The organism is Agrobacterium sp. NPDC089420 (assembly GCF_044900305.1).
GTDB lineage: Bacteria > Pseudomonadota > Alphaproteobacteria > Rhizobiales > Rhizobiaceae > Agrobacterium.
The window spans coordinates 337,089-435,266 of sequence record NZ_JBJDMY010000004.1 but is presented as its reverse complement, the minus strand read 5'-3'; the positions used below and the strand labels follow the sequence as shown (position 1 = coordinate 435,266).

At 62.4% G+C, this 98,178-nt stretch carries 101 protein-coding genes and 1 pseudogene; 30 read left to right on the top strand and 72 right to left on the bottom strand.

Annotated elements, in window-relative coordinates:
• Positions 1-422: NAD(P)/FAD-dependent oxidoreductase (locus ACI2KA_RS08925; RefSeq protein WP_404501176.1), on the bottom strand; the 422-nt coding region annotated here is incomplete at its 3' end.
• A 462-nt stretch (positions 423-884) separates the two neighbouring features.
• Here ACI2KA_RS08925 and ACI2KA_RS08920 point away from each other — a divergent pair.
• Together ACI2KA_RS08920 and ACI2KA_RS08915 are read left to right on the top strand one after the other, a co-directional pair.
• Positions 885-1,250: a hypothetical protein gene (locus ACI2KA_RS08920; protein ID WP_404501174.1), complete on the top strand. Its 366-nt coding sequence runs from the start codon at positions 885-887 to the stop codon at positions 1,248-1,250.
• Entirely contained in the window at positions 1,228-2,403 is a 1,176-nt protein-coding gene (locus ACI2KA_RS08915) for a hypothetical protein (protein WP_404501172.1), read from the top strand. Before ACI2KA_RS08920 ends, ACI2KA_RS08915 begins: the two co-directional genes overlap by 23 nt.
• 60 nt (positions 2,404-2,463) lie before the next feature.
• Here the strand turns inward: ACI2KA_RS08915 and ACI2KA_RS08910 are convergent, their stop codons facing one another.
• Positions 2,464-3,384, bottom strand: a complete 921-nt coding sequence (locus ACI2KA_RS08910) for a cation diffusion facilitator family transporter (RefSeq protein ID WP_404501170.1) — start codon at positions 3,382-3,384, stop codon at positions 2,464-2,466.
• A gap of 81 nt (positions 3,385-3,465) precedes the next feature.
• Between ACI2KA_RS08910 and ACI2KA_RS08905 the strand changes: the two genes are divergently transcribed.
• Complete coding sequence (locus ACI2KA_RS08905) at positions 3,466-4,254, top strand: SDR family oxidoreductase (RefSeq protein WP_404501168.1); 789 nt, start codon at positions 3,466-3,468, stop codon at positions 4,252-4,254.
• Positions 4,255-4,267: 13 nt separating this feature from the next.
• On the opposite strand, the gene ACI2KA_RS08900 is transcribed toward ACI2KA_RS08905, so the two are convergent.
• The gene (locus ACI2KA_RS08900; RefSeq protein WP_404501167.1) at positions 4,268-5,245 is read right to left on the bottom strand and encodes a GGDEF domain-containing protein; all 978 of its coding nucleotides are present in this window, start codon (positions 5,243-5,245) and stop codon (positions 4,268-4,270) included.
• A 414-nt stretch (positions 5,246-5,659) separates the two neighbouring features.
• Between ACI2KA_RS08900 and ACI2KA_RS08895 the strand changes: the two genes are divergently transcribed.
• The 3 genes from ACI2KA_RS08895 to ACI2KA_RS08885 all read left to right on the top strand — a co-directional run bounded on the left by ACI2KA_RS08895 (position 5,660) and on the right by ACI2KA_RS08885 (position 8,253).
• On the top strand, positions 5,660-6,958 hold the full coding sequence (locus ACI2KA_RS08895) for an Hsp70 family protein (RefSeq protein ID WP_404501165.1): 1,299 nt from the start codon (positions 5,660-5,662) through the stop codon (positions 6,956-6,958).
• A 43-nt stretch (positions 6,959-7,001) separates the two neighbouring features.
• A complete protein-coding gene (locus ACI2KA_RS08890; protein WP_404501163.1) occupies positions 7,002-7,910 on the top strand; it encodes a uracil-DNA glycosylase family protein in 909 nt (302 codons plus the stop codon).
• A gap of 151 nt (positions 7,911-8,061) precedes the next feature.
• The gene (locus ACI2KA_RS08885; RefSeq protein ID WP_003509784.1) at positions 8,062-8,253 is read left to right on the top strand and encodes a hypothetical protein; all 192 of its coding nucleotides are present in this window, start codon (positions 8,062-8,064) and stop codon (positions 8,251-8,253) included.
• Between the two features lie 295 nt (positions 8,254-8,548).
• On the opposite strand, the gene ACI2KA_RS08880 is transcribed toward ACI2KA_RS08885, so the two are convergent.
• Positions 8,549-9,487: a DMT family transporter gene (locus ACI2KA_RS08880; protein WP_404501161.1), complete on the bottom strand. Its 939-nt coding sequence runs from the start codon at positions 9,485-9,487 to the stop codon at positions 8,549-8,551.
• 408 nt (positions 9,488-9,895) lie between these two features.
• Between ACI2KA_RS08880 and ACI2KA_RS08875 the strand changes: the two genes are divergently transcribed.
• The 3 genes from ACI2KA_RS08875 to ACI2KA_RS08865 all read left to right on the top strand — a co-directional run bounded on the left by ACI2KA_RS08875 (position 9,896) and on the right by ACI2KA_RS08865 (position 15,898).
• Entirely contained in the window at positions 9,896-10,243 is a 348-nt protein-coding gene (locus ACI2KA_RS08875; RefSeq protein WP_404501159.1) for an antibiotic biosynthesis monooxygenase family protein, read from the top strand.
• Between the two features lie 313 nt (positions 10,244-10,556).
• Positions 10,557-13,205 carry an aminopeptidase N gene (gene pepN / locus ACI2KA_RS08870; RefSeq protein WP_404501157.1) on the top strand — a complete coding sequence of 883 codons (2,649 nt, stop codon included), beginning with the start codon at positions 10,557-10,559 and terminating at the stop codon, positions 13,203-13,205.
• 356 nt (positions 13,206-13,561) lie between these two features.
• The gene (locus ACI2KA_RS08865; protein WP_404501155.1) at positions 13,562-15,898 is read left to right on the top strand and encodes a PAS domain-containing sensor histidine kinase; all 2,337 of its coding nucleotides are present in this window, start codon (positions 13,562-13,564) and stop codon (positions 15,896-15,898) included.
• Between the two features lie 225 nt (positions 15,899-16,123).
• On the opposite strand, the gene ACI2KA_RS08860 is transcribed toward ACI2KA_RS08865, so the two are convergent.
• Positions 16,124-19,093: a bifunctional [glutamine synthetase] adenylyltransferase/[glutamine synthetase]-adenylyl-L-tyrosine phosphorylase gene (locus ACI2KA_RS08860; protein ID WP_404501153.1), complete on the bottom strand. Its 2,970-nt coding sequence runs from the start codon at positions 19,091-19,093 to the stop codon at positions 16,124-16,126.
• A gap of 321 nt (positions 19,094-19,414) precedes the next feature.
• On the opposite strand from ACI2KA_RS08860, the gene ACI2KA_RS08855 reads away from it, so the two are divergent.
• A complete protein-coding gene (locus ACI2KA_RS08855) occupies positions 19,415-20,272 on the top strand; it encodes a MipA/OmpV family protein (protein WP_404501151.1) in 858 nt (285 codons plus the stop codon).
• Between the two features lie 162 nt (positions 20,273-20,434).
• Here ACI2KA_RS08855 and ACI2KA_RS08850 read toward each other — a convergent pair whose 3' ends face one another.
• From ACI2KA_RS08850 to ACI2KA_RS08765, 18 genes are all read right to left on the bottom strand, one after another.
• A complete protein-coding gene (locus ACI2KA_RS08850) occupies positions 20,435-20,860 on the bottom strand; it encodes a thiol-disulfide oxidoreductase DCC family protein (RefSeq protein WP_404501149.1) in 426 nt (141 codons plus the stop codon).
• Between the two features lie 223 nt (positions 20,861-21,083).
• Positions 21,084-22,493, bottom strand: coding sequence for a sensor histidine kinase (locus ACI2KA_RS08845; protein WP_404501223.1), 1,410 nt, complete (start codon positions 22,491-22,493; stop codon positions 21,084-21,086).
• Between the two features lie 9 nt (positions 22,494-22,502).
• Positions 22,503-23,261, bottom strand: coding sequence for a response regulator transcription factor (locus ACI2KA_RS08840; protein WP_404501147.1), 759 nt, complete (start codon positions 23,259-23,261; stop codon positions 22,503-22,505).
• A gap of 299 nt (positions 23,262-23,560) precedes the next feature.
• Positions 23,561-25,114: a Do family serine endopeptidase gene (locus ACI2KA_RS08835; RefSeq protein WP_404501145.1), complete on the bottom strand. Its 1,554-nt coding sequence runs from the start codon at positions 25,112-25,114 to the stop codon at positions 23,561-23,563.
• Positions 25,115-25,268: 154 nt separating this feature from the next.
• Positions 25,269-25,736, bottom strand: a complete 468-nt coding sequence (locus ACI2KA_RS08830) for a cytochrome c-type biogenesis protein CcmH (protein ID WP_404501143.1) — start codon at positions 25,734-25,736, stop codon at positions 25,269-25,271.
• A 41-nt stretch (positions 25,737-25,777) separates the two neighbouring features.
• Complete coding sequence (locus tag ACI2KA_RS08825; RefSeq protein WP_404501141.1) at positions 25,778-27,769, bottom strand: heme lyase CcmF/NrfE family subunit; 1,992 nt, start codon at positions 27,767-27,769, stop codon at positions 25,778-25,780.
• Positions 27,766-28,275, bottom strand: coding sequence for a cytochrome c maturation protein CcmE (gene ccmE / locus ACI2KA_RS08820; protein WP_404501139.1), 510 nt, complete (start codon positions 28,273-28,275; stop codon positions 27,766-27,768). Before ccmE ends, ACI2KA_RS08825 begins: the two co-directional genes overlap by 4 nt.
• Positions 28,272-29,426 carry a c-type cytochrome biogenesis protein CcmI gene (ccmI, locus tag ACI2KA_RS08815; RefSeq protein WP_404501137.1) on the bottom strand — a complete coding sequence of 385 codons (1,155 nt, stop codon included), beginning with the start codon at positions 29,424-29,426 and terminating at the stop codon, positions 28,272-28,274. The genes ccmE and ccmI overlap by 4 nt, the downstream gene beginning before the upstream one ends.
• A 158-nt stretch (positions 29,427-29,584) precedes the next feature.
• On the bottom strand, positions 29,585-30,013 hold the full coding sequence (locus tag ACI2KA_RS08810) for a hypothetical protein (RefSeq protein WP_404501221.1): 429 nt from the start codon (positions 30,011-30,013) through the stop codon (positions 29,585-29,587).
• 103 nt (positions 30,014-30,116) lie between these two features.
• On the bottom strand, positions 30,117-31,517 hold the full coding sequence (locus ACI2KA_RS08805) for an ATP-binding protein (protein WP_404501135.1): 1,401 nt from the start codon (positions 31,515-31,517) through the stop codon (positions 30,117-30,119).
• A complete protein-coding gene (locus tag ACI2KA_RS08800) occupies positions 31,507-32,178 on the bottom strand; it encodes a response regulator transcription factor (protein ID WP_003509815.1) in 672 nt (223 codons plus the stop codon). Before ACI2KA_RS08800 ends, ACI2KA_RS08805 begins: the two co-directional genes overlap by 11 nt.
• A 90-nt stretch (positions 32,179-32,268) precedes the next feature.
• Positions 32,269-32,523, bottom strand: a complete 255-nt coding sequence (locus ACI2KA_RS08795) for a hypothetical protein (protein WP_404501133.1) — start codon at positions 32,521-32,523, stop codon at positions 32,269-32,271.
• A gap of 139 nt (positions 32,524-32,662) precedes the next feature.
• Positions 32,663-32,869, bottom strand: a complete 207-nt coding sequence (locus ACI2KA_RS08790) for a hypothetical protein (RefSeq protein WP_404501131.1) — start codon at positions 32,867-32,869, stop codon at positions 32,663-32,665.
• Between the two features lie 34 nt (positions 32,870-32,903).
• A complete protein-coding gene (locus ACI2KA_RS08785) occupies positions 32,904-36,704 on the bottom strand; it encodes a glycoside hydrolase/phage tail family protein (protein ID WP_404501129.1) in 3,801 nt (1,266 codons plus the stop codon).
• 16 nt (positions 36,705-36,720) lie between these two features.
• Positions 36,721-37,155 carry an NlpC/P60 family protein gene (locus ACI2KA_RS08780; RefSeq protein ID WP_404501127.1) on the bottom strand — a complete coding sequence of 145 codons (435 nt, stop codon included), beginning with the start codon at positions 37,153-37,155 and terminating at the stop codon, positions 36,721-36,723.
• Complete coding sequence (locus ACI2KA_RS08775; protein WP_404501125.1) at positions 37,152-38,036, bottom strand: DUF2163 domain-containing protein; 885 nt, start codon at positions 38,034-38,036, stop codon at positions 37,152-37,154. Before ACI2KA_RS08775 ends, ACI2KA_RS08780 begins: the two co-directional genes overlap by 4 nt.
• Positions 38,033-38,671 carry a TIGR02217 family protein gene (locus tag ACI2KA_RS08770; RefSeq protein WP_404501123.1) on the bottom strand — a complete coding sequence of 213 codons (639 nt, stop codon included), beginning with the start codon at positions 38,669-38,671 and terminating at the stop codon, positions 38,033-38,035. The genes ACI2KA_RS08775 and ACI2KA_RS08770 overlap by 4 nt, the downstream gene beginning before the upstream one ends.
• Before the next feature lie 160 nt (positions 38,672-38,831).
• A complete protein-coding gene (locus ACI2KA_RS08765) occupies positions 38,832-39,410 on the bottom strand; it encodes a phage tail tape measure protein (protein WP_404501121.1) in 579 nt (192 codons plus the stop codon).
• A 272-nt stretch (positions 39,411-39,682) separates the two neighbouring features.
• Here ACI2KA_RS08765 and ACI2KA_RS08760 point away from each other — a divergent pair.
• A pseudogene (locus ACI2KA_RS08760) lies at positions 39,683-39,772 on the top strand (DUF2442 domain-containing protein); the annotation flags it as partial.
• A 5-nt stretch (positions 39,773-39,777) separates the two neighbouring features.
• On the opposite strand, the gene ACI2KA_RS08755 reads toward ACI2KA_RS08760, so the two are convergent.
• The 3 genes from ACI2KA_RS08755 to ACI2KA_RS08745 are packed head-to-tail and all read right to left on the bottom strand — an operon-like array spanning position 39,778 to position 40,753.
• A complete protein-coding gene (locus ACI2KA_RS08755) occupies positions 39,778-39,990 on the bottom strand; it encodes a rcc01693 family protein (RefSeq protein ID WP_404501219.1) in 213 nt (70 codons plus the stop codon).
• Positions 39,987-40,346 carry a gene transfer agent family protein gene (locus ACI2KA_RS08750; RefSeq protein ID WP_404501119.1) on the bottom strand — a complete coding sequence of 120 codons (360 nt, stop codon included), beginning with the start codon at positions 40,344-40,346 and terminating at the stop codon, positions 39,987-39,989. Before ACI2KA_RS08750 ends, ACI2KA_RS08755 begins: the two co-directional genes overlap by 4 nt.
• Positions 40,346-40,753 carry a phage major tail protein, TP901-1 family gene (locus tag ACI2KA_RS08745; RefSeq protein ID WP_404501117.1) on the bottom strand — a complete coding sequence of 136 codons (408 nt, stop codon included), beginning with the start codon at positions 40,751-40,753 and terminating at the stop codon, positions 40,346-40,348. The genes ACI2KA_RS08750 and ACI2KA_RS08745 overlap by 1 nt, the downstream gene beginning before the upstream one ends.
• A 93-nt stretch (positions 40,754-40,846) precedes the next feature.
• Here ACI2KA_RS08745 and ACI2KA_RS08740 point away from each other — a divergent pair, with 93 nt between their 5' ends.
• Positions 40,847-42,046, top strand: coding sequence for an MFS transporter (locus ACI2KA_RS08740; protein ID WP_404501115.1), 1,200 nt, complete (start codon positions 40,847-40,849; stop codon positions 42,044-42,046).
• A gap of 7 nt (positions 42,047-42,053) precedes the next feature.
• On the opposite strand, the gene ACI2KA_RS08735 is transcribed toward ACI2KA_RS08740, so the two are convergent.
• The 12 genes from ACI2KA_RS08735 to ACI2KA_RS08680 all read right to left on the bottom strand — a co-directional run bounded on the left by ACI2KA_RS08735 (position 42,054) and on the right by ACI2KA_RS08680 (position 51,355).
• Positions 42,054-42,449, bottom strand: a complete 396-nt coding sequence (locus ACI2KA_RS08735; protein WP_404501113.1) for a DUF3168 domain-containing protein — start codon at positions 42,447-42,449, stop codon at positions 42,054-42,056.
• The gene (locus tag ACI2KA_RS08730; protein ID WP_404501111.1) at positions 42,446-42,781 is read right to left on the bottom strand and encodes a phage head closure protein; all 336 of its coding nucleotides are present in this window, start codon (positions 42,779-42,781) and stop codon (positions 42,446-42,448) included. Before ACI2KA_RS08730 ends, ACI2KA_RS08735 begins: the two co-directional genes overlap by 4 nt.
• A 3-nt stretch (positions 42,782-42,784) precedes the next feature.
• Positions 42,785-43,354 carry a head-tail connector protein gene (locus ACI2KA_RS08725; protein WP_404501109.1) on the bottom strand — a complete coding sequence of 190 codons (570 nt, stop codon included), beginning with the start codon at positions 43,352-43,354 and terminating at the stop codon, positions 42,785-42,787.
• A 99-nt stretch (positions 43,355-43,453) separates the two neighbouring features.
• Positions 43,454-44,722: a phage major capsid protein gene (locus ACI2KA_RS08720; RefSeq protein WP_404501107.1), complete on the bottom strand. Its 1,269-nt coding sequence runs from the start codon at positions 44,720-44,722 to the stop codon at positions 43,454-43,456.
• 36 nt (positions 44,723-44,758) lie between these two features.
• Complete coding sequence (locus ACI2KA_RS08715) at positions 44,759-45,349, bottom strand: HK97 family phage prohead protease (RefSeq protein ID WP_404501105.1); 591 nt, start codon at positions 45,347-45,349, stop codon at positions 44,759-44,761.
• 45 nt (positions 45,350-45,394) lie between these two features.
• The gene (locus ACI2KA_RS08710; protein ID WP_404501103.1) at positions 45,395-45,715 is read right to left on the bottom strand and encodes a DUF6107 family protein; all 321 of its coding nucleotides are present in this window, start codon (positions 45,713-45,715) and stop codon (positions 45,395-45,397) included.
• 196 nt (positions 45,716-45,911) lie between these two features.
• Positions 45,912-47,078 (bottom strand): phage portal protein, encoded by a 1,167-nt coding sequence (locus tag ACI2KA_RS08705; protein WP_404501101.1) that lies wholly within the window; start codon positions 47,076-47,078, stop codon positions 45,912-45,914.
• 256 nt (positions 47,079-47,334) lie between these two features.
• The gene (locus ACI2KA_RS08700; RefSeq protein ID WP_046798947.1) at positions 47,335-47,643 is read right to left on the bottom strand and encodes a Dabb family protein; all 309 of its coding nucleotides are present in this window, start codon (positions 47,641-47,643) and stop codon (positions 47,335-47,337) included.
• A 57-nt stretch (positions 47,644-47,700) separates the two neighbouring features.
• On the bottom strand, positions 47,701-48,339 hold the full coding sequence (locus tag ACI2KA_RS08695; protein ID WP_404501099.1) for a hypothetical protein: 639 nt from the start codon (positions 48,337-48,339) through the stop codon (positions 47,701-47,703).
• 542 nt (positions 48,340-48,881) lie between these two features.
• The gene (locus ACI2KA_RS08690; RefSeq protein WP_404501097.1) at positions 48,882-50,141 is read right to left on the bottom strand and encodes a DNA-packaging protein; all 1,260 of its coding nucleotides are present in this window, start codon (positions 50,139-50,141) and stop codon (positions 48,882-48,884) included.
• 3 nt (positions 50,142-50,144) lie between these two features.
• Positions 50,145-50,669: a hypothetical protein gene (locus ACI2KA_RS08685; RefSeq protein ID WP_404501095.1), complete on the bottom strand. Its 525-nt coding sequence runs from the start codon at positions 50,667-50,669 to the stop codon at positions 50,145-50,147.
• Between the two features lie 407 nt (positions 50,670-51,076).
• Positions 51,077-51,355 (bottom strand): DUF3892 domain-containing protein, encoded by a 279-nt coding sequence (locus tag ACI2KA_RS08680; RefSeq protein ID WP_404501093.1) that lies wholly within the window; start codon positions 51,353-51,355, stop codon positions 51,077-51,079.
• A gap of 248 nt (positions 51,356-51,603) precedes the next feature.
• Between ACI2KA_RS08680 and ACI2KA_RS08675 the strand changes: the two genes are divergently transcribed.
• Positions 51,604-53,241, top strand: a complete 1,638-nt coding sequence (locus ACI2KA_RS08675) for an alpha/beta hydrolase (protein WP_404501091.1) — start codon at positions 51,604-51,606, stop codon at positions 53,239-53,241.
• A 27-nt stretch (positions 53,242-53,268) separates the two neighbouring features.
• Here the strand turns inward: ACI2KA_RS08675 and ACI2KA_RS08670 are convergent, their stop codons facing one another.
• Positions 53,269-54,108 (bottom strand): SDR family oxidoreductase, encoded by an 840-nt coding sequence (locus ACI2KA_RS08670; protein WP_404501089.1) that lies wholly within the window; start codon positions 54,106-54,108, stop codon positions 53,269-53,271.
• 143 nt (positions 54,109-54,251) lie between these two features.
• Between ACI2KA_RS08670 and ACI2KA_RS08665 the strand changes: the two genes are divergently transcribed.
• Entirely contained in the window at positions 54,252-54,620 is a 369-nt protein-coding gene (locus ACI2KA_RS08665; protein ID WP_404501087.1) for a winged helix-turn-helix transcriptional regulator, read from the top strand.
• Between the two features lie 231 nt (positions 54,621-54,851).
• Here ACI2KA_RS08665 and ACI2KA_RS08660 read toward each other — a convergent pair whose 3' ends face one another.
• On the bottom strand, positions 54,852-55,283 hold the full coding sequence (locus ACI2KA_RS08660; RefSeq protein WP_052817598.1) for an Lrp/AsnC family transcriptional regulator: 432 nt from the start codon (positions 55,281-55,283) through the stop codon (positions 54,852-54,854).
• A 147-nt stretch (positions 55,284-55,430) separates the two neighbouring features.
• Between ACI2KA_RS08660 and ACI2KA_RS08655 the strand changes: the two genes are divergently transcribed.
• On the top strand, positions 55,431-56,531 hold the full coding sequence (locus tag ACI2KA_RS08655; RefSeq protein WP_404501085.1) for a saccharopine dehydrogenase NADP-binding domain-containing protein: 1,101 nt from the start codon (positions 55,431-55,433) through the stop codon (positions 56,529-56,531).
• A gap of 173 nt (positions 56,532-56,704) precedes the next feature.
• On the opposite strand, the gene ACI2KA_RS08650 is transcribed toward ACI2KA_RS08655, so the two are convergent.
• Positions 56,705-58,165: a YdiU family protein gene (locus ACI2KA_RS08650; RefSeq protein WP_404501217.1), complete on the bottom strand. Its 1,461-nt coding sequence runs from the start codon at positions 58,163-58,165 to the stop codon at positions 56,705-56,707.
• 173 nt (positions 58,166-58,338) lie between these two features.
• Here ACI2KA_RS08650 and ACI2KA_RS08645 point away from each other — a divergent pair, with 173 nt between their 5' ends.
• The 3 genes from ACI2KA_RS08645 to ACI2KA_RS08635 all read left to right on the top strand — a co-directional run bounded on the left by ACI2KA_RS08645 (position 58,339) and on the right by ACI2KA_RS08635 (position 61,462).
• Positions 58,339-59,397, top strand: a complete 1,059-nt coding sequence (locus ACI2KA_RS08645; protein ID WP_404501083.1) for a sensor histidine kinase — start codon at positions 58,339-58,341, stop codon at positions 59,395-59,397.
• Positions 59,398-59,498: 101 nt separating this feature from the next.
• Positions 59,499-61,217 carry a GH32 C-terminal domain-containing protein gene (locus tag ACI2KA_RS08640; protein ID WP_404501081.1) on the top strand — a complete coding sequence of 573 codons (1,719 nt, stop codon included), beginning with the start codon at positions 59,499-59,501 and terminating at the stop codon, positions 61,215-61,217.
• Between the two features lie 71 nt (positions 61,218-61,288).
• On the top strand, positions 61,289-61,462 hold the full coding sequence (locus ACI2KA_RS08635) for a hypothetical protein (RefSeq protein ID WP_404501079.1): 174 nt from the start codon (positions 61,289-61,291) through the stop codon (positions 61,460-61,462).
• 18 nt (positions 61,463-61,480) lie between these two features.
• Here the strand turns inward: ACI2KA_RS08635 and ACI2KA_RS08630 are convergent, their stop codons facing one another.
• A complete protein-coding gene (locus ACI2KA_RS08630; protein WP_404501216.1) occupies positions 61,481-62,869 on the bottom strand; it encodes an MFS transporter in 1,389 nt (462 codons plus the stop codon).
• Between the two features lie 176 nt (positions 62,870-63,045).
• On the opposite strand from ACI2KA_RS08630, the gene ACI2KA_RS08625 reads away from it, so the two are divergent.
• Entirely contained in the window at positions 63,046-63,294 is a 249-nt protein-coding gene (locus tag ACI2KA_RS08625) for a hypothetical protein (protein WP_404501077.1), read from the top strand.
• Here ACI2KA_RS08625 and ACI2KA_RS08620 read toward each other — a convergent pair.
• The 10 genes from ACI2KA_RS08620 to ACI2KA_RS08575 form a co-directional block, all read right to left on the bottom strand.
• Complete coding sequence (locus tag ACI2KA_RS08620) at positions 63,291-63,656, bottom strand: type II toxin-antitoxin system RelE/ParE family toxin (protein ID WP_404501075.1); 366 nt, start codon at positions 63,654-63,656, stop codon at positions 63,291-63,293. The two genes, ACI2KA_RS08625 and ACI2KA_RS08620, sit on opposite strands and share 4 nt — an antisense overlap.
• Positions 63,646-63,915 (bottom strand): type II toxin-antitoxin system ParD family antitoxin, encoded by a 270-nt coding sequence (locus ACI2KA_RS08615; RefSeq protein WP_404501073.1) that lies wholly within the window; start codon positions 63,913-63,915, stop codon positions 63,646-63,648. The genes ACI2KA_RS08620 and ACI2KA_RS08615 overlap by 11 nt, the downstream gene beginning before the upstream one ends.
• 72 nt (positions 63,916-63,987) lie before the next feature.
• Entirely contained in the window at positions 63,988-64,347 is a 360-nt protein-coding gene (locus ACI2KA_RS08610) for a type II toxin-antitoxin system PemK/MazF family toxin (RefSeq protein ID WP_404501071.1), read from the bottom strand.
• Complete coding sequence (locus tag ACI2KA_RS08605) at positions 64,347-64,613, bottom strand: AbrB/MazE/SpoVT family DNA-binding domain-containing protein (RefSeq protein WP_404501069.1); 267 nt, start codon at positions 64,611-64,613, stop codon at positions 64,347-64,349. The genes ACI2KA_RS08610 and ACI2KA_RS08605 overlap by 1 nt, the downstream gene beginning before the upstream one ends.
• 69 nt (positions 64,614-64,682) lie before the next feature.
• Positions 64,683-64,883: a heavy-metal-associated domain-containing protein gene (locus ACI2KA_RS08600; RefSeq protein WP_404501067.1), complete on the bottom strand. Its 201-nt coding sequence runs from the start codon at positions 64,881-64,883 to the stop codon at positions 64,683-64,685.
• Between the two features lie 53 nt (positions 64,884-64,936).
• Positions 64,937-65,359 (bottom strand): Cu(I)-responsive transcriptional regulator, encoded by a 423-nt coding sequence (gene cueR / locus ACI2KA_RS08595; RefSeq protein ID WP_006311241.1) that lies wholly within the window; start codon positions 65,357-65,359, stop codon positions 64,937-64,939.
• On the bottom strand, positions 65,356-67,938 hold the full coding sequence (locus ACI2KA_RS08590; protein WP_404501065.1) for a heavy metal translocating P-type ATPase: 2,583 nt from the start codon (positions 67,936-67,938) through the stop codon (positions 65,356-65,358). The genes cueR and ACI2KA_RS08590 overlap by 4 nt, the downstream gene beginning before the upstream one ends.
• A gap of 175 nt (positions 67,939-68,113) precedes the next feature.
• A complete protein-coding gene (locus ACI2KA_RS08585; protein WP_404501063.1) occupies positions 68,114-68,722 on the bottom strand; it encodes a class I SAM-dependent DNA methyltransferase in 609 nt (202 codons plus the stop codon).
• A 41-nt stretch (positions 68,723-68,763) separates the two neighbouring features.
• A complete protein-coding gene (gene blaOXA / locus ACI2KA_RS08580) occupies positions 68,764-69,588 on the bottom strand; it encodes a class D beta-lactamase (RefSeq protein ID WP_404501061.1) in 825 nt (274 codons plus the stop codon).
• Between the two features lie 168 nt (positions 69,589-69,756).
• On the bottom strand, positions 69,757-70,236 hold the full coding sequence (locus ACI2KA_RS08575) for a YcgN family cysteine cluster protein (protein WP_404501214.1): 480 nt from the start codon (positions 70,234-70,236) through the stop codon (positions 69,757-69,759).
• Between the two features lie 256 nt (positions 70,237-70,492).
• Here ACI2KA_RS08575 and ACI2KA_RS08570 point away from each other — a divergent pair, with 256 nt between their 5' ends.
• Complete coding sequence (locus ACI2KA_RS08570; RefSeq protein ID WP_404501059.1) at positions 70,493-72,685, top strand: transglycosylase domain-containing protein; 2,193 nt, start codon at positions 70,493-70,495, stop codon at positions 72,683-72,685.
• A gap of 237 nt (positions 72,686-72,922) precedes the next feature.
• On the opposite strand, the gene ACI2KA_RS08565 is transcribed toward ACI2KA_RS08570, so the two are convergent.
• Positions 72,923-73,822: a LysR family transcriptional regulator ArgP gene (locus ACI2KA_RS08565; protein WP_404501057.1), complete on the bottom strand. Its 900-nt coding sequence runs from the start codon at positions 73,820-73,822 to the stop codon at positions 72,923-72,925.
• A gap of 370 nt (positions 73,823-74,192) precedes the next feature.
• On the opposite strand from ACI2KA_RS08565, the gene ACI2KA_RS08560 reads away from it, so the two are divergent.
• Positions 74,193-74,801 (top strand): LysE/ArgO family amino acid transporter, encoded by a 609-nt coding sequence (locus tag ACI2KA_RS08560; RefSeq protein ID WP_404501055.1) that lies wholly within the window; start codon positions 74,193-74,195, stop codon positions 74,799-74,801.
• On the opposite strand, the gene ACI2KA_RS08555 is transcribed toward ACI2KA_RS08560, so the two are convergent.
• A complete protein-coding gene (locus ACI2KA_RS08555) occupies positions 74,798-76,186 on the bottom strand; it encodes a M20 family metallopeptidase (protein ID WP_404501053.1) in 1,389 nt (462 codons plus the stop codon). The genes ACI2KA_RS08560 and ACI2KA_RS08555 overlap by 4 nt on opposite strands.
• A 109-nt stretch (positions 76,187-76,295) precedes the next feature.
• On the opposite strand from ACI2KA_RS08555, the gene ACI2KA_RS08550 reads away from it, so the two are divergent.
• Positions 76,296-76,883 carry a DUF1214 domain-containing protein gene (locus ACI2KA_RS08550; RefSeq protein WP_404501051.1) on the top strand — a complete coding sequence of 196 codons (588 nt, stop codon included), beginning with the start codon at positions 76,296-76,298 and terminating at the stop codon, positions 76,881-76,883.
• A complete protein-coding gene (locus ACI2KA_RS08545) occupies positions 76,876-77,424 on the top strand; it encodes a DUF1254 domain-containing protein (protein WP_404501049.1) in 549 nt (182 codons plus the stop codon). The genes ACI2KA_RS08550 and ACI2KA_RS08545 overlap by 8 nt, the downstream gene beginning before the upstream one ends.
• Before the next feature lie 20 nt (positions 77,425-77,444).
• Here ACI2KA_RS08545 and ACI2KA_RS08540 read toward each other — a convergent pair whose 3' ends face one another.
• Positions 77,445-77,633, bottom strand: a complete 189-nt coding sequence (locus tag ACI2KA_RS08540) for a hypothetical protein (RefSeq protein WP_404501047.1) — start codon at positions 77,631-77,633, stop codon at positions 77,445-77,447.
• A gap of 553 nt (positions 77,634-78,186) precedes the next feature.
• On the opposite strand from ACI2KA_RS08540, the gene ACI2KA_RS08535 reads away from it, so the two are divergent.
• Complete coding sequence (locus tag ACI2KA_RS08535; RefSeq protein WP_404501212.1) at positions 78,187-79,122, top strand: DUF2336 domain-containing protein; 936 nt, start codon at positions 78,187-78,189, stop codon at positions 79,120-79,122.
• 14 nt (positions 79,123-79,136) lie between these two features.
• Here the strand turns inward: ACI2KA_RS08535 and ACI2KA_RS08530 are convergent, their stop codons facing one another.
• From ACI2KA_RS08530 to ACI2KA_RS08520, 3 genes are read right to left on the bottom strand one after another with little or no spacing between them, the layout of a single operon-like run.
• Positions 79,137-79,490, bottom strand: a complete 354-nt coding sequence (locus ACI2KA_RS08530) for a DUF1491 family protein (protein WP_404501045.1) — start codon at positions 79,488-79,490, stop codon at positions 79,137-79,139.
• A 49-nt stretch (positions 79,491-79,539) separates the two neighbouring features.
• Positions 79,540-80,448: a peptidoglycan-binding protein gene (locus ACI2KA_RS08525; protein ID WP_404501043.1), complete on the bottom strand. Its 909-nt coding sequence runs from the start codon at positions 80,446-80,448 to the stop codon at positions 79,540-79,542.
• Entirely contained in the window at positions 80,420-81,949 is a 1,530-nt protein-coding gene (locus tag ACI2KA_RS08520) for a sensor histidine kinase (RefSeq protein ID WP_404501041.1), read from the bottom strand. Before ACI2KA_RS08520 ends, ACI2KA_RS08525 begins: the two co-directional genes overlap by 29 nt.
• 485 nt (positions 81,950-82,434) lie before the next feature.
• Here ACI2KA_RS08520 and ACI2KA_RS08515 point away from each other — a divergent pair, with 485 nt between their 5' ends.
• Positions 82,435-82,860 (top strand): DUF5330 domain-containing protein, encoded by a 426-nt coding sequence (locus tag ACI2KA_RS08515; RefSeq protein ID WP_404501039.1) that lies wholly within the window; start codon positions 82,435-82,437, stop codon positions 82,858-82,860.
• A gap of 191 nt (positions 82,861-83,051) precedes the next feature.
• Positions 83,052-83,468 (top strand): SufE family protein, encoded by a 417-nt coding sequence (locus ACI2KA_RS08510; RefSeq protein WP_404501037.1) that lies wholly within the window; start codon positions 83,052-83,054, stop codon positions 83,466-83,468.
• Here the strand turns inward: ACI2KA_RS08510 and ACI2KA_RS08505 are convergent.
• The 10 genes from ACI2KA_RS08505 to ACI2KA_RS08460 form a co-directional block, all read right to left on the bottom strand.
• Entirely contained in the window at positions 83,458-84,303 is an 846-nt protein-coding gene (locus ACI2KA_RS08505) for a DUF6456 domain-containing protein (protein WP_404501035.1), read from the bottom strand. The genes ACI2KA_RS08510 and ACI2KA_RS08505 overlap by 11 nt on opposite strands.
• A complete protein-coding gene (locus ACI2KA_RS08500; RefSeq protein ID WP_404501033.1) occupies positions 84,296-84,718 on the bottom strand; it encodes a helix-turn-helix domain-containing protein in 423 nt (140 codons plus the stop codon). The genes ACI2KA_RS08505 and ACI2KA_RS08500 overlap by 8 nt, the downstream gene beginning before the upstream one ends.
• 425 nt (positions 84,719-85,143) lie before the next feature.
• Positions 85,144-85,572, bottom strand: coding sequence for a MucR family transcriptional regulator Ros (gene ros, locus ACI2KA_RS08495; protein ID WP_003497181.1), 429 nt, complete (start codon positions 85,570-85,572; stop codon positions 85,144-85,146).
• A 432-nt stretch (positions 85,573-86,004) separates the two neighbouring features.
• The gene (gene mnhG / locus ACI2KA_RS08490; protein ID WP_404501031.1) at positions 86,005-86,337 is read right to left on the bottom strand and encodes a monovalent cation/H(+) antiporter subunit G; all 333 of its coding nucleotides are present in this window, start codon (positions 86,335-86,337) and stop codon (positions 86,005-86,007) included.
• Positions 86,334-86,720, bottom strand: a complete 387-nt coding sequence (locus ACI2KA_RS08485; protein WP_404501029.1) for a cation:proton antiporter — start codon at positions 86,718-86,720, stop codon at positions 86,334-86,336. The genes mnhG and ACI2KA_RS08485 overlap by 4 nt, the downstream gene beginning before the upstream one ends.
• Complete coding sequence (locus ACI2KA_RS08480; protein WP_404501026.1) at positions 86,717-87,196, bottom strand: Na+/H+ antiporter subunit E; 480 nt, start codon at positions 87,194-87,196, stop codon at positions 86,717-86,719. Before ACI2KA_RS08480 ends, ACI2KA_RS08485 begins: the two co-directional genes overlap by 4 nt.
• The gene (locus ACI2KA_RS08475; RefSeq protein ID WP_404501024.1) at positions 87,193-88,767 is read right to left on the bottom strand and encodes a Na+/H+ antiporter subunit D; all 1,575 of its coding nucleotides are present in this window, start codon (positions 88,765-88,767) and stop codon (positions 87,193-87,195) included. Before ACI2KA_RS08475 ends, ACI2KA_RS08480 begins: the two co-directional genes overlap by 4 nt.
• A gap of 21 nt (positions 88,768-88,788) precedes the next feature.
• The gene (locus tag ACI2KA_RS08470) at positions 88,789-89,166 is read right to left on the bottom strand and encodes a Na+/H+ antiporter subunit C (protein ID WP_404501022.1); all 378 of its coding nucleotides are present in this window, start codon (positions 89,164-89,166) and stop codon (positions 88,789-88,791) included.
• A complete protein-coding gene (locus ACI2KA_RS08465; protein WP_404501020.1) occupies positions 89,166-89,585 on the bottom strand; it encodes a Na+/H+ antiporter subunit B in 420 nt (139 codons plus the stop codon). The genes ACI2KA_RS08470 and ACI2KA_RS08465 overlap by 1 nt, the downstream gene beginning before the upstream one ends.
• Complete coding sequence (locus ACI2KA_RS08460; protein ID WP_404501018.1) at positions 89,582-91,951, bottom strand: putative monovalent cation/H+ antiporter subunit A; 2,370 nt, start codon at positions 91,949-91,951, stop codon at positions 89,582-89,584. The genes ACI2KA_RS08465 and ACI2KA_RS08460 overlap by 4 nt, the downstream gene beginning before the upstream one ends.
• A 230-nt stretch (positions 91,952-92,181) precedes the next feature.
• On the opposite strand from ACI2KA_RS08460, the gene msrB reads away from it, so the two are divergent.
• The gene (msrB, locus tag ACI2KA_RS08455; protein WP_404501016.1) at positions 92,182-92,589 is read left to right on the top strand and encodes a peptide-methionine (R)-S-oxide reductase MsrB; all 408 of its coding nucleotides are present in this window, start codon (positions 92,182-92,184) and stop codon (positions 92,587-92,589) included.
• Positions 92,590-92,706: 117 nt separating this feature from the next.
• The gene (locus ACI2KA_RS08450; protein ID WP_404501014.1) at positions 92,707-93,333 is read left to right on the top strand and encodes a LysE family translocator; all 627 of its coding nucleotides are present in this window, start codon (positions 92,707-92,709) and stop codon (positions 93,331-93,333) included.
• A gap of 19 nt (positions 93,334-93,352) precedes the next feature.
• Here ACI2KA_RS08450 and ACI2KA_RS08445 read toward each other — a convergent pair whose 3' ends face one another.
• The 4 genes from ACI2KA_RS08445 to ACI2KA_RS08430 all read right to left on the bottom strand — a co-directional run bounded on the left by ACI2KA_RS08445 (position 93,353) and on the right by ACI2KA_RS08430 (position 95,642).
• Positions 93,353-93,850, bottom strand: coding sequence for a GNAT family N-acetyltransferase (locus ACI2KA_RS08445; RefSeq protein ID WP_404501012.1), 498 nt, complete (start codon positions 93,848-93,850; stop codon positions 93,353-93,355).
• A 116-nt stretch (positions 93,851-93,966) separates the two neighbouring features.
• Positions 93,967-94,635 carry a hemolysin III family protein gene (locus ACI2KA_RS08440; RefSeq protein ID WP_404501010.1) on the bottom strand — a complete coding sequence of 223 codons (669 nt, stop codon included), beginning with the start codon at positions 94,633-94,635 and terminating at the stop codon, positions 93,967-93,969.
• A 215-nt stretch (positions 94,636-94,850) separates the two neighbouring features.
• Positions 94,851-95,171 (bottom strand): TraR/DksA family transcriptional regulator, encoded by a 321-nt coding sequence (locus ACI2KA_RS08435; protein WP_404501008.1) that lies wholly within the window; start codon positions 95,169-95,171, stop codon positions 94,851-94,853.
• 60 nt (positions 95,172-95,231) lie between these two features.
• Positions 95,232-95,642: a universal stress protein gene (locus ACI2KA_RS08430; RefSeq protein WP_404501006.1), complete on the bottom strand. Its 411-nt coding sequence runs from the start codon at positions 95,640-95,642 to the stop codon at positions 95,232-95,234.
• A 279-nt stretch (positions 95,643-95,921) separates the two neighbouring features.
• Here ACI2KA_RS08430 and ACI2KA_RS08425 point away from each other — a divergent pair, with 279 nt between their 5' ends.
• Both ACI2KA_RS08425 and ACI2KA_RS08420 read left to right on the top strand, forming a co-directional pair.
• Positions 95,922-96,782, top strand: a complete 861-nt coding sequence (locus ACI2KA_RS08425; RefSeq protein WP_404501004.1) for a VOC family protein — start codon at positions 95,922-95,924, stop codon at positions 96,780-96,782.
• 85 nt (positions 96,783-96,867) lie between these two features.
• Positions 96,868-98,052 carry an AI-2E family transporter gene (locus ACI2KA_RS08420; RefSeq protein ID WP_404501002.1) on the top strand — a complete coding sequence of 395 codons (1,185 nt, stop codon included), beginning with the start codon at positions 96,868-96,870 and terminating at the stop codon, positions 98,050-98,052.
• Positions 98,053-98,178: the final 126 nt, after the last annotated feature.

Below are 98,178 nucleotides of genomic sequence, written 5' to 3'. Positions count from 1 at the left end.
CCCGGATAGATCTCGACGCCGAGCGCTTCCGCCTTTTCCGAAAGCCACCGACAGACCAGCCCAAGCGAGACGATGTAATTGCCGTGATTGTTCATCAGCGGCGGCATCAGGGCGTTCGGCAGGCGGATCGAACCGGCCGGACCTAAGAACAGGAACTGGTCGTCCTTGACCTCTGTCTTGAAGGGATGCCCCTCCTCCTCGCGCCAGCCGGGCAGCAGCCGGTCGATGCCGATCGGATCGACCACGGCGCCCGACAGGATATGCGCACCGACCTCCGCACCCTTTTCGAGAACGACAACCGAAAGCTCCGGCTCCACCTGCTTCAGACGGATCGCCGCGGCAAGACCCGCAGGACCCGCACCGACAATCACAACGTCGAATTCCATCGATTCGCGCTCGGGCAGTTCCATCGCTTCCGTCATGTCGTCCTCTCAGAGCGCCGGTCCCGTCCGGCTGTTGTTATCGTCGTTTTCCGGCATCTTCGCCGCATTGCCTGCGAGCGGCAAAAAGCCCATCCGCAACAGGGCATTCGCCCTTACCTGTCTTCGCAAAGCACGACGCCTTTGTCGAGCTTCTATAGCGGCAAAACATGTCGCACGCCAGTCGATTGTCAGACAACCTGATGATTGTTTTATTACGTTTACGTCCACGTAAGAAAAAAAATAAAGGTAAGACGCATGGGCGTCAAGGGTAGTTCGCTTTTGCGACAGTTCCACCGCTTATACCCGCAACTGAAACAGCATTTCGGCTAACTTCATCGGCGGCTACATCTCCGCTTCTCCTCCAGAATCGGTCATTGAAATATCATCGAACTCAAGTATAGTTTTTCAACTTGTCCGCGATATTCAATCAATATACTGTCTATGCAAAGAGGAGGGATCTCGATGGAAAATGGTGTTGCGCAGGCATTAGAACTCTTTGAATCCGATGCGTCAGAAGACCAACTGTTAGCTGATCTCGGTAGCAATACATCGGACGATCTCGGCTTCGAAGAAATTCCATTTGAGAGCCGAAAGCGATCGGGGCTCGATTGGTGGACTGATCATGCTGGCGAAATCAAGAAGCTGGTATGTCGGGTTGCCGGCGAAAAAGATGCATCGAGTGCCGCCGTAAAAGACATCGTCCAAGCGGTATTTACCCTGCTCGGTGCCAAGTTCGGTGTTGGGATTGTCACTTACGCGGCAACGATTGCAGCCCGACGGGTTGTTGCGGGATGGTGCGAAATCGATGACCAAAAAGTTAAAGCATGATTTCGAGGCGCTGCATTTTCCCACCATGCAGCCCATAGATTGGCCATTTCAAACATGGATGTCTCCAGAAATTTGGGAGGCTGCTCATTCGCAACTTGCTTGGATCGGCTTTCGTTACGTCGACCTCAACTTCGCTGTGCATACCAGAAACCACGACTTACCGTTTACTTCAGCTATATGCGGGTTTGTTGAGGACGCGACATCTCCTGCTCGAATCATACTACGAGGCGCAACACTCTTCATCGCAATCGATGTCCAAACGCAGATGAAGTGTCTTGCGGCAGCCGCTAGCAATCCAAGTTCGTTTACAGAGAGTCTCGCAGCATTAAAAAACGGAATCGAACTCAGTTCGACCTATAATCGAGCGATAGTTGCAGCGCCATCTCAGCAGGAACTCGCGGACATCATCAGAACGGCCGGCCTTTTGATGAATTTCCTCATCGAACACGAGCTTTCGCATGCCAGAGGAGGGCATCACAAGCTCAAGCACAATTCTGTCCTCACTCCTCAAGTAATCCGTTCGCTCGAACTCGTCGCCGATTACAATGCGATCTTTTATACCCGCATGGCGCTCCTTGCTCCTTTGATCGGGGAAACATCAACCGTCGATGACGTAACTCGGCTCGCCAGACGGTTTGGATACGCGCTGACCGTATTCCTGTTGGCGCGATCATCTCCTCTTGCTGTCGAAGGCTCACGATATCCGAGTTTCTTTGAACGGCTCGCGCTGGTGGGTGGAACAAATCTCGTCGAGTGTTTTAAATCTGAAAATTGGGCGCAATCGGCAACAACTACAGTGCGTCTGCATTTACTGGGAGGGATAAAAGCTGCACTGGTGGATCTTTCGACCACAGGCGAGTTGGAGTTTCCCGAAACATACGCCGCCCTCAATATGCAGACAGCGCCGCAGCGTGCGAACTGCGTCACCTGCAGCGTCTTTGCGCGAGAGATGGCAAAACTTTCTCGCCCACTCGTTTCTGAGATAGCCAATATGGCTGATACGTTGGAAAAATTCGCACCAACGAAGATGGGGTTCAGTAGGGTCGATTACGCTAAAGGCTTGGCGATACCGAGCGCAATTCCCGTATGCGCCTTAGACAGCCCCATACAATTTCGTATCAAGAAGCTATTGCGCTGGCTCTCAAGGCACTAGGTTCCTGACGCATTTATGGCCGCTAAGGGCTAGAAACGGCCTTAACTAAAATCACCCCGCTCAAACCGCCCACTCCTCATCCGTCGTAAACACAATCGTCAGCCACCGATCCGTCCCCTCGCCGCCCAGTGCATCGCCGATTTCGTCGCGGATCGCATCCCATTCCTCAAGCCGTCGGGCCGGCCAGTTCTTCGGCACGATGAAGAAAAGTTCGATCTGCCGGCCGCGGCCGACACGGGCGACGTAGGAATAGTGTGAGGCGAAGCCGAATTTCTCCACCGTCTCGGCGGCCACCCTGTCCACATGCTGCTTGAATTCCAGCGGCGTCACCAGAAGTATGTCCGCGAGCGCCTGTTTCACATTGCCGAGCGGCATGGGGATGATGACGAGGCAGACGAGCGCCAGCACGGCGGGGTCGATATAGGGCGAAAGCCATGCATGCGCCGTTCCCGTCAGCCCGTAACCGATGACGAAGGCGATGAAGAGGGCCATGCTCAACAGCGCGCTCATCAGCCAGCTTTTGGCGTCCAGCGCCACGAAGGCGGATTTCAGCCGGCGGTTCTGTCTTTTGACGAACCATGCCATGGCGAACGAGACTGCGAAGCTGACGAAGGTGACGATGATGGCATAATCGAACTCGATCGCTCTGCCGCCATCCATCAGGCTGTCGACGGCATTGATGAGCGCATAGATCGCAGCACCCATCAAAAGCGTGCCGTTGAGGCCAAGCACCATCGGCTCCAGATGCCAGAAGCCCATGGTGAAACGTTCCACCAGCCGGCCGCCCGGCCTTGGCGTGGCGGAGGCGGCGATCAGCCGCGCCACGACGAGCGCCAGCACCGTCATGAAAGCATCGGTCAGGGCATAAACACCGTCGAAAACCACCGCGAAGGAACCGGAGAACAGGCCCGCGCCAATGCCGAACAGGGCGAGAAGGACCGTGACGGCGATGGAGAATTTCAGCAGAGATTGTTCTGTCATGACGTTTATTTGACCTTCAAAACCGGACGCCACCTTCCTATAAACAGCACATAGATTGCTCACAAGACAGGACAGACCCCAATGGATTTCGGCATTTCCGGCAAACGCGCCCTCGTTCTCGCTTCCTCTCGCGGCCTTGGGCTGGGCATTGCCACGGCACTGGCCAAAGAAGGCGTGCATGTTCTCCTCGTCGGCAGAAGCGGCGAAAAGCTGGAGGCGAATTGCAAGGCGATCAACGCGCTCCGCAAGGGCAAGGCAGACTGGGTATGGGGTGATCTTGCCGACGACAATTTCGTCGGGGCCATGGTTCAGGCCGTCAAGGACAAGCTCGGCGGCATCGACATTCTCGTCAACAACACCGGCGGACCGACGCCGGGTCTCGCCCAGGACATGACGGCCGAGAAGCTGGACACCTTCTTCCAGTCGATGGTGCTACGCGTCATCACGCTCACCAACGCGCTTCTGCCGCAGATGAAGGAACAGGGTTTCGGCCGCATTTTGACCGTCGCCTCCTCCGGCGTGTTCGAACCCATCGCCAATCTGGCGCTGTCCAACACGCTGCGCGGCGCGCTGGTGGGCTGGAGCAAGACGCTGTCGAGCGAAATGGCGGGTTTCGGCATCACCGCCAACCTGCTGCTGCCCGGCCGCATCCACACCGACCGCATCGACGAGCTGGACGGCGCCAACGCCAAGCGTCTGGGCAAAAGCGTCGAGGAAATCCGCGAGGCTTCCGTCAAGAATATTCCGGCCGGCCGCCTCGGCACGGTGGAGGAGTTCGCCGCCGCCGGCGCTTTCCTGTGCTCGGCGCCGGCAAGCTACATCACCGGCACCATGCTGAGGGTGGACGGCGGCGCGGCGAAGTCGAACTGAGGCCGCAAGACGGTTACCGGGCCGCTTCGTAGACCACGAAGCGGTTCCGGCCGGTATTCTTGGCCTCATAAAGGGCCGTGTCGGCGCGGCGCAGAACGTCGCCGGCGCTCTCGCCGGGCTTTGCGAAGGCGATGCCGGCCGAACAGCTGTAACGGAAATCCGGCATGTCCCCGAGGGGCGATGCCTGTTTCAGCGAGGACAGCAAGCCCTGCATGATCGCCTCGGCGCTGAGCATTCGCGAACCGCTGAGGACAAGCAGGAATTCCTCGCCGCCGATCCGGCCAACGAGATCGTCCCGGCCCGCGGCGGCGGAAAGCCGGGCGGCAAAATCCCTGAGGACCAGATCGCCGCAGGCATGGCCGAAACGGTCGTTCACCGCCTTGAAATGATCGATATCCATGATGATCGCGGCGAGCGCCTGCGCCTTGTTGGGGCCGAGCATATGGTTGAGGCTATCCATGGCGTAGCGGCGGTTGCCCAGCCCGGTCAGCTCGTCGCTCAGGGCCGATTTCAACGCCCTGTCGCGCTCCTGCCGAAGATCGCGCAATTCGATGCCGAGTTCGGAAACATCGGTGACGACGCACAGCATCCAGCCGCCCGGCAGGGTCGTTTCGGTCGTCAGCATCCAACGCCCGTCATTCAAACTGGTCTCGATCGTGCGGAAAGGCAGCTTGCCGCGCCGGGTTCTGGCGGAACGCAGCCACAATTCGAAGTCGGAGGTGTCGATGGCAGTGCCGGTTGCGCTGTGATAACCATGGCGCATCATCTCCACCCAGCTCGGAAAATCGTCCGGGCCGATGCCAAGCGCCGTGCGGAACGCCGGATTGGCGAAACGCAGCTCGTCGCCGCCGTCAAAAAGCGCATAACCCTGCTGCGACGTTGCCATGAGGTTCATCAGCTGGCGGGTGAAGACAGCCATATCGCCGTAAACGACACCGGAGCGGTCGAGCGGCACGTCTTCCAGGGAAGGTCGGACAATCTTGCGGGACATGGAATTTCTCAAGGCTACGAAACAACAGGCCATCAACTATAACCCGCCTAGAAATACATCTTATGATTACAAAAATATTTAATACCCGTTGTATCTCATGCCATTTCGACAATCATTACTGCGAGTTCTCATGCTGTTAACAGCAAAACTCTAAGAATATCGCAGAAAAATGCTGCGTTCTTTCACGCGGGCATCGTCAAATCGTTTACCATACAGTCTGCGGCGATGGCCGCGCCTTCCGTCAAGCCCGGCCGGCGCATGGCTGAAAAACGATGAACGACGCTTGCCATTCCACCCCGCCTGTGCAATCAACCGCCCTCCTCTGACATCAGGACGCCAAGAGCTTCCCTTATTTTCACGCCGGGCCGCCTCTTGGGCCGGGCGGGTATCTCTATCGGCGACAAGGATATGGCGATGACGCAAAAGCGGGCTCTCGGCCTCGATTTCGGCACGACCAACACGGTCATGGCTCTTTCCGACGCGGGTGGCGGAAGCCGTTCCATGCGCTTCACCAGCAGCGCGGGCACGGATGACAGCATGCGCACGGCGCTCTCCTTCATGAAGGATGCCGGCCTCGGCGCCGCTGCTCTGCATGTGGAGGCGGGCCATGCCGCCATCCGCCAATTCATCGACAATGCCGGCGACTGTCGTTTCCTGCAGTCGATCAAGACATTTGCGGCCTCGCCGCTGTTTCAGGGCACGCTGATCTTCGCCAAGCGCCAGAGCTTTGAGGATCTGATGGATGTTTTCCTGCGCAAGCTGAAGACCTATGCCGGGGCGGAATGGCCGGGCGACGTCTCGACCGTCATCGCCGGCCGGCCGGTGCGTTTCGCCGGCAGCAATCCGGACGAAGCGCTTGCGCTTGCCCGTTATAACGAGGCGCTGAGCCGGGCCGGTTTTCCCGAGATTCATTATGTCTACGAGCCGGTGGCGGCCGCCTATTATTTCGCCCAGAGCCTGAAACAGGACGCCAATGTGCTGGTGGCGGATTTCGGCGGCGGCACCACCGACTATTCGCTGATCCGCTTCGAAACCCATGCCGGCAAGCTTTCCGCCACCCCCATCGGCCATTCCGGCGTCGGCGTGGCGGGCGACCATTTCGACTTCCGCATGATCGACAATCTGGTCTCGCCGGAAATCGGCAAGGGCAGCAAGTTCAAAAGCTTCGACAAGGTGCTGGATGTGCCCTCCGGTTATTACGTGAATTTCGGCCGCTGGAACCAGCTGTCGATCTTCAAGACCTCCAAGGAGTTCAACGACCTGAAATCGCTGGTGCGCTCGGCGCTGGAGCCGGAAAAGCTCGAGCTCTTCATCGACCTCGTCGAGCATGACGAGGGTTATCCGCTCTACCAGGCGATTTCCGCCACCAAGATGGCGCTTTCGTCTGCGGAAGAGGCGGAATTCAATTTCGCGCCGCTCGGCAAGGCCGGACGCAAGACGGTGAAGCGCAGCGATTTCAACGGCTGGATCGCCGAAGACCTCGGCAAGATCGAGGACGCGCTGGACGAGGTCCTGGAAAAGACGAAGGTTTCGCCGGATGCCATCGACAAGGTGTTCCTGACCGGCGGCACCTCCTTCGTGCCGGCGGTGCGGGAACTCTTCACCCGCCGTTTCGACGCCGACCGGATCGAAAGCGGCGGCGAATTGCTCTCGATTGCCCATGGTCTCGCCATGATCGGCGAGAGCGGCGACATTGAGCGCTGGACAGCGTGATTTGCGGGTTTCCCGGGCGGCGAACATGGGGTAATTTCCCCCCATGATTGCCGCTCACGACCTCTCACCGGCCGAACTCGCCGCCCTTCTGCATTTCCATGCGGATGCGGGTGTGGACTGGCTGCTGGACGAGACGCCGGTCGACCGTTTCGCCGAATTCGCAGCGGCCCGGCCGATGCCGGGCCAGGCGACGGGCGCAACCGCGCGCCCGGCCGGCCAGCAGCCGGTGCAACGGGCGGGCGAGCCCCCCCATCAACCGTCATCCTCGCCGCAGCAGACGAAACGCCCGACGCCGGCGCGTGGCGCGCCGCCCGCCCCGGCGGTGCAGCAGAACGTCGCCATGCCGGACGAACAGGCCGTGGCGGCGGCGCGTTTTGCGGCCGAAAGCGCAAGGTCGCTCACCGAGCTGAAAACCGCCCTTGAAGGGTTCAGCGGCTGCAACCTGAAAAACAGCGCCCGCAATACCATCTTCGCGAATGGCGATCCCGCATCCGCCGTCATGGTCATCGGCCCGATGCCGGATGCCGATGACGACCGTGAAGGCCTGCCCTTCGCTGGCAGGACCGGCCTCTTGCTCGACCGCATGCTGGCGGCGATCGGCCTGGAACGCAGCGGCATCATGCTCGGCAATGTCGTGCCGTGGCGCCCGCCGGGCAACCGCCCGCTGACGCAGGCGGAAATGGATATCTGCCGCCCCTTCATCGAACGCCAGATCGCCCTTGCGGAGCCGAAACACCTGTTGCTTCTCGGCAACTTCACCGCACGTTTCTTCTTCGGCGGCACCGGCACGATCCATACGCTGCGCGGGCAGTGGCGTGATGTCGCAGCCGGACACCTGATTTTGCCGGCGCTGGCCAGCCTGCATCCGCAGGAGCTTTTGAATGCGCCAGCCAGCAAGTCATTGGCCTGGCAGGATTTATTGGCTTTTCAGGCAAGGATTGCCCAAGGCTGACTGCCTCATTGCTGTTCAATGTAAACGAATTATGAAAAAAGCCATGCACAATGCGCATAACAGCGGCGCATTTGGCCCGCTTGCCGAATCCATGCTGCGCTGCGATATACGGCCATGTCTTGGGAGGAATTCGGTTTAAGGAACCAAGGCAATGACCACTCGCTTCCGTCCGGTGCATTCCGGCTTTGAAACACTCCGTCTGGCGGGCCTCGGCCCACGCTCCAGTCAGGGTTACCATCGTTTCGGCGCTGCCGCAAACGAACAGATGACCGCACGCGCTGCCATGCAGCAGGTTCGTGTGACGCGTCCTTCGGCTGTCTTTGCGGATTTCCGCGAGCGCTGAGAGCACTCAGGTCAGTTATCGCTGGTTTACAGATATGATTGCGCGCTGGCGTCTTTCTTCGGGAAGGCGCCTTTTGCTTTTGTGGGTGTTTCCGAGAGCGGGCCGCAGAGCGATGGACCGCGCAAATACTCCGACGTCATTCTCGGGCTTGTCCCAAGGAGCTGCAACGGATCGATTTCGGTGGCGTGTTTGGATCCTTGGGACAAGCCCAGGGATGAGACCGAGAAAATATCCGCCCTTTGTCATGAACTTCAGGGAATAAAGCGCAAGCATACCGCGTGGGGCCTGACAGGTCTCACCCCTGCGGCGTCGAAGCCTTGCGCGCCGCCCGTCTCGCCAGACCCAGTCGGTGCTCGCGGAAGATGATGAAGATGCCGGCGAGGATCACGATTGCCGTGCCGATCAGCATGGTGATGGTGGGAATATCGCCGAACAGGATATAGGAGACCGCGATCCCGAAGACGATGGAGCTATATTCGAAGGGGGCGATGACGGAGACTTCGGCGTGACGGTAACTCTCCGTCAGGAAAATCTGCGCAACGCCGCCGCAGATGCCGCTGGTGATCAACAGCAGCGCCTGCGTCATGCTCAGCGCGCTCCAGCCGAAGGGCACGCTGACCAGCGACAGCAGGGTCGCGGTCAGCGAAAAATAAAGCACGATGGTCGGCGTCTTTTCCGTTTCCACCAGCTGCCGCACCTGGATCATCGCCAGCCCGCCGAGCGCCGCTCCGCACAGAACCGCAATCGCCCCCAGCCCCTCGCCGGCGGCGAAGCCGCCTTCCCGCAGCAGCGTCATCTTCGGCCACAAGATCACCAGCACGCCCATCATGCCGACGAACACCGCGCTCCAGCGATAGATACGCACCTTCTCATGCAGGATGAAGGCGGCGAAGACGACGGCAAGAAGCGGTGAGGCGTAACCGATGGCGATGAATTCCGGCAGCGGCAACATGGTCAACCCGTAAAAACCGCAGGCCATGGACAGAATGCCGAGAAAACCGCGCTTGAAATGGCCAAGAAGATTGTTGGTGTGCAGCGCGCTTGCCAGCGCATGCAGCCAGGCGAGATAGACGACAATCGGGATAATGGCGAAGGCGGAGCGGAAGAAGGTGATCTGGCCGGCCGGTACATCGGGACCAGCGGCCTTGATACAGGTCTGCATGACCAGAAAAAAGCCGACCGAAACCAGCTTCATGCTGATCCCGCGAAAGGGATTCGTCGGTTCGGCGTTCATTGGCAGTTACTCATATCGGCTGCGCAAACACGCCATCGGAAGATTTTCATGCGGGGGAGGACGACGCAGGGGAATTGGATTTGCGCAAGGCTAGAGCATTCCACCTGCCCTTTACATCAAAAAATCTTATTCACCCATGAATTCGGTTGATTTTACGGCTTTTACCGCTGGAAGGCGAGATTGCGGGCGCCGCTCCAGCGGCCAGACAGCGTCACGACGCGGCTGCGGTCACCAGACCTGCGAGCCCCTCCGGGACAATGCGCCCGACGGTTCGGGAATGACAGGATTTAATATGGGCAGTTCAAGAAGCCGGGGACAAACGTCGTTTCCATCACGAATTTTGCGGTTTATTAACCCCGTCGCTGTCGTTAGCCGATCTCCCATGTGAAATTTACCGGAACCTGCGCCATGTCATCCACCAAGTTCGCCACGCTTCCCGCACCGCCCTATTATGCCGTCATTTTTTCCTCCCAACGCACGCAGGCCGATGGCGGCTACGGCGAGACCGCGGAACGGATGGAGCAATTGATCGTGACAATGCCGGGCTATCTCGGTGCGGAAAGCCTGCGCGGGCCGGACGGGTTTGGGATCACGATCGCGTATTTCGATACTGAGGAAAATATCCGCCTGTGGAGGGATCATGCGGAGCATGCAGACGCCCGCATGCGGGGTCGTAAAGAGTGGTATTCACATTTCGAAGTCCGGATCGCCAAAGTCGAACGGGCCTATAATCTCGCCACGGTGCAAAAGGCCTGATCCGCGGAATGCATGCGGCGAAAAACGGTTCCGGCAACGCCTGCCGTGGCTGTGAACGCCGCAGCAAAGGCGACACGCGCTAAAATTTGAAGAAAATAAAATATAATTTCAGCAATCGTTCAACATTTGCTGCGATGGTCCATGGGTCCGGCGGCGGGGAGGATCGTCTGCATGGCCGGAAAAGCCTTCCATGGCGGGACAGAACGTCCTCCCGACGCGCACATGAACGTGACGAATACTTCACCCATTTTACATCCGGGCCTTATGGCGACATGATGCCGGGAAGACCACGCACAGTTATTCAGGGACAGTCATGCGAACAGACACGGGCCAGATCGTTCACCTGGCAGATTACCGCCCCACCGATTTCGTTCTGGAGCGGGTGGATCTCACCTTCGAACTCGACCCCCGGAATACCAAGGTCGAAGCCCGTCTGATCTTTCACCGGCGCGAAGGCGCCGACAGTCAGGCGCCGCTGGTTCTCGATGGCGACGAGCTGACGCTTTCCAGCCTGCTGCTCGACCAGGTGGAGCTTCCCGCAGGCCAATATGAGGCGACGCCCGACAGCCTGACGATCCGCGACCTTCCCGCGGAAACGCCCTTCGAAATCTGCATCACCAATTACATCAATCCGCAGGTCAATACGCAGCTGATGGGGCTTTACCGCACCAATGGCGTCTATTGCACGCAATGCGAGGCGGAAGGCTTCCGCCGCATCACCTATTTCCCGGACCGGCCGGACGTTCTGGCGCCCTATACGGTGACGATCATCGCGGCGAAGGACGGCAATCCGCTGCTGCTTTCCAACGGCAATTTCCTCGGTGGCGGCAATTACGATGAAGGCCGCCACTTCGCGGCCTGGTTCGATCCGCATCCGAAACCGAGCTATCTCTTCGCGCTGGTCGCAGGCGATCTGGGCGTGGTGGAAGACACGTTCACCACCGTCTCCGGCCGCGAAGTGGCCCTGAAGATTTATGTCGAGCATGGCAAGGAGCCGCGCGCGGCCTATGCCATGGATGCGCTGAAACGTTCGATGAAGTGGGACGAAGAGCGCTTCGGCCGCGAATACGACCTCGATATCTTCATGATCGTCGCCGTCTCGGATTTCAACATGGGGGCGATGGAGAACAAGGGGCTCAACGTCTTCAACGACAAATTCGTGCTGGCCGACCCGGAGACCGCCTCCGATGCGGATTACGCCAATATCGAGCGTATCATCGCGCATGAATATTTCCACAACTGGACCGGCAACCGCATCACCTGCCGCGACTGGTTCCAGCTGTGCCTCAAGGAAGGCCTGACGGTCTATCGCGATCAGGAGTTTTCCGCCGACATGCGCTCGCGCCCGGTCAAGCGCATCGCCGATGTGCGTCACCTGAAATCGGAGCAGTTCCCTGAGGATTCCGGTCCGCTGGCGCATCCGCCGCGCCCCGATACCTATCGCGAAATCAACAACTTCTACACGACGACCGTTTATGAAAAAGGCGCCGAAGTCACCCGCATGATCGCCACCATCCTTGGCGCGGACGACTTCAAGAAGGGCATGGACCTCTATTTCGAACGCCATGACGGCGAAGCGGCGACGGTCGAGGATTTCGTCAGGAGCTTCAGTGACGCCAGCGGCCGCGATCTTTCGCAGTTTTCGCTGTGGTACACCGAAGCCGGCACGCCGCTGGTCTGCGTCTCGTCGGCCTATGATGCCGGCACCGCCACCTTCAAGCTGACGCTGGAACAGACGACTTCACCCACGCCCGGCCAACCGGTCAAACAGCCGCGTCACATCCCCCTGTCGCTGGCGCTGATCCTCGACAACGGCCAGACCGCCGAGCCGCAGGCCGTCGAGGGCGGAGAGTACCGCAACGGCGTATTGCACCTCACCGAGCGCAATCAGACATTCTCCTTCTCCGGCATTTCGTCGCGACCGGTGCTATCGATCAACCGCAGCTTTTCCGCGCCGGTCAACCTGCATTTCGAACAGGGCGCGGCCGATCTGGTGCAGATCGCCCGGCATGAAACCGACATGTTCGCCCGTTTCCAGGCGCTGACCGATCTCTCCCTGCCGGTGCTGATTGCCGCCACCAAGGCGGTGCAGAACGGCGAAGAGATACGCACCGACGCGGATCTCATCGCCACGCTTATCGAAATCGTCGGCGATGACGCGCTCGAACCGGCTTTCCGGGCACAGGCGCTGGCGCTGCCGAGCGAGACGGATATTGCCCGTGAATTCGGCGGCGATAACGATCCGGACGCCATTCACAGGGCGCGTAATGCCACGATCAAGGCCATCGCCACCGCCGGCATCGAGACCTTCAGGCGGCTTGCGGAGGTGGCCGGCAACGGCGAGGCCTATAGCCCGGACGCCGACAGCGCCGGACGCCGTTCGCTGCGCAACGGCGCGCTGACCTTTCTCGCTTTTGCCGAGGAAACGCCGCAACGCGCGGCGAAAGCCTTTGCCGACGCCACCAACATGACCGATCTCGCCCATGCGCTCAGCGTCCTGACCCAGCGTTTCCCCGACAGTGCCGAGACGAAAGAGGCGCTCGCCGCCTTCGAAAAACGTTTTGCCGACAACGCACTGGTGCTCGACAAGTGGTTCTCGCTGCAGGCCGCCATTCCCGGCGAAGGCGCACTGGCGCGGATCAAGGCGCTGATGAAATCGAAACATTTCATCGCCACCAATCCGAACCGGGTGCGCTCGCTGGTGGGTACGCTCGCTTTTGCCAACCCCACCGGCTTCCACCGCGCAGACGGGGCCGCCTATCGCTTCCTGGCCGAGCAGATCATTGCCATCGACAAGCGCAATCCGCAGCTCGCCGCCCGCATTCTCACCTCCATGCGCTCGTGGCGTTCGCTGGAGAAGAGCCGCGCCGAACACGCGAAAGCCGCACTTTCGACAATCGCCGGGGCAAAGGACCTGTCGACGGATGTGAGCGACATCGTGGGACGCATCCTGAAGGGCTGATTTCACTCAGTTTTCCGGCAGTTCAAAACGGACTGCCGCAGTGCTCTGCTCCCCCCTCATTCCTGTGCTTGTCACGGGAATACAGCCTGCCCTGGTCCTTGGGCTGAAAACAATCCTCCCGTCGCGCAGACGCGCGTCGGCTGGCGTCCTGTGACAAGCACAGCAATGAAGAAATGTGGGTCGGACGATACCAGAAGACCCTGCATGCCGTACCGTCCCGAAAAAATACGGAGTCGGTTCAAGGGGTTAAATTTCTTTTAACTTTTGCCTCTGGACACAGCGAATCGCATTTGATTCACTGATCATATTCGAGCGGCGGCGCTTCGAATCATGAGGGACATCTAAAAGGCGGGACAATGACGAACGTGCGGCGGGCGACTGCGGGCGATGAGCGGCCGTATGCCAAATTTTCTGATCTTGCGGCCTGGGGCGAAAGGCTTTCCAGCGACCTGATGGGTCTGATGAATGGCGCCGACCGCCCGATGCCGCAGGTCGAGACCCTGCTGAAACGCCTGATCCCCATTCTCATCCTCGCCTTCCTCGTCGTCGTCGCGGCCTCGCGCATGCTCGGCATCGTCGCGGAATATAGCCGCATGGAAGAGGCCGCCCGCCACTCCACGGCGCTGACAGCGCTGACCGCCAAGGCGGCCCTGCTCAACAACGGCACCGTCTTCGCCGCGCAGGATCGCACCCGCGCCGAAGCAAGCCTCGTGGCGGCGCTGCCCGAAGGCAGCCTTGCCGACGGCACCATGGTGCTGCTGTCGGGCAGCAACGGCCGGATTTTCGCCGGCGCCGGCAAGGAAGCGACGCTGTACATCGGCACGTCCCTGCCCGCTCTGCTCCCCGAAATCGCCATCGTGCAGCGTTTTCCCGGCGCACCCGGCACCATCGAGACCAATATAGACGGCCAGCAGCATTATGCGACGATGATCCCCTTCGGCGACGATGGCGGCATGGTCATCGCGGCGCGCTCGCTGCAGCCGATCCGCTCCTTCTGGCGCAGCGAAATCGCCATGAACGTGACGCTGTTCGCCGGCATCTCCTCGATCCTGCTCGTCGTCCTTTATGCCTATTACATGCAGGTGAAGCGCGCCCGCGACGCCGACGACATCTTCGCCGAATCCAACCTGCGGGTGGAAACGGCGCTGTCGCGCGGCCGCTGCGGGCTGTGGGATTTCGATCTTTCCAGCCGGCGCATGTTCTGGTCCGGTTCGCTTTACGAGATTCTCGGCCTGCCGCCGAAGGCCGCGCCGCTTTCCTTTTCCGACGCGGCCCGGATGATGCATTCCGAAGACGGCAACCTTTATGAACTCGCCCGCGCCGTCGGCTGCGGCAACCTGCGCCAGATCGACCAGATCTTCCGCATGCGCCACGCCAAGGGTCATTACGTCTGGCTACGCGCCCGCGCCCAGGTCATCCGCACCAATAACGGGCCGCGCGTCATCGGCATCGCCATGGACGTCACCGAACAGCACCGCCTCGCCCAGCGTTACGCCGAGGCCGACCAGCGCCTTGCCGACGCCATCGAATCCACCTCGGAAGCCTTCGTGCTGTGGGACAAGAATGACCGTCTGGTGATGTGCAACACCCATTACCAGAAGGCCTACGGCCTGCCGGACAGCGTGCTGGTGGCCGGCACCGAGAAGAGCACGGTGCATGCGGCTGCGGCGCGGCCGGTGGTGGAGCGGCGGGTGGCGGATGCCGACCAGTCCGGGCTGTCGCGCACCACCGAAGTCCAGCTTGCCGACGATCGCTGGCTGCAGATCAACGACCGCCGCACCCGCGATGGCGGCCTCGTCTCCGTCGGCACCGACATCACGCTTTTGAAGCGCCATCAGGAGCGTCTGCGCGATTCCGAACGCCGGCTGATGGCCACCATCGGCGATCTCTCCGCCTCGCAGCACAAGCTGGAACGGCAGAAGACCGAGCTTTCCGACGCCAATGCCAATTACCTTGCCGAAAAAGAGCGCGCCCAGGCCGCCAACAAGGCGAAATCGGAATTCCTTGCCAATATGAGCCATGAGCTGCGCACGCCGCTCAACGCCATTCTCGGCTTTTCCGAAATCCTGCAGAACGAGATGTTCGGGCCGGTCGGCTCGCCGAAATATTCCGAATATGCCCGCGATATCCACGACAGCGGCAAACATCTGCTCAACGTCATCAACGACATTCTCGACATGTCGAAGATCGAGGCGGGCCATATGCGCATCAACCGCGAGACCATCGATCTCGCGCCGTTGATCGAAGAGACCCTGCGGCTGACCGCCATCCAGGCCGAACAGAAGAACATCACCGTACAGCAGAAGGTCTGCGCCGGGCTGACCATGCAGGGCGACCGCCGCGCCATGAAGCAGATCATGCTCAACCTTCTGTCCAACGCCGTGAAGTTCACCGGCGATGGCGGCCGCATCGCGCTGCGCACCCATGTACATCAGGCCGCCATGATCCTCACCATAGCGGATACGGGCATCGGCATCCCCGCCCAGGCGCTCAACAAGATCGGCCAGCCCTTCGAACAGGTGCAGAGCCAATATGCCAAGAGCCAGGGCGGCTCCGGCCTCGGGCTTGCCATTTCCCGCTCGCTGGTCAAGCTGCATGGCGGCACGATGAAGATCCGCTCGTGTGAGGGCCGGGGTACGGTGGTGACGATCATCATTCCGCATGCGGCGGGAGTGTGTGGGACGGTGCATTGAGGGGTGTGGAACTTGTGCGCTGCGTCGAAATAAGCAACGTTGCGCGCGGGATACCCCCCTCTGCCCTATCGGGCATCTCCCCCTCAAGGGGGGAGATCGAGATGCGGCACCCTTCAGCCCATCTCCAACGTTGCAAATGAGCGAGCGTTAGCCTCTAGCTGATCTCCCCCCTTGAGGGGGAGATGCCCGGCAGGGCAGAGGGGGGTGAAGCCGCACCCACCAACATCACCCGCCATTCTTCACCACTGCCACAAACGCCTTCCGCACCGCCTTCGCCAGCCGCTTCACCTCCCCTTCCAGTGTGGGAATATCCGGGCAATCGCCTGCCCGGCACACAAGATCGGTCAAACCGGCCGGCGCTTCCTTCGGATTAAATGCGCCATCGATGCACAGCCGCACGATCTGCGAAATCTCAGTGTAGAGCCCCATCGCCGCCATGCAGTCGTCGAAGGCTTGGCGCTCCATCACCGGCGCGGCCAGCGCCTGCAGCGCCTCGGCCGTGTTGCGCCCCGGCTCATGCACGGCAAGGCCCTTCACCGGCCCGACCAGCGCCAGATACTGGGCGATGAATTCGAGGTCGATCAGGCCGCCATTGATGAGCTTGAAATCCCAGTTGTTTTCCGGCGGTTTTTCCTGCTCGATCAGGCTGCGCATCTCCAGCACATCGGCGGAGACTTTCGCGGCATCGCGCTTCTGGGACAGAATGGAGGCGATGATGCGGCGGGCGTCTTCCATCAGCGAGGCGTCGCCGCAGACGAGGCGGGCGCGCGACAGCGCCATGTGCTCCCAGGTCCAGGCTTCCTCGCGCTGGTATTTCTCGAAGGCGGAGATGCGCGTCGCCACCGGTCCCTTGTTGCCGGAGGGGCGCAGCCGCATATCCACCTCGTAAAGCACGCCTTCCGCCGTCGGGGCCGATAGCGCCGCGATCAGCCGCTGGGTGACGCGGGTGAAATAACGCACGACATCCAGCGGTTTGGCGCCGGTCGATTCATGGGCGGCATCGTCATAATCGTAAAGCAGGATAAGATCGACATCCGAACCGGCGGTCAGCTCGAAGGAGCCGAGCTTGCCCATGCCCATGACGGCCACGCGCCCGCCGGGATAAGGCCCATGCGCCGCCTCCATTTCCGAAAGGACGGCATTCAGCGCCGCCTCGATCACCAGATCGGCAAGATGGGTGAAGGCGCGGGCGGCAATCTCGCCGCGGATCGCGCCGGTCAGCAGCCTGACGCCGATGAGGAACCGCTGTTCGGCGGCGAAGATGCGCAACCGATCGAGAATATCCTCGTAATGGCGGGCATTGGAGAGGAAATTGCCCATGCGGTGGGCGAGATAATCGCGGGTCGGCACATCGGTCATCAGCGCCGGATCCAGCATGCCGTCGAAGACATGCGGGCGGGCGGCGATGATTTCGGCCAGACGCGGGGCCGAAGACATGATCGTCACCAGCAGCGACAGAAGCGCAGGGTTGTTGCCGAGCAGCGAGAAGAGCTGGATGCCCGCCGGCAGGCCGGAGAGGAAATTGTCGAAGCGCAGCAGCGCCTCGTCCGCCCGCTTGCTTTCGCCGAAGGCCCGCAGCAGGTCCGGCGTCAGCTCCGTCAGCCGCTCGCGCGCTTCCACCGATTGCGTCGCCCGGTATCGGCCATTGTGCCAGGTGCGGATGACGCGGGAAATATCCTCCGGCCGTCCGAAACCGAGGCTGGAGAGCGTTTTCAACGTATCCGGATCGTCCTTCTGGCCGGTGAAGACCAGATTGCCGGCCTCGCCTGACAGTTTCACCTCCTGTTCGAACAGCGCCGAATAACGGCGCTCCACCAGCCGCAGCACGCCTTCCAGCTTTTCCGAAAAGGCCTTGGTGTCCTCAAAGCCGAGCATGAAGGCGATGCGCTTCAATTCGGCTTCGGTATCGGGCAACACATGGGTCTGCTCGTCGCGCACCATCTGGATGCGGTGTTCCACCTCGCGCAGAAACCAGTAGGCTTCGGTGAGACTGTCACGCGTGTCGGCGTCGATCCATTGCGCCTCCGTCAGTGCGGCCAGCGCCTCCTCGGTTGCGCGCACCCGAAGCGGCGGCATGCGGCCGCCGGCGATCAGCTGCTGCGTCTGGGCGAAAAACTCGATCTCGCGGATGCCGCCGCGCCCGAGCTTGACATTGTGGCCCTTCACCGCGATTGCGCCATGGCCCTTATGCGCGTGGATCTGCCGCTTGATGGAGTGGATATCGGCAATCGCCGCATAATCGAGATATTTGCGGAAGATGAAGGGGGTCAGCTCGCGCAGGAAGTTTTCGCCCGCCTTGATGTCGCCGGCGACCGGCCGCGCCTTGATATAGGCGGCGCGTTCCCAGTTCTGGCCCCTGCCCTCATAATAGAGCAAAGCGGCCTCCACGGGGATGGCGAGCGGCGTCGAGCCGGGGTCGGGCCGAAGCCGAAGATCGGTGCGGAAGACATAACCATCGGCCGTGCGCTCCTGCATGATGCGCACGAGGCGGCGCATCATGCGGCCGAAATTCTCCGTCGCATCATAAGGATCGTCCATGATGCCGGCGGAAGGTTCGAAGAACACCACGGCATCGATGTCGGAGGAATAGTTGAGTTCGCGCGCGCCAAGCTTGCCCATGCCGAGCACGATCAGGCCGGAGCCTTCGCTCGGCGCTGCGACATTCTTCAGCCTCAGCCTGCCGCTCTCATGGGCGGAAAGCAGCAGGTGATCGATGGCGGCGGAGAGCGACGCATCCGCCATGTCACTCAGCCAGCGCGTCGTATCGCGGGCGGTGAAGATGCGGGCGAGATCGGCGAGCGCCGCAACGAAGGAGAGCCGCCGCTTGGCGATCCTGAGCCGTGCCATCACCTCGTTCTCGGTGGGCACGCCGCCTTCCTCGCCCGGCTTCCAGCAATCGCGCGCCTCACGGACGAGATCGGCCAGCAATGGCTGCAGCGGCTTTGAAATCGACAGCGACAGCAGCCCCTCATCCGCCGCCGCCATGTCGCGCAGATAGGGCGACAGCGTGAAGGCGCTGGCGATAAAATCCTTCAACGGGCTTTCGCCGGCAAACAGCGCGGCCACCGCCGGTTCGTTTCTGCCGATATCCTTGAGCGTCGAAAGAACGGATTTCAGTTCCGTCTGCGTATAGGGGCGGATCACGCCCGGCGGAACCTCGCCCAGCCGACCTGCGGCGCTTTCAGGTTTCGTCACTGTCTCTCTCCCTCTTGCCACTGCCGCACCCGCATCCTTCGCCGGCGGCATTTTCAGGACGGCCGCTCCCCGCAACCGCCCTGTCGCCGCACCCTGTCAAACCCGCGGGCGCATGGACTTTGCGTTGTAACAAATGCCGGGCGCTTTGCGATCAGGAAAACCGCTCTTGCCGATGTTTTACAAAGCCGCCTCCGGATTTTCAAAGCCAGGCGTGTGGGCCGGCGTCACGTAATGTCTCCGCAATTGTGCCCGCGTAGCGTCCTCCTCAACAAAGCCCGGCTCCCGGGTTTTCCCACACTCGATGCTGCAACGGATATGATCATGAGAGAATTTATGACGGTGAAATCGCAAAAGAACCTGCGTGCCCTGGCGCTCTGCCTGATAACGCTGCCCATGGCGCAAGCCGTCTGCACGCCGGTCCTCGCCGCCGATATCGGCAAATCGGACCGGCTGGCCGATCCGCAGGGCAATTTCGACAATGCCCGCTACAGCAGCTCCAGCGACTGGAAGATCACGCTCGGCGTCGGTGCCGCCTATGCCCCGAAATATGAGGGGTCCGACAAGCTGGAGGTCGGCGCCGTTCCGCTGGTATCCGTGCAATATGGCGATACGCTGAGCATCGATTTCAGCGGCGCCACCGTCAATCTCGTGAACCAGAACGGTTTCAGGCTGGGCATCAAAGGCGGCTGGGAAGCCGGGCGCAAGGAAAAGGACGACAGGAAGAACCTGCGCGGGCTGGGCGACATCAAGGCAGGCGGCGTGGTCGGCGGTATCGTCGCCTATGGCATCGAGCCTTTCGAAATCTATGCCAAGGTGGACAAGACCATCGGCGGCAGCGAAGGCCTGACGGCGACCGTCGGCGCCAGCGTTTCGCACAAGGTCGACCAGTTCATTCTCGGTGCGGACCTTTCCGCCACCTGGGCCGACGACAACCACATGAAATCCTATTTCGGCGTCACCCCGGCGCAATCGGCCCGCTCCGGTCTGCGCCGCTATGACGCGAAGGCCGGTTTCAAGCGCATCGACGCCAGCGCCTCGATCTCCTATCTCATGACGGAAAACTGGGTCCTGACGGGTACCGGCGGCGTCGGCTTCCTGCTGGGCGACGCGAAAGACAGCCCGGTGGTGAAGAAGGACATACAGCCATTCGCGATGGTGGGCGTGGCCTATACGTTCTGAGCCGCAAAGCGTAAGCATCCACGGCCGCGGCATGTTCTCCCGAGCCAGGGGAAGGCCGGAACTGCGGATATCAGCGGGGCCAGCGCGCCGTTTGCACGCGATCAGTCAGCACCCGACCCGCCAGGATTGCCGTATGTCTTGTATGTGCGGCTCTCACTGCGGTCAAAGAATCCTGTCCCTGTATTGCGGCGGCGCCACCCAGCATTGCGCGCGCTTTCCGAACCAACGGTAGCGATTGCGTGCGAAACAGCGGTAAACGGGATCGCGCAGAAATGCGGGGATGACGCGCAAGAGAGAAAGCAGCCGCCAAGGCATGCCGAGCGCCTCGTAGATGCTCAAAACAGCGTCGCTATCCTGTCGCACCCTGTCGCCGTCCACCACCAGCAGGCTGACCGGATCTTTCGGATCCATGCCGTGCCGCCGGTAGATTTCCGCCCCGGCCGCACCCTGCATGGATGCCAGCCGGAAATATCCCCGCGTGTCATGCCGCAGCACGAACTGGGCATTGACGGAACACAGCACACATTCGGCGTCGAACAGAATGATGGGGCCATGCGGGTCGCCGGCCGGGGGCGTTGTGCCTGCCATCTGTCACAAGTCCTTTTGCCGATCGCCATGCGACCGACGGCTGGAGTGCAGCAATAATCGCGACAATATTCTTCCGATCTGCTTTTAATTCAATCTCAAAAGACCGTCATGTCTCGGGCGGAAAAGAATTTCCGCGCCAATATCCAAGGTCAGCTCGGTTTTTACCGGGCCGGTCTCATGCACAAGAGGCAGCGTGCGACACCCGGGTCGCCAGGCTGCCGCTTCATGGCTTTGCAAGCGGAAAGACCATCGAGACGGTCAAGCCCGGGCAAGCCGCATTCGAGGCATCGGTATCCGACAGCACCAGCGATCCGCCGTGCAATTCCATCACCGCCTCCACCAGCGACAGGCCGAGGCCGGTGCCCGGCTTGGAACGGCTTTCGTCCAGCCGCACGAAACGTTTCAGCACTTCGCCGCGTTTGTCGGCGGGGATGCCCGGGCCATTATCGGCAACGGAGAGCACGATTGCCTCCGGCTCCTTTACCAGGCGGACGGCGAGTTTTTTGTCACCTTCGCTTTCGCAGGCATATTTCATGGCATTGTCGATGAGGTTCGACAGGGCCTGGCCGATCAGTTCGCGGTTGCCCTGCACCGAAAGGCCGGGCTCTATCTGCGCTTCCAGCGCAAGGCCGGCATCCTCGGCCACCGGTTCGTAAAGCTCGGCGCTGTCGGCGGCAATCGCAGACATGTCCACATCGGTCATTTCAGCAGCGATCGAGCCCGCCTCGACGCGGGAAATCATCAACAGCGCGTTGAAGGTGCGGATAAGCTGGTCGGATTCGGCGATGATGCCCTCGAGCGCCGCGCGCCGTCTGGTCTCGTCATCATCGTCCAGGGCGGCAGCCGCCTTGTTGCGTAACCGCGTCAACGGCGTTTTGAGGTCGTGGGCGATATTGTCGGAGACCTGCCGCAAGCCTTCGTTCAATTTTTCGATGCGGCCGAGCATGGCGTTGAGCGAACCGGACAGCCGGTCGAACTCGTCGCCCGAGCGGCCCTGCGGCAAACGCTGCGAAAGATCGCCGGCCATGATCTTCTTGGTTGCAGCCGACATGCGGTCGATGCGTTTCAGGGCGTTGCGGCCAATACCGAACCAGATGAGCAGCGCGCCGCCGCTCATGATCGCCAGCGCCACCATCAGCGCATTGCGCACCAGCGCGCGGAACTTTGTCGGCTCGCCAAGGTCGCGGCCGATCAGGATGCGCAGGCCATTGTCCAGCAGGAAGACATTGGCGGTGGCGAGATGCTGGACGCTGTCGCCGCTTTCGGAATAACGCTCGTAACGGAAGGGGAATCCCGTCCAGCCTTCCTTGTCGAAGACACCGGGCTGCACGGAGGCGACGTTGCCGGCGAGGATTTCGCCATTCGGCCCGGCAATGACATAAAGGCTCGCCCCCGGCTGGCGGGCGCGGCGCTCCATCATCCTGAGCAACGGATTGATGCCGCCGCGATTATAGATGCGCTGCACATCCGAGACTTCCTGCAACACGGCGTCACGCGTCTGCTGGTTCAGCAGCTTTTCGGAAAGGGCGGTGACGTAAAACACGAGGAAAGCGGCGCAGAGCGCAAACAGCAGGATATAGAGCGCCGAAAGGCGCACCGCCGTCGATCTGAACAATATTCTGAGGCGGGCCATTTTCGCCAATCAGCCCTCGTCCTTCATCATGTAACCGGCGCCGCGAATGGTCTTCAGAAGCGGCTTTTCGAAGTCCTTCTCGATCTTGGAGCGCAGGCGGGAGACATGCACGTCGATGACATTGGTCTGCGGGTCGAAATGATAATCCCAGACATTTTCGAGAAGCATGGTGCGGGTGACGACCTGGCCGGCATTCTTCATCAGATATTCCAGCAGGCGGAATTCGCGCGGCTGCAAAAGGATTTCCTTGCCGCCGCGACGGACATCATGCGACAGGCGGTCGAGTTCGAGATCGCCGACGCGGTAGATCATGTCCTGTTCCGGCTTGCCCTTGCGGCGGCCGAGCACCTCGATGCGGGCGAGCAATTCGGAAAAGGCGTAGGGCTTCGGCAGATAATCGTCGCCGCCGGCGCGCAGGCCCGTCACGCGGTCATCCACCTGCCCCAGCGCGGAGAGGATCAGAACCGGCGTCTCGATGCCGCGGCGGCGCAACTCGCTGATGACGGAAAGCCCGTCGCGGCGCGGCAGCATGCGGTCGATCACCATCACGTCGTAAGCGTTTTCGCAGCCCATGAACAGGCCGCTCTCGCCGTCGCTCGCATGATCGGCGACGATCCCGGCTTCGCGGAACGCCTTGGTCATATAGGCCGCAGCCTCGAGGTCGTCTTCAATGACAAGAATCTTCATGTGCGGGACAATAGCGCCCTCGCCCTTTTCCGCACAACCGGAAAGAGAGGCGACAGACATTTCCTGAACCTTGTTTTCCATGAGGTTTCCTCCGAAGACTTAGGCCTTTGGCGTTTTCCCGCTTCAAGATGGGTGCAAACCCGTGGAGCGAGTGGTCGCCGCCTGTTTCTTCTCCCCGCCGGGGAGAAGGTCGCGGCAGCGGAATGAGGGGCGACGTCAGCGATAGATCGAGGGGGTTGCCCCTCATCCGACCCTTCGGGCCACCTTCTCCCCGTCAGGGAGAAGAAACGGGCCGCGACGCCCCGCCATGCTCAACCGCCCCTTTCGAAAGCGGCAAACGAGGCCGGCTCCCGAAAGAGCCGGCACCGCGTTCTAACTTATCAACCCTGGTCGATATCCAGTGCGATGAAGCGGCTGCCGTCATCCGTCTGGATCTGGAACAGCGCCTTGGAGCGTCCGTCCTTCTTGGCCTGTTCGAGGATCTTCTCGATATCGGCGGCGGAAGCGACCTGCTGGTTGTTGACGGAGGTGATCTTCTCACCGGTCTTCAGGCCACGGGCGGCAGCATCGCTGTCGGGATCGACATCGGTGATGGCAAGGCCATTGCCGTCATCGGCGGGGGTCACCGTCAGGCCGAGGCTGGACAGCACCTTCTCGCTGGAGGACTGGCCGCCCTTGTCGTCGTTCTGGCTCGGCGTTGCCTTGGACGCGTCGTCGCTGGCGAGATCCCCGAGGGTGACCGTGACCGACTGCGACTTGCCGCCGCGCCACAGCGAGATTTCGACCTTGGTGTTGGGCGCCATGCCGCCGATGCGGCGCGACAGGTCGCGGGCGTCCTTGACCGGCTCGCCATTGACGGCGGTGATGATGTCACCCTGCTTGATGCCGGCCTTGTCGCCCGGCGAGCCGGACTGCGGCGAGACGACGAGCGCGCCGCTTGCTTCGGAAAGGCCGAGCGATTCGGCAATATCCTTGCTGACCGGCTGGATCTGCACGCCGAGCCAGCCGCGCTCGACCTTGCCGTCCTTCTGCAGGTCGGCGATCACGTCCTTGGCGACCGATGCCGGAATGGCGAAGGCGATGCCGACATTGCCGCCGGAGGGCGAGAAGATGGCGGTGTTGATGCCGACCACTTCGCCGTTGAGGTTGAAGGCGGGACCACCGGAGTTACCACGGTTCACGGCGGCGTCGATCTGCAGGTAATCGTCATAGGGGCCGGAGCCGATATCACGGCCGCGAGCGGAAACGATGCCCGAGGTGACCGTGCCGCCGAGGCCGAAGGGGTTGCCGACGGCGACGACCCAGTCACCGACGCGGATCTTGCTGTCATCGGCGAATTTCACATAGGTGAACTTGCGGTTCACATCGACCTTCAGCAGCGCCAGATCGGTGCGCGGATCGCGGCCGACAAGCTTGGCGTCGAGTTCGGTGCCGTCATTCATCACGATCGTATAGGCGGACCCGTCATCGACCACGTGGTTGTTGGTGACGACATAACCGTCTTCGGAGATGAAGAAGCCGGAACCCTGGGCGACCGGGCGCAGCGGACCCTTGCCGTCGCGGTGGCGGTTGGGGCCACGCTCGGAACGATCCTGGTTGGGGCCGCCGAATTCCTTGAAGAAGCGCTTCAGCGGATGGTCGTCCGGCAGCTGGTCGAGACCACGGCCGCCAAAATTGAAGGAGAAGTTGCTGGAATCATCGGAAGCGGGCTGCACGTTGGACTGCACGCGGACGGAAACGACGGCGGGCGAAACCGCATCGACCACGTTGGCGAAGCTCGGAACCTGCGGCGCATTCACTTCCACGGGGGCGGCAAAGGAGTGGACGATCGGCGCGGCAATACCGGTGGAAAGCATCAAAGCGGCAAGACCGCCGACGGTCGTGGCCTTCAGAGCCGTCTTCAGCGAGGAACGTCCGTTTTGCGAGTGAGACATGGATACCTTCTTTCTTCATTCAACTGGAGCCCGTGTGACCGGGGGAGAAGCGGTGGATGATGAAGATATAGGAGGCAACACCTTACGGCGAAGTGTCTGACGAATGAAAAATCCGTAATGTTGAAAAAGAACCGGGGACTGAAATGGAAACCGGTTATTTTTCAATGAGATTGCGAATTCGCTGTTCTTCCTCCGCACTCAGTTTCCGCGGCGGCTCCTGGGTTGCGCGGCGGCGCGAAAAGACGAAGACGGCAAAAATTCCGGCAAGGGTGAGACCGATCGGCGCACCCCAGAGAAGCAGGGTGCGAAGGCTGAGGCGCGGTTTGAGCAATACGAACTCGCCGTAGCGCGACACGACATAATCGATGACCGCCTTGTCGCTATCGCCCTCGACCAGCCGCTCGCGCACGAGGACGCGGAGATCGCGCGCGAGCTCGGCATTGCTATCGTCAATGGACTGGTTCTGGCAGACCATGCAGCGGAGCTGGGAAGTGAGGTTGCGGGCGCGCTGTTCCAGCACGGGGTCCTTCAGCACTTCGTCGGGGTTGAAGGCGAGAGCGGGAAGTGCTGCAGCGAAGATGAGGGTGAGAAGAAGAGCGAGCCTTACCACTCTCTCCCTCATTCCTGTTCCCCGGAACAGGAATGAGCGTAACAAGGCCACACTCATTCCGCCGCCTCCGGCATTGCAGCCCGTACAGGTTTCGCCTTGCGGTTCGGCGCCCCCACCCGCAACCGCCTGTCCGAGAGCGAGATGAAACCACCGGCCATCATGAACAACGTGCCGCCCCAGATGCACAGGATGAAGGGTTTCCACCAGATGCGCACCACCATGCCGCCATCGGCCATGGGGTCGCCCAGCGAGACATAGAGCTGGCTAAGGCCGAAGGTCAGGATGCCGGCTTCGGTCGTCGGCATGCGCCGCGCGGTATAAAGCCGCTTGGACGACCAGACATCGGCCACCTCCACACCCGCCCTGCGGACGGTGAAATGACCGCGATCCTCAGTGAAATTCGGGCCGGCGGCATGACGGATACCGTCAAAGGTCAGGCTGTAACCGCCCGCTTCCGCCACCATGCCCTCTTTCATTTCCAGAACCGTCTCGGTCTCGAACGTGGTGACGATGACGATGCCGAGCACGGTGATGCCGAGCCCCATATGCGCCAGCGCGGTGCCGAAGGCCGAGCGCGGCAGGCCTTTCAGACGGCGGAATGCGATGCCGAAGGCCAGCTTGCCGAAATTGGCGCGATACCAGAGATCGGCCAGCGCGCCGAAGACCAGCCAGAAACCGGCGGCAAGGCCGAGTGCGGCCAGCACCGGACCGCCGTTTTCAACATACCAGAGCGTCAGCCCGGCAAGCGCCGCCAGCGCCGCCGCCACATAAAGCCGCTGGAATGCGCCCAGAAGATCGCCGCGCTTCCACGCCAGCATCGGCCCGAACGGCGTGACGATCAGGATCGGGATCATCAGAAGGCCGAAAGTGAGATTGAAGAACGGCGCGCCGACCGAGATTTTCTCTCCCGTCAGGGTTTCGAGGATCAGCGGATAGAGCGTGCCGATCAGCACCGTGGCGGTCGAGACCGTCAGGATCAGATTGTTGAGGACCAATGCGCCCTCACGCGAGATCGGCGCGAACAGGCCGCCGGCCTTCAGCGACGGGGCGCGCCATGCAAAGAGCGCGAAGGCGCCGCCGATGAACACGGTCAGAATGCCGAGAATGAAGATGCCGCGGCTCGGATCCGTGGCAAAGGCATGTACCGAGGTCAAGACGCCGGAGCGGACGAGGAAGGTGCCGAGCAGCGACAGCGAAAAGGTCATGATCGCCAGCAGCACGGTCCAGATTTTCAGCGCCTCGCGCTTTTCCATGACAAGCGCCGAATGCAGCAGTGCCGTGCCGGCAAGCCACGGCATGAAGGACGCATTTTCCACCGGGTCCCAGAACCACCAGCCGCCCCAGCCGAGTTCATAATAGGCCCAATAAGACCCCATGGAGATGCCGGCGGTCAAGAAGGTCCAGGCGGCGAGTGTCCACGGCCTTACCCAGCGCGCCCAGGCGGCATCGATGCGGCCTTCCAGAAGCGCCGCAACCGCGAAGGAAAAGCACACGGAAAAGCCGACATAACCGAGGTATAGCAGCGGCGGATGGATGGCGAGGCCCAAATCCTGAAGGATGGGGTTGAGATCCTGCCCCTCGGCCGGCACCCGCTCCAGACGCAGGAAGGGATTGGAGGTGAGCAGGATGAACAGCAGGAAGGCGACGGAAATCCAGGCCTGTACGGCCAGCACATTGGCTTTGAGCGTTTCCGGCAGGTTGCGGCCGAAGGCGGCGACGAGCGCGCTGAAAAATACGAGAATAAGCAGCCACAACAGCATGGAGCCTTCGTGGTTGCCCCATACGCCGGTCAGCTTGTAGATCATCGGCATCAGCGAATGGGAGTTTTCCCAGACGTTGCGAACGGAGAAATCCGAGACGGCATAGGCCCGCGTCAACGCCGCGAAGGAAAGACCCACCAGCAGGAACATCAGGACCGAACCGACAGAGGCTACATCCATCAGCGCCCGGTCGTTGCGGCGCACGCCGATCACCGGCAAAGTCGAGACGATCAGCCCGACGCCGAGCGCCAAAATCAGGACATAGTGGCCGATCTCGTTGATCATCTGGTCACTCCGGTCCTGTCGACGGCTGCGCCACCCGTGGGCGAGATTGCGCCGGAAGGGTCGTCACCCGCGGTCTGCTGCCAGAGGCCCTTGTCCTTCAGCCGATCGGCCACTTCCTTCGGCATGTAATTCTCGTCATGCTTGGCGAGTACGCTGTCGGCCAGGAAGCCGCGGGTGGCGGCATCGAACACGCCTTCGGTCACGACGCCCTGCCCTTCACGAAAGAGATCGGGCAGGATACCGGTGTAGCTGACGGGCACATTGGCCTCGCCATCCGTCACGGTAAAGCTCACCGTTCGGCCCTCGCCGCGCTTGACCGACCCTTCCGCCACCAGACCGCCGAGACGGATGCGGGTGCCGGGGTCGACCGGCGTCTTCTCCAGATCGGCAGGCATATAGAAATAGGCGATGGACTGGCCGAAGGCGAACATGACGAGCAGCACGGCTGCAAGGATAAAGCTCATGCCGCCGCCGATGATCGCCAGGCGTTTCTGTTTGCGGGTCATTGCGTCACTCCCTGCGGCGCGGCATCCTGTTGCCCGGTGGTGCGGATCGGTCCGGCGGAAATGCCGAGTTCCTTCGCCAGCGCCAGAAGCTGTTTGCCCTGCTCACCCTCCGGCGGAAAAGCCTGCAAGCCGGCCCTCAAGGCCTCACCGGCCCTGGCTTGGTTGTTCAGCACGGAATAAGCGCGCACAAGACGCATCCACCCTTCAAAATCGGCCGGGTTCTCCTTCAGCCTGGCGTCGAGGCTCGCCACCATGCCCTCGATCATCGCCTGCCGGTCGCCGGCCGTCATGTCGTTTGCCGCAGCCACATCCTGCGCGGTCGGGCCGGGTGCGGCCGCATCGCCGGTCCGGGCGATATGATCGCGCACCAGCGGCAGCCAGGGTGCGCCGGCCGGCGCGTCGGCCGCCAGCGCCGCAAAGGCCGCGCGCGCTTCTTCCGCCCTGCCCGCCTGTTCCAACGACAGCGCCAGATAGAAGCGGGCGCGCGGATTGCCGGGTTTCAGCCGTTCAGCATCGGCAAATGCGTCACGCGCCGCCTCGATGACAATGCCGTCATTGCCGGCCACCAGCGTTTCGCCAAGTCCCGTCAGCCGTTCGGCGCTTGGCCCCAGAATACGAAGCGCATTGCGATAGGCAAGCTCGGCATCGCCAAGCCGCAGCGTCTTGAAATAGATCGGCGCGAGAATGTCCCAGCCGGCGCCGTCCTGCGGGTTCTGCGCCAGATGCCGTTCGGCGCGGGCGACCAGCAGGTTCATGTCATTGCCGGGGTTTTCAAGACGCGCCTCGAGCGGCATGTCCGGCGCTTCCGGACTGCCGTTCCAGATGTAAAGACAGAGCCCGAGCGCCGGCAGCAGAAAGGTGATGAGGCCGGCGGCGATATTGTGCCGGGACGGCCGGGACAGCCCGCCCGGCTGCGCTTGCGTCTCGGCGGCGGCCAGCAGGCGGCGACCGATTTCGGCGCGGGCATAGTCCGCTTCGGTTGCGCCGATCAGGCCGGCGGCGCGCTCGCGGTCCAGTTCGGCAAGCTGGTCGCGATAAACGGCGACTTCACCGTCGCGGCGCGGCACAGACACCTCGGCCTTCCGCATCAGCGGATACATCAGGACGATGGCGACAGCCGCCGTCAATATCGCAACGACAATCCAGAACATAAGGCTCAATTACTCGAATGCGCGGCACATGGAAACATGAAGCGCGGGGATGACGCGAATTTGAGACATCACGCCGCACCGCAGACCCTGTTTAGCGTTCCGCCATGCCTCTTCCTGTCACTGCGAAAGGCCCGTGACCTTGATTTACGTCAAAGCGGTTACGTCAGGGGTGACCAGCTGCCATCGGCATTGCGGCAGGCCGCGCCGCGCACCTTGATGTCACGCCCGTCCACGGTGAGGCTGTGGGAATATTGCCGGCAATTCTGGTTGCCGACCTGATAGGGCGCATTGGCGACCACCTGGCCCTTGGCGTCATCGCCGGTCCAGGACACGGGCGTGCCAACCGGGGCCGTTTCCAGCGCCTTGTATTCCGCCTCCAGCGCCTTGGTCTGGTCGCCCCTGTCGAGCTGCACGCCGCTTCGCGCGACGATGCCGCCCTCTAGATTGGCGAGAAAAGGCGTCGAGGGCTGCGCCGAGCGGCCGAACAGGCCGCCGCCCGACGGGCGGGTGCCCGTGGTGGTGCAGGCGCTCAGCATCGAAACGCACAGGATCGAGAGAAGTGCCGGGCGTGACACCAGCGAACGCATCGTCACGGAGCGACAGCCATCATACACGTCAACCAAACCCTGTCCTCTTCCTACCGCATTGCACCAATATGCCGACGTTGAATTTCTTGCCTTTTTTCTCGGCTCACGCAAGCTCTTTCGAAAGGCCCGGCAAAATCAGATCAGCCTTCAGCCCGCCGATGGCGCTGCGCGACAGCGAAAAGCGGCCATGGTATTCTGACACCACCTCGGATACGATCGACAGGCCGAGGCCGGTGCCCGGGCGGCTCTCGTCAAGCCGCCGGCCGCGCTTCATCGCCTCGCTGATCTGTTCCGGCTCCAGCCCCGGACCGTCATCCTCCACCGTCAGTTCCACCCAGGATCGGCGCGCGATTTCGGCATCGGAGGACGGATGGGTGCCGGCGGCAAGCGTGACGACCACCCTTGTCTGGGCAAAACGCGCAGCATTTTCGAGAAGGTTGCCGACGACCTCCTCCAGATCCTGCTGTTCCATGCCAAGTACGGCGCCGGCCTCGTCGAAATTCAGCACGAACTGTTTTTCGGGGTTCAGGCGGCGCATCACACGCACCAGCCGTTCCAGCGCCGGTTCCGCCTCCACGCGCGCAAGGATCGAGCCGCGCTGGGCGGCGATGCGGGCACGGGAGAGATAGGATTGCACCTGCGCCTGCATGGCGTCGGCCTGCGCCCGCACCAGATCGCCATGCTGCGGGTCCAGCGTGCGGGCCTCGTTCAAAAGAACGGCGATCGGCGTTTTGAGCGAATGCGCAAGATTGCCGACCTGCATGCGGGCGCGCTCCACCAATCGCCTGTTGCTGTCGATCAGCGCATTGACCTCGTTGGCCAGCGGCTGGATCTCGCGTGGGAACTCGCCTTCGAGGCTTTCCGCCTCGCCGCCCCTGATCTTGCCGAGTGCGACGCGGGCCTGATCGAGCGGCCTCAGGCTGTAGAGAATGGCCAGGCCGTTGACGACGAGACTGCCGACACCGAAGACGGCCAGCGCCAGATAGAGGCTGTTGGAAAAATCGCGTACATCGTCTTCCACGACATTCAGATTGCCGGATACACGGAACCGCGCCGCGCGGCCCTCACCGTCCAGCACCACTTCCGTTTCCGCCACGCGCACCTGGTTGCCGGCCTCGTCGGTGACGGCATAAAAGCGCTCGTATCTGTTGTCGAAGGGCGCGTCGAGAATGCTCGGCACCGGCAGGGTGGAAACGCCGAGCGAGGAGGAAACCAGCGGCGCGGTCTGGAAATTGCCGAGCGGCTCGACCACCCAGTACCAGCCGGTATCGGGCTGCGAAAAGCGCAGATCGCCGAGCTGCGGGCTGCCGGCCAGCGTATTCTCGTTGGAAATCGTCACGGAATTGATGACGTTATAAAGCTGCGCCCTGAGAAGATCGGTGAAGCTGCGCTCCACGCCCTGCCGGTAAAGCGTCGAGATGACGACGGCGATCACCACCAGCGCCAGCACCGACCAGAGCGAGGCGAGCAGCAGAACGCGGGCGGTGAGGGAATTACTTCGCATCTGCCGGCGCTTGCATCCGGTAACCGAGACCACGGATCGTCTCGATCAGGTCCACACCCAGCTTCTTGCGCAAACGTCCGACAAACACCTCGATCGTGTTGGAATCGCGGTCGAAATCCTGATCGTACATATGTTCGACCAGCTCCGTGCGCGAGACGACCTCGCCCATGTGGTGCATGAGATAGGACAAGAGCCGGAACTCGTGCGAGGTGAGTTTCAGCGTCGTGCCGTTGACGGTCGCCTTGGAAGATTTGGTGTCGAGCCGGACCGGGCCGCAGACCAGTTCGGAGGACGCGTGGCCGGCGGCGCGGCGGATGAGCGCGCGCACGCGGGCAAGCACTTCTTCGACATGGAAAGGCTTGGTCACGTAATCGTCGGCGCCGGCGTCGATGCCCGCCACCTTGTCGCTCCAGCGGTCGCGGGCGGTGAGGATCAGCACCGGCATGGCCTTGCCGGCCGCACGCCATTTTTCGACGACGGTGATGCCGTCAAGCTGCGGCAGGCCGATATCGAGGACGATCGCATCATAGGGTTCGGTATCGCCGAGATAATGCCCTTCCTCGCCGTCAAACGCCTGATCGACAACATAACCGGCCTCTTTCAGCGCATCGGTCAGCTGACGATTGAGATTGGCATCGTCCTCAACAACGAGAATACGCATTGTCCGCCCTTTCCTGTGTCCCGGCCAGCGCGCGGCCGGTCATGCTAAGTGTCTCGGATTGTTTTCCGATATTTCGTCGATGCGGGCAAGCTACATCGGCACGCGCATCGTTACCTTGCGCGGGCGCTCGCCATTGCCCTGGACGAGAACGGTGACGACACAGGACTGACCGTCGCCGGAAGGATAGACCGAAAGAAGCTGGCCACCGGTTTCGCGCACGACGCGGGCGACCGCTGCGCCGCAATCGCTGGCAGCGAGGATGTAGCGGCCCTGCAAATCAGCCTCGGGCGCCGTGAAACCGGAAAGTCCGGCTGCAAGCGTCGCGATGATGAGAGGTGATGCCATTCTACAAACTTCCACAAAAAACCGGGTGCGTCTCGAACCGTATTGTGACCGAATATGTAGCGCAAAGCGTCTGAATGGCAAATGAATGCCGCCCCCGCCGCGACAGGGCAAGGCGGGAGCGGCGGTGTCGCGGGCGTCCTCAGCGGATCGTGCTGGTTGCCGAAAGCCGGCCGTAAAGCGCGATCAGGCCGCCTATTCCGCCGGCAACCGCGACCAGCCCCTCGGCCAGCTCGCCGTGCAGGCCGGCCGGCAGATCAAGGCCGGCAATGCTGAAAAGCGGTGCAAAAACCGCAATCAGCGCGCCCCAGATCGTGCGTGATTGATACCATGGCTTGCTGCTGTCCATCATGTCATCCTTCATGTTGTTTTTCAGGCGGTTGTCAGAGCGGGAGATCGGCCTGCGCCACCACTCCCAGAGGCACCGCGCGGCCGAGCTGGCGGACACGCACGGAAATGTGATCCCGCAGGGCCGGGAAATCTGTGAGTTCGGCTGCTGCGGGATAAAGCCAGAAGGGTTCAAGCACCTCCGCCGTCCGTTTGACGGCCCCGCCGTCCAGCACCTCGATACGGTATCGCTCGAAAGGTTCGTCCAGCGGGATGTCGCTCGCTTCCCAGCCATCGGCTTCCATCCGGCTGCGGCGTTTCCAGCGGATCAGAACGCCATCCTTTTGGCGCACGCCGGAAAGATGCACGGGGGCAAGCGGCGTCTGCGCCCGTAATCCGCCTGCGAATGCGAAAGGCCCGGCCGAAGCGCCAGCCTTTCCCGAGGCTTCGACGATCCAGTTCAGCAGCCGCCCACGCTCGCCGGCGGCGAGGCCGAGCGGCTGTACCGCCGCATCCAGCATCACGGCCGGTGCGCCTGCGGGCGCGCCCGCCGCCAGCGCATCTTCCGTGCCGCCCAGCCCGCGCAGGAGGATGGAAAGCCGCCAGCGCGAGCGCGCGATTTCCTCGGCTGTCGTGAAGGCGACGATCTCCCAGACGCCATTTGCGGCCTTGATGGCGATACGGTTCTCGCCGTTCAGCACCGGAAGCGCGTTTGCCGAAGCGAGCCCACCGAAGGGCAGGTCGATCAGGAGCTTGTTGTTGCGGTCGAAACGGCCGCAGGGGCCGGGTAGAAGCGCCGCCGCCAGCGCGCCGATCATCGCCGGTTGATCAAGCACGGCGCGCTGGCGGTAACCATCCGTATCCGAGGATGCGGAAACGAGGAGAGGCCGCCAGGGCCTGGCGAAGGCGGCGATCCGCGCCGAATGCTCGGGAAGAATGCCGTCATGATGCGGCAGGTCGAGAAACAGCACTTCCGGCGCGAAACCTTCGCCGCCACCCGTGCCGGCGGCGCGCCGCTCATCCGCGGCGCCTGCAAGAACCGGAACGGCGGCGGAAAAGGCCCGCGCCTCCACCTGACGCACCGCACCGTCCTCGATCCGGTCAACCAGAAACCGGCCTGCCGGAGCCTGCGGAAAGGCGCTTTCCGGCAGACGGATGCAGTCCCCTGCCTCAAGCGCGATATCGGCGGCCGGCAGGGAGAAGCGCAGGCTGCGCCGCAGCTGGCGATTGTCGCGCAGCATCGCCTCGACCACCGCTTCCGCCGTTTCCGCGGGCAAGGCGGCATTGAGGTCGAGCCGCATCACCCGGCTGCCGGCATTGTCGATGCGGCGGGACCGCATGCTCGCCTGTTCGTAATCGAGCGCCGGATTGAAGGAGGTCAGCACGGCCTCGGCGGCAAAATCGCTGTCATGACCGCGATTTTCCGACCAGAGCGGCCCGTCAGCGGGATCGGCAAGCACGCCGATGTCGCGGACGGGCAAAACCGCCGTGTTGCGCGAGCGGAAGCGCAGGAGGCCGCCATCCTCCGCCACATCCAGCTGGAACGCCGCCATCAGCGGCTCCAGCAGGTTGCGGGCCGACGTCACGTCGCCCTGCACATAACCGGTCATGTCACCGCTGACGGCGGAGACGTCGAAAGCGGAAAACCCATGATCCGTGAGGATGGCCGCAACCGTATCGGCGAGCGTGGCCGTACCCAGCCGGCCGTTCAGCCAGTGACCCGTGCGCCAGTTGCCGCCATCGCTCCAGACCGCGCCGTTCTGCGGAAAGGCGGGAAAGGGCCGCGCGTCCCAGGTCCACAGATAGATCCGGTTTTTATCCACCATCGCCGCATCACCCTCGTCCCAATGGTCGAGATGCGCTTGCAGAAACCGCCGCTGCTGGCTGTCCGCCCGGCTCCTGCGGGAAAAATGCGGAAAGGCGTTTTCCGCCGATTTCGGATCGGGAAAGACGTTCGGGCGCGTCGCGCTCTTGTCCACCGCCGGGCAGCCGAGTTCGGTGAGCCAGACAGGTTTTGCGCCCGGCGTCCATGCGGTCGGCGTGGCTTTTTCCGTGCCGCGCACCCGGTCGTGATGGAAGTTGCCCCACCAGTTTTGCAGGTCCTTGTAGCGGAACATCCACGGCTTGCCCTTCAGCCCGTCGGTGACGGGCGTGCGCCGCCGGGCGGCACGGTCCGCATCGCTGGCATAATACCAGTCAAACCCCTCGCCCGCCGTGATGGCGCGCCGAAAAGCGGCGGCGTCATCCGGGCCGGTCATGCCATCCGGATTGCCGTTTGCGGCATCCTCGTCGCGCCAGTCGGAGAGCGGCATGTAATTGTCGATGCCGATGGCGTCGATATCGGGGCTTGCCCAGAGCGGATCGAGATGGAAGAACACGTCACCCGAACCGTCCGCCGGATGATGACCGAAATATTCGCTCCAGTCCGCCGCATAGGTGAGCTTCGTTGCCGGCCCCACGATGGCGCGCACATCGCCCGCCAGCCGCACCAGCTCCTCGACGAAGGGAAAGGCATCGTTCTGGTCCCGAAGCGCCGTCAGCCCGCGCAGTTCCGAGCCGATCAGAAAGGCATCCACCCCGCCCGCCCGCGCCGCAAGCGCCGCATAATGCAGAACCAGGCGGCGATAGCCTTCTTGACGGTTGCAGAAGGCGGCGACCGCCGCCCGCGCGCCCGTGCTGCGATCCGCAGAGCCGGCCCTGCCGGGTGCGGGAAAGCAGGTGATACGGCCGCGCCAGCCATAGGCGGCCTGCTCGCGCTCGCCATAGGGGTCGGGAAGGCCGTTGCCGGCGGGCACATCCATCATCACGAAGGGATAAAGGCATACCCCCAGTCCGCGCGTCCTGAGGTCGGCTATCGCCTGCACCACGCTCTCATCGTTGGGCGTACCGCCATAGGCCGGGCCGCCGCCGTGACGGCTGACCAGATGTGCCGCATCCCGCGAAAGGCCGGCGACGGACCACGGCGTTGTCTCACCATCGCGGACAGCCGCTTCCACCCCGGGCACGATGCGGCATTCACCCGCCCGCATATCCGTGCCGAACCAGCTCACCACCAGCGCCACGCTTTTCAGATTGGGGCACAGCGCCTGCAACTCGTCGATGGCCGCCTGCCAGTCGGTTGCGTCCGTCAAGGCGTTGCGGTTCATTACCCGGCTTTCGCCCAAGCCCGTGCGTTCCGAAACCGGCGCCGTGGCGTAACCATGCTCCGTCGCGCCGGGAATGACGGTGATCGCACGGATCGATTTTTCCAGCCGTCCCACCGGCCGCACCACCTCGAACTGCATCAGCGGAATGCGGTTGCCGTAATCGTCGAGCGGCAGGCGTTCGAAGACCACATAAGTCAGCCCGCGAAAGGCAGGTGCGTTGCCCGCGCCCTGTTTCGCCTGGATCAACGGATCGGGCATTTGCGTCTCGCTGCCGGAATAAAAGCGCATCTCGACGCCGGCGAGGTCGATTTCCCGCCCATCGGCCCAGACGCGCCGCACCATGGCCGCCTCGCCTTCGCACAGGCCGATGGCGAGATTGGCGAAATAACGATAGCTCTCCACCTTCGGACCGCGATTGCCCTTACCGCCGCGCCGCTCCGCCACAATGCTTTCCTCAAAACGCGTCGCCCAGATCAGCGTGCCGCCGATCCTCGCCGTGCCGTAGAGCCGGTTGATCGCCGCTCCCTCGTCCGCGCCCGGAATACGCGCCGTCGACAGCCGCGCGCCCGACTGGCTGCGCCCGCCGGAGAGCACGGCGCGGTCGAGGGCATTGCCCGCCAGCGCCCCGGCCGCCCGGCCGATGACCGCCCCGAGCGGGCCGAAAACACCGCCGAGCGCCGCGCCCGCCGCCTGAAAAACAATGGTCGCCATGCTTGCCTCGAAAAAATCAGGGATCGGGGAACCGGAAAACGCCGGCAATGCGCCGCCTCCAGCCCGGCACCAGCGCGGAACACACCACCGCCGCCTGTTCATAGGCATGGATGAAATGCTGGGGTCCTGCGAGGATGCCGAGATGTTTCGCCGCCGCATCGGCCCGCCAGCGAAACAGCAGCAGATCGCCGGGCCTCGCCGCCTCCATGCCCGGCACCGCCAGAAAATGGCAATGCGCCGCCGCCATCAGCCGGTCCTTGCCGCCGCGTTCGGCCCAGTCCGGCGCATAGGGCGGCGGCGTTTCCGGCTCCGCCCCATACATTTCGCGCCAGACGCCCCGGACCAGACCAAGGCAATCACAGCCGACATTCTTCAACGAGGCCTGGTGCCGGTAGGGCGTGCCGATCCAGCTTTTGGCCGCGGCCAGCACCTTTTCTCCGCCATCACTCATGGAAACAGCACCCCGCCGTCATGGGTCTGGCCGCCGCTGGCATAAGAATAGGCGAAATCCGCCCCCGGCAGATGCGGAAAGCCCCGAAAATTCAGGTGATTGTCGAATTTTATCCGGCAGGTGGCGAAATGCCTGTCACAGCCGGCGGTAACGGAAAAGCCGTCTCCCGCCGATGGCCTGTGTTCCGGCGCCAGCCAGAAGGACAGAAGCGCGCCGCCGTTGCGCTTCTCATGCCCGTCGAGGTCGAAACCCCTGCCGATGAGTTTGCCGCTCACAAACCGCAATCTCCCCCGGCTGAAGAAACCGTCGGGAAAAGCATCAAGTCCCGATGCCAGCAGATTGCCGGATGCATCCACCGCCGTCACGCTGCCGTGGCCGGTAAACCGCGCCAGATCGACGCCGCAGCGCCGGTCTCCCAGCGCCGCATCGCAGCGCCGCCCGTAAATTCTGCCCTGCGGCTGGCCGAGACGATGGGCGAGGCTGCGCAGCTCGGCGCGGAACGCCCCGCCCGCCCGCGCCACCTCGCCGATCTCGCGCACGGAAAGCAATACGTGCTGTTCCGGGGCCTGCCAGTTGACCAGGAAAAGCTCCACTCTCGCGCCATCGAAACGACCGGAGGCCAGATCGTCCTCCGAAATCGCCTCGCTGGAAAAACCGCCCGCCACCTCGCCGGCGCTGGCGCCCAGCCCCGCTTCACTGTCGCTGTCGCTCGCCGCAAAGCCGCTGGCGGCCAGATAGGCTGTGCCGGCAAAGAACAACGTTTCGTCATGATCGGTAAAACCGATGACCACGCCATGCCTCAGCGTTACTTTCCAGCAATGGCAGGTGGTGGTGGCGTCTTCCTTCAGATGCGCGGCCAGGGCGGCAGGAATGGTCTTCATGGCAGGATTTCCATCAACGGAATGGAGGGAATGCGGCCCGCCTCGAAAGCGGTGAGGTTGACGTCGATGCGATCGATCGCAAAGCGCACCGGCACGTCGAACTCGAAACCCGCCCGGATCACCGCGCCGGCAGGCGGCAACCGTCCGGCGGCGAACGTCACCATGCCGGTCGCATGATCGACGGAAACATCCGGCAGCGGCACCCTCACCCCCTCGACCGACACGACGACCGAGCCCTCGACCGGTTTTTCGATGCGGCGGGTGAAGGAGCCGCCCGCATCGGCATAGATCTTCAGCAGCTGGAACCCCGCCGTCACCCCGTCACCGGTGCCTATTCTCTGATCGGTGGCGGCGGGTGTTCCATCCGGCGGGCAGGATCTGCAATCCACCGGATCGCGAAAGCGGAAACCGTAAAGCTCGCCGCGCCGGGCTTCGAAAAAGGCCAGCACCTCGTAAAGATCGGCGAGGGAGCGGATGCCCGAGCCGGCATCATAGGCGCGTCTCGCATTCTTCCAGCGCTGGTTGCGGTTCTCCCGCCCGTTGGAAAGATTGACGATATCGGTGCGCCTTACCGGCCCGCCGCTCACACCGAGCGCCAGCCGCAGCGGAAACCGCACTTCATGAAATGCCGTCATGTCGTTGTTCCTGGATTCTTTTCTGATGGTTTTTAAAGCTGGGCTGGTGCTTCAGCCGTGTCCCCTTCCCCGTGCTTGTCACAGCGATGCGGGCGGAGGGCGTTGCGCCATTCCTCACCCCCTGTCAGGGGGGCAATCCATCACAATCGGTCACAATCTGTCACAGGCCGCGCTGACCGCGCCCGACGCTGCGCGCCAGCATGGCGGCGATCTGGCCTTCGCTTTTCCGGAAGCTCGCCGCATCCGTCGCCGTCACGTTAAAGACGATCTGCGCGCCGCCGCCCGCCGGCGCCGCCACACCCAGAGCACCGTCCGAACCGCGCTTCAGCGGCAGGATCGCTTCCGCCCCCGCCTCGCCCATCAGTCCGAGCCCGCCGCCCATCGGAAAAAAGGCGGGGCTGGAAACCACCCCGCCCTCCGCAAACGGCGTGACGCGGTGCCCCGGCACACCGCCATCGGCAAAAGCGAAGAGCGAACCGCCGCCGTTCAGCAGCCCGCCGACGGCATTGCCGATCATGCTCTCCAGCGGCTTCAGTCCGGCGGAAAGCGCAATGCCGGACAGGCGTTCGCCCAATCCGCGCAACACATCGTCCAGCCCCCTGCCGCCCGCCGTCGCGGCCTGCAGCGCGGAGGTCAGCGCTCCCCCGAAGCGCTCGGAGCGCCGCTCGAGATCGCCCATGACCTCCGCAAGCGCTTCCGCCTCCTCGCGGTTCTCCGCCATCGATTTGTCATCCGCCATCGCGCTTGCCTTTCTGATTCAACTGGGGAATGCATGCTGCTGAAACAGCTTCAAATACCGGCTCCGCAGCCACCGTTCCTTAAAACCCCGCCTGTCGGGTTATGGTCCTCATGGTCGCGGTCCTGCGACAGCATCGCATGCGTCTTGTCATCTGGACGGCAGATCACGAGCCGCCGCATGCGCATGTCTACGCAAAGGGTCGTGCCCGCATCATCGGCCCGGCGCTGGAAGGTTTCCGGAAGGCCAGCGCGCAGCAGCCGGCTGAAGTCGAGCGTAACGGCGGGCAATCCCGCTCGCCGGCGAAGGCAGCGGCCAGTCCCGCCACCGGCGCAAAGGGCGGCCGTCCGCGAAAAACGCCCTGACCGCGTCACCCATCCGGAAACCGCCGCATCATCGCCTCCATCGCCCGTCGGTCGGGGCTGCGGGAGACGGCGCGCGCGCCGCCCGTCATTGCGAAGAACTCCCTTGGCGTCAGCCGCCAGAAGGTTTCGGAGGAAAGCCGCAGCAGGCAGAAACCGGCATGGATGACCGCTTCCCAGGGAAAAGGGCGCGGTCTCGTTTCGCCTGCCGCGGCACTCAGGGGTCCGGCTGTGCTTCTCCTTTCAGGCCGCCGAAGGTGGCGGTCAGCAGATCGGCGACAATGGCGGCATGGCCGGCGATGCCGCCTTCCACCGTGGCCGCCGCCACATCCTCGTCGGAAAAGACGTTGCCTGCGCCGCGCAGGCCGGCGCCGATCACCCGGATCATGTCGGCGGCCTTCATGCGGCCGCTCGCGAAGCGTTGAGCAAGCGCGGTGAGGTCGTCGGCCTGAAAGGCGGTCTCCAGTTCGGCGAGAGCGCCGAGCGTCAGGCACAGAATGCGCCTTTCGCCGTCGATCAGCGCCTCGATCTCACCGCGATGACGGTTCGCCCGCCCGTAACGCAATCCCTGCGGCATCACGGCGCTCCGAATGAAAGAAGACCGGCCGATTCCAGCGCGATCTCGAATTGCACCTCGCCATCATGTCGGCCGGAATATTCAAGCGCGACGATCTGGAACGGCCCGGCAACCGTGCCGAAATCGGGAATGACGATCTGCCAGCGGGGAATGGCGCCGGCGAAAAACGCACCGCGCACCAGCGCATCGCTCGCCTGGTCCTTGAAGATGCCGGAGGCCGTCAGCGACGCCCGCTGCACGCCGGCGCCGGCCAGAAGCTCGCGCCAGCGCCCGGCGCTTTCGCCGTCGGTTATGTCCACGGCCTGTGCGTTGAAGGCCAGCCGCTTCGTTCTCAGTCCCGCCACGGTCACGTAGGAACCGGCATCGTTGATCTTCAGCAGCAGGTCCTTGCCCTTCTGCGCCACCATGGATGTTCTCCTTGCCGTTTTAATTGATGTTGCCGGGCCGAAAGGGGCCTGCTACCAAATGCTTTCCCGCATCCCGCACCCACGATTTTCATCATGTCCGAAGCCGCCTCCTTCCCGTCCCGCGCGCGCCTTGTCGGCGTGCTTGCGGTCGGGCAGATCATCAGCTGGGGCAGCGGCTTCGACATGCTGGCCGTGCTCGGGCCGAGGATCGGACGGGAACTGGCCATCGCCAACGAGGTGGTCTTTGCCGGCCTCACCGTCATGATGACGATCAGCGCGCTCTGCGGCCCGCTACTGGGACGAACGCTGGTGCGCCACGGCGCGGCACCCGTGCTTGTCGCCGGTTCGTTGCTGTTTGCCGTGGGTTTCACCGTGCTTGCCCTCGCCGGCGGGGTAATGGGCTATCTTCTCGGCTGGGCCGTGATCGGTTTTGCCGCGACCTGCGGGCTGACGACGGCGGCCCATGCCGCGGTGGTGGAGCGTGTCGGGGCGGAAAGCGGCCGGCTGCTGACGCTGCTGATGCTGTTTACCGGGCTTTCGGCGGCGGTTTTCCTGCCCGTCACCGCGCTTGCCGACCAGTATCTCGGCTGGCGCGGCACGCTTGTCGCCTATGCCTGTCTGCAGCTCTTCGTGCTGCTGCCTCTTTACGTCCTCGTTCTTCCACCCCGCCCGGCCCGCAAGACCGTCCGGCCGCAGGAAGCGGCGGGGACGCCGCTCTCGCCGGTCGACACGCGGCGCGCCTTCATGCTGCTGGCGGCAATGACCACGATCAGCGCCTTCACGACCTTCGGCCTGTCGCCGCTGCTGCCGCTGCTGCTGACGCAGGCGGGCGCCACACAATCTCTCGCCGTGCAGCTGGCATCCGCCCGCAGCGTGCTTGCAATCACCGCGCGCGGGCTGGACTTCCTGCTTGGCAGACACGGCAATCCCTTCCTCACCGCCATGATCGGCTTCTGTCTGCTGCTGTTATCGCTGTTGCTGTTGCTCGCCTTTGCGCCGGCTATGCCGGCTTTCATCGGTTTCATCGTGTTTTTCGGTTTTGGCGCGGGCGTGCTCACCGTCAGCCGCGCCGTGTTGCCGCTGGCGGTGTTTTCGCCGGAGGAATACGGCCTTCAGGCCGCCCGTATCTCCCTGCCGCAGAACCTCGCCATCGCCTTTGCGCCGGTCATCTTCACGCTGGCGCTGGACCGCGGCGGCGTATCGGCCATGCTGACCATCGCTTCCGTGCTGATCGGCCTGTCTTTTCTGCTGCTGATCGTGTTGTGGAAAACCGTGCGCAGGACGGCCAGCTGAAACGGCCTCATTCCGTCACCGCCCGGAAACGCATCTCGGTTGCGAAGTTGCGCGTCCTCGCTTCGCGTCGCGAGCGGCTGGAGCGCAGCTGCAGATTGACCAGCGCCAGGCCGGCAAGCGGCAGGGCGGCATCGTCGAGCAGGATTTTCACTCTTGCGGCGATTTCGCCCGCCCGCTTGCGGCCGCCGGCGTCACTCCAGATTTCCAGCGACAGGAAATGCTCCTCGGCCTTTTCCGTCGCGGTCGAATAATCGCGGCTTTCCAGCTCGCCGATGACGATGCACGGCAGCAGCGCGCGCGGCAGAAGCCGGTCGACGATACCGCCGGGTGTCAGCGCCGTCAGCGCCGCATCGCCGCCAAGCCTTGCGACAATCGACTGCAAAAGCGCGTTGCCGGCGCTCATGGGCCTTCCTCCTCGCAACGGCAGACGATGAAGCGGCGGGTCTCGTCGGGATCCGTCACCGCCCGGATATTCAGGATGCGTCCGGCCCTGCGAAAGCGCATGCCGCCGGCAATGTCGCTGCGCCAGGCGAGCCAGACGCGGTGGGTGATCGTCACGCCCTCGGCGGAGGCCCGCTCATGGGAGGTCTCCGAAACCGGTTCTATCGCCGCCCAGAGCGAGCGCAGGAAAGCCCAGCTTTCCGCAGCACCGCCCTGCCCGTCCGGCGTCCCGGTCCGCACTTCCAGCTCCAGCCGCGCCGTCAGCTTGCCGGGGTCGAGAAAAACGAGGTTCATCGTTTAAAGCCCCAGGCGGCAGAAGGGTGCGACGAGCCGCTCGTAACCGGCCGGAACCGCCGCCGGCTGGTTTTCCGGGGCCACAGCGCCGCGAAAGGCGAACATCTGCGCCACATGGACCAGCATGGCGCGTTTCAGCGTGTCGGGCACATCCGTACCGGCCTCGCCGTAACCGGCGATGAAGTCGATCTCGATGCCGTTCATCACCCGTCCGGGGGCCGGCGGATCGCGCAGCCACAGCCTTGCCGGACGCGCTACGCCGTCAAGCAGTCTGTCGGCGGCGGTGATATTGGTCGCGCGGCCGTCACCGTCGAAAACCAGAATCGTTTCGATGGTTTGCACCGGTCCCTTGCCAATCGGAATCACCCCCGCCGCCGGCCATCGGTCGAGATAAAGACGCCAGGTCTGGCGCAACAGGCACAGCCCGGTCACGCGCTCCAGATGCTCGCGGGCGGTACGGATGAGCGCGGCAAGCAGCGTGTCCTCGTCGCCGCCGTCGAGACGCAGATGCGCCCTGACCTCGGCAAGCGTCAGCGGCTCCGCCTGCGGCGGACGAATGAGGGCATAGGTCATGGGATCTCCGGAATGGGCAGTTACAGGCTGGATGAGCGAGCGGATGCAACGAATTTCTTCTCCCCAACGGGGAGAAGAAACGTGCGGCACCGTCGTGGTTCAATTCACCCCGAATTTCACCAGCTTGATCGCCTCGAAATTCTGCACGCCGCCGCCCACGCGCTTGGTGGTGTAGAACAGCACATAGGGTTTGGCCGAATAGGGATCGCGCAGGATGCGGACACCGGTGCGGTCGACGACGAGATAACCGGAGCGGAAATCGCCAAAGGCGATGGCGAAGCTGTTGGCCGCGACATTGGGCATGTCTTCCGCCTCCGTCACCGGAAAACCCATCAGCGAGGCGGGCTGGCCGGCGGCGGCGGGCGGATGCCAGAGATAGGCGCCGGTGGTATCCTTGAAGCGGCGCAGCGCCGCCTGCGTCTTGCGGTTCATCAGGAACGCGCCGTTCTGGCGGTGGCCGGCCTTCAGGCCATAGATGACATCGAGCAGCACATCCATCGGCCCGGCGGAGGCAAAACCGGCCGAAACGCCGGTCGCGACATAACCGATATTGCCCCAGCTCCAGCCGTCATTGGCGACGGCCGTGTAGGACAGGAACCCCTTCGGTTTGTTGACGCCGTCGCCGCTGACGAAAGCGGCGGCCTCCTGTTCGGCAAAGGCGATGTCCACCTCCGCGGCGACCCACGCCTCGACATCGACCGCAGCGTCATCCAGAAGACCCTGGGTCGCGGCGGGCATGGCATAGAGTTCCATGGTCGGGAACGACAGTTCGGAAAGCTTCGGCGTCGCCGTTTCAGGACGGGCGGCGGTTTCGGCGACCCAGCCAGTGGCAAGGCCGCCCGCAGAGAAGGGTTTCTTCAGCACGGCGGCGGACACCTGCCGCACGGTGGCGAGCGCGCGGATCGGCGAAATCGCCGTCATGCGCCGGCCGATCTCGCCATCCGTCTCGGTTGGCACCAGAAAGCCGCCATCGGCGCCGCTCGACCCGGCAAAGGCCTTGGCCTCGAGATCGCGCAGCGCGCCCTCCTCACCCCGGCGGATATAGGCCTCGAAGGCCGCCTTGTGCTCTTCGGCATCCTGCGAGAGCGCGTCCTTGCGCCCGAGAGCGGGCCGCGCCTTCTTCAGCGCCAGATCGTCCATGATCCTCCTGTTGTCGTCGAGCGCCCTGTCGATGCGGTCAAGCTTGTCGCGGGTCACGACATCCGCGCCCATCTTGCGCTCGATATCGGCAAGCCGCTGGTCGTTGGTTTCGCGGAAAGCCTCGAAGGCCTCCATGAACTCGTCGAAGGCCGCCGTCACCGTATCCGGCGCGGCCTTTAGCTGGGGTGCGACGGTCATCGCGGCCGGTTTCGTCATCTGGTCTGTCATGTCGCCATCCTTGTTGCGGAAATGCGTGTCGGGAAGTCAGCGTTTGAAGGTGGTGTCGAACAGCGAGCGGGCGGCGCGGCGCATGTTGCGCGCCAGTTCGGTCTCGCGGTCGCGGAAGAAGCGGGCATTCTTGACGTCGGACACCCGCGCCGAGGGCAGCATCGGAAAGGTCACGACCGAGATTTCCCAGAGATCCGCCTCCAGAATGCGCCTGACGCCGGAGCGCGCGGCCTTGCCGGACCGTACCTCCTTGCTCGAACGTACCGTGCGAAAACCGATCGACAGCCCGTCCAGCGCGCCGGTCTTCAGCAGCGAATGCACCTCGCGGGAGCGGGCGACGCCCGGTGCCAGAACGCCCTCGACATAAAGCCCGCGTTCATCCTCGCGGATGGTGCGCCAGGCGCCGATCGGTTCGGCCGGATCGTGCTGGTAGAGCATGCGGATGCCGGCCGCTCCCCGTTCCTCGATCGAGCGGCGGAAAGCGCCGCGCTCGATCACGTCGCGGCCGAGATCGACCTCGCCGAAGACGCTGGCATAACCGGAAAACGTGCCGTCGCCGGCGATGCCGCGCAGTTCCAGACTGGCGAATTTGCGCGTGGCGGGACGCGGCCCGCGATAGGCGTGCATGGGAAACTCCTGCGATGTGGAAATGATAACGCGGCCCTGTGCGGCTCAGCTTCGCGGGCGTGTGCCGTAGTGGCTGGCCACGCGCACCATCACGCCCAGCCCCCACCAGGCCATCATGCTGGCGGCGGCGGAGCCCGCCACCATGATTTCCCGGCCGGACAGCGCACCGGCAATATCGAGCTGCTGCACGATCCACAGGCCGGTCGGTCCGCCGAAGATCATGCCGCAGGACACTCCGGTGATGAAACGGCTCGCCGCTTCGCGTTTGCTCTTCGGCAGCAGATAGACGAGCGACACGCCGGCACCCGCGACGGCGCCGGTGATGCGGGCGGCCCAGATGCCGGCCTCATTGGCGAATTCAGACATGGGTAATCATTCCGGTTTAAGGTGTTGCAATCGGGCGAACGCACCGCGTCGCCCGCAGGCGTCTTTTGCACGCCTGCGACGGGCGATTTCACGAATCTTCGGAATCGCTTGGGCGGAAAGCCTCACAAGGAGAATCCGCTTCTTCAGACATTGCTTGAGCAGAAACGGCCGGCTGCGCGAGTGCTGCCGCCTGTGCTCAATAACCGACGGCTTGGCGCTTTTCCTGATCGCTCAGAAACGCGGCCGCGCCGATGCGGGTCCAGAGCGCGTCGCGCTCGCCGGCAAGCCCGGCGATCTTGTCCAGGTCGGGTTCCAGGCGCAACTCCGCGCCGAAGACCGGTGCGAGCCAGCCGCACAGCCTTGCCGCCGTGCGGTGAACGAGCGGCAGCACGGTGAGGCGATAAAAGGCGCGGTTCGCCTCCTGATAATTGGCGTAGGTATTGTCGCCGGGAATGCCGATCAGCATCGGCGGCACGCCGAGCGCCAGCGCGATATCGCGGGCCGCGCCGTTGCGCGCTTCCAGGAAATCCATGTCGCGTGGCGAAAGGCCCATGGCCTTCCAGTCCAGCCCGCCTTCCAGAAGCAGCGGGCGGCCGGCGTTCATCGCACCCTGATACCCTTCCTCCAGTTCACGCTTCAGCCGTTCATATTGCTCGGCGGACAGATTGCCGCCCTCCTTCGGCTGATAGACCAGCGCGCCCGAAGGCCGGGCGGAATTGTCGAGCAGGCGCTTGTTCCACTGGCTGGCGGCATTGTGCAGATCGAGCGCGGCGCCGGCGGAGGCCAGCGGCGCAAAACCCGCCCGGTCATCCAGCGGATGGAAGAGCTTCAGATGCAGCAGCCCCAGCCCGTCGCGCTCGGCGGCGATGCGCCGTGACGCGCGACCTTCGGCGCGGTAGTCATAAGCCACCGGCCAGCCATCGGCACCCTCGACGATGCTCACCCGGTCAGGCCTCAAGAGATGCAGCTCGCGCAGCCGCCCGGCGACCGTCAGCGGTTCGACATAGGCGTTTCCGGCCAGCATCAGATGCCCATAAAGCGCCTCGAAAAAATCCGGCCCGCCCATATGGGCGCTCGGTTTTGAAAGAAGCGTCAGCAGCGGGTGATCGGCCAGTTCCTCCTCGCCATCATAAAGCAGCCAGCTGACGGAAGCGGACGCCTCCGCCACCATGCGGGCGGCGCGGTGCGCGACCGGGTTCTTCATGAAGCCCTCGCGGGCAAGCGCGGCATAGGAGCGGCCGGACCAGAAGGCCTGTCCGCCCTGCACCGCAACCGCCATGAAGCCGCCTGGCGACATCTTGCTTTCGGGAACGGCTTTGCCATCCGCCGGGCGCAGCCACGGCAGGGAAAACGGAAATCGCATGGAGTTGTCCTTGTTTTGATGGCCGCTCAGGCCCGGATGCCCTCCTCCCTGTGCCTGTCGCAGGGATCCAGCCAGCCCAAGTCCTTGGGCTGAAAAGACTCCTTCCGCCGCGCAGACGCGCGTCGACTGGATTCCTGTGACGAGCACAGGAATGAGGGTACAGGGGCCTCAGCCCCTACGACGGAGGAAAGGTTTTCTCCCGCTCTCGGCAGACTACTTGCGGATGCACGTCACTTTCGCAGCCGAAACCGGACGTCTACCGGATCGGCGCCTTCACCGCGGTATCGCTGTTGAAATCGGCGGCAACACGGGTCTCGCGCAGCGGCTTTACCGTGCGGGTCGAAAGATCATAGGCGGGGTCGGCCTTGTAAGCCGCCAGCGCCGCCTCGTTTTCAAACTCGCCATACACGATGAAATCGACCGAGTTTCCCCACTGGTCCTTCTTCACGTTCTCGCCGATTTCCAGCGTTAGCGCATGCGGGATCGCGGTGAGGCCGGAAAGCCCCTTGCGCACGGCGTCGCGGTTTTCCTCGGGAACGGTGAAAAAAACGATATGGCGGATCACGGTGTCACCTGTCATGCAAAATTCGAAGACGGCCTTCTGGGCGCGCATAACCGGTTATCATCTGGCCCGCGCCGGTTCAATCCGCGCCGCGACAAGGGCGCGATGAAATGCGCGCGCGTGGCTGGCCACAAGCCGCGCCCGGTCGCTGCCATTGATGACGGCGCGCGCGCCCTCCCAGTCCTGCCGCTCCGCCCTGAAGAAATCGGCGAGCCGGCGGCCGGTGAAGCTGCCGGCCACCATGCCGTGGATGAGGATCACCGCCGCCACGTCCGTTTCCATGGCCCGCTCGGGCCGTTCCACCAGATCGATGCCGGTCAGGGCCGACATGGCCTCATAGTTGCGGCGATGCGTCAGTTGCACGAAGCCCCGCCCCAGCCAGCTTTTCCCGTCCGCGTCACGCCGCCAGTAGGGTCTGCGCACCATCGGCAGCCGGCCGGCCGCAAAGGCGCGGTCCAGCCGCGCAATCGCCTCCGCATCGCTTGCCGCCAATGTTTCCCGCACCGGCTGCATGGTGGCCGCCGTTTCGTGAAAGGTGGTCGCCAGCATATAGGCCAGCCAGCGTGGATCGCCGCCCGGGTGGGCCTTTGCCCATCCGGCAAGCACCGTCTTCGTCCCCGCAAGTTGCGCGGCCCGCAGACGGCCGCCAAAGATCGAAATCCGCACCGACGCGACGAATCGCGCCTCGTCATGGGCCATAGCCGGCTCCTGAAAACAATGGGCGATAGGACGCCCGGTTTTTCCACATGATGGCCGTCAGGACTAAATCGATTTGAAAAAACCTTAATCGATTTTAATCCGCAGCCCCCGGTTTTGGGGTAAAAAATTCCTTGAATTCCGGAACCTTAGCGCGCTAACTCCATTCACCGCGCAATTGTGCAGCGTTAACCATTCAAGGAGGAATGCCACCATGACAGCGACAATCCCCCAGAACGTTTATGACCGTCTCGAAAACGAGTGGCGCCAGATGCGCGAAACCGGCTCCCAGCCGAAACCGGCGCAATCTCCCAAGAAGTAAGACCCGCCAGACGTCCGAAATCGGGCGATGACGGCACGGCGAATTTCTTCTCCCCGCCGGGGAGAAGATGGCCCCAAGGGTCAGATGAGGGGTTAATCTCCCCGGATATCTCTACTGCCTGCGCATATCTTGACCGTGGGCGCCTCATCCGGCGCTACGCGCCAGCTTCTCCCCGCCGGGGAGAAGAGACAGGCAGCATTGGCTGCAGCCAATAATCGCCCTCTCACATCCTCCGCACCCTCGGCTCATTGACCACCATCGTCGTCAGCGCCGTTATCGCCCAGACCAGCGCATCCAGCCGGTCCGGCGAGCGCCCGGTTGACAGGCCGTCCGGCCCGAAATCCGTCATCTGGTCTTCGAGCTTTTCAAACCGTGCGGCGTGACGCACCCTGCCCTGCTCGTACAGTGCCGCCACCGGTTCGGCGCGGGTGAACTTGCCGCGACTGGCGCGCACCAGGGTCAAAGGCAGGTTGGCATCCATGCTGTGCAGCATCGCCCGCACCATTTCGCCGCCCTGATTGACCTCCGCCACCACCCGGTCAGCCGCATGGCGGCGGAAGGCGGCGACCACGCCGCGCGCCCAGCCGGCCGGCGTTTCGCCTTCCACCGAACAATCCGAAAGCACCACGAGCTTGCCCGACATGCCGAGCCCCGCCACGACAATGCCGCAGCAGGAGGTCTCCCCCGCCCCCGCGGGCGGATCGACCGCAACGACGATCCGAGCGAGAGGCTCACCGGCCGCCTCGACGATCGCTTCGAGATCGGTGCGTTTCCACAGCGCGCCCTCGCGCTCGTCGATCAGTTCGCCGCCGATTTCCTGGCGGCCGAGCCGCGTGCCGCCGTAACGCTCATACATGGCGTTCAGGAAACCGGGCGACAGGTTCTGCGCATTCATGGCCGTCGGCATCCGCGCCACCCGGGCCGAAGGGTCGGCCAGCAACGCCTTCAACAGCGGAATGGGCCGCGGCGTCGTGGTCACCAGCTGGCGCGGCGTCTCCCCCAGGCGCAGGCCGAATTGCAGCATGTCCCAGGTTTCCTGCGGATATTTCCATTTTCCGAGTTCATCCGCCCAGGCCAGGTGAAATTGCGGGCCGCGCAGGCTTTCGGGGTCTTCCGAGGAAAACACCTGCGCCATCGCACCATTCGGCCAGAGAAGCCGGCGGCGCGATACCTCGAAGGCAGGCCGGTGGCGGCGGGCGATGCGGCAGATGCCGGAAATGCCGTCGATCATCACCTCGCGCGCATCCCCGAGCGTTTCCGCCACGAGCGCGATGCGCAGATCCGAGGTTTTCGCGGCGGAAGCGATGCCGTGCACCCATTCGGCCCCGGCCCGCGTCTTGCCGGAACCGCGCCCGCCGATCAAAAGCCATGTGCGCCAATCACCCTGCGGCGGCTGCTGCGGCAGATTGCCGAGGAAACGCCAGTCGCGCGCAAGGGCGAAGACCCGCTCCCGCAGGCCGGCTTCAGCCAGAAGCTCCGTCATGCCTCAATCAGACCCCGCCGGCGCGCCGGATGCGGCTGCCGCCTCCAGCCTTGCACGGCATTTCTGTTCGGCCAGTTCGTCGATGCGTTTGAGGAAATGCGCCACCGCTATCTCGTAATCTTCGGCATCGGCTTCATCCACGCCCATAAGGTCTTGCCGCTCCTGCGCCAACACCCGCTGCAGGGCGTCGATCCGTTCCAGGGTACGCACGATCAGCGAAAGCTGATCCGTCGCAGCCTTCACATCGGCACGGGCCTGCTTTGCGTCCGTATCGTCGGCATCAGGCAGAAGCCCCGCCTCGCCCGACTGCCGAAGATTGCGATACATGCAGACTTGATCGCGCATCTCCTCCGTCAGCTCGTTCAGCAATTGTCGCAGGCTGCCGTTGCGCGCCGCATCTTCGGCGGCCTGCCTGTCGGCCCGCGATTTGGTCTCGGGCGCGGCTTCCGGCATGTCGTCACCCGCATAGGCGGGCGTTTCCGGCCAAGCGCCGTAGAGCGCCGGATCGCAATTGTTGGACATTGTCATGGGATTGGCCTGCGAGAGAAATGGCAGATAAAGAGGAGCGTGGGCACAAGGCACATTTGCATGCACCTCACTCACCCTCATTCCTGTGCTTGTCACAGGAATCCAGTCGGCGCGCGTCTGCGCGACGGAGGGACTTTCTTTCAGCCCAAAGACTTGGGCTGGCTGGATTCCTGTGACAAGCACAGGAATGAGGTGGTGAAGAAAGCGCCACAGGCAATCCAAGGACAACCATCACCGTTCAGCCGCAAATCTCCGACCGTAACCAAACACTATCAAATCACCGTCACGGTGTAAAGGATTATTTTCCTATTTTTTCCAATTCCGGCTATGACACGTGCTCCAATCGTATAAGCGCTTCAAGCAAAATGCCTCCCAAGGTAGAACCTGAGAGGCATTTTCAGATTGTATCAGCCCTTTTGGCAGACCGGGAGCGCTAAAAGATTGTTGGGCTCAATCCCATCAGACTCGGTTCTAAGATATTCGCGCCCATTTCGATTAGCTACGATGATCCAGACCGAATTACCTTTCTGATCGACAGACCAGAATTTTTCTCCCTGCTTAATCAAGCTTATAAGGGTATCAATCGACCTGTACCATCCATTGCCGTCAGGCCCCCCAAGGCCCTGCAATCGCCGGTCGGGATCGCTATTATCAGGAGTATGACATGTGACTTGAAAAGTGCCCATTAAAGGGATCCTTCTTTTTTTGCCACAGAACGCCTTGACGAGACTCGTCTCAAGATTCAAAGTCTCTTTGCATAATATCGAGCCGTCCTGAGGCTTGGTTACGGGGTGACAGCGAATCGCAAGTTTGCTGCCACCCCAATTGGCTAGTTATTTCGTCCGAAAAGCAAGTGGTTTGTTCACGATTTGGACTCTGCGCTTAAGACACGAAGAAAAATCGATTGGACAGTATACCGAGACTGAAGCGCTCCATGAGATACTTTTCGGCAACCGGCATCGTCTTCGGCACTATTCTGTTCTGCGCTTCGCTCACCCCCTCGCTTCTGCCGCGCACATGGCTGATGCAGGGTGTGCTATGCGGGTTTTCCTTCGCCATCGGTTATCTGATCGGCGTCGCCCTGCATGCCGTCTGGGCCTATCTGGAGCTGCCGGAACCCTCGCGCCACAATGTCCGCGGCGTCCGTTTTCTCATCGCGCTCGCCGCCGCCGTCACGGCGATTGCGTTTTTGTGGCAGGCGAAGGACTGGCAGAATTCCATCCGCGTGCTGATGGAACTCGATCCGCTGCCCAGCGCCCACCCCACCAAGACCGGCGGCCTTGCGGTGCTGGTCGCCGCCATCCTTATCGGCGCCGGCCGGCTGTTCCAGTTGATCCGCCGGTTTTTCGCAGCGCGCAGCCGGCATTTCCTGCCGCGCCGGCTGGCCAATGTTCTCGGCGTGGCGGCGGCCATCGTGCTGTCATGGATGCTGCTCAACGGCCTGATCTTCGATATCGGCCTCAGATTTGCCGATTCCTCGCTGAAACAGGTGGATTCGCTGATCGAGCCAGACGTGCCGCGCCCCTCCGATCCGCTCAAGACCGGCAGCAGCGCTTCGCTGATGGCATGGGAATCGCTCGGCCGCCGCGGGCGTGAATTCGTCGCCGAAGGACCGGCCGGCGCGGAGATATCCGCCTTCACCCATCGCCCGGCAAAGGAGCCGCTCAGGGTCTATGCCGGCCTCAACTCGGCGTCGACACCGGAAGAAAGAGCGGCTCTGGCGCTGGAGGAGCTGAAACGGGTCGGCGGTTTCGAGCGCAAGGTGCTGCTGGTGGTCATTCCCACCGGCACCGGCTGGATCGATCCGGAAGCGCTGGATACGGTTGAATATCTGCATGATGGCGATATCGCCAGCGTCGCCGTGCAATATTCCTATCTCTCAAGCTGGATCGCCCTTTTGACGGAGCCGGATTACGGTGTCGAGACGGCGCGCGCTTTGTTCGAGGCCGTATACGGCTACTGGACCACGCTGCCGAAGGAAACACGGCCAAAACTTTACCTGCACGGCCTCAGCCTCGGTTCGCTCAATTCGCAGAAATCCTCCGATCTTTACGATGTGCTCTCCGATCCCTTCCAGGGCGCATTGTGGAGCGGCCCGCCCTTTTCCAGCCCGACATGGCGCATGGCCACCAACGGCCGGGTAAAGGGCACGCCCGAATGGCTGCCGCGTTTCCGCGATTCCTCCGTCATCCGCTTCGCCAACCAATACACCACCGCCCATATGCCCGATGCGGCGTGGGGGCCGATGCGGATCGTCTATCTGCAATATGCCAGCGACCCGATCACGTTTTTCGAGGCCGCCTCGCTGTACCGGCGGCCGCAATGGATGGCGCATCACGGGCCTGACGTGTCCACCTCCTTCCGCTGGTTTCCGGTCGTGACCCTTTTGCAGCTCGGCCTCGATGTCGCCGCCGCCACCACCGCGCCGATCGGTTACGGCCATGTCTATGCGCCGGAACATTACATCGATGCATGGACGGAGGTGACCGCGCCGGCCGGCTGGAACTCGCAGGAGATCCAGCGGCTGAAGATGTTCTTCAAGGCCCGCCGCGGCTCCACCGATCCGGCGTGAGCGCGGCGGGCTCGTCGCTTGCCGGCGTCAGCCCTTCAGCGCGTCCAGATGGTCGGCGACATAGGTTTCCAGCGAGCGCGGCGCGTGCCCGGTCAGTGTTTCGACATCGCCGGTCACCACCGCCGTCCAGCCTTCGCGCACCGGATAAAAGATCGAGGCGAGGAAAGAGGCGTAATCCTTCGGCACACCCGCACCGGTGAGGATGCCGATGAAGACCTCGTCCGAAACGGCAGCATAAGAGACCGGCTTGCCGATCGCCCGCGCAATCACCGCGGCGGCCTCGCCGTAACCGAAGGCCTTCGGCCCGGTCAGGTTGAAGGCCTTGCCATTAAAGGCGTCGGAGGTCAGGGCCGCGGCGGCGCTGTCGGCGATATCGCGCACGTCGATGAAGCTCGACTTGCCCTCGCCGGCCGGAACGGCGATCTCACCGTGGTCGATGCCGGCCTTCCAGTAGCTGTGGAAATTGTCGGCGAACCAGTTGGGCCGCAGGATGACGTAAGGAACGCCGGAAGCGATGATCTTCAGTTCGATCTGGCGGTAGGGAATGGAATCGTCGGCATCGATGCCGAGGACGCTGAGGAAGACGATCTTCACCTTGCGGCGCGCGGCCTCCTCGACCACAGGCGTCAGCGCGTCGATGGCGTCCAGACGCCCGCCCGCCAGGATCAGGAACAGCCGATCGACGCCATCGAACGCATCGGCGTAAGTCGAGGCGTCGGTATAATCGAAGCGCACGCCTTGCGCGCCATCCGCTGCCTTGCCGCTGCGCGAGGCAGCCTTGACGCTTTCGCCCTTTGCCACGAGTGCCTTGACCAGCGGCGTGCCGATGGTGCCCGTCGAACCGATTACGAGTATCTTGCCTGTCATCTCAAATCTCCTTAGTATCTAATGGAAACCATGTTTCGGAAATACAGGTACTGCGTTTGCGAAATCATGAAAAGAGAGCACTTTTCGGTTATCTGGTTTCCTTGCGGAAACCGGCATAGCCTTGAAACAACAGGGTGAAATCGATGGCGAATGTCTATGACGTTTATGAGGACCGCTGCCCGACACGTATGGTGCTGGACAGGATCGCCGACAAATGGGCGCTGTTGATCCTCGACAAGCTGCGGCGCGATCCCGTGCGCTTCAACCTGCTGCGGCGCGAGATCAAGGGCATTTCGCAGAAGGTCCTGTCGCAGACGCTGAAGAAGCTTGAGCGCGACGGGCTGATTTCGCGGCAGGCCTTTCCAACGGTTCCTGTCACGGTGGAATATTCGCTGACGCCGCTTGGGCGAACGCTGACCGACACGGTGGCGGCGATTGCCCATTGGGCCGAAGGCAATATGGACGCGGTGCTGGCGGCGCAGAGGGCCTATGATGAGCGGGCGGCGGCTTAGATGGTCGTCGCCTTCGCGTAGCGACAAAAGCATGGGAAAGACAAGCGCCTCTGCCGCTTCGTTTTGTAGAACATTGCTTCCGTCATACCGGCCTTGAGCCGGTATCCAGCCAGCCCAAGTCCTTGGGCTGAAAAGACCCTATTCGCGGCGCAGACGCGCTGCTGCTGGATGCCGGATCAAGTCCGGCATGACGGAGGTAGGTTTTGCGTACCTTACACTTCCCAAAATCCCCTACCGCGAAATCCGCGTCGACAGAATGATCGACGACAGCGTGCGCTCCACGCCGTCAAGCGCACCTATGCGGTCGATCAACCGGTCGAGATCGAGGATCGAGGGGGCTGCCAAGATCGCGATCAGATCAAATGTACCGCTCACCGAATGCAGCGTCGTCACCTCCTTGATGGCGGCAAGTGCGGCGGTCACGCCGGGCAGCGCCTTGGGTGCGATGGTAATCAGCACATGGGCGCGCACCAGCCCGGAAAGATAGCTTTCCGAAAGCCGCAGGCCATAACCGGCGATTACCCCGTCGGCCTCCAGCCGCTCGATGCGGGCCTGCACCGTGGTGCGGGAAAGCCCAAGTTTGCGCGCCAGTTCCGCCACCGGCATGCGGGCATTTTCGGAAAGCAGGGCGAGCAGCGCCCGGTCTTTGTCGGCGATCGTCATAGTGACCAATCCTGTCGTCTAACTGTCCAATAATAGACCACCATCTGCACATAGTGAAGCTGCGAATCGTCAATAAAAGCTGGCATTCTGTCTTTGAAGCGCATTCGTTGCGCAGACACATGCGAATTTACTGCGGGGAACAAGAACATGAAAAACATTGTCGTCATCGGCGCGGGCAATATCGGTTCGGCCATCGCCTGGATGCTGGCCGCCACCGGCGATTATCGCATCACCGTCGCCGACCGTTCGGCCGATCAGCTGGCGAATGTGCCGGCGCATGAACGCGTCGATACCGAAATCGTCGACATCACCGACCGTCCGGCTCTGGAAGCGCTGCTGAAGGGTAAATTCGCCGTGCTTTCCGCCGCGCCCTTCCACCTGACGGCGGGCATTGCCGAGGCGGCCGTCGCCGTCGGCACCCATTATCTCGATCTGACCGAAGACGTGGAATCCACCCGCAAGGTCAAGACGCTCTCGGAAACGGCGCAGACGGCGCTCATTCCGCAATGCGGTCTCGCGCCCGGCTTCATTTCCATCGTCGCCGCCGATCTCGCCGCCCGTTTCGACAAGCTCGACAGCGTGCGCATGCGTGTCGGCGCGCTGCCGCAATATCCGTCCAACGCGCTCAACTACAACCTCACCTGGAGCACGGACGGGCTGATCAACGAATATATCGAGCCTTGCGAAGCCATCGTCGAAGGCCGCCTCACCGCCGTTCCGGCGCTGGAGGAGCGCGAGGAATTTTCGCTCGACGGCGTCACCTACGAGGCCTTCAACACCTCGGGCGGCCTCGGCACCTTGTGCGCCACGCTGGAAGGCAAGGTGCGGACGATGAATTACCGCACCATCCGTTATCCCGGCCATGTGGCGATCATGAAGGCGCTTCTGAACGACCTCAACCTGCGCAACCGCCGCGACGTGCTGAAGGACCTGTTCGAAAACGCCCTGCCCGGCACCATGCAGGATGTGGTCATTGTCTTCGTCACCGTCTGCGGCACCCGCAACGGCCGCTTCCTGCAGGAAACCTATGCCAACAAGGTCTATGCCGGCCCGGTTTCCGGCCGGATGATGAGCGCCATCCAGATCACCACCGCCGCCGGCATCTGCACGGTTCTCGACCTTCTGGCCGATGGCGCCCTGCCGCAGAAGGGCTTCGTGCGGCAGGAGGAAGTGGCCCTGCCGAAATTCCTCGAAAACCGGTTCGGCCGGTATTACGGTTCGCATGAGCCGCTGGCCAAGGTTGGGTGAGAAATATCGAACCGAAGGAGAAAACATCTCCTCCTATTCCTCCGTCATACCGGCCTTGAGCCGGTATCCAGCCAGCCCAAGTCCTTGGGCTGAAAAGACTCCTTTCGCCGCGCAGACGCGCGGCGGCTGGATGCCGGATCAAGTCCGGCATGACGGTGAGGTTGACGAACCCATTAAGTCCCGCAAAATGTCCTGAACACCCGCTCATGGCTCATCGGCGGCTGCATGTAGACGAAATTGTCCGGCCGCTCCTCGAACGGCGTGGCAATCGCCTTGAGCATGGCGTGGAAGGGTTCGAAATCATCCTCCTCGACCGCTGCCTCGATCAGTTCCTCGATGCGGTGGTTGCGCGGGATGATGGCCGGATTGACGGCAAGCATCGCCGCCGACCGGTCGGCATCGGAAACCTCCTCGCGCCCGGCTCTTTCTCGCCAGCGCCGCAGGAATTCATCCGCCCCGGCTATATCGATGAACATGCCGCGAAACGGCTCCGCGTCGCCATTGGCGGCGTGGGAGAGGCGCCGGAAGGTCAGCGTGTAGTCCGCCTCCGATGCCTGCATCAGCGCCAGCAGCGCCTGCACGAGATCCAGGTCGCCGTCCTCCTCCAGCGTCAGGCCGAGTTTTTCGCGCATGCCGGTGAGCCAACGCTTGGGAAAGGCGGCGGCGAAATCGGCCAGAACGGCATTGGCGCGTTCGGCGGCTTTTTCCACCTGCGGATCGAGCAGCGGCAACAGGCATTCCGCCAGCCTGGCGATGTTCCATTGCGCGATGCCCGGCTGGTTGTTGAAGGCGTAACGGCCCTGCGCGTCGATGGAAGAGAAGACCTTGTTGGGATGATATTCATCGAGGAAGGCGCAGGGGCCGAAATCGATGGTCTCGCCGGAAACCGCCATATTGTCGGTATTCATCACGCCATGGATGAAGCCCACCATCATCCAGCGGGCAATGAGGTCGCATTGCCTGTCAGCGATGCCGCGCAGCAAGGCGAGGTAGGGATTATCGGCGCCTTTCGCCTCGGGATAGTGGCGGTCGATCACATAATCCGCGAGGTTCCTGATCGCCTCGTCATCCTCGCGCGCGGCGAAGAACTGGAAGGTGCCGACACGGATATGGCTTGCCGCAACACGGGTGAAGACGCCGCCCGGCAGTCCCACCTCCCGCTGCACCCTTTCGCCGCTCAGAACCGCTGCCAAGGCCCGCGTGGCGGGAATGCCGAGCGCGTACATCGCCTCCGAGACGATATATTCGCGCAGCACCGGACCGAGCGCCGCACGCCCGTCGCCCCTGCGCGAAAACGGCGTCGGGCCGGAACCCTTGAGCTGGATATCACGCCTCCTGCCGTTCGCGTCGATCACCTCGCCGAGCAGAATGGCGCGGCCATCGCCGAGCTGCGGCACGAAACCGCCGAACTGATGGCCGGCATAGGCCATGGCCAGCGGCTCTGCCCCCTGCGGCACGACATTGCCGGAAAAGATCGCCGCCAGCCTTGCATCGTCAAGGCCTGCCACATCGAGAAGGAGTTCGTCGGCCAACGGGCGATTGAAGGCGATCAGCCGCGGCGCCTTCACCGGCGTCGGCAGGACGGCGGCGCTGAACCGCTCCGGCAGGCGGGCATAGGAATTGTCGAATTTCATCACGGATAAACTCCCTGCTTTTGCTTCATATGGCGTTTTTTACGCCCGGTTGCGAGGGTGCCGGCGGCAAATTCGACAGGCCGCGCCAAGCTTTAGAGAAATTCAGTTTGAACTCGGGGGGTACTTGCCCCTACATAGATACGGTAATCAGCCCCGCGCTACAGGATGAGTTCGTGCCGCATTTCCCCGATGACGATAGTGAAATGGGCAAAGCCATCCGGCTTTTCGACTGGGCATCGACAGCGGCGGGACCCACGGACACATGGCCGGTTGCGCTGAAAACCACGGTGCAGACCATGCTCAAGCAGGGCCACGCGATCTGCCTGTTCTGGGGGCCGGACCTCAACATCATCTATAACGATGCCTACCGGCCGTTTTTGGGCCTCAAGGAACGGGAGGCGCTCGGCAAGCCTTTCCGTGTCATCTGGTCCGATGTCTGGGACGATGTGAAGCACTTTGTGGAGACCGCCTTGTCCGGCAAGGGCACATTTGCCGAAGACCTGCATCTCGTCATGGATCGCAACGGTTATCCGGAAGACACTTACTGGACCTTCTCCTACAGCCCGCTTTATGACGATAACGGCAAGATCGCCGGGTTGATCAACATCACGATCGAAACGACGGCGACGGTGGAAAGCCGCAAGCGGGAAGAGCTGTTGCGGCGAGAACTCGTCCACCGGGTCAAGAATACGATGGCGATCACCACGGCCGTCGTCAGCGCCACCATGCGCCATTCGCAGACGCTGGAAGAGGCGCGCGACACCATCAAGAAACGTATCGCCGCGCTGGGCAACGCCCAGAACCTCATGCATGCGTCGGGCAAAGGCGCCGGCATCATCGCCCTCGTCTGCGATTCCGTCTATCCGCATCTCGATGACAGGGCACGGGTGACGATTTCCGGCCCGGACGTGGAGATTGCCCCGCAACAGGCGCTCGGCCTGTCGCTGGCGGTTTACGAACTGGCCACCAATGCCCTGAAATACGGTGCGCTTTCAAATGAAAGCGGCAGGGTGGACATTCGCTGGACATTGGACGGCGACGACCGTTTCGAACTGCGCTGGCGCGAAACGGGCGGGCCGCCGGTGAGCGCGCCGAAACGCACGGGCTTCGGCTCGCGCCTGACCAACCAGATCGTCGCGGCCTATTTTTCCGGCGAGGGCCGCACCTTCTACCATCCGGACGGGCTGGTGTTCGAACTGGACGGCAAATACGAAACCGCGGCACAGGAATAGGCCGGACGGCGGGCTTGAGTGAAAGCCGCGGCGGTTGAACTTTCTTTCGTCCCATTCGTTGCGTTTCCTGAACGAAAATAGCCGCAACGAAAGGAACGGGAATGACCGTCGTTGAAGCCGTAACCGCCGAGCCGGAAAGCGCCATCCGTACCCTCCACACCGACCTGCCGGTCAATGCCACCTTCCATGTCTGGCTGAAGGCGAAAAAAGCAGCCGAACCCGGCGCCGTGTCCTTCTCCAATCAGAATGGAAAATTCGCCGAGGTTTCAAGCGTCAACACGGAAGAGTTCGGTTTTCGAATCTATCAGGTCTTCGGCGGCGGCCATGTGGAACTGAGTTACGATACGGTCACGACCGCCGTTTCCGTCATCTACTGGTTCACCGCGTCGGATGTGCTGGAAACCGGCATCACCGTCGTCCACACCAAGCCGGACAATGCCGCACCCGAACTGCCGGACAGCTATCACTTCCGCCCGCCCTTCGGCTGGATGAACGATCCGAACGGGTTTGGCCGTTTCGAAGGCCGGCCGCATCTGTTTTACCAGCATTATTCGCACGGGCTGCGCTGGAACACCATGCATTGGGGCCATGCCGTCTCCTCGGATTATCTGCGCTGGCGGCATCTGCCGATCTTCCTTTTCCCTTCCGAGGATCTGACGACAAGGCCGGACAAGCGCGGCGGCGCCTATTCCGGCTCCACCATTCCGCTGGTGGAAGGCAGCGGCATCCGCGTCTTCTTCACCGAGCAGGTGCAGGACCGCATTCCCGAACAGCAGATCCAGCTCACCGCCACCTCTTCCGACCTCATCATGGCCGGACAGGCCGAGGTCATTCTGGGCCACCGCCCGGACGGCCAGGGGCTGACGCCGGATTTCCGCGATCCTTACGTGTTTCGCGGTCCCGACGGCCTGTGGAAAATGGTGCTCGGCAGCCAGAGTGACGGCGGCGGCGTCATCCTGCTTTACGAGACGCTGGATCCCACCGCCGCATCCGGCTGGACCTATGTGGGCAAGCTGTGGGTGGAAACGCGCTATAAAACCACGGCCATCGAATGCCCCTGCCTGCTGCCGCTCGATGGCCCGGCCAATGCCCGCTCCACCCGCTGGGTGCTGGTCTACGGGCTGATGCATTCGGAAGACCCGGAAACCGGCCGCAAGAACCTGACGATGGCCGACGTCGGCTGGTTCGACGGCAAGGTCTTCACCAGGGAATTCGGCCAGGAACTGGATTTCGGCACAGACAATTACGCCTTTCAGGCCTTTCTCGACGGCGACAGCATCATCGGCATCGGCTGGCTGGCCAATTGGGCGGACGCCAATCCGGAAATCGATTTCCCCACCTCGATGACCCTGCCGCGCCGGCTGCATTATGTGAACGGCGAGCTGCTGACCCCGCCCATCGGTGCGGCGGAAAGCCTGCGCAGCCATATTCTCGACCGCACCCGCCTTGCCGCCGGCGAACGCGTCACCTTCATCAACGGCGCGGTGGAACTGTTGATCGAATTCGCCGCGCCCGGCGCGCCCTTCGACCTTGCGCTCGATCATCCGACGGTGAGGCTCGGCGTCGTTTCCGATGAAACCGGCCTGTGGATTCGCCACGAGGACGGGCGGGACGGTCCTTCACCGCATTACATCGCCAGGGGAGCGAAGGCATCCCGCATCCGCATCTTTCTCGATTACGGCTCGATCGAAGTCTTCGCCAATCGCGGGCGATATGTGGGCACCAAGCGTATTGAAGGTTTCGAGCCCGTGCGCTCGGCGCTTCTGAAGGCCGCCCCCGGCGCGGTGGTGCATGCCACCAGCTGGGCATTGAAACCGTGAGGAACCTTTTGGCGGATTGGGCGGTTGATAGACCGAAACCGCCCGACACATCCGTCGAAAGGAGAACCGGCATGACCAAAATCCGCGACACCAGCGATCCGATCCTGTTTCCGACCGAAGCCAATGAAAACAAGGCCGAGAAAAAACGCGCCGGCAAGGGCATCGTCATCATCATCGGCGCGATCGCGATCATGTCCTTCGTCGTTTACCTGACGGCGATCACCATCGCCACCACCCAGTCCTGACCGCGACGCGCGCGCACCTTAGCGCCGTTCGCCGCGTAAGCCGCTGGCGGCCATGATCGCCAGCAGCGATACGACCACACCCAGCCCATAGAGATAAGCCATCGGCATCGTCACATCCGCCCGCCCGATCTGCGCCACGAGATCGGTGGCAGTAGCGACGGTGCCGCTGGCGCCGGCACCGGCGGCGGCGCCCAGCGTCGCGACCGTTGGAAGCAGCGCGCCGGTCATCTTGCGTTCCTCTTCCGGCGCCGCCTCCATGGCGGCCTGGCTGATGCCGGCCCAGGACATGCCGAAGGCCGATCCGATCAGGATTTGCCCGACGAGCATCTCTCCCCAGTTGCCAGTCGCCAGCCCGAGCCCGAGCAGCGCGCAGCCCGGCACCATCTGGTAAGGGCCGTAATGCAGGCAAATTTCCCGGAGACGGACGGAACGCAGGCTGCCGATCAGCATCGCCACGAAGCTCCAGGCAAGCGGCATCGTCACCACGATGAAACCGGCGAAGGTCGGCTCATGCCGCCACAGATTGATGGCGACATAAGCGAGATAGACGCTGCCCAGCGCATGGGCATAGGACATCAGGAACAGAACCCAGAAACCGCTGCCGAGCACCGTCTTCAGCCGGAAGGAATCCTTTGGGAACAAGCCGATGGAAGGCCGGGTGCCCGCGCGTAGCGAAGCCCACAGCAGCGCCGCCCCTGCGAGCAGGGAAAGGGCGCGCAGGCTCGCATCCTCGAAAGCCGAGGGCGCGGAAAAGGCCAGTGCACCGACGAGGCAGAGAACCAGGGGCACCAGCGGCTTGCGCGTCGCCGCCACCGGCCGTTCGGCGGAAACGGCAACCACAGTATAGGCCAGCAGCAGCAGGATCAGCGGCGCCGACAGCAGGAAGGTGGCGCGCCAGGAGATATGTTCGGTGGCGAAACCGCCGGTCAGCGGGCCGATGAAGGAGGCGACCGCCCAGATCGCCGCTTCGATGGCGAAGACCTTCGGCAACAGGCCGGAGCGGAAACCTGCGGGGATGAGGCTGTAGCATACGGCGACGATCAGCCCGTCCGCCAGCCCCTGCAACGCCCGGCCGACGACGACCCACAGAAAGTCGCCGGCGATTGCCGAAAGGACCGAACCGAAGGAAAAGATCAGGCAGCACAGAAGCAGCACCGCGCGGGCGCCAAAACGCTCGCGAAACAGCACGGCGGTGACGCCGCCGGCCACGGAACCGACGAAATAAAGACTATAGGCCCAGCTGTAAAAGGCCGCGCCGCCGATGTCGTTGACGGCGACGGGCAAGGCCGTCACCACCGCGAACTGGTTGAAGGCGTGCAGGCCGATACCGGCGGAGATGACGGTCAGAAGCGAGAGGTTCGCCCCGCTCAGCAATTCGCCCCAGCCGTTTTTTTCCGTCATTTCCATACTCGTCAAAGCCGTATCCTTTCGATTTCTGCGATACGGCGGGCAAACTAGAACCTCAAGCGCCATTGAGGTCAAGACGGCTTTTCATCCGATCCGAACCGAGGGAATTAAGCGGCGGCAGGAACCCACCGCCCCGCCGGCCGTTTGCCGAATGAACCGACAGAAAGGACACCGTCATGGACCGCAAGAAGATCATGCCCCGCAACAAAGACGCCATGGACGAGGACCTGATCGATCTCGACATCGACGTCCTTCCCGCCAAGGGAGAAATTCCGCAATCCATCGAACAGGAAATCGAGGAAGAAGAGGCCGAGAGCGAGGACGATCCCTATCAGGAAAGCGACGAGGCCCTGCCCGACGATGCCGAGGAACGGGTGATCGACCGCAACCCTTCGCGGGAAGGCGGGGCTTTCGACGAGGTTTAGGGAAAGTCCGGGGCGCGACGGGAGACAAGGCGCGTGAGCATATGGCGTAGATGATCCTGCCCGCCGAAAAACACCGCGAGAATACGCACGGTCTTTTCACCCTCGTCGACATCGAAATAAAAGACAGCCTGATTTTTCGTTACCCGGCGAAGGCCGGGCAATATTTCGGGCAATAATGTGCCCTGAAAAGGCGCTTTGTGAAGTGCATCCATATCCGCTTCAATTGACACCACGCGTCGCTCGGCGCGTGCGAAAGCCCCCGGCAAGGCGTCACCAAGGTCGAGATAGGACTGGATGAGATGATCGAGAATGAGGCCGAGGTCCTGATCCGTCTGTGTCGAGCGCACGACCCTAAAGGCCATAGTTGGCCTTCTTGGCTGCGATCATCGCCGCCGTTCTGTCTTTGCCGTCTTCCAAGGAGACGAAGTCGCCCTGCCCGCGCTCGACCAGCAAATCGCGAAGTGCGGCAAGTTCAGCGTCCTTCAGTTCCGTTTCCTGCCGGAGCAATTCCAGCCCACGCTGGACGACGGCACTGAGGCTGGCATAACGCCCTTCTTCCACCAGCCTGCGGGCGAAACTGTCCTGCTGGTCGGAGATGGAAACTGACGCCTTGACGGACATTGTGGCACTCCCTCGACAGGAAAGATCATGCTACTCAGTAGCATATATCGATCATTATTCCAATTGGCGTTCTCAGGCAGGATCAATCATGCTGATGACACGACCGGCGATTTCGTCGATCGTCGCATCGTCAAGGGTTTCGATATATTTCGCTTTCTTCTGGGCGGCACGGGCGACAATGTCCATGCTTCTCACCTGATTGCATAATGCAACGCCGGTTGTCTTATGGCCCGATATGTTCACGGCAAGCCCTGCCCTGCGTGTGAATACTCCGCCCGTGGTCACGGGAACGACAAGGCACAGTCCAACCGCATTGATTTCTTTCGGCGTGATGACGATACAACGATGCTCGTCCCTGATTTCGCTGCCGATGACGGGGTTCAGGTCGACCAGATAAACGTCGCCACGTTTCGGAATCTGGCTACGGACCATCAAAGGGCTTCTTTGCCGACTGGCGGCGCTTCGTCCCACTCCCGCGTACTGGCATTGAGGGCGGCGACTTCATCCGCACCCTCCAGCAGTTCGGCAAGCGTGAAGCGCTTCTTTTCCTGCCGAACCGGGCTGGCGACCAGCGCGCCGTTATCGACCTCGAGCGTCAGTTGCTCACCGATTTCCAGCCCCAGCATCTTCAAAAGAGCGGGCGGGATGGTCATCACCGCCGCACCGCCCTGACGTCTTATTCTCGTCGTTACGGTCATCCGTCTACGCTCCATTTTTGTGCAACATATGTAGCACATTTTTGGACCTACGCAAATGGAAGCCGTCTCTCAACCCGCCCGTTCCGGCGAATAACCGGCTTCGCGGATCGCCGCTTCCGCATTTGCGGCGTCGCCCGTCACGGTCAGCTTATGGGCATCGAGGTCGATGCTGACGGACGCGCCGGGCAGCACATCCGCAAGGGCGCCGCGCAGCGTCTTTTCGCAATGGCCGCAGGTCATATCAGGAATGAGGAAGGTGGTTGCGCTCATGGTTTTCTCCTTCTGGCCGGAAGCGATATTGTCGTGCCGGCTGTCACTAAAGATCAGTGGGTTCTCGCGGGCTTACCGTCGGTCTTGTCCGCGCCCGCGAGATCGTCGAGGATGGGGCAGTCGGGCCGGTGGTCGCCGCCGCAGCAATGGGCGAGATGCGACAGCGTCTTCACCATGCTCTTCATCTCGGCGATCTTCTGCTCGAGATCGGCGATGTGGACCAGCGCGATTTCCTTCACCGCCGAACTCTCGCGGCTCTTGTCCTGCCAGAGTTTCAGCAGCGTCTCGGTTTCTTCCAGCGAAAAACCGAGCGTGCGCGCCCGCTTGATGAAGCGCAGATTGTGCACGTCCTGCTCGCCATAAACCCGGTAATTATTGCCGGTGCGGGCGGCGGGGGTGATGAGACCGATCTGCTCGTAATAACGGATCATCTTGGCGGAAACGCCCGATGCTTCCGATGCCTGGCCGATATTCACGACGTCACCTCCCTGTGCGCCACCTTTGCCCGTTTCAACCGCAGCGCATTGGCGAGAACGAAGACGCTGGAGAGCGCCATCGCACCCGCGCCGATCATCGGCGACAGCGTGATGCCGAATGCCGGATAAAGCACGCCCGCCGCAACCGGTATCAGCGCCACATTGTAACCGAAAGCCCAGAACAGATTTTCCTTGATGTTGCGCATGGTCGCACGGCTCATCTCGATCGCATTGACCGCCCCCAGAAGATCGCCGCCGACCAGCACCACATCGGCGCTTTCGATGGCGACATCCGTGCCGGTGCCGACGGCGATGCCGATATCGGCCTCGGCCAGCGCCGGCGCGTCGTTTATGCCATCACCCACGAAGGCCAGCACCTTGCCGCCTTCGCGCATCTCGTGGATCGCCTTCACCTTGCCTTCGGGCAGCACTTCCGCCACCACGCGGGAAATGCCGACCTGCCGGGCGATGGCGTTTGCCGTGCGGACATTGTCGCCCGTCACCATGGCCACTTCGATGCCCATGGCCTGCAACGCCCGGATGGCGGTGACACTCGAAGGTTTCAACGGATCGGCGACGGCGATCGCGGCCGCCAGCCTGCCGTCGATGGCGGCATAAAGCGGCGTCTTGCCCTCGTCACCCAGCCTTGCGGCGGCGTCGGCAAAGATATCGACGGAATGGCCGAGTTTGGCCATGTACCGATCCGCGCCGACTTCGACCCTGCGGCCATCGACCGTGGCGGCGATACCGTAGCCGGTCACGCTTTCGAAGTTCTCGACGGTTGGGGGTTTGAGTCCCTCCGGGACCACCATATTCTTTTCTTCCGCAGCCCGGACGATGGCTTCGGCAATCGGATGTTCCGAACGGCCCTCGACGGCGGCGACCAGCCTCAGCACCTCATTGTCGGCAAATCCTTCCGCAACCACCAGATCGGTCAGTTCCGGACGGCCCTTGGTGACAGTGCCGGTCTTGTCCACCACGACGATCTCAGCCGAGCGCAGTTCCTGCAGCGCCTGTCCCTTGCGGAACAACACGCCCAGTTCCGCCGCCCTTCCGGTGCCGACCATGATGGATGTCGGCGTGGCGAGACCCATGGCGCAGGGGCAGGCGATGATGAGCACCGCCACCGCATTGACCAGCGCGAAAGTATAGGCAGGCTCAGGACCGAAGATCGCCCAGACAATGAAGGTCAGCACCGCAATGGCGATGACGACGGGCACGAAGAGCGCGGTGACACGGTCCACCAGCAGCTGGATCGGCAGCTTGGAGCCTTGCGCCTCCTCCACCATGCGGATGATCTGCGACAGCATGGTATCCGCGCCGACCTTGGTTGCCTTGAACTTGAAAGCGCCGGTCCTGTTGATGGTGCCGCCGACAACAGTTGCGCCGACCGCCTTTTCCACCGGCACGGGTTCACCCGATATCATGGATTCATCGACATAGGACGCGCCTTCGACAACTTCGCCATCCACCGCCAGCCTCTCGCCGGGGCGGATGACGACGATATCGCCCGTCACCAGGTCTTCAGGGGAAATATCGATGGTGACACCGTCGCGCTCCACGCGGGCGGTCTTCGCCTGCAGGCTCATCAGCTTGCGGATCGCGTCTCCCGTGCGGCCGCTGGCGCGGGCTTCGAGAAGCCGTCCGGTCAGGATCAGCGTGACGATGACGGTTGCCGCTTCATAATAGACGAACTGCGCCTCCGCCGGCAGCAGATCGGGCGCGAAGGTCGCCACGACGGAATAAAGATAGGCCGCCGTGACGCCCAGCGCCACCAGCGAATTCATTTCCGGCGCGCCGCGCAGCAAGGCCGGAAAACCGGTCTTGAGGAAGCGCAGGCCCGGTCCGAAAATCACCGCCGTCGCCAGCACGAAATAGATGTAATAGAGGTTCTGCGTATCGATGATACCCATCAGCCAGTGATGCATCGGCTCATAAAGATGGCCGCCCATTTCCAGCACGAAAAGCGGGGCGGTCAGGATGGCGGCGATCGTCAGGTCGCGTTTCAGCGCGCCTTCCTCGCCCGCATGCTGCATATGGTCGTGGCCGCCGGCCTCGCCTGCCGGCATCTGGCCGTGGCCCTGATGATGTCCATGGTGCTGGCCGTGACCTTGATGGGCGGACTGGCCGTGCGGTCCCGGCGTCTTCAGTACAAAACCGGCGAGCTTTGCCGTTTCCACCAGCGCGTCCCGTTCACGCCGGCCACCGATGGTTTCCACCGTAACCTTGCCGGCCGCAGCGTCGACCTTCACGTCGACGGTGGTGGCGACGGCGTCCAGAACGGCCTTCAACCGCCCGGCATCCGCATCGCTGCGCAGACCTTCGACGGCAAATTCCTGCCGGTCCGGTGCGATATCGTAACCGACCTTCTTGATGGCGGCGCCGAGCGTCCTGGCCGAAAAACCTTCGGCCGGCTCGACCGTGAGCTTCTTCGTGGCGAAGTTCACGGAACTCGAGACGACACCGGGCACCTTGGCCGCGGCCGTTTCCACACGCCGCACGCAGGAGGCGCAGGTCATGCCCTCGACGGGAATGGAAACCGGTTGATGTGGGTGGGCGTGCCTGACTGTCTCGTTCATGGGAAATCCCCTTTCGACACCCTATGTAGGGCTTCCCATGATGGGAAGGTCAAGGTGCGGCCAAAGTTTTTGTTGAACACACAATCGTGAGTGCGGTCTCCCGCCGCAAAACATCGCGTTGGCAGCGATCAAGCAACCCGTGGACCCGCTACCGGGTGAGGCCTCCCAAGCGCGTTCAGAGGGCGACGCGTCTCGCCAGATAAACCGTGGCGCCGCCGCATTCGGGATCGTTGACGGCATGATCGAGAAGCCGGAAACCATGCGCGGCGAGCAGGCTTTCATATTCGTCGCGTGCGAGGCTCGCATGATAAAGCGGCCGGCCCTGAAAGGTGCCGATCGCTTCCCCGTGATCCGGTCCGGCCGTGAACATCAACGCCGCGCCGTCATTGGCATGCTGGTGGAAAATGCCGAACATGCGGCGCTGATCGTCCATCGTCAGATGGAAAAAACTGTGCCACGCGATCAACCCGTCGAAGCGGCGGCCGAGGGCCAGCTTTCGCATATCCGCAACCGCCCAGAGGTTCCCGGGAAATCGCTTCCGGCAAAGCTCGACCAGCGGCAGGGACGCATCGATGCCCGTGACGTCATAACCGCTGGCGATGAAATAGCCGGCGATCGGCTCACCGGAACCGCAGCCAATATCGAGAATGGACGCACCCTTCGGCAAAAGCGAGATGAACCTGTCGAGCCAGGGTTTTTCGGCAAGGGAGCGACCACGCTGCCTGTCGAAATCGGCGCCGTGTTCATTGTAGATCGTGATGACGTCACGAGAGGCATCCGGCATATGCTTTTCCTTTTCGGGCAAAGGTCATACCGGCTGCGCAACTACCGATGCACGGCCAGCCGGGGAATATCGCGCAGGAAGGCGTCGCGCACGGCGGGGCCGAGCGGTTCGTTGGATGGTTTGTCGGAAACGCGCAGTCTCGCAAAGACGATGTGCTGGCCTTCACGCTCCGCCCAGCCGACGAACCAGCCGAAGGGGCGGTTGCGGTCGGGATTGCCTTTTTCGTCACGCATGTAGCCGGTGCCGGTCTTGCCATGCACGGCCCAGCTTTCCGGCGCATCGAAGAGCGGTACGATCGCGCGTGTCTTCGCCTGCGCATCGCGGGAAAAAGGCAGGTTGCCGGCCAGCAGGCGGCGGATGAAGCCCACCTGTTCCACCGGCGAGATCGTCAGCGAGGCGCCGAGCCAGGAATGGGTGAGCCCGTTATTCTTGCCCGGCTCGCCGGACACATCGGCATTGCCGTAACCGAGGCGCTTCACATAGGCGGCGAATTTTTCCGGGCCAAGGCGGCGGGTGATTTCGCGCGAATACCACAGCACCGAATCCTGCTCCCATATGGAGGGATCGACGGTCTTGCGGTCGGAAGCGCGGGCTTCCGTACCCGGTTTCCAGTCCCAGGCGGGCGTCTTTTCATCCTGAAGGATGCCGGCATCGTAGCCGATCAGCGCCAGCGGCACCTTGAAGGTGGAGGCCGGCGCCACGCGCTGGTCGCAGGCGCCCTGCTGGTTGATGATGGCGCCGGTCTCGATGGACGTGACCAATGTGCATTCAAAGGCCTGGGGCTGTTGCTGGGCGGAAACGGAAAGCGGCAGGAGCCCCGGAAGGGCAATGCATGAAAGAACGATGGCGGGCAGCCGGTAGCGCATGCGTTTTGATGTCCCTCGTCCGCTTTTGCGGATCATTTGCCGGAATGGCCGGAAGCTGTCTTTGACTTCAGACAAATCGATCCCGAAACCGTGACACGTTTTCGGATGACATGCCTTAGGAGACGGATGGGGCAGGAATAGGACCAAAACAAGAATTGACGCCGTCCGTCAGGTCCGTTCCTCTTCGCCCGCCGTCTCACCTACCGTCAGGGGCCAGTCGACCACATAATCCTCGAAGTCGTCAACATCCACATCGGCCTCGCTGACGGTGCGCCCGCGCGCCGAAATGCCGGCCTGGTGCACGGTTTCCGTGTCGCCGGAAACGAGATAATGCCACCAGTAGAGATCCTTGCCATCGCGCACCAGCGCATAAGCGCAGGTGGGCGGCAGCCAGCCGATCTCATGCACCTTCTTCAGGTCGAGCTGGATACAGTCCGGCACCGTGGCGCGGCGGTTTTCGTAATCGGAGCACCGACAGCTCTCGCCGTCGAGCAGCACGCAGCGAACCGAGGTGAACACCACTTCGCCGGTGTCCCAGTCCTCCAGCTTGTTAAGACAGCACAGGCCGCAACCGTCGCACAGGCTTTCCCATTCCTCGCCGGTCATCTCGGTGAGCGATTTGGTTTTCCAGAACGGCGCGTCATTCATCGTTAACATTTCCGTCTCATTTTGATCTCTTGGAGGGCGCAGGTTTAACCGGTCCCTAATCCTTTATATCGTATCGCCAAGGGCTGGTTTGTACGATATTTTAGCATATTGGCAGGCGGCAGAGGGTCATTGGCCCGCAAGAAGCCGCCGCGTCAAGCAATTCCGACACAGACATGCCATGGTTTTGCGTCGGGAATGGGTTGAAGCGCAGAAATACCGACGATCCGCGTTGCGTTGAACAGGAAAACATCGCCAGGTGCAGGAAGAAAAAGACGATAAGAAGCCGCGCAGGAAGCGGCATATCCTGCTGAGGATCGATAGCTTCATCGATTCCGGCCTGTGGACGGCTGCGGCAAGGCTGGTGGATGTCTGGGAAGACATCACCATCGCATCACGCAAGCTGCATGTGCGCGGCTGGAAGAAGCTTGCCGTCAACCTGACCTGCGACGCACTGACCTTCGGAACGGCCGGCTCGATCGTGCTTCTGGCGCTCGCCATGCCCGCTTTCGAGGAGACCAAGAAGGACTGGCGTTATCGCGGCGATTTCGCCGTCACCTTCCTCGACCGTTACGGCAACACCATCGGCCATCGCGGCATCATCCATGAGGATTCCGTCCCGATCGACCAGATGCCGGATCATTTCATCAAGGCGGTGCTGGCGACCGAGGACCGGCGTTTCTTCGACCATTTCGGCATCGACTTCATCGGCCTTGCCCGCGCCATGAGCGAAAACGCCCGCGCCGGCGGCGTGGTGCAGGGCGGCTCGACGCTGACGCAGCAGCTTGCCAAGAACCTGTTCCTCACCAATGAGCGCTCGCTGGAGCGCAAGATCAAGGAAGCCTTCCTTGCATTGTGGCTCGAGGCCAACATGTCGAAGAAGGAAATCCTCAGCCTTTATCTCGACCGCGCCTATATGGGCGGCGGCACCTTCGGCGCGGCGGCGGCGGCGCAGTTTTATTTCGGCAAGAACCTGACCGACGTGACGCTTTCGGAATCCGCCATTCTGGCCGGGCTGTTCAAGGCGCCGGCCAAATATGCGCCGCATGTCAACCTGCCCGCCGCGCGTGCGCGCGCCAATACCGTGCTTTCCAACCTGGTGCAGAGCGGGCTGATGACCGAGGGCCAGGTGATCGGCGCCAGGCGCAACCCGGCCACCGTCATCGACCGCGCCGACGTGAAGGCGCCGGATTATTTCCTCGACTGGGCCTTTGACGAGGTGCAGCGGCTGGCGGCGCAAGGCAAGTTCAAAGACCACACTGTCGTCGTGCGCACCACCATCGATACCGGCCTGCAACAGGCCGCGGAGCAGGCGATGGAAATGGAGCTGCGCGAATATGGCGAGGGTTACCGCGTCAAGCAGGGCGCGATGGTGATGATCGAGAACGGCGGCGGCGTGCGCGCCATGGTCGGCGGGCGTGACTACGGCGAAAGCCAGTTCAACCGCGCCACCGCGGCGCTGCGCCAGCCCGGCTCTTCCTTCAAGGTCTATACCTACTCGGCCGCCATGGAAAAGGGCATGAAGCCCGAGACGCTGATTTCCGATGCGCCGGTGACCTGGCGCGGCTGGTCGCCGCAGAATTACGGCCGTTCCTATGCCGGCAAGGTGACGCTGCAGATGGCGCTTGCCAAATCCTACAATACCGTGCCGGTCCGTCTCGCCAAGGACGTGCTCGGCACCCAGGTGATCGTCGACACCGCCAAGGCCATGGGCGTGGCCACGCCGCTGCGCAGTGACAAGACCATTCCGCTCGGCACCTCCGAAGTGACGGTTCTCGATCAGGCCACCGCCTATGCCGTCTTCCCGGCCGACGGCATGCAGTCACGCCGCCACGGCATCGAGCAGGTGCTGGATTACGAGGGCAATGTTCTCTACGATTTCAGCCATGACGAGCCGCCCGCCAAGCGGGTGCTTTCCGAAGACGCCAATTCCAAGATGAACCAGATGCTGGTGACGATCCCGGTCATGGGCACGGCCCGGCGCGGCGCGCTGGAAAACGGCATCGTCTCCGGCGGCAAGACCGGCACGTCGCAGGCCTATCGCGACGCCTGGTATGTGGGCTTCACCGGCAACTATACGACCGCCGTCTGGTTCGGCAATGACGACTTCACGCCGATGAACAACATGACCGGCGGCGCGCTGCCGGCCATGACGTTCAAGCGGCTGATGGATTACGCCCATCAGGGCATGGAACTGCGGCCGATCCCCGGCATCCAGAACCCGCTGCCGACCGGCGCGCGCCCGCAACCCTCCGCCGAAGTGGCGGCAGCCTCCGCCAACACACCCTCAATGCCGGCGCTCACCCGCCCGCGCTCGCTTTCCGCCGAGGCCACCCGCGTCATCCGCTCCATCGCCAGGAAGATGAAGGAAGCCTCGACCTTGACCGTGACGACGCAGAAGGTGGCGGATGCTTCGCCGCGCGAAGGTGCGGAGGATACGGCGCGGCGGTGAGGTTGGGTTGCGTGGATGGTGCTTGCGGAGTTCGGGGCTCACCCCCCTCTGCCCTGCCGGGCATCTCCCCCTCAAGGGGGGAGATCAGCAGGAGGCGCTACCGCCACTTCATTCGTAAACGTTGAGATGGGCGAGACCTATCCGCGCGTCGATCTCCCCCCTTGAGGGGGAGATGCCCGGCAGGGCAGAGGGGGGTAAGCCAAGCACTCCGTCGCAACCGTTTCCCCAAACCACAACCTAGCGCAACAACACCGCCCTCGCCGTCTCCACCACATCCGCCGTGAGCGCGCCGAGGCGGTCGGCGGCCAAACGATTGACCTGCCAATAAAGCGGAATATCGAGCGGCGTGCCCGCAATAAGCTCCACCAGCCGCCCTTCCCGCAAATGCTCCCCCACAAGCTGCACCGGATTGAGCCCCCAGCCCATGCCGGAAAGGCTGGCCTTCACGAAACCGTCGGTCGATGGCAGCCAGTGGGTGGGGAAGGAAACATCCTCGCAAAGCGCCTGCCTGATCCAGCTCGCCTGCAACCTGTCCTTCTGGTTGAAGGTCAGCCCCGGTGCGCGGGCAAGGGCTGCGGGTGTCACACCATCGGCGAAGTGGCGGGCCATGAAATCCGGGCTGGCGGTGGCGTGATAACGCAGCACGCCGAGGGCCAGGACCCGGCAGCCCTGCACGGGCCTCGCATGGGCGGTGACGGCGGCAAGCACCCTGCCGCCGCGCAGCCATTCCACCGTGTGGTCCTGATCGTCCACCGCGATATTGACGAGATAATCGCTACCGCCGGTGAATTTCGACACCGCATCCAGAAACCAGGTGCCGAGGCTGTCGGCATTGGTGGCGATGTTGAGCGTCACCCGTTCCTGCGCCGACCCCGCTTGCGCCAATGCCGGAAGCTGGCGGAACAATTCGCTTTCCAGCATGCCGACATGGTCCATATGCCGGCAGAGCCATTCGCCCTTCTCCGTCGCCACGCAGGGGTTGCCGCGCACGATCAGCACCACGCCCAGCCGCTCCTCCAGCTGCTTGATGCGCTGGGAGACGGCCGAAGGCGTGACGCACAGCACCTGCGCCGCCTTTTCGAAACTGCCGGTCTGGGCCACGAGCGCCACGGCCCGCATGGAGGGGTAGTCGAGCATCAGGACACCTCGTGCAGGGTTTGGAGGTGGCGTGAGGGCCTTGGAAGCCATAGGCGATGGCCTATCCCTCCCTCATTCCTGTGCTTGTCACAGGAATCCAGTCGACCCGCGTCTGCGCGGCAGAAGAGTCTTTTCAACCCAATGACTTGGGCTGGCTGGATTCCTGTGACAAGCACAGGAATGAGGGTTGAGGGGAGGCAGCGCCTCAGAAAAGCAGTCTGCGAAATGACATGACAGGGCATTAGCAATACTTATCTGGATTGAGTTTATTTAACTGGATTAAACCATTCTGCCCAAATATCCAAGCACTCGGTCCGGAAGCAACGCCTTCGGCCACAGCACATGGACAGAGGCAGGGGCCGAAACGCGCATGGACATCCAGATCTTCTTCACCGGCCTGACCATGGGCCTCAGCCTCATCGTCGCCATCGGCGCGCAGAATGCCTTTGTCCTGAAGCAGGGTCTGGCGCGCTCGCATGTCTTTGCCGTCTGCGCCACCTGCGCGATTGCCGATGCGCTGCTGATCACCGTCGGCGTGTTCGGCTTCCAGCGGATCAGCGCCGTCATGCCGGCGCTCGATCCCGTCATGCGTTATGCGGGGGCCGCCTTCCTCATCTGGTACGGCGCCAAAAGCCTGCATTCGGCGCTGCGCTCCTCCGAGGCGCTGTCGGTGGCGGAGCGGCGGGAGGCGAGCCTGTGGCAGACGCTTGCCATTTGCCTGGCACTGACCTTCCTCAATCCGCATGTCTATCTCGATACCGTCGTACTGCTCGGCACCATTTCCACGCAGTTTCCCGGCTTCGAAAAGACCTTCGCGGCGGGCGCGGCCACCGGCTCGCTGCTGTTCTTCTTTTCGCTGGGTTACGGCGCGCGCTGGCTGCGGCCGATCTTCGAGAAACCGTCCGCCTGGCGCATTCTGGAGGGTGTCATCGCCGTCACCATGTGGGCCATCGCCTTCAAACTCGTCATGGGCGCCTAAAGCGACGGCGTCTCCCCCTCTCCGATATCCCAATAAAGCCCGGCCATGAGGGCGAGCGCCTCGCGGGCGATCGCCTTCGGCAGATGTTCGTTCGGCGCATGCTGCGAGCAGCCGGGATAGGAATGCGGCACCCAGATGGTGCGCAGCTTGAGGATATCGGCAAAGATATCGTTGGGCAGCGAACCGCCGAGATTGGGCAGCAGCGCCGGCTTCCTGCCCGTGGTGCGGGCAATGGAGCGCAGCGTGAAATCCACCCAGGGATCCTGCGGATCGAGCCGGGTGGCGCGGAAGATTTCGTCACCCGCAGCCACGATCTTCACCATGCCGAAGCCCTGCCGGTCGAGATGCCGGCGCAGGGCGGGCAGCACCGCATCCGGATCGATGCCGACGACAAAGCGCAATTGCAGCCGCGCCCATGCCCGTGGCGGAATGGCGTTGACGGGCGCGCGCGGATTGCCGGTCTCGAAAGCCAGCACCTCCAGCGCACACCAGCCGAAAACCCGCTCGGCGGTGGAAAGGCCGGGTTCACCCCAGCCGGGGTCTATCGTCGGGCCGTCCGGCCCGCCATCGATCTCGCAATCGGCAAGCGCCTTGCGCACCGCCTGCGGCAGCGCGTCCGGCACCAGTTCCGGCACGCGGATCTGGCCGGTCGGACCAACGAGGCTTGCGACGGCATGGGCCAGCTGCACGCCGGGATTGGAGAGCGCCCCGCCCCAGTTGCCGGAATGATGGCCGCCCTTACGCGCCTCTATCACCAGATCGAAGGTGATGCCGCCGCGCGCACCCAAAAAGACCGTCGGCCGTTCCGCGTTCAGTCGCGGGCCGTCAGACGCGATCAGGAGATCGGCCTTCAGCCGCCCGCCATGGTCGCGGCAAATTTCTCTAAGACCGGGAGAGCCCCTCTCCTCCCCCATCTCGATCAGATATTTGGCGTTGAAACCAAGCCTGCCCCGCGTCTCCAGCACGGCCTCCAGGGCCGCCATATTGACCGAATGCTGGCCCTTGTTGTCGGCGGTGCCGCGCCCGTACCACCTGCCATTGCGCTCCGACATCACAAAGGGCGAAAGGCCCTCGGCCCAGCCGTCGTCCTGACCGCGCACCACATCGCCGTGACCGTAACCGAGCACGGTCGGCAGGGTGTCGCCTTCAAGACGCTCGGCGATCAGAAACGGCAAATCCGCTGCCGGATCATGCAGGATGGTGCAGGCAAAACCCATGGCCGCGAAAGCCGGCAGCATTTCCTGTTCGAGATAAAGCGCAAGCTCGCCGCGCTGTTCTTCGTCCTGGCTTTCGGTCCGGCGCGAAACGCGTCGCGACAGATCCCGCCCAAAGCTGCCATCGTCGAAGCGGGCGGTGGCGCGGTCGATTGCGGATTGGCGTGACATGATGGAATCCCCGGTTATGATCATTTTCAAGAAGACTAAACAAGCCGCGCCATTTTCCAAACAGGGAATCAGTGATAGTCCTCGACCTGTTCAAAAACGGGAAAACAGCGTGTTTCGAGTTCCATTCCTTGTCGGCATCGCCCTTCTGATCGCCTTTGGCGGCGGTATTGCCGCGACGCTGGCGGCGCTCGAGGCGACATCCGGTTTCGGGTCGATCCGCATCGGCTCCTGGGATGCGTTTCCCGAGGCGCAGACGATCGAGGCCGATCCTTACGCCAAATCGCACCGCGCCGACGCCGGCAAGCTGCTTTACGGAACCGCGGAAGGTCTGGCTTTCACCGCCTCCGTCGACAGCGACGGGCAAAGGCTGAGCGGTGAATGCCGTTACCGGCTGGCCGGCGCCGTGCCGCCGGCACGGTTCTGGACGCTTTATACCGCCGATCAGCAGGGCAATGTGCTGGCGGACGATGCCGGACGGCCTTTCGCGCTGAATTCCCGCACGCTTCTGCGCAGCGCCGATGGCGGCATCGACATCACCATCGCCCCCGACGCCCAGACCTACAACTGGCTGGCTGTGCCGCAGGGCCAGACGTTCAAGCTGGTCATGACGCTGCTCGACACGCCGGTGGCCGGCAGTTCCGGCCTGATCGACATCGCCATGCCGCAGGTGCGCAAGCTGGGGTGCGGCCATGCTTAGGGTCCTGCTCGCCATCCTCACCGGCCTTGTCGCCGCCGCCGTGCTGCATGTCATCATTCTTCTGGCGATACCGCATTTCAGCAATCGCGATGCCTATACGCGCGCGGTGGCCGAAGGAAAACCGCATCAGTTTCATCTGCTGGAGGAGACGACGGAGAAAAAGACGCTGGGCAGCGGCGATCCCTTCATGCGCGTTGCCGTCTGCACCTTCGATATCGAGGAAAAGCCGATCCGGCTGACCGCCATCGGCGCCGTGCCCTTCTGGTCGGTCGCTGTCTACGACAAGGCCTCGAACGAGGTGTTCAGCATGAACGACCGCACCTCGGCCGGCGGGGTCATGGATATTCTGGTCGCCGATGCGGTGCAGATCGCCGCCATTCGCAAGGCGCAGCCGCCCGCGCTGTCGCAGGCCATTCTGGCGGAATCGGATCAGACGGAAGGATATGTGGTGTTGCGGACCCTGGTGCCGCAGCCGAGTTTCGGCGAAGAAGCGGAACGGTTCCTGAACGAGGCGAAATGCCAGCCGACGCCGTGGAAATAACGCCGGTCTATTCCCATTAATCAGGATTTCAGCGCCGTCTCCGGCGTGGATTTGCCCTTGCCCGCCACCTTGCCGGACGGCTCCTTGTCGCGTTTTTCATAACGCACGCCGGTAAACAGCACCACCTTTGCCGGGCCTATCACCGTGCCGGCCATGCCGGCCGGGCGCAGGCTTCGTCGGGCGTCGCCGATTGGAATAATGTCTGCCATGCTCGTCTCCTCTTCGGGAGTCAATGTTGCCCATGGGAACCGCGCAAGCCTCGTCTTGCGTCGGGAATTTCATCACCATCACATTGCGCATAACCCAGCCCACAGGCTGGTTCTCGCATGTCCTCAAAACCGCAACGGGTTTAACGCAGGACTATGCGGACATTCAGGCATCTCGCCGCCAATTTGGCTTTTATTCCGAACGTGAGAATAACATGGAATCCTAATACTGCCCATGAAATTACAAACAGACAGAGGTTAATGATCCGTTAACCTTAATCAACGGACGCCGATTTATCACCGGCAGCGCTGCACCCGTTGAAAACAAAGGCGATGCGGCAGGGTTCCACGGCATTTTTCCCGTCACGAAGGTTTTAAAATTTCCTTGTTGATAGACGCGGATTCTCTCTTGCCACCCCCCATAGTTAACAGGACGTCAACGGATTTGCTCTAATTTGACCCGATATTGTGTTTGCGTTTGTTGGGTAGTGCGTTGACCGACCGGTTTCGAGAACTTGAGAGGCCAAGAGCCGTGAGGAAGAAAGATGTGGTGCTGATGGCCACCGTGACGAATTTCGAGAATGTTTCCCATCCGTCAAAAACGGACCTCAGGCAATTTGCCGAACTTTTCATGCCGCTTTTTATTGCCTCCACCGATGAAGCCAAGCGAGAGGCGATTGCCGCGCTCTCGCAGCACCCGAGCGTGCCTTCGGCCGTCGCCTTCTTCATCGCCTGCCAGCCGATTTCGCTTGCGGCTCCCTTCCTCATCGCATCGAAGTGCCTGGACGACGACACGCTGATCACCATCGCCCGCACGCAGGGCGCGGCGCATGCCCGCGCCATCGTCCGGCGCGAGGCGCTTTCGCCGACCGTTATCGACGCGCTCGTCGGCCTGCGCCATGCCGAAGACCGGAAGCGGCCGGACACAGAGCCGGTGGATGCCGATCCGCAGGCCGCGGTAAGCTCCGAAGAGCCGAAAGCCGAACAAAAGACCGACAGCATCGCCGCCGCTTCCGCGCTGGAAGAAGAAATGCGCCAGCAAATCAAGCGGATGGCGCATCACCTCAACCGCCCGGAAAGCGACGTCCTTGGCCTGCGCCGCCTGAACGAGGTGCAGGAAGCGCTGCTGGTGCGTTTTGCCCGCGAGCGCAATGCCCGGCAATTCGCCATTGCGCTGGCGGATTCGCTCTCGTCCAGCTACTGGCTGTCGGAGCGTATCATGCTCGATATATCAGGCGCGCAGCTTGCGACCACGCTGATCGGTCTCGGCATGGAATTTTCCGAAGCCGCCTTTATCCTGCAATGTTTCTATCCGCATCTTGCCGCCGCAGAGGGTGACATGAGCCGCGCCGAGGCCCTGCTCGACCGGCTCGACATCGTGGAATCCGAAGAGCGGGTGGAAAGCTGGCGGCGGGCGGACAGCTATACGCATGGCCGCGAAAGGCGGGGCCAGGTGACCCCGGCTGCCCACAGGACGGGAACGCAGGGGTAAAACCTCTGCGCCGTTCAGGCCTGCGGCTGGTCCACCAGCGACAGCAGGGTGCCGATCTCGTCCGTCTCGATCTCGACGATCCACAGATCGCTGTCGAAGCGTCGTTCTCTCTCCAGAAGCGCGGCGCTGTCCGCGCCTTCCGCACCGGCAAGACGCGTTTCGAAACGGCGCTCGGCACGGATTTCCCCGTCATCCGCGAAACTTTGCGGCGCGGGTCCGTAAAGGTTTTCGCGACCGTCACGCAGGCGCTGGCGAATGAAGATCGCACCCGCCTCTTCAGCGCCCTTCTTTTCGACGGCGGCAAACCCGCCGGCGGCGAAGACGCGGCGGATGAGGGCGGAGACGAACATTTCGGATTTGAGGCGCATGGATGTGCTTTCGATTTTACGCTGCCACAGGTGCGCTGTCCATCAAACCTCAAATCGCCCCGATCGACTTCAGCTTCTTCAGCACCACTTCGCTCGGCTCGCCGGTTTCCGGCAGACGATAATGCTTTTCGAAAGCGCGGATGGCGTTGCGGGTCTGCTGGCCGGCCACACCGTCCACCTTCACATCGGCATAGGCGATATTGATCAGCCCCTGCTGGATCTTGGCGATCAGTTCGCGGCTGGCCGGCCTGGCGGTGGCGGCCGCGCTGTTGAGCGAAACCGGTTCGGCCTTGGGCCTCGGCGCCTCCGCCTTGCGGATGGCGGCCGCGACCGGGTCGATCTCGACGCCGCCGCCGGTGTCGGAGGGCCGGTCTTTCGGAATGGCGGCAACGGTGGCGCCATCGATCCTGAGGGCGGCCAGCACCCGGGTCGTCGGCTCGCCGGTCTGTTCCATGCCGAGCGTTTCCTCGAAGAACATGATGGCGGCGGCCGTCTTCGGCCCCATGCGGCCATCCGCCTCGCCTTCATAAAGCCCGCGCTTCTTCAATTCTGCCTGAATATCGGCAACGATCTGCTGCGGTTTCTGGCTTTCGGCGGCCGGCAGCGCGGCGGTCTCGGTTGCCGGCGGCTGCGCCGTTTCCGTCTCGGCAGGGCGCTCTATGCGGAAGGTGGTGACATTGCCATGGGTGCCGAGCGGTTCAGCCGGACGATAACCGGCGATGCCGTTCGGGTTTTCCGCATCCCGCGTGCGCAGGAACGGGGACGGGTGAACGCCCGGCTGATACCAGAGCGCATTGGCGGCGACAAAACCGAAGACGACCGCAAAGGCGCCAGAACCGCCGACCAGTTTCGGACGGCGCAGGATTTCCCGCCCGATGGCCGCAACCACCAAGGAAACAAGCCCGACGCCAATCTGGGCCGTTGTTTTCTTAGGCGATTTTCGCTTTCGCGGGGCCATCGTCACCATCCTTCTTCATCATTGCGGCAATATCGCCGAGCTGCCGGATGCGCGGCGGAAACTCCACCATGCATTCGGTTTCGGCACTTTCGCCAGCCGCCATGCCGGAACCGTCGGCAGGCAGCACGATCGTTACGACTGTCCCCTCGCCGGGCTGGCTGGTGATGGCGAAGGTGCCGCCATGCAACGCCACCAGGCCCTTGACCAGCGACAGTCCGAGACCCGTGCCCTCATAGCGACGGGTATATTCATTCTGAACCTGCATGAAGGGCTGGCCCAGCAGGTCGATCTTGTCGGACGCGATACCGATGCCGGTATCGCTGACCGTCAGCTTCAGCATCCTGCCGTCACGCGCGGCGTCGATCGACACGACACCACCCGTATCGGTGAATTTTATGGCATTGCCGGCCAGATTGATGAGAACCTGCCGGATGGCGCGCTGGTCGGCCGAGATTTCACCGATGCCGCGCTGGATGCGGCTGGTCAATGTCAGGCCTTTTTCCTTCGCCTGCAGGCCGAGCATGGCCTCGCAGGATGCGATGGTTTCGGCGATCGGGAAGCTTTCCATGATCAGCTCGTAACGGCCGGCTTCCAGCTTGCTCATATCCAGCATGGTGTTGACGACGGACAGGAGATGCGCGCCGGACTGCCGGATCAGCCCGACATATTCCCGCTGGCGGTCATTCTCCAGCCGGCCGAAATATTCGCCCGCCAGAATATCGGAAAAACCGAGGACGGCGTTGAGCGGCGTGCGCAGCTCGTGGCTGACGGCGGCAAGGAAACGCGACTTGGCGTCATTGGCCGATTCCGCTTCCGCCGCCTTGCGGGCGACGTCACGGCGCAGGCGCTCCATTTCGGTGATATCGGACAGCTGGGCGACGATGCGGCGCAGGCGACCGGTCGCGCCACGGATGGCAGTCATCTCGATACGGGCGTGCATGAACTGCGCCTGGCGCGATTTCGCACCGGTTTCGAAGCGAAGCTCGGCGCTGGCCGTGTCCTCGCCCTGCCGCAGCAGGTCAAAGGCCTGCATCAGCTCGATACGGTCGGAGACATAGACATATTCGGCAAGGACATGGCCCTTGCTCGCCTGAAGTTCGGCCGGGAACGCCGCGCGGTCACGACCGGAAACCCGTTCGACGACGCCGTTTTCATTGATGGTGAGCACGAGGCCGGGCACCTGCGACGCCGCCACGAGATCATCGTCTCCGGCGCGCTCGGACAAAGACGCCGCACCGCGCACGGGGCGGGAAAAGGCGATCGACAGGGCGGCGGCGGCCAGAAACAGCGCCAGCACCAGGGCGGCGCCGATGGGCAGCGCGATGGCGGGGCTGAAGACGAGGCTGAAGAGGGCGGGCACAACAACAAGGCCGACCGCGCTGAAGGCAATCAGGCGGCGCAGGCGCGCAACGGTTCCGGCGCGCCTTTCGGCGTCCTCCTCCATGCGCGCAAGCCATCTGCCCGCGGCATGGTCGACCAGTGCGACCGCTTTTTCTCTCATATTACGCAATACCAATACCGAATCCCTGAGGCGGATTTAACGGTTCCGACAATAGAAGGCGGCGGCTTAAGGAATGGATAAAAAGAATGGCGTCAAACGGCCTTCAAACGCCCCGCAGTCCCAATACGGGGCATTTACCCGAAGCTTTGCCAATCATGGTTAATGACGGGTAAGCGACGGATTTCGCTTCATTTTTGCCATCGCGTTAACTTTTGTGGCAACACCTGCCGCCGCTTTGCCCCGGAACGCGCGGCCTCTGTCGCAATTATGCTTAACATGGACTGTTAAAATGCGAACGAATTGGCGGCGAGCGTCCCGATACGAGGAGAATAGATACAATTTGAATTAAATTGCGCCGCTTTTTGCAATCGGCTGTTCGCCGGTCGCCTGTAGCTTCTTCACAAGCCCGAAAAACGGGACAAAGGCCGATGACCCGAAACCGGGCGGGGCTTCAAAACAAAGATCATCTGGCAGGGTGTCTGACAATGTGGTTTCTGATCAAAGGAACATTCTGGTTTTCGCTGGTGCTGGTGGCGCTGTCCTATTTCGGCAGCAGCAGCGATCCGGCCAAGGAACCTTCCGCCTTCGATATTCCCAGCGCCTTTTCGGCTGCGGGCGAGGCCTATCGTTATGTCAGCGCCATCTGCACCGAAAAACCCGACGTCTGCGTCAAGGGCGCGGAAACCTTCCATGCGCTCGGTGAGCGGGCGAAGGAAGGCGCCAAGGTCGCCTATGAACTGCTCGACAAGCAGCTTGCCGCCGGCGACAAGACCGCGCCTGCCGCCGAAGTGGCCGCAGAGACCGGAAAAATGGCCGAAGCTCCGGTCGTCAGCGTCGAATTCCCGAAGGATACCGACATGCTGAAGACCGGCACCGTCATTCCCCTGCCGCAGAAGCGCCCTGCCCCCTGATCCCGTCCCGCCGCGCATCTGCGCGCCGCATTCCTTCCTGCCGCCGGTGATATCCGGCTGCCGACTGCCTGCCTGACTTGCCCACGGAAACCTGTTTTCCGTGGGCTTTTTCCTGCGCGTGGTTCAAAACCTCGTGCACTTCCCCTATATCGTAGCAAAGACCATCGAATAACGGACGATACGGCGCGCACATGGCCTCTCTCGAAACAATCCTCGACGATTTCGCTTTCCTCGATGACTGGGAGGACCGCTATCGTTATGTCATCGAACTCGGCAAGGCGCTTCCCGATCTGCCGGAGGACAAGCGCACCGCCGAAAACAAGGTGCAGGGCTGCGCAAGCCAGGTCTGGCTGGTCAGCCACAGCGACGGCGCCGAAGATCCTCTCCTGACCTTCGAAGGCGATTCGGATGCGCATATCGTGCGCGGCCTCGTCGCCATCGTTCTTGCCGTCTATTCCGGCAGGAGGGCATCCGAGATCGCAAATCTGGACGCCATCGAGGTGTTCGACAGGATCGGGCTGGTGGAGCATCTGTCGTCGCAGCGTGCAAACGGCCTGCGCTCCATGATCAAGCGCATCCGCGAGGAAGCCCGGCTGCTCACCGCCTGAGCGCTGATCGCGCCGCCATCGAGGGGCGATAATCCGCATCGCCCCAATGGTGCCCCTTGCCCCCTGCGGGGGTGGCGGGCGGAGCGTAATGGCGGGCAAGCGACAGCAGCGCGGCCCTGAGCAGCAATTTCGCCGAACGCGCCGGCCACAGCCGTTCCCGCTCCACCGTCTCCAGGCCCTTTTCGAAACAGCAGATATCGATGGCGACGCCCGAGAGCTCAGGCCCCATCGCCTCGGCCGCGCGGGAAAACCGCGCCCGGGCCGCCATCGCCGCCTCGGTGAGATCGGGCATGCCTCCCGCCTCACCCTTGGTCCGCTTCGCCATTCGCGGCTCCCACGTCGCCGTGACCCTGGGATTGAGGTGACCGCGATGAAAATCGGCAGCGAGGCGCTCGCCTGCCTCCAGCGCCTCGGCCGGAAAAAACGCCTTGCCATTCCGCTCCTTCAGCCGTGAGAGGCTGATGAGCGGCGCGGTGTTGAGGTTTTGCCGGGCGGATTGCCTGGTTTCATCGACATCCACCACCACCGTCCGCATATCCCGGTGCTGTTCCTGAAAAATCTCCTCGCGATCCTTTGCCATTGCGCGCTTCAGATAGGAGGCAAGCGGCGGCGCCGCGGACAGAATGTTGTCCTGCCGCCGGAGAAGCCCGGCGGAAACGGCAAACCGCACCGTTTCGGCCGGAAACCGCAGCGCATCCTGCCCCGGACGCGTCCGCCGCAGGATGGTCTCGTCACCCTCCTGCGTCACTTCGGCCGCGCCGGTGGCGATGCGACGCAACAGCCGCAGCAGAGCCGCATTTGCGCAGGCGACCGGGGCCTTGTTCAATTCACTCATCCCGAACACCTCTCATGGCGCAAAAGATGCCGCCGGCAAGGCGCTCCAGCGTGGCAACGAACTCATCGAAAGCCGGTTCGTCCCGCCGGTCCTCAACGACCTGGCAGGCATGGCCCACCGTCGTCCTGTCCCTGCCGAAGCAGGGCGCTATATCCGACATGGGCATGCCCAGCTGTACATGGCAGACATACATGGCGATCTGGCGGATATGGCATTCGGTGCGCCGGCTGTCACGGCGCGCCGTCAGGCGATCACCCGTCAACCGCACCATTTCCCCGGTGAGCTGGCAGACCAGACGGCAAAGACGCGGCACCTCCTCCCGTCCGGCCACCGGCCGCCGCTGGCGAAAGGGGCGATCGGCAACCGGCATGCGAGGCCGCGCGGCGGCAGACAGAAGCAATGTATCCGACGGCATATGCAACTCCTCTACGAATAGGAATTAATTCATACACCTGCAAACGGTCGCGGGGAAGCGTAAATTTGGCCTCGCAAATCATGCAATTGATTTGCCTTTATTTTTGGAGAAACCGCGACATCGATAAAGGATTTTTTTCCTCATTCGAAATTATGCGCGGCAATAAAAAAGCCGGTCGACGGACCGGCTGGACTTTTTTCATATAAAACGATGCTACCGCAACAAGGCCTCAATGGGCGAGCGCGTGACGCTTGCCGCCTCTCCTCCCCGCCGGGGAGAACGGCTCGGCAGAAGGCTGAGGGGGAGATCAGCGATCGTCGGAGAGCTGGCCCCTTGATCTGATCTGATCTGATCTGATCTGATCTGGCCTGACCGGCCGCCCTTCCCCGAAGAGAAAGGCGGCCGGGCGGACCGTCTGTAAAAGATCAGCGGCTGGCCTTGCGGCGCTGGCCGAGACCCATTTCCTTGGCGAGCCGCGAACGGGCTTCGGCATAGGCGGGCGCAACCATCGGGTAATCGACCGGCAGGTCCCATTTTTCGCGATATTCTTCCGGTGTCATGCTGTGATGTGTCGTCAGGTGGCGTTTGAGCGACTTGAACGAGCCGCCGCATTCCAAACAGACGATATGGTCGTCCTGAACCGACTTGCGAACCGAGACGGCAGGCTTCTGCTTTTCGACATTGACCGCCACCGATGCCGGTGCCGAGGTGCCGCTGAGTGCCGTGTGAACATCCGAAATAAGGCCGGGAAGGTCTGTTACCGGAACGACGTGGTTGCTAACATAGGCAGCCACAATATCTGCCGTCAGTTCGACCAGCAGATCCTGGGCGTTACCGTATGCAGTTTCCGTCATTTAAGTATCTCCTGTTTATTGATCCCCTGAAGCGGGCGAACGCCGCATCGAGCGATGTGAAGTTACCCGGTGCCCCACCTTCGCCTTGTTGAAACCAACGTGAAATCTACCCCTAGATTTCAAGCGAAAACCGGAAACGTATTAATCCGAGATTCAACTTATGGCCCACGACATGGGCAGCAATGGCCTGACCGACCATAGATTAGACATTAATAAAATGCCTATGCTGACTATGAAGAGGCTAGATGCAAATCGCGTATAGCAACTTTACACTTAATTTGGATAACATCAAAACAGCAAAAGTCAAATTCCTATTGAGAATTTTTTAGTTCAAAACAGTCTAATTCGAATACAAAAAATCACGGGTAATAAAATACTATGCCAAGTAGTAATTGAAAATGAATACCCCCCATTATCAGGGGGAATTCAACTTCAAATTTTCTTCAGGTCATCAACTACCGATTTATCGTGAAGCGGATAACCTGCCTTATGCGCCGCCATAGCCAGAAGATGTGCCGATACCGGCGCCGTCAGAATGAAGAAAAAGAAACCGGCAAGCGCCCGCGCCAGTGTCGACATGTCCAGGGAATGAATGCCCACCGCCAGAAGCAGGAGCCCCGAGCCCACCGTTCCCGCCTTGGAGGCCGCATGCATGCGGGTATAGAGATCGGGCAGGCGATTGAGCCCGATTGCCGCGATCAGTGAAAAGGCGGCTCCCGAGACCGTCAGCGCCGCAACGAGAATGGCAACGAACCAGCCGGTCATCGTCCGCCCTTTCCTTTTCCGCCACGCGGCGAATCTGACGATTTTTTCTCCATCGTTTCCGATGCGCGCCCGCCGTCCAGCACCGCCTTCGACATGCGCCCGCCATCCGGGCCGCGCGACAGCACGAAACGGGCAAAGGCCACCGTTGCCAGAAAACCGACCAGCCCGAGCGCAATGGCGATATCGACATAAAGGTTGAAGCCGGTGCGGATGGCGATGACCGCGATAAAGCCGATGGCGATGCCGACCAGCATGTCGAGCGCGACGATCCGGTCCGGCAGGGTCGGGCCGACGACGACGCGATAGACTGTCAGCAAAAACGCAGCCGACAGAACAACCGAGGCAAATATAGTGGCAAATGAAACAATATGTTCCGGAGTCATTGCTGAAACGCCTCCATGATCTTTCTTTCGAAGCCGTTCCTGATGTCGTTCCTGGCGGCATCGATATCGCTGCAGTCTATCGCGTGGACGTAGAGCGTCTTCCTGTCGGCGGAAACATCGACCGAAAGCGTGCCGGGGGTCAGGGTGATGAGATTGGCAAGCAGGGTGATTTCGAAATCCGTCGTCACCGTCAGCGGATAGGCGAAGATGCCGGGCTTCACGTCGAGCTTCGGCCGCGTCACCAGCACGGCCACCTTCCAGGCGGACAGCGCCAGTTCCTTGAAGAACAACAGCACGAGCGACAGCACCCGCATCAGCCGCAGCCAGTGATTATCGCCGCCGGGAATCTGATGGCGGATGAGACCGAGCGCCAGTGTGGAGACGATGAGACCGAAAACGATATTCGCCGGCGTGACGCTGCCGGTCACGGCAAGCCAGATGGCGAGGAACAGCAATTGCACGATATAAAGGCTCATGGCCTGCCTCCCTCGGAAAAGACAGACTGGATATAGGCCCGGGGATCGCCCAGCCCCGCCGCCGCCTGCTGGCTGAGATTGAGCAGGCTTTCGGGAAACAGGCCGAAAAACACCACCAGCAGGGTCAGCCCGGCCAGCGGCGCGACGGACGGGATCGCCGGAGGTGACGGCGCCTGTGATGGCGGCTGGACCGCCGATGCGGCCGGGCGCCAGAAACACAGAAGGAAGATGCGCCCGAAGGCGATGGTGGCAATGAAGCCGGAGACGAGAATGGCGGCGGCGAGCCACCAGGCGCCGATATCGATCGCCGATTTGACCAGCACGGCCTTCGGCCAGAAGCCGGAAAAGGGCGGCAGGCCGGAGCCTGCGAAAAACAGCGCCAGCGCCAGTGCCGAAAACCACGGGGCCTGCCGGTAAAGGCCGCCGAGCCCGGCAAGGCTGAAGCCGCCGCCGAGGCGGGCGGCATGACCGGCCGCAAGATAAAGCGCCGTCATCAGCACCATGGAATGCAGCGCGTAAAAGATCGCGCCCGACACGCCCGACGGCGTGCCGATGGCGATGCCGGCCATCATGTAGCCGATGCCCGATATGACGATGTAACCGAGCATGCGGCGGATGTCGTTCTGGGCGAGCGCGCCCATCGCGCCCAGCAGCATGGTGAGCGCCGCCGAAATGGCGATGACGATGCTGAGTTCCTCACGCTCGACCGGAAACAGCATGACCATGACGCGCAGCAGCGAATAGATGCCGACCTTGGTGAGCAGGCCGCCGAAAAGGGCGGACACGACGATGCGCGGCGTGTGATAGGAAGCGGGCAGCCAGAAATTGACCGGAAAGGCGGCGGCCTTCATGGCGAAGGCAAGCGCAAAGAGGCTGGCGAGCGTCATCAGCGGTGCGGTTGCGCGCAGCCCGTTCGCCTTCAGCGCAATATCGGCCATGTTGAGCGTGCCGAAGATGGCATAGAGATAACCGACCGTGATCAGGAACAGCGTCGTACCGATGAGGTTCAGTATGGCGTATTTCAGTGCGCCGTCGATCTGCTCACGCCTCGAGCCGAGCACGATGAGGCCGAAGGACGAGATCAGCAGCACCTCGAACCAGACATAGAGGTTGAAGATATCGCCGGTCAGGAAAGCGCCGGTGACACCGGCCATCAGGAGCATCAGGAACGGATAAAAACCGTAGCGCCTGCCGCTGGCGTCGATATCGCCCGCGGCATGGATGGCGCCCGCAAGCGCAACGATGGCGGCGGCAAGCGACAGCAGTGCGCCGGTGAGATCGGCGGTGAATGCGATACCGAAAGGCGGCAGCCAGCGGCCCATGACCATGGTGAAGGGGCCTTGCGTCGCGACCTTCCACAAGAGCGCTGCATCGAGAAGCACGAGCAGGAAGAGCGCGGCGACGGCGACGGCCGCATGGTGGCGGATGGCGTGGCGCATCATCATCAGCACGGCGCCGGCGCCGATGCAGAGCGCAACGGGCAGGATGATCAGCCAGTCGGCAAACGGCACGGGCGCCATGACGAGCGCGGCGGAAAGATCGGTTATTGCGGAGGTGGTGGAAGAAGCCATGTCTGTCTCAGCCTCGCCCGCTCAATAACCGAGCGGCGGCAGCGGCTCGCCTGCGGGTTCTGCGGTGCGCATTTCGTCCGTGTCGTCGGTCTGCAATTCCTGGAAGGCGCGCCAGGTCAGCACCAGAAGGAAACAGAAGAAGGAAAAGGAAATGACGATTGCCGTGAGGATGAGCGCCTGTGGTAGCGGGTTGGCCGCGCCGGTCGGCAGGGCATCCATGCCGGCCGGAATGATCGGCGGCACTTCGCGCGTCAGCCTGCCCGCCGTAAATAGCAGGAGGTTGACGGCATTGCCGAGAATGGCGATTCCGAGCAGCATGCGGATGCTGTGGCGCGACAGCATGAGATAGATCGCCACCGAAAAGAAGATGCCGACGAGAATGGAGAAGACCGCTTCCATCAGTCGCTTTCCCTTTCTTCCAGTGCAAGCGCAATGGAGGTGATGGCGCCGACCACGACGAGATAAACGCCGATATCGAAGGACATGACGGTGGAAAGCGGCACCTCGACGCCGAACAGGCTGGGATAGACCCAGAGCCCGGTCATGAAGGGCACGCCGGCGGCAATCGAAACGAGGCCGGACAGCATCGCCATCAGCAGGCCCGCGCCTGCAATCGCCAGCGGGTGAAACACGATGGCGCGCCGGACCGCCGACACGCCATAAGCGATGCCATAGATCGCCAGCGCCGAGACGGCGATCAGCCCGCCGATGAAACCGCCGCCCGGCTCGTTATGGCCGCGCAGCAACACGAAGACCGAGAAGAGCACCATGAGGCTGGTGATGACGGGCGCGACAGTGCGCAAAATGAGCGTGTTCATGCCCGCGCTCCCTTCTTCTTTATCGTCTTGGCCGGCCCCTTGGCGGCTGCGGCCGGACGGATGCGGATGAGCGCGAGGATGGCGAGGCCGGTGATCATCACCACGGCGATTTCGCCCAGCGTATCCGTGCCGCGGAAATCGACGATGATGACGTTGACCACATTGGCGCCATGGGCGACGACCTTGGAATAGGTGTTGTAGAAGTCCGTCAGGCGGTTGTCGAAGCTCGCTTGCGTCGCCCGCATCAGGAACAGGGCGAAACCGGTTCCGCAGGCAATGGCGATGGTGCTGTCCAGGAGCTTCTGGCCAAGCCCGCGATGATCCGACGGCGACAGGCGCAGCCGCGTCATCACCAGCGTCAGAATGACCACCGACAGGGTTTCGACCATGAATTGCGTGAAGGACAGGTCCGGCGCACCGAAGAGCAGGAAAATCACCGCCACGGCAAAACCCTGAATGCCAAGCGCGATGATGGCGGTAAGCCGGCTTGACGCCGTCAGCACGGCGACGAGGCCCGCCACCGCGATGGCGATGAAGGTCAGTTCGTGGATCTGGACATCGCGCGGCCATGCCGGCATGGAGGGAAGTTCACCGTAGAGAAACAGCGGCACGAGCAGCACCACGGCAATGACGGCAAAGGTGGCGGTGACGTAAAATTCCAGCCGGCCGGGCTGGATGAGCCGGGTGACGTGGAAAGAGGCTTTCACCAGCGCCTCGACGAAGACATCGAACCCCCTGTCCGGCCCGGCCCCCAGCGCCCTGAACGTCCGGTCCATCAGGCTGCGGACCGCCGAGAGACGCGTATAGAGGATGATGCCGAGCGCGACCGTCAGCAGCGACAGGCCGAGCGGCACGCCGATATGGGGAATGAGCGAGATTTCCACCGGGCGCGGCTCGCCGGCAATGGCGCTTGCCATGGGGGTGGAGATGTAGAAATGCGCGATACCGGCAAACAGGGCGATGGTGAGCCCCTTCAGCGCCAAGAGCGCCGGGCCGAGCCATAGCAGCAGCGGACCCTCATGCGCGTGTTTCGGGGTTTTCACCGGCCTGCCGAGGAAGGGTTTCAGCGCCACGGCGAAGGCGACGGCGAACATCAGCCCGTTGCCGAGGATGGCGATGCCGGTGAACAGCACGGCACGCGGATTGCCATGCGCCAGCGCGTAATAGATCTCCTCCTTGGCGAGAAAACCGAAGAAGGGCGGCAGGCCGGCCATGGAAATCGCCGCGGCCAGAGCCGCTGCAAAGGTGATGGGCATGGCCTTGCGCAGGCCGCCGAGCTTCGTGACGTCACGGGTGCCGGCCTCGTGATCGATGATGCCCGCGACCATGAACAGCGCACCCTTGAACAGCGAATGCGCCACCAGATAAAGCACCGCCGCCTCGATGGCCTGGTCCGAGCCGAAGCCCGTCAACATGACCAGAAGGCCGAGCGAGGAGACGGTCGTATAGGCAAGCATCAGCTTGAGATCGGTCTGGCGCACGGCCAGCAGCGCGCCGGTAAGCATGGTCAGCCCGCCGAAGAAGGGCAGCAGGATCTGCCAGGCGGCGGTATCGCCAAGCACCGGGTTGAGGCGCATCAGGAGATAGACGCCGGCCTTCACCATGGTTGCCGAATGCAGATAGGCCGACACCGGCGTCGGCGCCTCCATGGCGTTGGGCAGCCAGAAATGGAAGGGAAACTGCGCCGATTTGGTGAAGGCGCCGCCGAGGACCAGAAGCAGCGCGGCCAGATAAAACGGGCTGTCGCGCAGGATATCGCCGCCGTGCACCAGCATCGACAGTTGCGTCATGCCGCTGATGTCCCAGATGAAGATCAGCCCGGCAAGCAGCAAAAGACCACCGCCGCCGGTCACCACCAGCGCCTGCAGCGCAGCGCGGCGCGAGGCGGCGCGCTCGTGGTCGAACCCGATCAGCAGGAAGGAGGTGATGGAAGTCAGTTCCCAGAAAACGAACAGCATCAGCAGGCTGTCGGACACCACGACGCCCAGCATCGCGCCCATGAACAGAAGCAGGAAGGACAGGAAACGCCCCTGCTGCGGATGCCCCTTCATATAACCGCCGGCATAAAGCACGATCAGCAGGCCGATGCCGGTGATCAAGAGCGCGAAGGTGAGCGACAGGCCATCGATGAACCAGGAGAAGCTGAGGTTGAAGCTCGGCACCCAGGCATAACCGCCCGTCACCACGCCGCCCGCCGCCACATCGGGCAACATCAGGGCAAAATGGACAAAGGCCAGCCCCGGTGCGAGCGCCAGCATCCAGGCGGCGTTGTGGCCGAATCTTTTCACCAGCGCCGGTGCGGCCAGCGCCGCCAGAAACGGCAGAAACAGCGACAGGAATGTCAGCGGCGTGACATCGGGCGTCATTCACATCTCCCGGGGTGTCCCCCACACATCTGCCTGGGGTGTCCCCCACCCCGCGCGCCAGTGACTGGCGTTCTCTTTTTCAAATCGAATTTTCAGTTAAGGCATAGGCAACGCCATCTCAACCCAAATCGACTCCCGATCGGCAGCATAACGAACTCGTTATGAGATGTGTCCTCTTTCAATCCGCAACGGCGATGATTATCTGAGGCAGGAACAGAAAGGATCATTCCATGAGCGATCTGACATCCCCCAAAGTCAACAAGACCGATGCCGAATGGCGCGAGCAGCTGACCCCGGAGCAATACCGCATCCTGCGCGAGCACGGCACCGAGCGCGCCTTTACCGGGCCTTACTGGAACGCGTTCGAAAAGGGCCTCTATCGCTGTGCGGCCTGCGACGAGCCGCTGTTCCTCTCCGACACGAAATTCGATGCGGGTTGCGGCTGGCCGAGCTACTTCGAGCCGGTGAAGCCGGGGGCGGTGACGGAACATCGCGATGCGAGCTACGGCATGGTGCGCACCGAAATCCGCTGTGCCAATTGCGGCGGCCATCTCGGCCACGTCTTCCCGGACGGGCCGAAGCCCACCGGCCTGCGTTATTGCATCAACGGCCATTCGATGGTGTTCGAGCCGGTTTGAGGAAAGATGCGGTGAAAGGCCGGCTGCCCCTGCCGGCCTTCATCGCTGAAATGGCCGTCTCGACAGCCGGACCGGAGAGTGAGATCATCACCGTCTCACTTCTTCCGGATCATCGTCATGACGCTCGAAACCATCCTCATTTTCATCCCCGCCTGCTTTGCCCTGAACATGGCCTTCGGGCCGAACAATCTTCTGTCGATGACGGTGGGAGCGCGCTACGGCATGGCGACGGCGGTGATGGCGGCAAGCGGCAGGCTGGTTGCTTTTGCGGGTATGATCGCGATTGCAGCACTCGGGCTTGGCGCACTTTTGATGGCGTCCGAGATGATGTTCTCACTGATCAAATGGATCGGTGTTGTTTATCTGCTGTGGATCGGCTTCAAGCTCATCCGCTCGAAGGCTGAGGTTGAAGCCCCTGACGTAGCCTCGGCCAACGGCAATATTCTCAAAACCTATCTGCGGCAGGAGTTTTTCGTCGCCTCCGGCAATCCCAAGGCTATTTTGATCTTCACGGCCTTTTTCCCGCAATTCATCCAGCAGGACGCCTATTGGCAGAGTTTCGCCACGCTTGGGGCGATTTTCCTTCTGCTCGAGGTGGTGGCGATTGCCGTTTATGCCTTTGTCGGCTCACGACTGTCCGGTCTCATGCGCAATGCGCGAGCCTTGAAGCGCGTCAACCGGATCAGCGGCTCGATGATGATGGCCTTCGGCGTCATGCTTGCCTTCGCCCGGCGTCCGGCCTGAAGGAAATCCGGCCATCCTGCTAGCCTAATTTAAGCTCCATACACGTCAAATCCAGCCAGCGGCCGAACTTGGTGCCGACTTCCGAAAACCGGCCGACGACCCTGAAACCGAGACTTTCATGCAGGCGGATGGAGGCGGTGTTTTCCGCCTCGATGGCGGCGATCAGCACATGCACGTCGTTGCCCGAGGCATGATCGATCAGCGCCTGCATCAGCTTTTTGCCGATGCCGTGGCCGCGCGCATCCTTATGCACATAGACCGAATGTTCGCGGGTGTGGCGATAACCGTCGAAAGCGCGCCAGTCGCCGTAGGAAGCATAGCCTGCGACCTTGCCGTCGAGAATGGCGGCGATGACCGGAAAGCCGCGTGACGTGCGGGCGGCGAACCATTCCTTGCGGTTTTCCAGATCGACCAGCACGTCGTTCCAGATCGCCGTCGTGTTCACCACCGCATCATTGTAAATCTCCATGATGCCGGAGAGATCGTCCACGGTCGCCTCGCGCAGTTGCACGCTCATCGTCGTTCACCCTTTTTCCTGCTTGCAGCGGCGGTATTTTCAGCCGCCATCCGCACGAGGATTAGGCGATGATGCGAATGGCTGTCCAGTACTCATACGCCATCGGCACACATTCTTCAGGATGCCAGCGGCACGAGGCTGAACGCCGTGACCACGGCGAAATAATGCACGGCGGCGGCGGCGACGACGAAAGCGTGCCAGATGGCATTCTGGAACCGCAGCTTTTCCCAGACATGGAAGATCACGCCGAGCGAATAGATGATGCCGCCGGCGACGATCAGCCAGAGCGTGACGGGCGCAAGATGCGACGACAAAGGCTCGACCACCATGATGCCGCTCCAGCCCATGGCGAGATAAAGGCCGATGGCCACCCGGTCGTATCGGCCGGGAAACAGGCATTTGAGGAGGATGCCGCAAAGCGCGGCGAGCCAGATCAGCCCCAGCATGGTGGCGATCAGCGGATCGTTTATGCCGCGCATCAGGAAGGGGGTATAGGTGGCGGCGATGAGGATGAAGATCGCCGAATGGTCCAGCCGGCGCAGGAACCATTTCACCCGCGAGTGCGGCCAAATATTGTAGGTGAAGGACACGGACAGACAGGCGACGAGACCGAGACCGTAAATCCAGGCCGCGGCGATCGCGCTGAGACTGCCCCAGACGGTGGCGTAAAAAATCAGCGCCGTGGCGCCGACCAGCGCAAAAACGATGCCGACGCCATGGACGATGCCATCGGCGACGATCTCGTGAAAATCATACTGGCGCCCGAACCGCCACAAATCACTCATAGTCCAATCCTGTCCGCGTGCTTTCCCAAAGCATGGAGACAATATTAGACAGGAACAAGACAGCGGCCGGTTAACGGCGATCAAATTGCGTTCGAGACTGTCGCGAAAGGAGAGGTCCACTGCTTCCCTCATTCCTGTTCCCCGGAACAAGCCCGAGGATGTCACAGGGACAAGGGTGGAAAAGGGCGGGCACGACGTGTCTCCACGACGCCATTTCACAACGCCGCAGCACATTCCTGGCAAAACGGCGTATAGGGCACCGCCTTCAGCCTGTCCTCCGAAATCCGCTTGCCGCATTTGACACAGGTGCCGAAGGTGCCCTTGGCGACACGGCCGAGAGCTGCGTCGATGGCGCGCAGCTCATCCTGGCCCACCTGCCCCAGCTCGTCCAGCACCTCGTCGTTGCTGCGTTCGGTGGCGCGATCGTCGTCATCGGGATTGCGAGGCTGTTCGAAATCGGCCTCGATCCGGTGCAGGCGGCGATAAAGCTCGCGCTGGCGGTCACGCAGGATCTTCTCGTAACGTTCGACATTCATGGTTTTTCCTCCAGCCGGCACGGGCGGAAAACCCGCCCGCGACCCTAAAACGTCAGGCTTTCATCGATCCACCAGCACCGAGCATTTGGCGTGGCGCACCACGCGGTCGGCGGTGGCGCCGATGAAATAATTGCTGAAGTCCGGCGTGTGCGACGCGATGATGATGAGGTCGGCCTTGTGTTCCTCGGCCGCGGCGATGATCTCGCGCGCCGGCGCGCCGCTTCTGATTTCCTGGCTGCCGTTAAAGCCGCTCTTTGCCTTCAACTCCGCAAGTTTCGCCTTGGCGTCCTTGATGGCGTTTTCGATGAGATCGACGGGCAGGTCGATCGCCATGTAGCCGGGCAGTTCCTCAACCACATTGATGAGGACGATCTCGCCATCGGCATCCAGAAGCGCCCTCGCCCTTGCGAGGATCTTTTCGCCCTTGTCGGTGGCGCTGAGGTCTACCGGTACGATGATCTTCTTGTACATGGCTGTCTCCTTTGCTGTGATCCGCCGTTTCTCGTGTCGGGCTCGGGCTGATATTCCTCCGCCCCGCCGTCTCTCGCCTTGATCGAAGTCAAAGCCGGAGCGGCAGCCAAACTGGCATTGTCAACGAATAATGGACAGTCAATCGCCAGACGGTGATCTTTGCTGAACGACAAACCCGGCCCATATTCACCCTCGACAAACGCCGCGAAGCGGCGTCAGCCGACAAAGGTCGGCGACCGATCCGCCGTCTGGCGCGTCGGATTCAATATGGAGATGATGATGAGTGAAATCAAACAATTCGCCCTGACGCGACCGGCCTATGTCGGCCAGGCTCATCTCGTCGTTCGCGATCTGCCGCGCGTTTCGGATTTCTACCGGAAGATCATCGGTCTTTCGGTCCTTGAAAAAAACCCGAGCGGCGAGGTTCTCGGCGTGAACGGCCAGCCGCTGCTGACGCTTTCCACTTCCGACACGGCGGAACGCGCGCCGCGCAATGCCGCCGGCCTGTTCCACACCGCCTTCCTGATGCCGAGCCGCGATGATCTGGCGCACTGGCTGGCGCATGCCGCCCACAATAATATCGAGCTTCAGGGCGCGTCCGATCATCTGGTCAGCGAAGCGATCTACCTTTCGGACCCGGAAGGCAACGGCATCGAGGTCTATCGCGACCGGCAGCCATCGGAATGGCGCTACCAGCCGGACGGCACGGTGGAGATGGCGACCATCGGCCTCAATCTTCAGGCGCTTTACGACAGCGCCCCGAAAGCGGCCTTCACGGCGGCGGCGGAGGGAACGGCCATCGGCCATATCCATCTGCAGGTCGGCAATATTCCGCAGGCGGATGAATTTTATCAGGATGTGCTGGGGCTCAAGATCATGGCGCGTTATCCGGGCGCAAGCTTCTTCGGGTCGGGCGCCTATCACCACCATGTGGCCGCCAATATCTGGAACAGCCGGGGTGCCGCCGCCCGCAAGGACAATATGACCGGGCTTTCCGGCTATTCGCTGAAGTTCAACGAGCCCGCAGCGCTCGACAAGGCGGTCGCCGCGCTCGACCGGCTGGAAATCGCCACGCAGCGGCAGGCCGACGGCATTGTCCTGAAGGACCCGTGGGGCATCGGGCTAAAGCTTTCGGCATAAACGCAAAAAGGGGCGGCAGAAATTTGCGCCGCCCCGGAACCGCCATATTTTTCGAACGTTTGTCCCCTTATTGGGGGACCGTTCGATGAATGAAAATGCCAGACCGGACAAGACCGGCACCGTGAACCAGACTGGCGCCGGCCACGCAGCCGTTCCGGCATCCAGAGGCGACCCGCTGGAGCCGCCCGCGTCCGGCTCGCACCGCGACGACGCGCGCAGCCAGCAGCCGCTTGGCCGCGAAGCCCTGGATGTGGTCGTCGCCTGGTCGGTGATCGGCATCTTCCTCATCATGCTGATGGCGGTCATCCACGAATTGTCGCTCATCCTCATTCCCGTGGTGATGGCGATCGTTGTTGGCATGATCCTTGGCATCGCCGCCGAAAAACTCGGCTCCTACGGCATTCCCGGCTTCGGCGTCGCGCTCATTCTGTCTAGCCTGGTGGCGGCGGTGATGTTTTTCGTCATCAATTCGCTCACCGAGCCGCTTTCGCTGCTGGCTTCGGAAGGCCCGGCGCTGGTGGAACGCAGCATCGACCGCTTCCTGCCCTATCTGCAAAGTCTCCGATGGCTGAATATTTCGGCGGCGAGTTTCAGCATGGGATCGATGTCGATGGAATCGCTGATTTCGCGCAGCGGCGAGATCATCTCCGTTCTCGGCTCCAACATCACCCCCGCCGTCATTCAGGGGCTGATCTTTCTCGCCGCGCTGCTGATGTTCCTCTATAGCCGCTTGAGGCTGCGCAAGGCGATCATCATGGCCTTCCCGGCCCGCCACCAGCGGCTCAGAACCATCCGCATCATCGGTTCGGTGGAAGAGGTGCTCGGCACCTATTTCGCCACCGCGGCGCTGATCTATGCCGGGCTTGGCGTGACGATGGTGGTCATCGCCTATTTCGGCGGGCTGGCCATGCCGCTCCTGTGGGGGCTGTTCGCCTTCCTCTCCAGCTTCGTGCCGTTTCTCGGCATCACCGCCATGACGATTGCGCTGACGGTGGCGGGCATCATCACCCATGACAACATCATTCTGGCGCTCCTGCCGGCGGCGATCTTCTTCACCATTCACCTGCTAATGGAAAATCTCGCCTTCCCGGCGGTGGTGGGCCGCAACATGGAGATCAACCCCTTCCTCGTCTTCGTGATGATCATCTTCTGGACCTGGATGTGGGGGGCGGCCGGCGCCATGCTGGCCCTGCCGCTGTCGCTGATCGCCATGACGGTGACACGCGAACTGTTTCCGTCGCGCCGGGTGATGCCCAAACTGCCGGATTAAACACCGGCTTTCCGGGTGGGGTTTACCCCCCTCTGCCCTGCCGGGCATCTCCCCCTCAAGGGGGGAGATCGGCAAGAGGCGCTACCGCCACTTCATTCGTAAACGTTGATATGGGTGAGACCCAAC

Bases quoted from the DNA above. Each gene is read 5' to 3' on its own strand.
- ACI2KA_RS08510 (WP_404501037.1), top strand. From the start codon at position 83,052: ATGGCCTCTCTCGAAACAATCCTCGACGATTTCGCTTTCCTCGATGAC.
- ACI2KA_RS08640 (WP_404501081.1), top strand. From the start codon at position 59,499: ATGACCGTCGTTGAAGCCGTAACCGCCGAGCCGGAAAGCGCCATCCGT.
- ACI2KA_RS08505 (WP_404501035.1), bottom strand. From the start codon at position 84,303: ATGAGTGAATTGAACAAGGCCCCGGTCGCCTGCGCAAATGCGGCTCTG.
- ACI2KA_RS08475 (WP_404501024.1), bottom strand. From the start codon at position 88,767: ATGGCTTCTTCCACCACCTCCGCAATAACCGATCTTTCCGCCGCGCTC.
- ACI2KA_RS08690 (WP_404501097.1), bottom strand. From the start codon at position 50,141: ATGACGGAGCTTCTGGCTGAAGCCGGCCTGCGGGAGCGGGTCTTCGCC.
- blaOXA (WP_404501061.1), bottom strand. From the start codon at position 69,588: ATGCGCTACCGGCTGCCCGCCATCGTTCTTTCATGCATTGCCCTTCCG.
- ACI2KA_RS08600 (WP_404501067.1), bottom strand. From the start codon at position 64,883: ATGAGCGCAACCACCTTCCTCATTCCTGATATGACCTGCGGCCATTGC.
- ACI2KA_RS08635 (WP_404501079.1), top strand. From the start codon at position 61,289: ATGACCAAAATCCGCGACACCAGCGATCCGATCCTGTTTCCGACCGAA.
- ACI2KA_RS08620 (WP_404501075.1), bottom strand. From the start codon at position 63,656: ATGGCCTTTAGGGTCGTGCGCTCGACACAGACGGATCAGGACCTCGGC.
- ACI2KA_RS08785 (WP_404501129.1), bottom strand. From the start codon at position 36,704: ATGGCGACCATTGTTTTTCAGGCGGCGGGCGCGGCGCTCGGCGGTGTT.
- ccmE (WP_404501139.1), bottom strand. From the start codon at position 28,275: ATGACCCGCAAACAGAAACGCCTGGCGATCATCGGCGGCGGCATGAGC.
- ACI2KA_RS08445 (WP_404501012.1), bottom strand. From the start codon at position 93,850: ATGAGCGTGCAACTGCGCGAGGCGACCGTGGACGATCTCTCCGGCATC.
- ACI2KA_RS08885 (WP_003509784.1), top strand. From the start codon at position 8,062: ATGACCACTCGCTTCCGTCCGGTGCATTCCGGCTTTGAAACACTCCGT.
- ACI2KA_RS08615 (WP_404501073.1), bottom strand. From the start codon at position 63,915: ATGTCCGTCAAGGCGTCAGTTTCCATCTCCGACCAGCAGGACAGTTTC.
- ACI2KA_RS08705 (WP_404501101.1), bottom strand. From the start codon at position 47,078: ATGCGATTTCCGTTTTCCCTGCCGTGGCTGCGCCCGGCGGATGGCAAA.
- ACI2KA_RS08555 (WP_404501053.1), bottom strand. From the start codon at position 76,186: ATGTCACGCCAATCCGCAATCGACCGCGCCACCGCCCGCTTCGACGAT.
- ACI2KA_RS08540 (WP_404501047.1), bottom strand. From the start codon at position 77,633: ATGGCAGACATTATTCCAATCGGCGACGCCCGACGAAGCCTGCGCCCG.
- ACI2KA_RS08695 (WP_404501099.1), bottom strand. From the start codon at position 48,339: ATGGCCCATGACGAGGCGCGATTCGTCGCGTCGGTGCGGATTTCGATC.
- ACI2KA_RS08525 (WP_404501043.1), bottom strand. From the start codon at position 80,448: ATGGCCCCGCGAAAGCGAAAATCGCCTAAGAAAACAACGGCCCAGATT.
- ACI2KA_RS08850 (WP_404501149.1), bottom strand. From the start codon at position 20,860: ATGGCAGGCACAACGCCCCCGGCCGGCGACCCGCATGGCCCCATCATT.
- ccmI (WP_404501137.1), bottom strand. From the start codon at position 29,426: ATGTTCTGGATTGTCGTTGCGATATTGACGGCGGCTGTCGCCATCGTC.
- ACI2KA_RS08915 (WP_404501172.1), top strand. From the start codon at position 1,228: ATGACCAAAAAGTTAAAGCATGATTTCGAGGCGCTGCATTTTCCCACC.
- ACI2KA_RS08830 (WP_404501143.1), bottom strand. From the start codon at position 25,736: ATGAGGGAGAGAGTGGTAAGGCTCGCTCTTCTTCTCACCCTCATCTTC.
- ACI2KA_RS08560 (WP_404501055.1), top strand. From the start codon at position 74,193: ATGGACATCCAGATCTTCTTCACCGGCCTGACCATGGGCCTCAGCCTC.
- ACI2KA_RS08530 (WP_404501045.1), bottom strand. From the start codon at position 79,490: ATGCGCCTCAAATCCGAAATGTTCGTCTCCGCCCTCATCCGCCGCGTC.
- ACI2KA_RS08710 (WP_404501103.1), bottom strand. From the start codon at position 45,715: ATGTCTGAATTCGCCAATGAGGCCGGCATCTGGGCCGCCCGCATCACC.
- ACI2KA_RS08840 (WP_404501147.1), bottom strand. From the start codon at position 23,261: ATGGAAAACAAGGTTCAGGAAATGTCTGTCGCCTCTCTTTCCGGTTGT.
- ACI2KA_RS08745 (WP_404501117.1), bottom strand. From the start codon at position 40,753: ATGGTGGCGCAGAAGGGCAAGGACCTGCTGCTGAAGATCAACGATGCC.
- ACI2KA_RS08730 (WP_404501111.1), bottom strand. From the start codon at position 42,781: ATGAACCTCGTTTTTCTCGACCCCGGCAAGCTGACGGCGCGGCTGGAG.
- ACI2KA_RS08515 (WP_404501039.1), top strand. From the start codon at position 82,435: ATGTGGTTTCTGATCAAAGGAACATTCTGGTTTTCGCTGGTGCTGGTG.
- ACI2KA_RS08910 (WP_404501170.1), bottom strand. From the start codon at position 3,384: ATGACAGAACAATCTCTGCTGAAATTCTCCATCGCCGTCACGGTCCTT.
- pepN (WP_404501157.1), top strand. From the start codon at position 10,557: ATGCGAACAGACACGGGCCAGATCGTTCACCTGGCAGATTACCGCCCC.
- ACI2KA_RS08655 (WP_404501085.1), top strand. From the start codon at position 55,431: ATGAAAAACATTGTCGTCATCGGCGCGGGCAATATCGGTTCGGCCATC.
- ACI2KA_RS08420 (WP_404501002.1), top strand. From the start codon at position 96,868: ATGAATGAAAATGCCAGACCGGACAAGACCGGCACCGTGAACCAGACT.
- ACI2KA_RS08500 (WP_404501033.1), bottom strand. From the start codon at position 84,718: ATGCCGTCGGATACATTGCTTCTGTCTGCCGCCGCGCGGCCTCGCATG.
- ACI2KA_RS08905 (WP_404501168.1), top strand. From the start codon at position 3,466: ATGGATTTCGGCATTTCCGGCAAACGCGCCCTCGTTCTCGCTTCCTCT.
- ACI2KA_RS08575 (WP_404501214.1), bottom strand. From the start codon at position 70,236: ATGAATGACGCGCCGTTCTGGAAAACCAAATCGCTCACCGAGATGACC.
- ACI2KA_RS08610 (WP_404501071.1), bottom strand. From the start codon at position 64,347: ATGGTCCGTAGCCAGATTCCGAAACGTGGCGACGTTTATCTGGTCGAC.
- ACI2KA_RS08765 (WP_404501121.1), bottom strand. From the start codon at position 39,410: ATGGCGGATGACAAATCGATGGCGGAGAACCGCGAGGAGGCGGAAGCG.
- ACI2KA_RS08435 (WP_404501008.1), bottom strand. From the start codon at position 95,171: ATGAATGTCGAACGTTACGAGAAGATCCTGCGTGACCGCCAGCGCGAG.
- ACI2KA_RS08740 (WP_404501115.1), top strand. From the start codon at position 40,847: ATGTCCGAAGCCGCCTCCTTCCCGTCCCGCGCGCGCCTTGTCGGCGTG.
- ACI2KA_RS08865 (WP_404501155.1), top strand. From the start codon at position 13,562: ATGACGAACGTGCGGCGGGCGACTGCGGGCGATGAGCGGCCGTATGCC.
- ACI2KA_RS08430 (WP_404501006.1), bottom strand. From the start codon at position 95,642: ATGTACAAGAAGATCATCGTACCGGTAGACCTCAGCGCCACCGACAAG.
- ACI2KA_RS08795 (WP_404501133.1), bottom strand. From the start codon at position 32,523: ATGGCATCACCTCTCATCATCGCGACGCTTGCAGCCGGACTTTCCGGT.
- ACI2KA_RS08750 (WP_404501119.1), bottom strand. From the start codon at position 40,346: ATGCCGCAGGGATTGCGTTACGGGCGGGCGAACCGTCATCGCGGTGAG.
- ACI2KA_RS08735 (WP_404501113.1), bottom strand. From the start codon at position 42,449: ATGAGCGCCGGCAACGCGCTTTTGCAGTCGATTGTCGCAAGGCTTGGC.
- ACI2KA_RS08450 (WP_404501014.1), top strand. From the start codon at position 92,707: ATGACGCTCGAAACCATCCTCATTTTCATCCCCGCCTGCTTTGCCCTG.
- ACI2KA_RS08775 (WP_404501125.1), bottom strand. From the start codon at position 38,036: ATGAAGACCATTCCTGCCGCCCTGGCCGCGCATCTGAAGGAAGACGCC.
- ACI2KA_RS08805 (WP_404501135.1), bottom strand. From the start codon at position 31,517: ATGCGAAGTAATTCCCTCACCGCCCGCGTTCTGCTGCTCGCCTCGCTC.
- ACI2KA_RS08485 (WP_404501029.1), bottom strand. From the start codon at position 86,720: ATGACTCCGGAACATATTGTTTCATTTGCCACTATATTTGCCTCGGTT.
- ACI2KA_RS08665 (WP_404501087.1), top strand. From the start codon at position 54,252: ATGGCGAATGTCTATGACGTTTATGAGGACCGCTGCCCGACACGTATG.
- ACI2KA_RS08680 (WP_404501093.1), bottom strand. From the start codon at position 51,355: ATGGGCACTTTTCAAGTCACATGTCATACTCCTGATAATAGCGATCCC.
- ACI2KA_RS08895 (WP_404501165.1), top strand. From the start codon at position 5,660: ATGACGCAAAAGCGGGCTCTCGGCCTCGATTTCGGCACGACCAACACG.
- ACI2KA_RS08725 (WP_404501109.1), bottom strand. From the start codon at position 43,354: ATGACCTATGCCCTCATTCGTCCGCCGCAGGCGGAGCCGCTGACGCTT.
- ACI2KA_RS08545 (WP_404501049.1), top strand. From the start codon at position 76,876: ATGCTTAGGGTCCTGCTCGCCATCCTCACCGGCCTTGTCGCCGCCGCC.
- ACI2KA_RS08480 (WP_404501026.1), bottom strand. From the start codon at position 87,196: ATGAGCCTTTATATCGTGCAATTGCTGTTCCTCGCCATCTGGCTTGCC.
- ACI2KA_RS08460 (WP_404501018.1), bottom strand. From the start codon at position 91,951: ATGACGCCCGATGTCACGCCGCTGACATTCCTGTCGCTGTTTCTGCCG.
- ACI2KA_RS08465 (WP_404501020.1), bottom strand. From the start codon at position 89,585: ATGAACACGCTCATTTTGCGCACTGTCGCGCCCGTCATCACCAGCCTC.
- ACI2KA_RS08890 (WP_404501163.1), top strand. From the start codon at position 7,002: ATGATTGCCGCTCACGACCTCTCACCGGCCGAACTCGCCGCCCTTCTG.
- ACI2KA_RS08845 (WP_404501223.1), bottom strand. From the start codon at position 22,493: ATGGCCCGCCTCAGAATATTGTTCAGATCGACGGCGGTGCGCCTTTCG.
- ACI2KA_RS08825 (WP_404501141.1), bottom strand. From the start codon at position 27,769: ATGATCAACGAGATCGGCCACTATGTCCTGATTTTGGCGCTCGGCGTC.
- ACI2KA_RS08875 (WP_404501159.1), top strand. From the start codon at position 9,896: ATGTCATCCACCAAGTTCGCCACGCTTCCCGCACCGCCCTATTATGCC.
- ACI2KA_RS08590 (WP_404501065.1), bottom strand. From the start codon at position 67,938: ATGAACGAGACAGTCAGGCACGCCCACCCACATCAACCGGTTTCCATT.
- ACI2KA_RS08425 (WP_404501004.1), top strand. From the start codon at position 95,922: ATGAGTGAAATCAAACAATTCGCCCTGACGCGACCGGCCTATGTCGGC.
- ACI2KA_RS08605 (WP_404501069.1), bottom strand. From the start codon at position 64,613: ATGACCGTAACGACGAGAATAAGACGTCAGGGCGGTGCGGCGGTGATG.
- ACI2KA_RS08920 (WP_404501174.1), top strand. From the start codon at position 885: ATGGAAAATGGTGTTGCGCAGGCATTAGAACTCTTTGAATCCGATGCG.
- ACI2KA_RS08585 (WP_404501063.1), bottom strand. From the start codon at position 68,722: ATGCCGGATGCCTCTCGTGACGTCATCACGATCTACAATGAACACGGC.
- ACI2KA_RS08650 (WP_404501217.1), bottom strand. From the start codon at position 58,165: ATGAAATTCGACAATTCCTATGCCCGCCTGCCGGAGCGGTTCAGCGCC.
- ACI2KA_RS08660 (WP_052817598.1), bottom strand. From the start codon at position 55,283: ATGACGATCGCCGACAAAGACCGGGCGCTGCTCGCCCTGCTTTCCGAA.
- ACI2KA_RS08630 (WP_404501216.1), bottom strand. From the start codon at position 62,869: ATGGAAATGACGGAAAAAAACGGCTGGGGCGAATTGCTGAGCGGGGCG.
- ACI2KA_RS08715 (WP_404501105.1), bottom strand. From the start codon at position 45,349: ATGCACGCCTATCGCGGGCCGCGTCCCGCCACGCGCAAATTCGCCAGT.
- ACI2KA_RS08535 (WP_404501212.1), top strand. From the start codon at position 78,187: ATGGCCACCGTGACGAATTTCGAGAATGTTTCCCATCCGTCAAAAACG.
- ACI2KA_RS08720 (WP_404501107.1), bottom strand. From the start codon at position 44,722: ATGACAGACCAGATGACGAAACCGGCCGCGATGACCGTCGCACCCCAG.
- ACI2KA_RS08470 (WP_404501022.1), bottom strand. From the start codon at position 89,166: ATGGAAGCGGTCTTCTCCATTCTCGTCGGCATCTTCTTTTCGGTGGCG.
- ACI2KA_RS08835 (WP_404501145.1), bottom strand. From the start codon at position 25,114: ATGTCTCACTCGCAAAACGGACGTTCCTCGCTGAAGACGGCTCTGAAG.
- ACI2KA_RS08440 (WP_404501010.1), bottom strand. From the start codon at position 94,635: ATGAGTGATTTGTGGCGGTTCGGGCGCCAGTATGATTTTCACGAGATC.
- msrB (WP_404501016.1), top strand. From the start codon at position 92,182: ATGAGCGATCTGACATCCCCCAAAGTCAACAAGACCGATGCCGAATGG.
- ACI2KA_RS08675 (WP_404501091.1), top strand. From the start codon at position 51,604: ATGAGATACTTTTCGGCAACCGGCATCGTCTTCGGCACTATTCTGTTC.
- ACI2KA_RS08520 (WP_404501041.1), bottom strand. From the start codon at position 81,949: ATGAGAGAAAAAGCGGTCGCACTGGTCGACCATGCCGCGGGCAGATGG.
- ACI2KA_RS08770 (WP_404501123.1), bottom strand. From the start codon at position 38,671: ATGACGGCATTTCATGAAGTGCGGTTTCCGCTGCGGCTGGCGCTCGGT.
- ACI2KA_RS08685 (WP_404501095.1), bottom strand. From the start codon at position 50,669: ATGACAATGTCCAACAATTGCGATCCGGCGCTCTACGGCGCTTGGCCG.
- ros (WP_003497181.1), bottom strand. From the start codon at position 85,572: ATGACGGAAACTGCATACGGTAACGCCCAGGATCTGCTGGTCGAACTG.
- ACI2KA_RS08880 (WP_404501161.1), bottom strand. From the start codon at position 9,487: ATGAACGCCGAACCGACGAATCCCTTTCGCGGGATCAGCATGAAGCTG.
- ACI2KA_RS08810 (WP_404501221.1), bottom strand. From the start codon at position 30,013: ATGCGTTCGCTGGTGTCACGCCCGGCACTTCTCTCGATCCTGTGCGTT.
- ACI2KA_RS08625 (WP_404501077.1), top strand. From the start codon at position 63,046: ATGGACCGCAAGAAGATCATGCCCCGCAACAAAGACGCCATGGACGAG.
- ACI2KA_RS08780 (WP_404501127.1), bottom strand. From the start codon at position 37,155: ATGAGTGATGGCGGAGAAAAGGTGCTGGCCGCGGCCAAAAGCTGGATC.
- ACI2KA_RS08790 (WP_404501131.1), bottom strand. From the start codon at position 32,869: ATGGACAGCAGCAAGCCATGGTATCAATCACGCACGATCTGGGGCGCG.
- ACI2KA_RS08670 (WP_404501089.1), bottom strand. From the start codon at position 54,108: ATGACAGGCAAGATACTCGTAATCGGTTCGACGGGCACCATCGGCACG.
- ACI2KA_RS08900 (WP_404501167.1), bottom strand. From the start codon at position 5,245: ATGTCCCGCAAGATTGTCCGACCTTCCCTGGAAGACGTGCCGCTCGAC.
- mnhG (WP_404501031.1), bottom strand. From the start codon at position 86,337: ATGACCGGCTGGTTCGTTGCCATTCTCGTTGCGGCGCTGACGGTCTCG.
- ACI2KA_RS08800 (WP_003509815.1), bottom strand. From the start codon at position 32,178: ATGCGTATTCTCGTTGTTGAGGACGATGCCAATCTCAATCGTCAGCTG.
- ACI2KA_RS08855 (WP_404501151.1), top strand. From the start codon at position 19,415: ATGAGAGAATTTATGACGGTGAAATCGCAAAAGAACCTGCGTGCCCTG.
- ACI2KA_RS08565 (WP_404501057.1), bottom strand. From the start codon at position 73,822: ATGCTCGACTACCCCTCCATGCGGGCCGTGGCGCTCGTGGCCCAGACC.